Below are 110,429 nucleotides of genomic sequence, written 5' to 3' on the forward strand. Positions count from 1 at the left end.
TGCCGACGGTCGTCGCCGCCCGCGAGGGCATCCTCGACCGGGACGCGTACGACTCCGCCGGTCGCCGGGACGCCGGTCACCGGGAAGCCACCGATGCCCCCCCCCCCGGCCCCCCCCCCCCCCCCCCCCCCCCGCCCCCCCCCCCCCCCCCCCCCCGCCCCCCCCCCCCCACGCCGGAATCAGCCCTTGACGCTACCCGCGAGCAGGCCCCGCACGAAGTAACGCTGCAGGGACAGGAACACGATCAGCGGTACGACAATGGAGACGAACGCACCGGCGGTGAGCCGCTGCCACTCGTTGCCCCGGGTGCCGGCCATCTCGGCCAGCCGGACGGTGAGTGGTGCCGTCTCGTCGCCGCCGCCGGCGAAGATCAGCGCGACGAGCAGGTCGTTCCAGACCCAGAGGAACTGGAAGATGCCGAAGGCCGCCAGCGCCGGGGTGATCAGCGGCAGCACGACGGTGCGGAAGATCTTGGGGTGGGTGGCCCCGTCGACCCGCGCCGCCTCCATCAGGTCCTTCGGCAGTTGCGAGATGAAGTTGTGCAGCAGGAACACCGCCAGCGGCAACGCGAAGCAGGTGTGCGCGAACCAGACCTGCACGAACTTCTGCTCGTCGGCGAGGTCCCACGCCGGCATCAGGGTGATGCCGCCGAGGCTGACCCCGTTGGAGAAGAAGCTCAGCAGCGGCACCAGGGCCATCTGGAGCGGCACGATCTGCAACGCGAAGATGGCGATGTAGACCCAGTCCCGGCCCCGGAAGTTGATCCAGGCCAGGGCGTACGCGGCGAGCGCCGCGAAGGCCAGCGGGAAGAGCACCGACGGCAGTGTGATCACCAGCGAGTTGATGAAGTAGCTCGCCAACTGGCCGGAGGAGGACGACCGCCCGAAGAGGACCTGCTGGTAGTTCTCCAGGGTCACCTGCGGGTCGGTGAAGAACGTCCACCAGCCGGTGGTCTTGATCTCGTCCTCCGGACGGAAGGACGAGATGAACAGACCGAAGGTGGGGATGGTCCAGACCACGGCGATGACGATCGAGACCAGGGTTGCGGTCCGGCTGCTCAGCCGCTTGCGGACCCGGGCGGCGGCGGTCGTCGGCCGGGCACCGGCCTGCGTGCCGGCGGCGACCGGGGGAGTGGTGGTGGTCATCTCAGCCCTCCCGCTGCTGCCGCAGGTTGCGGATCTGGTAGATCACGATCGGGATGACCAGGATGAACAGGAAGACCGCCAGCGCGGCACCCTGCCCGTTCTGGCCGTACCGGAACGCCTGGTTGTACATCTCGTTGGCGACCACGCTGGTGTCGTAGTTGCCGTTGGTACTGGTCCGGACGATGTCGAAGACCTTCAGCGTGGCGATCGAGATGGTCACCACGACCACGATCAGAGCCGGTCGGATGCTCGGCAGGGTGACCTGCCAGAACATCTGCCACGGGTTGACCCCGTCCAGCCGGGCCGCCTCGACGATCTCGGCGGGGATGGCCTTGATCGCCGCGGAGAGCACCACCATGGCGAAACCCGCCTGGATCCACACCATGATCACGATGAGCAGGAGGGTGTTCAGCGGCGATTCGAGCAGCCACTGCTTCGGCTCCCCGCCGAGGCTCACCACGATCTGGTTGAGCAGACCGATCTGTTCCTGGTCCTCGCTGCGGTAGGCGTAGACGAATTTCCAGATGATGCTGGCGCCGACGAAGGAGATCGCCATCGGCATGAAGATCAGCGACTTGGCGACCGCCTCCAGCCGCGCCTTGTCGACCATGACCGCGTAGAGCAGGCCGATGGTGGTGGCGATCAGCGGTACCAGGAGCACCCAGACCATGGTGTTGATGATCACGCGCAGGATCTCGTCCTGCGCGAAGAGCCATCCGTAGTTGCGCAGCCCCACCCAGTTCTCACTGCCGCCGTCCATGAACGACAGGAGCGTGGTGCGGACCGCCGGCACGACCAGCCCGATGGTCAGCAACAGCACGGCGGGCAGCAGGAAGAAGAGCGCGAAGACGCCCTCCCGTGGCTTGGCGCGTCGACGGGACAGCGGCGCGCCGTTGGCCGCCGCGGCGACCAACTGGGCCTCCCGACGACGGGCGAACCAGGCCGGGACCGCGTCCAGCAGCAGGAGCAGACCGCCCACCACCACGACGAAGGCCACCAGGCCGTACAGCAACATGACGAGCTTCGGTGACTCGTCGGCGAACTCGAAGTTCATCCGCACTCCCAGGGAATCGCGGCCCGGCGCCGGGGGTCCGGCCCGCGTGGTGCGGACCGGACCCCGGGGCGACTTACTTGGGCCAGCTGCTCTCGATGGTGGAGAGCACCGTGGCGGTGTCCTTACCGTTGATCCACTCGATCATGCCCTTCCAGAAGGTGCCCGCGCCGACGGCGCCGGGCATCAGGTCGGAGCCGTCGAACCGGAAGACCGTCCCCTTGTCCTGGAGGATCTGGACGGAGAGCTTGTCGATCGGGTTGGCCACGTTCGCCGAGTCGAGCTTGTTGTTCGCCGAGACCCAGTTGCCGAGCTTGGCGCGGGCGTTGGCGTACTCACCGGAGGCGAGGTACGTCTGGACCGCCTGGACCTCCGGGCGGTCGGCGAAGGCGACGGTGAACTCGCCGCCACCGAGCACCGGCTTGCCCTTGGACTCGTCGATGGCCGGGAAGTAGAACGCGAAGACGTCGCCGTCCTCGGCCACCTTGGTGTTCTCGGGCCACTGGTTGGCGTAGAAGGACGCCTGCCGGTGCAGGGCGCACTTGTTCTGCAGGATCGGCGTGCCGGCCTCCTGGAAGGAGGTGGTGGTGATGCTCTTGACGCCGCCGAAGCCGCCGTTGACGTACTTCTCGTTCTTGAGGATGGTGCCGGCCCGGTCGAGCGCCTCGGCGACCTTCGGGTCGTTGAACGGGATGCCGTGCGTGGTCCACTGGTCGTAGACCTCGGGGGTCTGCGTGCGCAGCATCAGGTCTTCGATCCAGTCGGTGGCCGGCCAGCCGGTGCCCTCTCCGGACTCGATGCCGACGCACCACGGCTTGGTGCCGTCCGCCGCGATCTTGTCGCTCAGGGCGATGAGCTGGTCCCAGGTGGTCGGAACCTCCCAGCCCTTCTCCTTGAACGTCTTCGGGGAGTACCAGACGAACGACTTCACGTTCGAGCCGAGCGGGGCGCCGTAGAACTGACCACCGACGGTGCTGTACTTCAGCCAGTCGGCCGAGTAGTTCTGCTCGGCCATGGCCTTGGTGTCGGCCGAGGCCGGCTTGAGCTTGCCCGCCTCGGCGAACCGGGCCAGCAGACCGGGCTGCGGGATGAACGCGATGTCCGGGGCGTTGCCACCGTCGACGCGCACCTGGAGCTGCGCCTCGAACTCGCCGCTGCCCTCGTAGTCGATCTCGATGCCGGTGCAGTCCACGAACTGCTCCCAGGACTGCTCGAGCAGGTCAGCCTCGGCGTCCCGGATCGACGCGTAGATCGAGACCTTCTTGCCGTCGTTGCCCTTGTACTTCTCGTATGCCGAGCACTCCGCCGAGTTGGCGTTGTTGCCGCTGCTGTCGTCGTCGCTGCCGCAGGCGGTGGCGGCGAGCGCCAGTCCCAGCGCACCGATGATCGCGATGGCCTGGCGTGGTCTGGCAGAGACCGCCATGCCGTCCTCCTTCAGTAGGCGGCGCGGTCGTAGCGGTGACCTCGCCGATCCGATTGGGCGTCTCCATATGTAAGCGCTTGCATTCGCATCGGTCCACCCCCCTGCCGGACACGAGCAGGTAACAATCCGGAAACCCCGATGTTGCTCTGGATCGCGCCCCCTGCCAGCCGGGGAACCTTTGATCGATCCCTTTCGACGGCTGGAGTTTTCTGTCACTCTGTCATCCAGCAATGGAAAGCTTTCGACATAGGAGGCTCTGGATGCGTAAGCGCTTGCTCACCCTGGTGGCGGCGGCCGGGCTGCTGGCCGCGACGGTCGTGGTGCCGGCGGCCCCGGCGATGGCGGCCCCCACCTTCAAGGTGCCCTTCAAGTGCGGGCAGGCCTGGTCCGGCCAGACCCGCACCAACCACAGCCCGGCGTACTCGATCGACTTCAACCGCACGGACGACCTCGGCGACCCGGTGGTGGCCAGCGCCCCCGGCACAGTGGACCGCGTGACGGACCTCGGCGGCACCAGCTACGGCAAGTACGTCCGGATCAGCCACAGCGGCGGCTACCACACCTACTACGCGCACCTGAACGGCTTCGCCAGCGGGATCACCGTCGGCAAGTCCGTCGGGTACGGCACGGTGATCGGCTACGTCGGCACCACCGGCGGATCGACCGGCCCGCACCTGCACTACGAGCAGCGGCTCAACGGCAGCGACATCCAGATCCGGTTCAACGGCAGCCTCGCGCTGTACTGGGGCACCAAGACCTACACCAGCGACAACGGCTGCTCCGGCTCGGGCGCCACCGGCACGGTGAACACCAGCGGCACCCCGCTGACCGTGCGCTCCGGCCCGGGCACCGGCTACAGCGCCGTGGGCACGGTCGCCGACGGCACCCGGGTCACCATCCAGTGCCAGACCACCGGCACCACCGTCACCGGCACCTACGGCACCAGCAACATCTGGGACCGGATCGGCTCCGGTCGCTTCATCGCCGACGCCTACACCCACACCGGCTACGACGGCTTCATCCCCGGCGTGCCCCGCTGCTGACCGCGCCGCCGTCCTCCTCCTCGGCTGTCGGTGGAGCTGAGCCGACAGCCCGGGTGGGGGCGGCACGGCACCGTCGCGGCGCGGCCGTCACAGGGTGCGACGCGCGGTGGTGCGACGCGCGGTGGTGCGACGCGCGGTGCTTGCGGGGTGTGGTGGCGGTGGTTGCAGGGTGAGGTGTTTGCAGGGGACCCCTGCTACGCAAAAAGCGGTAACAAGGGACCCCTGCTACCACCGAACCACCACGTCGTCAGTTCAGTTGCCAGATGGCGAGGTTCAGGCACGCGGCGAAGGTGACCCAGGCCCAGTAGGGCAGCATCAGCAGGGTGGCCGGTCGGGACACGCGCCGGAAGAGGGCGACGGTGAGTCCGATCAGCAGCCAGAGCACGACGATGTCGAGGAGGGCCAGGCCGTACCGGCCGGCGCCGAAGAAGATCGGGGTCCAGATCGCGTTCAACACGAGCTGCGCCGTCCAGACGCCGAGCGCGGGACCGAAGCCGACCCTGCGCCACACCAGCCAACCGGACACGGCGATCATGGCGTAGAGCAGGGACCAGACCGGCCCGAACAGCCACGACGGGGGAGCCCAGGCGGGCTGGCGCAGGCTCGCGTACTCGCCGGAGGTGTCCGAGACCCCCAGCACCCCGATGCCGGCGGCGACGACCACCGCCGCGCCGAAGCCGAGCAGGGCCAGCCAGGGGCGCGCTCCCTGGGGCCGGGTGGCGCCGTGGGTCGTCGTCATGTCCGCAGAGGTCCCCGGGCGGGCCGCTCGGCAAACCCCGCCAACGGAACGGGCGGCCGACGCGAAGCGCCGGGGTCGTCGGCCCGGGTTCTCCTGTCGGGAGGACGGAGAACCCGGTACGACGACCCCGGCGGGTCCTTGGGGGGATACGGACTACGGACGTCAATTGAAGATGCTGACGCCACCTGGGCCGACCAGCAGGCCCACCACGATGAGGACGACGCCCCACAGGATCTGCCGGCGGAACAGCGCCATGATGCCGGCGACCACGAGTACGACTGCGAGAATCCAGAGAATCAGCTCCATGACCGCTGAGTACCCGACCGTCTGATTCGGGAAACCTGTGCTCAGTCGGCGTGGTTGCCCAGGTGGAAGATGCTGTAGGCCTGCTTGATCACGGGGTGCGCGACGTTGCGGACCCGGACCCCGCCGGGCGTGGTGCCGCGCTCGCTGCCGGCGTGCGCGTGTCCGTGCAGGGCCAGCGCGGTGGGTGCCGAGTCGATCGCCTGACCGAGCTGGTACGAGCCGAGGAACGGGTAGATCTCCAGGGGTTCCCCGGCGAGGGTGTCCGGCACCGGCGAGTAGTGCGTGAGCGCCACCAGCACGTCGCACTCCAGCCCGCGCAGCGCCTCGGCCAGCCGGTCGGCGCTGTCGGTGGTGGTCCGGACGAACGCCTTCATCTCCGGTTCGCCGAAGTCGCTGGCGCAGCGTCCGGCGAATCCGCCGCCGAAGCCCTTGACCCCGGCCACTCCGAGCCGCCGTCCGCCGCAGTCCAGCACGACGCCGTCGCCCTCCAGCACGGTGATGCCCGCGTCCTCCAGGACCTTCACCACCTGCGGCACCTGGTCGCACTGGTGGTCGTGGTTGCCGAGCACGGTGATCACCGGCACGCCGAGCCCGCCGAACTCCTCGGCCACGCAGCGCGCCTCGTTCTCCGTGCCGTGCCGGGTCAGGTCGCCGGCGAGCAGCAGCGCGTCGGCGTGTTCGGGCAGTTCCTCCAGGGCTGGCCGGAAGCGGCCCACCACGTCCTCGTCGAGGTGCACGTCGCCGACGGCGGCGATCCGGATCATGATGAAACCCCCCTCACGGCAGCTCCTCGACCTCGGTCGGGGCCTGGGCACGGGTCACCCCGATGTCGCTGGTGACCGGGACGTCCGGAAAGCGTGCGGCCACCCGGCGCAGGATTTCCTCCCGACGGTGCGGGCTCTCGACCTCGCCGTAGAGCACCAGGCCGTGCTCCCGGCGGACCACGGTGATGCCCTGTTCGGCGACGGCTGGGTCCTCGGTCAGCAGTCGCTGGATCTCGGCCTCGACGTACTCGTCGGGCGGTCCGGTGGCGGCGCTGAGGTGGTCGGTCACGGTCGCTCCCTTCCTTCCGGGCCGGCGTACGGCACCACGTCGAGGCGGTCCAGCAGCACCAGGAACGCCTCGGCGTACGGGGAGTGCTGGGTCTCCTTCCGTACCCGTTCCCAGTCGATCTGCTCCCGAAGGGAGCGGGCGAGGGGGAGACCGCGGGCGAAGTCGCAGTAGTGCTGGGAGAAGCTGAGCAGCTTGTGCACCATGAGTTGGCTGGCCGAGAGCACCGGCATGTGGATCGCGTCCACCGGCCGGACCACGGTGTCGGAGAAGGTCTCCTCGGTCACCGGGGTCTCGATCGGCCGGTGGATCAGGTCCACCATCCGCCCGTCGTCGTAGACCTTGACCAGCCAGTCCTCCGGCGGGCGCTCGGCGGTGAAGCCGTCCGCCACCAGCGCCTCGAGGGCCGACTCGACGTCCTGGTGGCGGATCAGGAAGTCCACGTCGTGCTCGCTGGAGTGTCCGCCGTGCGCGTAGACGGCGAAGCTGCCGCCCAGGGCGAAGGGGATGTCGGACTGCTTCAGCACAGCGGCGACCCGCTTGAGGGTGTGCAACAGACTGGCGTCCCCGTTTTGTGCCATCGAAGTCTCCCTGGTCGGTGGGCGGAACAGGTGGTCGCAGTGAAGTTGCGTACCCGGCATTCCGATCGGCCACACCTGTCACCGGAGCGGATCGTGGACAAAAAGCGAAGTAAGTCTGATTCATGTAGGCATGACCGTAGATTGCCTACGTGTGAAGCCCGCGTCGGATATCCTCGGGAGGGTGGCCAGATCACTGGGGGCGCGGCGCGGCAAGGCCCGACTGCGTGCCGTCGCCCTGATCGGCATCGACGGCTCGGGCAAGACGACCCAGGCGCACCGGCTCGCCGACGCCCTCACCCTGGCCGGGCTGCCGGCCACCTACCACCGCAACGCGGGCGGACGCGCCTGGCTCGGCCGGCTCGCCCAGCGGCTCGGTCGCCGTGACGCCCAGGGGCTGCTGGGCAACCGCGGCATGCTCACCGTCGAGTCGGTGCTGCGCTGGCTCGCCATCGCGCGGGCGCTGCTCGGCACCCTGCTCACCGGTCGGACGGCGGTGATGGACCGGTATGCCGTCTGCCAGTACGCCAGCATCCGCGCCCACGACGGCCGGCGGGGCGAGCGGCTGGCCCGGCTGGCCTACCGGCTCTTCCCGGCACCGCAGATCACCTTCCTGCTCGCGGTCGAGCCGGCGGAGGCGTACCGGCGGATCGAACGGCGCGGCACCGACCACGAGCCGATCGACTACCTCGAGGCGGCCGACGCGGCGTACCGTTCGCTGCCGGAGTTCCCGACCTTCGTGGTGATCGACGCCAACCGGACTCCGGACGAGGTGACCCGGCAGATCCGCGACCACCTGACCGCCTGGCTGCCGGCGACCGGCTCGCCGGTGCCCCGGCCACCCCTGCTCGCCCCACTGGCGGCCCCGGCCCACTCGTGACCGCCGCACGGGCGTCGGCCCGCGCGGCGATCCGGGTACGGGCGTCCGCCCGTCCGGACCATCCGTCGGGACGGTCAGGCGCGACCGTGCACCGGGACGGCCGCGCCGCTGGTCGGCGCGGACTCGTCGCTGGCCAGGAAGCGCACCACCGGGGCGATCTCCGCCGGGTCGACCCACCGGCTGTGGTCGGCGTCCGGCTGGGCGGCCCGGTTGGCCGGGGTGTCGATCACGCTCGGCAGGACGGTGTTGCAGCGCACCCCGCTCGCCCGGTACTCCACCGCGACCGCGTTGGCGAACGCCAGCACCGCCGCCTTGGCGGTCACGTAACCCGCCACGCCGGGGAAGGGTGCGAGCGCGGCCCGTGCCGACACGCAGACCACCGCGCCGCCCCCGGCCGCCGTCAGCCGGGGTAGCGCCGCCCGGGTGACCAGGTACGTCGGGCGCAGGTTCAGGGTGAGCATCCGGTCGAACTCGTCGACCGGTGTCTCGTGCACCAGCCCACCGCTGGCGTACCCACCGACCAGGTTGACCACCGCGCGCAGCGGGGCCGCCGGTTCGCCCGCGGCCACCTCCACCGCCCGGGCCGCCCCGGCCGGGTCGGTCAGGTCGGCGGTGACGGCGAGCGAGCCGTCGCCGTCGCCCGGACGCAGGTCGGCGACCACCACCCGCCAGCCCGCCGCCGTGAAGGCGGCGGTCACCGCGCCGCCCAGTCCGCCCGTGCCACCCGTGACCAGTACGCTCCGCTCCGCCATGCGGCACACGCTAGCGGTTCCGTGCGGCCGGTGCCGGAGGCCACCCGCGCCGTCGGCGGCGGTCGGAGTGCGCCGAGGTGCGCCGGGACGCCGAACGTGCGCGGCGGGGGAATCTCGCCGGGACACCCGGACGTGCGCGGCGGCGGATCCGCGCGGGACGCGGTTGCGCCCAGGGCGTAACCCGTCTGCCCAGGGCTAACCGACCTGGTGGTTCCGTCTGCCTGGCCGCAGCATCGTCGCCATGCGACTCCTCATCCTCGGTGGCACCCAGTTCCTCGGTCGGGCAATGGCGCGGCTCGCCGTCGCGCAGGGGCACGACGTCACCTGCGTCGCCCGGGGCGCCTCGGGCGCACCCGTGGCAGGCGTGCGCTTCGTCGCGGCGGACCGGTCCGACCCGGCCGGGCTCGCACCGCTCGACGGCGAGCGGTTCGACGCGGCGATCGACGTGACCCGCTGGCTGGACCAGACCCACCACACCATCGCCGCCCTCGCCGACCGGGTCGACCACTGGTCCTTCGTCTCCAGCATCTCCGTCTACGCCGGCTTCGCCGCCCCCGGCGGGGGCGTGGCGGACACCCCGCTGCTGCCACCCGCCCCGGACGGCGTGACCGGGCCCGGTCCCGACTTCACGTGGTACGGCGAGTGCAAGGTCAGCATCGAGCGGGCGTACGCCGAAGCGGTCGAGCGGCTCTTCGTCTGCCGGGCCGGGCTGATCATCGGGCCGGAGGACCCGAGCGACCGGTTCCCGTACTGGGTGCGGCGGCTCGCGGCCGGTGGTGAGGTGCTCGCCCCCGGCGCACCGGACGACCCGGTGCAGTACGTCGACGTCGACGACCTGGCCGCCTGGCTCCTGCACGCCGCCGTGACCGGTCTCACGGGCACGTACGACGGCATCGGCGCGGCGGTGCCCCGGGCGGAGGCGCTGCGCGGGATCGCGGCCGGTGTCGGCTCGCCCGAACCACGGTTGACCTGGGTGGATACCGACTTCCTCCAGGCCCGGGAGATTCGTCCCTGGTCAGGGGAACGCTCCCTGCCGCTGTGGGTGCCCGGCGCGGAGTGGGCGGGCTTCCTTGCCCGGGACGCCCGCCCCGCGCTCGCGGCCGGACTGGTCACCCGGCCGGTGGCGGAGACCGCCCGCAGGACCCTGGCCTGGATGGACGCCGATCCCGGGGCCGTCCGGCAGGGTGGACTCGACCCGGCGGACGAAGCGGCCGTCCTGCGGGAATGGCACGCTGAGGGTGGGCGGTGACCACTCGGAACGAGTTTTCCCGATAAGCCGGATCGTGGTTGACGCCTACGCCTGATGAAAGTAAGTTTCATCCGTGGCGAAGAGTCCGAAGATTTCCGCGAGGAACGAGCCGGGTGCCTCAGCGAGAAGCGGGCCGGGCGGTTCCGCGAGCCGGAGTCACGAGCCGGGGGGCCTGATCGTCCACATCAGCGGCCTGCTGCCCTCGCTGTCACCGGCCGAGCAGCGCGTCGCCCGGCTGGTCGTCGCCGACCCGGCCGATGCCGCGCGCCGGACCATCACCGACCTCGCCACCGCCGCCGAGACCTCGGAGGCGACGGTGATCCGGTTCTGCCGCTCGGTCGGCATGGACGGTTACCCGCAGCTGCGGATCCGGCTCGCCGCCGAGGCGGCGCGCCGGATCGAACCGCCGGACGCCCGCGTCGTCGGGGGTGACATCCCGCCCGGTGCCGATCTCGCCCAGATCATCGCCACCATCGCGTTCAACGACGCCCGCGCCGTCGAGGAGACGGCCGAGCAGCTCGACCCGGCCGTGTGCGAGCAGGTGGTGGAGGCGATCTCCCAGGCCGGCCGGATCGACATCTACGGCGCCGGGGCCAGCGGGTTCGTCGCCTCGGACTTCCAGCAGAAGCTGCACCGGATCGGCCGCACCGCCTTCTACTTCCCCGACGTGCACACCGCGCTCACCTCGGCCGCCCTGCTCGGTCGGGGTGACGTCGCGCTGGGCATCTCGCACACCGGGACGACCTCGGACGTGATCGAGGTGCTGCAGCAGGCGCGCGCCCAGGGGGCGACCACCGTCGCCCTGACCAACTACCCCCGGTCGCCGATCACCGACGGCGCGGACTTCGTCCTCACCACGGCGGCCCGCGAGACGACGTACCGTTCCGGGGCGATGGCCAGCCGCCTCGCCCAGCTCACCGTGGTCGACTGCCTCTTCGTCGGGGTCGCCGCCCGCAACCGTGCCCGGGCCCGGAAGGCCCTGGAGGTCACCGCCAACGCGGTCCAGTCCCACCGCGTCGGCTCCACCCGGAGGAAGGCATGACCACCGACCAGGTGCCGTCCGAGGTTCGCCCGGTGGTCCGGGTGGGTGCGCCGACCGAACGGCGTAACCCGCTCAGCGCCGATCTCGACCTGATGTCCACCCGGGACATGCTCGCGGTCATCAACGAGGCGGACCGACGGGCGCCAGCGGCGGTGGCCGAGGTGCTCGACGAGGTCGCCGCCGCCGTCGACCTCGCGGTGACCGCGCTGCGCGGCGGACACCGGGTGCACTACTTCGGCGCGGGCACCTCGGGCCGGCTCGGTGTGCTCGACGCGGTCGAGCTCATCCCCACCTTCAACATCCCCCGACACTGGTTCTGCGCCCACCTCGCCGGCGGGCAGGGGGCGATGTGGCAGGCGGTCGAGAACGCCGAGGACAACCACCCGACCGGAGCCGCCGAGGCGGCCGAGTGTGTCGCCCCCGGTGACGTCGTGGTCGGCCTGGCCGCCAGCGGACGCACACCGTACGTTCTCGGGGCGCTGGCCGCGTCCCGGGCCCGGCAGGCCGCGACGGTGCTGCTCTGCGCCAACCCGGAGGCCGAGGCCGCCCGGGACGTGGACGTCTTCATCGGGGTGGACACCGGCCCCGAGGTGGTGACCGGGTCGACCCGGATGAAGGCGGGCACCGCGCAGAAGCTGGTGCTGAACGCGTTCTCCACCGCCGTGATGGTCCGCCTGGGCCGGGTCTACTCGAACCTCATGATCGACGTGGTGGCGACCAACGCCAAGCTCCGGGGACGGATGATCACGATCCTGGTCGAGGCGACCGGGTGCAGCGAGGAACTCTGCCGGCAGGCCCTGCACGAGGCCGACGGTGACCTGAAGACCGCCCTGGTCTCGTTGGTCTCCGGAGCCGACGTGACGAAGGCCCGGGCCGCGCTGGCCCGCTCCGCCGACCAGGTACGCGGCGCGCTCGCCCTGCTCGCCACCTAGCCCGGACGGGCGCATTCGCCCTCTACTCGCCATCCGGCCCGGACGGGGGCGTGTCTGCCCCTCTACGCGCCACGTGGACCACCCGATCCGCCCGCGTCACGTGGAGGGCGGGATACTTCACCCGGGGCCGGGGTAATCATCCGGGTGTGGATGAACCGACCGCTCCGCCCGTGCGTCTGTCACAGTGACCGGAATCGCAGCTCGGCGGTGACGTGCGTCGCTGTGCGGGACGGGTACCCGATGGTGCCATGACAGGGGAGCGCCCGGCCGTCACGCCGCCCCGCACCGTGCCCGCCGACGACCATCCGGCGGGGTGTTGACAGCAAACGTCAACCGTGCTTTCAGCTAGCACTCAGGCATTCGTGACAGTTTCGACTCATGACATGGAATCCCCGACGCGTCCCATCTGTTGTGTAGGTGTCAGCACCGGTGGGCACAGCGGAGATTACGGGGGAGGGCTGATGGACGTGGGGATGGCAAGGAACCGGGCAACCGGCGCGAGCGAGGGGACCGTGGGCAACGTGGACAAGAACATCGGCATGCGAACCGACGAGGTCGCCGAGGAGCGTGACCTGGTCGGAGTCTACCTTCACGAGATCTCCCGGACGCCGCTGCTGGACGCCGCCCGGGAGGTCGACCTCTCCAAGGCGATCGAGGCGGGCCTCTACGCGGAGCACCTGATCGGCGAGGACCGGATCCCGGAGGGTGTCGACCGGGACGAGCTGGAGCGGGTGGTCGTCGAGGGGGAGCGGGCCAAGGACCTGTTCATCCGGGCGAACCTGCGGCTGGTCGTGTCGATCGCCCGCCGCTACGTCCGCTCCGGGATGCCCATGCTGGACCTGATCCAGGAGGGCAACACCGGTCTGGTCCGCGCGGTCGAGAAGTTCGACTACGAGCGGGGCTACAAGTTCTCCACCTACGCGACCTGGTGGATCCGTCAGGCGATCAGCCGGGCGATCGCCCAGCAGGAGCGCACCGTGCGGCTGCCGGTGCACCTGGTCGAGGACGTCAACCGGATGCGCAACGTGGCCCGTCAGCTCACCCGTGAGCTGGGCAGCGACCCGGAGCCGGAGCAGGTCGCGGCCGCGCTCGGCGTCACCGTCGAGCGGGTCAACGAGCTGATCCGCTGGTCGCAGGACACCGTCTCGCTGGACACCCCGGTGGGCGACGACGGCGACACCAACCTGGGTGATCTGGTGGCCGACAGCGACGCGCCCTCGCCGGAGGAGATCGTCCTCACCGGCCTGGAGCGGCAGCGCATCGAGGGCCTGCTCAACCACCTCGACGACCGGTCCGCGGGCATCATGCGGGCCCGGTACGGCCTGGAGGACGGGCGGGAGCACTCGCTGACCGAGGTCGCGTCGCGATTCTCGCTCTCCCGGGAGCGGATCCGGCAGCTGGAGATCCAGGCGCTCGGCCGGCTGCGTGAGCTGGCCCGGGCGGAAGGGCTTCGGGCGGCCTGACATCCGTCCGTCCGAGTGGCGGGCAACGACGGCGAACGGCCGGCGTCCGGAAGGCGGATGCCGGCCGTTCTGCGTACCGGGGTGCGGGCGCGCTCACCGCACCCGGCCGTTCGGCTGTACTTGGGCCGCTCAGCGCACCCGGCCGTAGCCGTACGGGGACATCAGGTCGACGTCCCGGATCTCGACGTTGCGTCCGAAGGTCGGAGCGTGGATCACCTTTCCGCCGCCGACGTAGAGCGCCACGTGCCCGAGACCACGGTAGAAGACCAGGTCGCCGGGGCGTAGATCGGCGCGGCTGACCCGGGCGGTGGCCTTCCACTGCCTCGCCGCGTTGTGCGGCAGCGACTTCCCGGCGGCCCGCCAGGCGGCCAGGGTCAGCCCCGAGCAGTCGTACCCGTTCGGGCCCTCGGCGCCCCACCGGTACGGCTTGCCGAGCGCCCCGTAGGCGTAGCGGACGGCGACGCCGGCCTTGCCGGAGACGGCTGGGCTCTTCGGCCGCGTCGCCGGGCGGGCGGGCTTCTCGGTGGCCGCCCCGTACGCCTGTCGGCGCAGCTCGTAGAGGCGGCTCAGGTCACGCTCGATCCGCTTCTTCCCGGCGGCCAGTTCCCGGGACTGGGCGGCCTGCCGGGCCAGCGTGGCCTCCAGCCGCACCTTGGCGTCGAGCAGCTTGCGGCGGTCCGCGCCGAGCCCGGCGACCTGCTGCTCCCGGCGCCGGGTGACCTGGTCGAGGGTGCCCATCCGCGCGAGCAGGGCGGACCGGTCGCCGGTGCGCAGCAGCACCTCGGTGGTGCCCAGCCCGCCGGTCTTGTACGCGGTCACCGCGTACCGGTCGACGTCGGCACGGCCCTGCGCCACCTGCTGCTCCAGCGGCCCGATCCGGGTGGTCAGCTTCGCCACCGCCGCCCGGTTGGCCTTGATGTCCTCGTTGAGTTTGTTCCAGGACTCGACGACCCGTTCCAGTTCGGTCGAGGCGCGGTCGATCCGCCGGGTCAGCTCGGCCGGTGTCGGCTCTGCCCGGACCACCGAGGCCGGGGCGAGCAGGACGGCGACCAGACCACCGATCACCAGAGAGCGCAGCAGGATCCGAAGCGACGACGACACGAGGGGCGAACTCCTAATCCGAGAACGAAAGTGCTGTGCTGGTAGCAGGGGTGGAGGTCAGCCGGCCACGGGCTGGGGGGTGCGGGTGTCCGTGGTCACCCAGCGGCTGACCCGACGTTCGGCGTAGAACGAGACGAACGGCACGGTGCCGGCGAGCATCACCAGCGCCATCCGCTTCAGCGACCAGTCGGCCCGACGGGCCAGGTCGAACGCGGCAGCCAGGTAGACCATGTAGAGGAAGCCGTGGGCCGGTCCGATCGTCTCGACCACGATCGGGTCGTCGAACCCGTACTTCAACGGCATACCGATCACCACGAGCAGGATCAGCACCACGCCCACGATCCAGGCGATCACGCGGTACCGGGTAAGGGCTGCGCCCACGGTCCTTCCGTCCTTCCGCCCCGGCTCAGCCGGGGAAGTCACCGGGTCGCGCGCCCGGGTTGGCGTTCAACCATGTCAGGTAGCGGTTGTACTCGGCCAGGTCGGCGTCCTCGCCGTCGCTGGCCGGGACGGTCGCCCGGACGACCCGCACCGGGCGGCGTACCACCGGGGTGGTGGGCGTCGTGGACGATGTCCCGGCGGTCGCCGTCAGGCCGGGGCCCGAGGCCGTCGCGAGCGTGGCTGCCGGCTGGTCGGACGGAGCCGTCGCGCCGGCCGGCTCGTCCGGGGTCGGCTCTCCGCGCAGCGTGTGGCGGATCTCCCGCCACCACACGAAGACCACGAAGGCGGCGAAGATCGGCCACTCCACCGCGTACGCCCAGCTCGAGCTGTTACCGGCGGCGGCCCGGCTGATCTGCCACCAGCCCAGCGCGCAGAACCCGACGACCAGCACGACCATGGCCACGTGGCGGAAGATCCACGCCGGTGTCCAGAGCCGCTTCATGGCAACGAGGGTACCGGGCCGACCCGGCGACTCCGACACGACGTCGTAGTCCCGCGTCGGCTGGGTGGTTTGGTGCCCTCCGGTGTGGGCATCCGTCTAGATGCCAGCCCAAACGAGATCAGGGGGGCGACGATGACCGGATCGGTACGACAGGACGGGTTCCCGCAGGGCACGGCGGGCGACGCCAGCCCGGAGCAGCGGCTTCCGGAATGGGACGGTGACCACCTGCACGACATGGCCGTCACCGACACCGGTGCCGACCCCGAGCTGCTCGGGATCGACCCCGCCGAACTTGGTGACGAGGACCTGATCCGCGAGATGCACAGCCTGCACCGCACCCGGCTGGACACCCTGCGGCACGCGGCGGACTCCGCGCTCGCCACCCACCTGCGACGCACCGCCGAACTGGAGACGGAGTACCTGGCGCGCCACCCCGGTCGTGAGGTCGACCCGAGCCGTCTGCGGGACGCCTGATGGCGGCACGTGAGCGGGGCATGTCCGCCCCGCCCGAGGTGGTCTTCAACACCGCCACCGATCCCGACCGGGCGACGGCCTGGCTGCCCGAGCCGCTGCGCACCGACGGTGCCGAGCGGCCACAGGTCGTGCCGGACGGGTTGCGCGCCCGGTGGAGCAGCAGCTCCGCGCCGGGATGGTCGGCCGAGATCCAGGTCGAGCCGGCGGACGCCGGTGGTGCCCGGGTCCGGCTCGACCTGACCGGTGGATCCGAGGAACAGGACACCGACGCGCTGGCGGAGGAGACCCTCACCAACCTCGCCCGCGAGGTCGCCGAGAACCTGACCGCCGGCTGACCCCCGTCCGGACGCGGGCCGTCGCCCGTTCGTGGCACAGCACGTTCGTAGCGAGGCAAGGAGAGACGTGGTGACGCAGAGCGGCCTGAGGGACAGGGTGGCGCGGCTACGCCGGGCGTACGCGCCGCACGAACACCGGCCGCTGGGCGGCTACCTGGTGGCGATGGGCACCTACGCCGGGGTCACCGGGGCGCTCGCCGCAGTGGTGAGGGCCACCGGTCGGCCGGTGCCGGATCGGCCCGCGCCGGCCGACGTGGTGCTGCTGAGCATCGCCACCCACAAGCTGAGCCGGCTGCTCTCCAAGGACGCGGTGACCAGCCCGCTGCGGGCCCCGTTCACCCGCTACGACCGGCCGAGCGGCAGCGGCGAGGTGATGGAGCAGGTCCGTGACTCCGGCAGTTCGACCCGGCACGCCATCGGCGAACTGTTGAGCTGCCCGTTCTGCCTGGCGGTCTGGGTGGCCACCGGACTCACCGGCGGGCTCGTCCTCGCGCCCCGGCTGACCCGGCTGGTCGCCACGGCGCTGACCGCGGTAGCCGCCTCCGACTTCCTCCAGATGGCGTACGCCGTCTCACAGCAGGCCGCCGAGGGCGGCAGGCGGGAGGACTGAAGCCGGGCGGACGGGGTCGGACGGCGGAAACGGGGGCCATCGGCCCCCGTTTCCGGTGGGTCGTCGGCATGCCGTTCCCGACGGTCGACGCTCCGGACGGAAGAGAGTCAGCGCTGCATGCCGGACCAGCCGCGTGGCGACTCCGGTTCCCGCTCCTCCTCGTCCTCACCGGTGACGATCTCCCGATCGACCGCCGTACGGTCGTGCTCGTTGGCGAAGTCGGGCTCGGGGGTGGTGTCCAGGCCCTCGGGGGGCTGGCCGAGAGCGGGCATCCGCTTCTGCTCGTCGTCCCGATCGGTCATCGTCGCTGTCCTCTCCGTGGTCGGTCTGCGGCCGCGCCTCAGACCGCCGAGCCGCCGAGCAGGTCGGACACCTCGTCCATCGCGTACTCGCCCTGTGGCAGGGCCGAGATGCGGGTCAGCAGGTCCGCGGGGAGTTCGGCCGCGACCGCCCGGCGTTGGATCTCGGCCTGGCTGATCCGTTCCTGCCCGTGGTAGATGTCGTCGAGCAGGTCGTCGATCATCTGGCTGGCTGGTTCGTCGGTCACGTGATCAGCTACCCGTGCCGGAATCGGTCAAACGTCACGACGCCCCGCCCGCCGCCGGCGGCCGCCGGCTTTCCCGTGGTCCGCGACGGGCGGCAGTCCGGGACGAGCTCTGCCGACGTCCAGCGACCGGCATGTGACCCAGGCCACACTCCCACCCGGAACACCGGGGCTACCCGGCCCGTTGACTCAGGTGTCGGTGTGACCAGTGTCCCCGGGCCTCACCTAACAGCCTTCGCGGAATACCGTCCGGCTGGAGCCGCGTCGCGCCACTCGCCGAGAGGCGACCTGCACACCGACACCAGCGCCGCCCCGGGCTCGCCCGGGGCGGCGCTGTGCTTCCCGCCCCGCCCCGGGTGGTGGGGGGTCAGGCGGGGGTGGGCAGACGGGGGTCGGTGGGAGCGGGCGGAGCCTGCGGGGTGCGGGCACGACGGGCGCGGACGGCACCGGCCAGGGTCTCCAGCACCTCGGCGGTGTCCTGCCAGCCGAGGCAGGCGTCGGTGATCGACTGACCGTAGGTCAGGTCCCGGGTCGGGTGGAGATCCTGCCGCCCCGCCTCCAGGAACGACTCCAGCATGATCCCGACGATGCCGCGCTGGCCGGCGGCGAGCTGCTCGGCCACGTCCGCCGCGACCACCGGCTGGCGACGGTGGTCCTTGCCGCTGTTGTCGTGGCTGGCGTCGATCACCACCCGCTCCGGCAGGTTGGCCGCCCGGAGCTGGGCCAGCGCGCCGGCCACCGAGTCGGCGTCGTAGTTGGGCACACCCCTGCCGCCACGCAGCACCAGGTGCCCGTCGGCGTTGCCCCGGGTGTGCAGGATGGCCGGCGTGCCGGAGACGTCGATGCCCGGGAAGACGTGCGGCACCCCGGCGGCGCGGATCGCGTCCACGGCGGTGCCGATGCTGCCGTCCGGCCGGTTCTTCATGCCGATCGGCATGGACAGGCCGGAGGAGAGCTGCCGGTGCACCTGGCTCTCCACCGTGCGGGCGCCGATCGCTCCCCAGGCCACCGTGTCGGCGATGTACTGCGGGGTGATCGGGTCGAGGAACTCGCAGCCCACCGGCAGGCCGAGTCGGAGCACGTCGAGCAGGAGCGCGCGGGCGAGCCGCAGGCCCTTGTTGACGTCCCCGGAACCGTCCAGGCCCGGGTCGTTGATCAGGCCCTTCCAGCCGACGGTGGAGCGCGGCTTCTCGAAGTAGACGCGCATGACCACCAGCAGGTCGTCGGCGTGCCGCGCGGCCGCCTCGCGGAGCCGGTGGGCGTAGTCGAGGGCGGCGACCGGGTCGTGCACCGAGCACGGGCCGACCACGACCAGCAGTCGGTCGTCGGTACGGTCCAGCACCCGGCTGACCGCCCGGCGGCCGGTGAGCACGGCCGAGGTGAGCGTGGCGTCCAGGGGTAGCTCGTGGTGGAGTAGCGCGGGGGTGGTCAACGGCACGATCCGTTCGATCCGTTGATCGATGACGCGATCGGTGTCCGGGGTCGTCACGGTGGTTTCCTTCCGCCGACCACTCCCGGGGCCGGCGCCCGAGACCGAGCCGGCTGCTCGTAGGCAAGAGGGCAGGAGGACCGCCTGATCCCCCGCCTGGCCGGCTCGGAGAGTGGTGACGTCAGCTCATGGTCGCGTCACCGGCTCCTGAGCCGGCTGGCTAAACCATCGATACGAGCGAGTCACGGCGACCAGCCTACCCGACGGATGCGCCGGGAGCCCGTCCGATCATGGACGGAGCCCTCCGTCGTTTTCGCAGATGTCGATGACGTCGACCGGTCTGCGTCGTCGCCCCGAGAGGGTTTCCGGGAGTGCTCTACCGGCCCGGACGGCCCTGTCCCCGCAGGCGGTCGGGGTGGTCGGGGCGGGCGGACGGAGCGCCCGGGGCGTCGGCGGGAGGTGTCGGGTGGTGGAGCCGGAGGGGCGGTGTGACCGGTCGAATCCGTGTCTCTCATGCTGGGATTCGGCGCTCCGGCTCCGTGTCGCGGTGGCGTCGGGAACATCATCCGGGCGTACCGGATGGTGGGATGCGCGGGCCTCGGCCGGCGGCTGCCGGCGCTCGGATGCGGCTTAGCGGGAGGGGCGGTGGGGTATCAGGGCCGCCATGAGTGACGAGCTGAACAACCAGGACCGGGTGGCGTCCCGCGCCGTGCACCTGCTGCCGGAGGAACGGGCGGTGGGCAGTGACGACCCGGAGGCACAGGCGCGCGCCATCCTCGCCGAGTCGGACCGGCGGGAGGCGGACCGGAACGCCGCCCCGGACACCGTGCTGGAGAGGCGCACCTCGGAGGAGACGGTGACCCCGATCGAGCCGCCGGACTGACCGGCGGCAGCGGCACCGGACCACGCTGGCACACGGGGGTGCCGGCGTACGGCGGCCCGGAGGTCGTGGTGTCCGGACCGAACCGCCGGGGCGCCCGGAGCCGGTCGACACTCTCCGGCAGGGGCGATCGGATAGCGTCGTGCCATGCCCGACAGCGGTTACCCCTGGCCGATCGAGACGACCCGACTGGACAACGGCCTGCGCGTGGTGGTGAGCGAGGACCGCACCGCCCCGGCGGTCGCGGTGAACCTCTGGTACGACGTCGGCTCCCGGCACGAGCCGGCGGGCCAGACCGGTTTCGCCCACCTCTTCGAGCACCTGATGTTCGAGGGGTCGGTGAACGTCGCCAAGACCGAGCACATGAAGCTGGTCCAGGGAGCCGGTGGTTCGCTCAACGCCACCACCAACCCGGACCGGACCAACTACTTCGAGACCGTCCCCGCCGAGCACCTGGAACTGGCGTTCTGGCTGGAGGCCGACCGGATGGGCGGCCTGGTGCCGGCGCTGACCCAGGAGACGCTGGACAACCAGCGCGACGTGGTGAAGAACGAGCGACGGCAGCGCTACGAGAACGTCCCCTACGGCGACGCGTGGCTGCGGCTGCTGCCGATGCTCTACCCACCGGGACACCCGTACCACCACGCCACGATCGGGTCGATGGCCGACCTGAACGCCGCCGACCTGGCCACCTTCCAGGACTTCCACCGCACCTACTACGCGCCGAACAACGCGGTGCTGACGGTGGTCGGCGACGCCCGCGCCGAGGAGGTCTTCGCGCTGGCCGAGCGGTACTTCGGGGCGGTCCCGCCGCGCGCCGACATCCCGCCCGCGCCGGACGGCCACACGGTCGTCGGGACCGGGGAGCCGGTCCGGGAGACGGTCACCGCCGACGTGCCCGCACCCCGGGTGCTCCTCGCCCACCGCACCCACCCCTTCGGCAGCCCCGGGTACGACGTGGTGACCGTCCTCGCCACCGTGCTCGGCAGCGGTCGGGGCAGCCGCCTCTACCAGCGGCTCGCCGACGGCGAGCGGATCGCCCAACCCGACCTGGTGGGCGCGTACGGGGTGGACCTGGCGCACGCGCCGGCCCCGCTGATCGCCACCGCCACCGCCCGCCCCGGGGTGGACGCCGAACGGCTGGAGGCCGGTCTGGCCGAGGTGGTCGACGAGCTGGTCAGCGTGCCGGTCACCGCCACCGAGCTGGACCGGGCCAAGGCACTGCTCACCACCTCCTGGTGGCGGCAGATGTCCACCGTGGACGGTCGTGCCGACGTGCTCAGCCGGTACGCCACCCAGTTCGGCGACCCGGCCCGTGCCGCCGAGCGGCTGCCGGCCTGGCTCGCGGTCACTGCGGAGCAGATCGCCGAGGTCGCCGCCGAGGTGCTCGCGCCCCGGGACCGCGCGGTCCTCAGCTACCTGCCCAAGGAGGGCGCGTGAGCCCCGCCGCCCACGGGCCCGCAGTCGTGAACGGAAGGAAGCCCCGATGAGCCTGATCGCCGAACGTCCCGGTCCGGGCGTCGCCCGCCCGTACCGGTTCCCGACGGTGACCCGCCGGACGGTGGCCGGCGGGGAGGTCGTCGCCGCGCACCTGCCCGGACAGAACCTGGCGGTGGCGCTGCTGCTGCTCGACGCCGGAGCCGGACGGGAACCGCTCGGCCGGGAAGGGCTCGGCGGGGTGCTCGCCAAGGCCGTCGAGGAGGGCACCGCGCAGCGGGACGCCACCGCGTACGCGCTGGCCATCGAGGCCCTCGGCACCGAGTTGGTGATCGGGCTGGACTGGGACTCCTTCCAGGTCAGCGTGCAGGTGCCGGTGGACCGGCTGAGCGCCGCCGTGGAGCTGCTGGCCGAGGCGGTCCGTACGCCGCGCCTCGACCCGGCCGACATCCTGCGGGTACGCGACGACGAGGCCACCGCGCTGCGGATGGACTGGGCGAACCCGGGCCCGCGTGCCGACGCGGTGCTCCGCGCCGACCTGTACGGCGCGGACGTCCGGCACGGCCGCCCGATGTACGGCGACCCGGACTCGGTGGCCGGCCTGGACGTCGACGACGTGCGGGTCTTCCACTCCGAGTGGTTCCTCCGGCCGGGCACCCTGGTCGTCGCCGGTGACCTGGAGCGGATCGACCTGGACGCGCTCGGCGCGGCGGCCTTCGCCGGTGCCGGCGGCGGCTTGGCGCCGCAGGAGGGACCGGTCCCGGTGACGCTGCGGGAGGGCCGGCGGATCCTGCTGGTCGACCGCCCCGGGTCGGTGCAGTCCACGCTGCGCCTCGGTCACCCCGCCCCGCACCGGGCACACCCGGACCACGTGCCGACCGCGCTCGCCGGGACGGTCCTCGGCGGGGCCTTCACCTCCCGGCTCAACCACCTGATCCGCGAGGTGCACGGCTACACGTACGGCATCCGGGGCGACTTCGCCACCTCCCGCCGGTTCGGCCGGTTCGCGGTCGCCTCCGGGGTGCAGACCGCGGTCACCGCCCCCGCGCTGGTCGAGGCGGTGGGGGAGATCTCCCGTACCCAGCTCACCGGGGTGACCGAGGAGGAGCTGGCGGTGGCCCGCTCCTGGCGGGCCGGGCAGCTCTCGGTCGAGTTGCAGTCCCCCCGGGCGATCGCCTCGGCGCTGACCACCCTGGTGGTGCACGGGCTACCCGACGACTACCACGCCCGGCTGCGGGAGTCGTTGCTCTCCGCCGACGTCGAGCAGGTCTCCGCGGCAGCCGCCGCGCACCTGCACCCGGAGGCGTTGACCCTGGTGGTCGAGGGCGACGCGGCGGTCATCCGGGACGAGCTGGTGGCCACCGGCCTCGGCGAGGTTGTCGACGCCACGCTCTGACGGTCAGGGGAGCGGCACGCCGGTCCCCTGACCGTCGCCCAGGCGGTGTGACGTGCGTCGTCCGGGGTCCGGGCCGTGGGAAAGCGTTCCCGGTCCGGGCCCCGGCCTGGGTAGCCTCGCGGACATGAGGATCGGCATTGTGGGGGCCACCGGCCAGGTCGGTGGCGTCATGCGACAGGTGTTGGCGCAACGGCACTTCCCGGTGGACGAGCTGCGGCTCTTCGCCTCGGCCCGGTCGGCGGGACGCACCCTGCCGTGGGGCGACGGCGAGATCACCGTGGAGGACGCGGCCACCGCCGACTACCGGGGGCTGGACGTCGCGCTCTTCTCGGCCGGCAAGGGCACGTCGAAGGAACTCGCCCCCCGGGTCGCCGAGGCCGGCGTCGTCGTGATCGACAACTCCTCCGCGTACCGGATGGACCCGGACGTGCCGCTGGTCGTGGCCGAGGTCAACCCGCACGCCGCCGCCGTCCGCCCGAAGGGCATCATCGCCAACCCCAACTGCACCACCATGGCCGCGATGCCGGTGCTGCGTCCGCTGCACGCCGAGGCCGAGCTGACCAGCCTGGTCGTCGCTACCTACCAGGCGGTCTCCGGCGCCGGCCTGGCCGGCGTGGCGGAGCTGGACGAGCAGGTCCGCAAGGTGGCCGGCGAGGCGACCGCGCTGACCTACGACGGCAGCGCCGTGGAGTTCCCCGCGCCGCGCTCCTTCGCCGAACCGATCGCCTTCAACGTGCTTCCGCTCGCCGGGTCGCTCGTCGACGACGGGTCCGGCGAGACCGACGAGGAACAGAAGCTGCGTAACGAGAGCCGCAAGATCCTCGAAATCCCGGGTCTGAAGGTCGCCGGCACCTGCGTCCGGGTGCCCGTCTTCACCGGCCACTCGTTGCAGATCCACGCGCGCTTCGCCCGGCCGATCACCCCGCAGCGCGCCCGTGAGCTGCTCGCCGACGCCTCGGGGGTGGCGCTCGCCGACGTACCGACCCCGCTGCGGGCCGCCGGTCAGGATCCGACGTACGTGGGTCGGATCCGGGCTGACGAGACCGTCGAGCACGGGCTGTCGTTCTTCTGCTCCAACGACAACCTGCGCAAGGGCGCCGCACTGAACACGGTCCAGATCGCCGAGCTGATCGCCGCCGAGAACAGCTGACCCGTCCCGGGCCGCACGTGCCCGGTCGACCGCTCACGTGGCCACCCGCCGTCCCGGTGGGTGGCCACGCGCGTACCCGGGTGGCCCGTCCGTCTTCGGCGGCATGCGAGGTCGATCGTGTTGGATGGGGTGTGACCGCAGGGGTGTAGACGGTAGACGGGCCGACCCGATTTTGGAGGAATCCGTGACGGACGCCGAGCGCGAGGACAAGCTGGTCGACACCATCGCCGCCCACTCGCTGGGAGTGCTGGCGACGATCCGGCGGGACGGTAGTCCCCAGCAGTCCACCGTGGTCTACAGCTTCGACCGGGCGGAGCGCCTGATCCGCGTCTCGGTGACCGGCACCCGGGCCAAGACGGCCAACCTGCGTCGCGATCCCCGGGCCAGCTTCCACGTCAGCAGCGGGGACGGCTGGACGTACACGGCGGCCCAGGTCCGGGGCGAGTTGACTCCGGTGGCCGCCGATCCGCACGACGAGGTGGTCGAGGAACTGGTCGGGCTCTACCGTGCGGTGCGCGGCGAACACCCGGACTGGGACGACTACCGGCGGGCGATGGTGCAGCAGGGCCGGATGGTGCTGCGGCTGCGCGTCGAGCGGGTGGTCGGCATCCCCGGAGACTGATCGCTGCGGACTGCGGCGTCCGGGGACTGTGATCACTGCGGGACTGCGGCTTCCGGGGACTGTGATGACTGCGTGACTCCGACGTCCGGGGACCTCGGCCGGTGTTACCCGGGGGACGGGACGGGTAGACGGCGGGCCGACACCGAGAGGGGAGCAGCATGACTACCGTCGGAGATTTCATGACGACCCGTCTGGTGACCATGGATGCCAACGACACGCTCACCGCGGCGGCCCAGGAGATGCGGGACAGCGCCATCGGGGACGTGGTGGTTACCGATGGTGACGACGTGGTCGGCATCGTCACGGACCGGGACATCACGGTGCGGGGGGTGGCCGCACAGCGGGACCCGGACCGCACCACCCTGCGCCAGATCACCAGCACCGACCTGGTCACGGTCAGCCAGTACGACGACGCGGTGGCCGCCGCCGACCTGATGCGTACGTATGCCGTACGCCGGCTGCCGGTGATGGACGGCGGGCGGCTGATCGGCCTGATCTCCATCGGTGATCTTGCGGTCGAGCGCGAGCCGCAGTCCGTGCTCGCCAACATCAGCGCGGACGACCCGAACAACTGACCGTCGACGGCGGTCGCGTGCACGGCGCGCCGGTTCCCGCACGGGGCCGGCGCGTTCGCGTGCAGTGGTCGTGCGGGCCCGGGGTGGCCGGCGGTGCCTGACGTCGACGTCCCGGCACGATCCCGGGGTGGCGGGCGGTGCCCGACGTCGACGCCCCGGCACGACGTTCACCCGATCCGGGTGAGATTGCCGTGCTTCCTGGCGGGGACCCTGCTCGGGCGGCGGAGCGTCGCCGCCCGAGACCGGACGGGAACGACGGGGAGGGACGCCGATGGCGGACGCGATCACTCGGTTCTTCGAGGACCTGAATCGGCGGGGATTCGAGCCGTTGCTGGAGAAGACGTCCGGGACGGTCCGCTTCGACCTGCACGAAGGAGCGCGGACGACGCACTGGCTGCTCGCCATCGAGCGGGGGCGGCTGCGGGTCGACCGGGAGGACCGGGAGGCGGACACGATCATCGGGATCAGCCCGGACCTCTTCGAGCAGATCGTCACCGGGCGGGAGGACGGGATCGCGTCGCTGTTGCGCGGCGACCTGACGGTCACCGGCAGCACCCGGCTGATGGTGCAGGTGGAGCGAATCTTCCCCAGCCCGCCGGGCACCCGGGGGCCGCAGCGGGTCGGCGCGAAGGGAGCGTCCTGATGGGACAGAGCAACATGGTCCGGATCCTCGACGGAAACACCTTCGTGGTCTGCGAGGACACCGGCGACATCGAGGCGACGCCGACCGAGCCGACCGGTCTCTTCTTCAGTGACACGCGTTACCTCTCCACCTGGGTCCTGACCCTCAACGGGGAACGGCTCAACGCGCTCTCCTACGACGACCTCCAGTACTACGAGGCCCGGTTCTTCCTGGTGCCGGGAACGGCCACCCACTACACCGACGCGAAGCTGTCGATCATCCGGGAGCGGGCGGTCGGGGGCAGCTTCCGCGAGGAGCTGACCGTCCTCAACCACGACGAGCAACCGGTGGAATTGGAGATCCGCATCGAGGCGGCCTCGGACTTCGCCGACCTGTTCCAGGTCAAGGACGAGATCCTGAACAAGAAGGGCGAGTTCTACACCGACGTGCAGCCCGACCGGCTCCGACTGGGCTACCGGCGCGGCAACTTCAACCGGGAGACGGCCATCACGTCGTCCGAGACCGCCCGGTTCGACGCGCGGGGTCTGACGTACTCGGTGCGGTTGGAACCCAACGAGCAGTGGCACACCCGGATCGAGGTGCACACGCTCATCCTGGGTCCGGGTGGCCGGGACATCCGGTTCGGCGCGCGGGCACACGGCGAGGACCGGCTCGCGCTCCAGCACGACCTCCAGGAGTGGATCGCCCGGGCGCCGAAGGTGAACTGCGAGTGGGAGACGCTCGCCCGGACGTACCAGCGGAGCCTCGTCGACCTGGCGGCGTTGCGGTTCGTGCCGACCTCCGTGCCCGGGGCGCTCCCGGCCGCCGGCCTGCCCTGGTTCATGACCATGTTCGGCCGGGACAGCATCCTGACCTGCCTCCAGACGCTGCCCTTCACGCCGGAGCTGTCCCGGACCACGCTGCGGGTCCTCGCCACGTTGCAGGGCAGCCGCTTCGACGACTTCCGGGACGAGGACCCCGGTCGGATCCTGCACGAGATGCGGTACGGCGAGACGGCCGCGTTCGAGGAACAACCGCACTCGCCCTACTACGGCTCGGTGGACGCCACCCCACTGTTCGTGGTGTTGCTCGACGAGTACGAGCAGTGGACCGGGGACGCCGACCTGGTCCGGGAGTTGGAGCGGGAGAGCCGGGCCGCGCTGCGTTGGATCGACGACTACGCCGACCTGGTCGGCAACGGCTACATCTGGTACGAACGCCGCAACACCGACACCGGCCTGGAGAACCAGTGCTGGAAGGACTCCTGGGACTCCATCTCCTACCGTGACGGCCGGCTGCCCGGCTTCCCCCGGGCGACCTGCGAGGTGCAGGGTTACGCGTACGACGCGAAGATGCGCGCCGCCCGGCTGGCGCGGGAGTTCTGGAACGACCCCGGGTACGCCGACCAGTTGGAGCGGGAGGCCGCCGACCTGAAGGAACGCTTCAACCGCGAGTGGTGGGTGGAGGACGGCGAGTACTACGCCATCGCATTGGACGTCGAGGGGCGGCAGGTCGACACGCTCAGCTCCAACATCGGGCACCTGCTGTGGAGCGGCATCGTGACCGAGGAACGCGCCGCGAAGGTCGCGGAGCACCTGGTCGGGCCCCGGCTCTTCTCCGGCTGGGGCGTGCGCACCCTCGCCGAGGGGGAGGCCCGGTACAACCCGATCGGCTACCACAACGGCACGATCTGGCCGTTCGACAACTCGTTCATCGCCTGGGGCCTGCGCCGGTACGGCTTCGCCGAGGAGGCGGCCCAGGTCGCCGACGGCATCATCGCCGCGTCCGGCTACTTCGACGGGCGACTGCCGGAGGCGTTCGGCGGCTACCACCGGGACCTGACGAAGTTCCCGGTGGAGTATCCGACGGCGTGTTCCCCGCAGGCCTGGTCGACGGGCACCCCGTTGCTGCTGATCCGGACGATGCTCGGCATCGAGCCGCACGAGGGGCACCTCGCGGTGGATCCCCGGCTGCCGGTCGGCATGGGCCGGATCGAGGTGCTGGACATCCCTGGTCGGTGGGGCCGGGTGGACGCCTTCGCCCGGGGCCGGCTGCGGGTGGAGCACCACCCCGAGTGAACCGGGCCGCCGCCGCGACCGGACCGTGAACGGCTCCGCGCGGCGGCGACCTGACCGTCGCGGACGCCGTCGGCCAGGCTTCCGAAACCGGCCGGCAGGGTAATGTCGCGACATGCCGGAACTCGTGTACCCGCCCGTGATCGCCGCCGCCAAGACGATGTTCCGGGTCCTCGACCTGCGCATCACCGTGGAGGGTGCGCACCACGTGCCGCGTACCGGCGGGGCGGTGCTGGCCGCCAACCACGTCAGCTACCTCGACTTCATCTTCTGCGGTCTCGGCGCGCAGGAGTCGAAGCGGCTGGTCCGCTTCATGGCCAAGCAGTCGGTCTTCACGCACAAGGTCTCCGGCCCGCTGATGCGGGGCATGCGGCACATCTCGGTGAACCGGGAGGCCGGCGCGGGCTCGTACAACCAGGCGGTCGACGCACTGCGGCGCGGCGAGGTGGTCGGCGTCTTCCCGGAGGCGACGGTCAGCCGCTCGTTCGTGATCAAGCAGTTGAAGAGCGGCACCGTCCGGATGGCCAAGGACGCCGGGGTGCCCGTCCTGCCGGTCGCGCTCTGGGGCGGGCAGCGGCTCTGGACCAAGGGCCGCCCGCGTACGCTCACCCGCCGGCACGTGCCGATCACCATCCTGATCGGTGAGCCGCTGGACCCGGCCGACTACGAGTACGCCGGGAAGATGAACGCCGACCTGAAGGCCCGGCTCGTCGCCCTGGTCGACCGGGCCCAGCGGGAGTACCCGGACCAGCCGTCCGGCCCGGACGACGCCTGGTGGCAGCCGGCGCACCTCGGCGGCACCGCGCCCACCCCGGAGGAGGCCGACATCCTGGACGGCAAGCCACCGCGCCCCGCCCGGACCCCCTGACCGCACCGGACCAACCGGTCAACAGGCGGGCCCGGGATGCCCCGCCGCCGGTCGCCCCGCCGGTCTGACCCGGCGGAGCCGGCCCGACGCGGGGTGGTAGTAGTCGTCCCGGCTGAGGAACTCCACCGGCAGCGACCCGGGCAGGGTGACTGTCGTGCCGCGTGCCACCGACCCGGTGCCCGCCCGGCGCAGCAGGACGTCCCGCTCGGCCGCCGACAGTTCCACCACCGTCGGGTTGGCCAGCCGGAACGCGGCCACCGCCCGCCGGACCAGCCGGGCCAGCGTGGCGATCTCCCGGGCCGGACCGCCGAGGGCGAGCGCGGGCTGCGCGATCGTCCGCAGCGCGTCGCAGACCACCAGCAGGTCGGCGGTCCCGTCCGGGGCGGTCGGACGCAGCTCCAGCCGGGACGGCCACTGCCAGCGGATCTGCCCGCTCGCCGGGCGGGCCGCCCGTAGCCGGTGCCGGGGGCCGGTGCCGACCGGGGCGAGGGCGAGGTCACCGCAGACGTGCACGATCCGCCGGTCGGTGACGGTCACGCTGGCGGCCTGGGTGAGCGACCACTGCCGCCGGTCGACGGCGGGGCCGAGCAGGTGGCCCGCGAGGGTCAGCCGGTGCCGCGCGAGCTCCCGCTCACCCGGCTCGGGGACCGGTTCGTGGTGCCGGTCCAGCACCGGCTGGTCGGCTGTCCCGTCGGCGTCGAACCGGTGCGGTGCGATGAAGAACGGGGATCCGTCGTCGGATGTCATCACGGCCTCCCGGCGGCCACGGCGTGCGGGCGGTCTGCCGTCGAGAATTCCCGGCCGGGCGGGCCGGTGTCATGACACCCGTTAGGGGGTCGGCCGGTCGGACGACGCGTACGACTGGTAGACGCCGATCTCCTCCGGACGGATCAGACCGTCCTCGATTGCCCGGGCGAGCAGCGCCGACTTGGTGGCGGCCGGACGTCCGGCCCGGGTGTACTTGATCCGGGCCCGGTCGACGTACTGCTTCACGGTGTGTTCGCTGATCCGCATCCGGCGGGCCACCGACGCCTTCGACATCGACTGGAACCAGAGCAGCAGCGCCTCCCGTTCCTTGTCGGACAGGGCCGGCCGGTCCGGACGGGGGTCACCGACCATCGCGCCGGCCAGCGCGGGCGGCACGTACGGCCGGTCGTCCGCCGCCGCCAGCAACGTGGCCACACAGTGCTCCCGTCCCTCGTGCTTGGCGAGGAACGCCACCGCCCCGGCGTCCAGCACGGCGAGGATCGTCCCCGGATCGGTGTGCTCGGAGTAGACCACCACCCGCCGTCCCGCCGCGCTCAGCCCGGCGACGCCGTCCACCGCCATCCGGCCGTGCAGCCGCAGGTCGAGCAGGACCACGTCGGCGTCCGGGGCGTCGCGCAGCACGACGTCGGGATCGTCCCCGGTGGCCACCACCGTCAGTCGTGGTTCGACGGCGAGCCACGACCGGATCCCCTCGACCACCACGGGATGGTCGTCGATGATCGCCACGCGTACCGGACCGCTCACCGGGCCGGCCACCGGGTCCGCGTCCATCCGACCTCCCCGTCGTGTTCGTGTTCGTACCCGACCGTGTCGTCCGTCCAGCCGGACGTGACCTCCTCCAGGATGCCCCGTCCCGGCACGATCAAGCCGATCTCCACGCTGTCCGGTCCGGCCACGACGGTGAGCCGGGCCCGCTCCCGCGCACCGGCCAGGCCGGCGGCGAGCGGCTCGACCAGTCGGCGGCGCACCTGGACCGGCAACGGCGGCGGGGACCCCACGACGACCAGGTCCACCACGACGCCCCGCCGCTCGGCCAGGTCCGCGCTGGCCCGCAACTCGTGCAGCAGCGGGTCGGGCACGTCGTCGGACTCGGCGATCAACCGGCGCAGCCGAGCTGCGGCGAGAGCGCAGCGACGCTGCACCGCCGGGTCACCCGGGTCGGCCCGGCCGGCGGCCAGGTCGGCGAGGACCTCCCCGGCCGTGGCGTCGACCAGGGACAACCGTTCCCGCCGCTCCCGCTGGGCATGTGCGGCGGCGAGCCGCTGGGCGGTCACGGCGGCACCGGCCGAGGCGGCGTGGGCACGTTCGGCGGCGAGCGTGGTCAGGGTCGCCGCGCCGACGGCGAGTGCCAGCGGCAGCACCGCCACGCCGTAGACGTACATCGCGTAACGGCTGAGGTCGGCGGCGTCCGCGCCCCCGGCGAGGACCGCGACCAGCGCGATCGTCGCACCTGCGGCGATGGTGGCGACCAGTTGTCGCAGGGGCCGTCCCCAGAGGAACAGCAGCGCGAACCAACCGACCGTGCCCCAGCCCCAGTTCGCCGAGGCGAACAGGAACGCCTCGCCGCTGGCCGGGAAGACCGCCGCGTCGACCACCAGCAGTCCCACCACCAGCGGCCACGCCGGCAGCGGCGCGTCGCGCAGCAGCCGCCACGCCGCGACGGCCCCGGCCAGCGCGACCAGCAGCCAGCCTCCGCCGACCACCCACGGCCACCGCAGGTCGGTCCAGTTCAACAGGATGGCGGGCAGGCTGATCAGGAGGTGCCAGCCGTACGCGATCACCACGGCCGCGATCCGGGCCCCCCGGTCGGAGGCACTGGCCACCGCGCCGGCCAGCCCGACGGCCGGTGGCGACGGAACCCGGGCGGGCAGGGCGACCGGGTCGACGGTCGACGGCACCGGGATGGTGGTCGGCGGTAGCGGAAAGGTGGTGGTCGGCGGTGGCGGAGGGGCGGTGGTCGGCGGTTCAGCCCGCATCCGGCCACTCCAGCCGGATCCGGGTGCCCCGGCCGGGAGCCGAGTCGACCACCGCCCGTCCGCCCACCGCCACCATCCGGCCCCGGATGGACTCGCGCAGCCCGTACCGGTGGGCCGGCACCCGGGCCGGGTCGAACCCCGGCCCGTCGTCGACCACCTCGACCACGATGGTCACCGCCGTCGGCGCGTCCCTGGTCCCGACGGTGCCGGCGAGCCGGGACAGGCGCAGTCGTACCGCCGCGCCCGGCGCGTGCCGCAGCACGTTCGCCAGGGCGGCGGCGGTGCTCTCCGCGACTGCGGCGGCCACCGCCGCCGGGACCGTGACGCCCGGCGTGAGGTCCAGGGCCACCGGCAGCTCCGGGAAACGACCCGTCACCTCGCGCAGCCACTCGTCCACCGTCGGGCGGGTCACGTCGCCCCGGGGCGGCGCGCTGACGTCGTGGTCCGCCGGGATCCCGGCGGCGGCGAGGGTACGCAGGTCCGCGGCGGCCCGCGCGCGCAGCAGCGGGGAGTCGGAGCGGACCGCACCCAGACCCACCATGGTCAGCGTGGAGAGCACCGTGTCGTGCAGGTCCCGGTTCTGCCGGCGTTCGGTCTCCCGGGCGGTCCGGGCGATCAGCGCCTCCCGCAGGACACGCTGCCGCTCGGCGAACGCCGCGTCCGCCCGGCGGCTGCTGCGGCGCAGCACCACGGCGAGCGCGGTGGCCGAGGCGGTCTGCACCACGAGGGTGGTGGCGTGCGCGACGGCCTCCACGTCGTCGCCGGCACGATGGGCCCCGAGGGCGTACGCGGCGGCGACCAGGAGGCCGGCGGGCACCGCCCAGCGGGGGCGCAGCGCGAGCTGGGCGACGATCACCGAGGTGCTGGCGAGGATCGCCACCCAGCTCACCTCACCGGGAAGCACCTCGGCGGCGACCAGGTGCGGGACGAGCAGGCAGACGACCACGGTCAACGCCACGTCCACCCCGATCAGCCCGGGGGTGAGCCCGGACCGGGTGCCCGACCGGGCGAACCAGACCGACCAGCCGGTGAGGACGACGACCGCGACGACCAGCGGCACCGGCTCGACCGGCGGGGTGCGGACCGCCAGGGCAGCGACCGCCCCGGCGAGGCCGCAGGTCAGGCGGAGCATGACCGGCAGGGTGGTGGAGACGCGGCTCAGCGCGTCGCCGGCCGGGCCCGCCGGGACCGGGACGTCGGCGGGCCGGTCCGGTGCACCCACCGGCGAGGACGGGGTGAGGACGGCCGGCATCGGGAAGGCGTCCTTCCAGCAGGATCCGTACGGGCGCTCGACAGCTGATGGACGCCGGACGATACCACGGGTGACCGGCCGGGCGCCGGTGGTGACGTCGGGTCAGTCGGCGCGCCCGGCGACCCGGGCCGCGTGCTGCGCGACTGTCGCGCCGAAGATCCCGTCCAGGTGGCCGCAGTCCCGGCAGCGAAGGTCACGCCCGAGGCGACCGTGGCACTGCCCGCAGCGTCCCGCGTCGTCCGGGTCGTGCCAGGCGTCCAGCGCCTCGGCCAGCGCCGCCACCTGGCGGTCGGTCAGCTCGAACCGTCCCCGTAGCCGGCCGCTGCGCAGCTCCACGATGGTCGGCGGGGAACCCGCCGGGTCGTCGTACGGGGCGGTCCGGGCGAGGAACCGTTCCATGGCCTCGATCGGGTCGGCGTGCCGGCTCATCCGCGCATGCTACCGGCGCGGGAGGGTGGGAGCCGAGCACCGCCCACGGTCCCGGTCGCGGTGCCGGATCAGCGCACCGGGTCGTGGGTGCCCCGGGGGACGCCCGGCCGGCAGCGGCGGAGGCGGTCGGCGGCCATCCGGCCGCCCACCGCGAGGCCGTACCGCTCGACGGCGGTCAGGCCGTACCCGCTGCACGTGGGGGTGAACCGGCACTGTCCGGGCCAGCGGTGCGACAGCCAGCGCCGGTAGCCGAGGATCGCCGCCCGGCCCGCCCGGTCCGCCACCGGCGCGCGCACCGCCGAGGCCGTGGTCGCCCCCAGCGTCAGCAGGAACGAGAAGAGGCCGAAGTTGCAGCAGTCCGGGCCGTCGCAGTTGTCGCAGCCGGAGCAGCCGTCGCAGCCGTCGAGGTGCCTGCTCTTCCGCTTGCGGTTGTGCCCGTGCCCGTGGCCCTTGATCTTGAACATGCGGATCATGATGGGGCATGCCCGCCACCGGCTGGACGGCTGTCCGGACGATCAGCTGAGCCGGGCGCGGTGGAGCAGCGGAATCTCCGCCATCGGGCCACCGTGGATCCGCGGTACGACCACGCCGCGCGGGAAACGGAGCTTTCCAGGACCGGTCAGCTCTGCCATGATCCATCGAAACATCCACAGATATAACGATGGAGGTCTCGGATGCGGATCCGTCTGGCGAGTGCCCTCAGTGCCGGCATGATGCTGGCTGCGACGTTCCTGGTCCCGGCGTCCCCGGCGTCGGCGGCCCCCTCGTTCCGGACGCCCTTCCCGTGCAACCAGACGTGGTCCGGGCAGACCCGGACCAACCACAGCCCGGCCTACGCGATCGACTTCAACCGGTCCGGCGATCACGGCATGCCGGTCAAGGCCAGCGCCCCGGGCACGGTCGACATCGTCACCAACCTCGGTGACACCAGCTACGGCCGGTACGTGCGGATCAACCACGGAGGTGGCTACACCACCTACTACGCCCACCTGAGCGGGTTCAACGTCTCCGTCGGCCAGAGCGTCGGCTACAGCACCACCATCGGGTACGTGGGCAACAGCGGCGGCTCCAGCGGCTCGCACCTGCACTACGAGCAGCGGCTGAACGGCAGCGACATCAAGGTGCGGTTCAGCGGCAACCTGGCGCTCTACTGGGGGACCCAGAACTACACCCGGACCGCCGGCTGCTGATCGAGCCCCGGTCCCGCCGCAGGCAGGAGCCCCGCTGTCGCCGACTGCGGGGCTCCTGGCGGTCGGGGACTCAGACTCCGGGAACGCGGTGGGCGGTGCACTCCGAGCTGTTCAGGTAGTTCGTGGCACTGCTGATCACCACACCCGTCCAGGTGCCGTCGGCGTTCTGCCACTTGGGGTCGCCTCCAGGACCGAAGCCACCCCGTCGCCGTCCCCGTCACCGAGGTAGACCGTGACATGGCCGTTCTTGGCGAGGAGGTCGCCGACCTGGATCTGCGACTTGGCGCCCTGCGGGATGCCCGACTTCATGGCGCTCGGACTGGTCCAGGGGAACGCGCGTGCAGATGCACGTCAATGTAGGACGCTTGCCGCGTCTGTCGGCAGCCGCCGGGGCCCGCGCGACCAGCACGAACCCGGTCCCTGGTCCCGCTATCCGCGCCGGGGGAGCCCGCGCAGGAACGCGGACCACGCTTCGGTGGGAAAGGCCAGCCCGGGGCCGCCCGGGTCCTTGCTGTCGCGTACGGCGACGACACCGGGCAGGTGGTGGGACACCTCGACGCAGTTGCCACCGCTTCCGCCGCTGCGGGTGCTCTTGCGCCAGACGGCACCGGCAAGATCAGTCATGATGCTCCTCGATGATCGACTTGATCAATCTCTCTGATTCTGCCTCAGTGGAGGCGCGTGTTTCGAGGTCGCGCCAGACGTGTTCGTAGGCCGCGACTTCGGCCGGCCTGTCGAGGTAGAGCGCGCCGGTGATGTTCTCGACGTAGACCGTGGTCGGCTCGGACGAGGCGCGGCCGAACGCCCGGGGGAAGTCGAGCAGGACGAAGGTGCCCGTCTCGCTGGCCAGGGGCGGGCCGGCGGCGAGTGGGAGCACCCGGAGGTGGACGTTCGGCAGCGCGGCCACGTCGAGCAGGTGCCGTAGCTGGTCGGCCATCGCCGCCCGGTCGGAGATGGGGCGCCGCAGCACCGCCTCGCTGAGGACGACCGTGAGGACCGGTGCGCTGGGCAGCCGGCGGACGAGGATGCGCTGCCGCTGCAACCGCACCGCGACCAGCTTCTCCCGTTCCTCGGTGCTCAGGTGCGGATTCTTCCGGCGGAACAGCTCGTCGGCGTACTCGCGGGTCTGGAGCAGCCCCGGAATCAATTCAGATTCGTAATGGCGGAGCACGGACGCGGACGACTCCAGGCCGACGTAGAGGGAGAACCACGACGGGACGACGTCGCCGTAGGAATGCCACCAGCCTTTCGCGCGGGTCTCCTTGGCGAGGCCGACGACGATCGCCGTGACGTCCGCCGGGACCCGGTAGCACTCGCACATGACCCGCGCGTCCACGACCCGGACCGGAACGAGCCCCCGCTCGACGCGCCAGACCTTCTGCCGGGAGCAGTCCAGCGCCTCGGCCACCGCGTCCAGGCTCACCCCGGCCTCCTCCCGCAGCTCGGTGAGGAGACGACCGAGCTGGCGGCGGGGGACGGTGGAACCGCTTGTTTCATCCGTCATGCAACATCACCACATTCCTCCTGTAACAGTGGACGTTTCTTCCCGCGTGCATTTCTCTCCCATTCATCGCGCGTTTGGAGGAATCGAGGCTAGGGGTGGCGCGGGGCGTTGCGCAAGGTGGTGCCGGGATCGCATTCTGTGGGCGTCGCGCAGATGTCGGTGACGCGAGATCGGAGTCACCGTCGGCCCGCCGGGCGCACTCGCCGCCAACGGCAATCGGGCGTTGCGACGCCAATTCCCGGAGAGGACGCCCGATGCGTGTGTCGTACGACCAGTACCTGGCCGCCACCGCGCTGACGCTGGCACGGCGACACCGGCCGGTGTGGAACCACATCCTCCGGCGGCTGACCTGTCGATGCGGTGCGGACCTGCCCTGCCGGATCCGGCACCGGATCCCGATCCGCCGGATGCACTGGCCCGGGGAGGCGCGATGACCCCGCCCGGGACCGGTGCGAGCCGCCCGCCGCCCAGGTCGCGTCCCACCCCGGCCAGACTGGTTCCGGGGACGGCGGGGGTGGCACTTCGTGCCGGTGACCTGGTGGAGGTCACCCGGGAGACGAGCGTGCAGTTCGTCCGGCCGTTCCTGTTCCGGGTGATCCGGGTACTCGACCGGGTCACGTACGACGGCTGGTTGTGGCTCGACGGCTACCAACTGAACGCGAAGGGCGACGCGGTCGCCCGGCGCGCGATCTTCGTGCAACCGGCCGCGCTGCGGGTGCGGCGGTCGGTCCCGGCCCCTGCTCCCCGCCGGTCGACCGCATCGGGGCGGACGGCAGGCCGTCGGCTGTGACAGCGGTGCTACCTTCACGGCCAATGCCCCCTGAGCAGTCGGAGCCCGCCGTGGAGAAGAGGCACGCCGGTACGTTGGCCGTCATCGCGGTGATGGCCTGCCTCGCCGTCGTCGGTGCGGTCGGGGGGACGTATTTCGCCAACCGCAACGCGTCCCGCTCGCCCGATCCCACCCCGACCGCCATCGGCCCGGGGCCGTCGGCGTCGTCCGGGTCGCCGGAGCCGTCGGCGTCCTCCGGTTCGTCGGAGCCGTCGGAGCCTTCCGAGTCGCCGGAGCCTTCCGAGTCGCCCGAGGCGGAACCCGGGACGTACCAGATCAACAAGGTGGTCTACGACGCGTTGTCGTTGAGCGTCACGCTGGTGAGCGCCGAGGTCACCGACAACAAGATCAAGCTGAACTTCAGGTATCGCAACGACGCGCTGATCGCCTGGCCGTTGGCCTGCCCGGTCGCCGAGATCGACCGGATCTCCTCGAAGATCGTCCTGGCCGACGACCAGACCGTGTACGCCGAGAGCAGTTGGTGCGCCACGACGCGGGCCGGTGAGACCTTCAGCCTCGCGCCGGGCACGCAGGCGACGAGTTGGGCGCTCTACCCGGCGGTGCCGGGGGCCGGGGCGCCCTTCGACGTGACCTGGTACGACTTCCCCGTCCTCGAGGACATCCGGCTGCGGTGACCGCCCCGGACCGTACGTCCGGCAGCCGGCTCCCGCCGGTGGGCGACCCCGGCCGTACGCCCGGCAGCCGGCTCCCGCCGGTGGACGACATGGGCGTCGCCACCGGCGGGACCGGGCGTACCGCCGGCACCACCGACGCGGCCGGGTTCGGACGGCCGGTCAGCTGTCGTAGCGGCAGACCCCACCGGTGTTCGCCGAGCAGTCGTTGAGCTGGAGGCTGTCCACGTTCAGCGCATGGTTGCCGGTGGTGCTCTGGTTCGGCACGGCCACGGTGACCCGCACGCTGGCGGCGTTCGCCGGGGCGGTGCCGGTCACCCGGTACTCCACCCAGCTGCCGGTGACGGTGGAGGTGCTGCCGGAACTGGTGGAGAGCAGCGTGCCGCCCGCGTTGTACCAGGCGAGCTGGAGCTGCGCGTCGACGGCGGTGGCGCTGCGCAGCCGGGCGAACGCCTTGTACGTCCGGCCGGGGGTGACCGCCGGGCGGCTCGACAACGCGATCGACGACGCGTTGTACGGGCCGCTGTAGGTGTTGAACTGCACCGACCGGCGGCCGTCGGAGTAGAAGCATGAGTTCGCGGCGACGCCGCAGGCCGGGGTGGCCTGGTGCCAGCCGCCGGACGAGGTGAACGTCGACGTGCTGCTGCCCGGGGTGGCCGCCTCCACGGTCCGCTGCTCTGCGGTGAGCAGGTCGTTGCTGGCGCCGGTGTCGCAGCAGACCGGAGCGGTCAGCATCGGGTGGTTGGCGATGTTGCCCAACGTCGAGGACGGATGGTTGTCGATGTAGAACTGGGCGGACAACTCACTCGGGTCGTAGTAGGTGCGGAAGCCCGGATCGACGTTCCAGTTGTCCCACCAGCCGTACATGATGTCCTGGTAGTAGGGCTGCCCTGTCTCGGAGAACCAGGCGTGCGGCGCGCCGAGGACGTGGAACAGTTCGTGCCCGCCGACCCCCACCGTCCAGGATTCGGTCACCGCCGAGCAGTGCGTCCCGCTGGAGGTCCCGCCGGTGGGGCAGAGGTACGCGTCGGAGTTCGACGCGAAGTCGGTGAAGATCAGGTAGATCCGGTTGCTGTCCTGGTACCCGGCGGAGATCAGGTCGCTGCGCACCGTGCTGGCCGGGGTGTTCGGGTTGGTCCCGGCGTCGATCTTCTCGGGGACCACCAGGGACCGGGCGTAGCCGGCGTACGTGCTGGTGTCGTACCCGGTCCGGCAGCTCAGATTGAGATGCTGGTCGTAGTTGGACGACTGGTCGAGAGCCCAGTCGATCCGGTCCACCACCTTGGCGATGTACTCCACGTTGGCCTCGTAGTTGTTGCCGTTGCCGTCGTGCCAGGCGTAGATCACCTGGAGAGCGTTTGTCGCCCCGGTGGGGGCGGCCGGGTCGGCGACGGTCGACTGGCAGCCGCGCTCGGGCACGTCGGGCAGGGCCGGCAGCGCGTACGGCTGCGTGGGCTCGGCACCGGGCCCCCAGGCCAGAGCGGGGGCGGAATGGACCACCGCGAGGGCGGCGGCCAGGAGGGCCGTGGCGGCGACGGTGAGACCGCGTGGCCGGCGCGTCCGGAGCAGGGATCGGGGCAAGGGGATCTCCTGGAATCGTGGTGGAAGCGTTCCCACCGGGACGATGCCCGCTCATCCAAGTCGATACGAGTGACGTTTATCAATGGCTTGGAATCGTGAAGAAGATCATTCCCGAGTCCTGGGTGGACACTTGCCGGCTCGGGGCGGCCCTGACTGCCGGTCGGCGCTGACTACCGGTCGGCGCTGACTGCCGGTCGGGGGTGGCGGACGGGAGAAGATGCGCGGTGGGGGCGTAGTCGATCTTCCAGTCGGTGTAGACGCCGAGGGCACCGTCGGCGAGGCAGCGCAGGCCGACGCTGACCCAGCGAACCTCACCATCGCCGGCCAGGGCGTACCCGACGGCGACGGCGAAGGACTCAGCTCCGCAGGGACAGGCGCACTCCGCCAGCTCGGCGTCGTCGAGATAATCGTCGCTGTCGGCTACGGCCGCCTCGGTTCCGCACCCCAAGCAGAGGAGGAGCGCACAGCCTTCCTCGTCGTCCACCGCGACCCGGAACGCCCTGCCGTCGCAGTGGCGGCAACCGAGGTGCACGACGTGGTGAACCGGGTAGCCACCCGCGCGGTGCTCCCGGATGTAGACGGTCAGGGCCTCGGAGTCGTCACGGTCCGACCGGTCGGCGGCTCTCGCGGACATGACCGGCTCCTGACACGTGGGGGAGGAAGGTTGCCGCGAGCACGGTAGCGGCTGGGTGGATCGCCGGATCGACGCTCGGCGGGGGAAGATGCCGTTTCAGTGCGCAGGGCGCGGGGCAGGGGCCGCTTGGCGCAATGCCGGCGTACGGCCGACTTCCTCCGGTGAGGCAAGGCTCGCGTCGACGGACAACAGCGACAGCAGCTGCACGGGGCGCTCGGCGGTGGCGGCGGACTGCATCTTGTGGTGGCCGTCGAGGAGAAAATGGGTCAGCGCCCAGTGCGCGTGATGATCCGTGCCCTGCTCGACCGCTGGTGCGCAGATGTCGAGCGTCGAGACCGCAACCGCGGTCAGCTTCGCCGAACGGGCCAGCTCGGCGGCGTACCGGGCTACCCGTTCCTCCCCGTTCCACGACGGCGGAACCATGGGCACGACGAACTCGTAGAGATGCGCATCCTCATCGACCGAGGTCTCGTACGTCCGGTAGTAGGGAGTGCGGGGATGCTCGGGCAGCCCCCAGAAGCTGTTCACACCCCAGGTCGCCACCTGCTCCTCCGCGAAGTAGTCGCCGGCCTGAGCCGGACGCACCAGGCGCGGCTGGATGCGCAGCAACAACGGCAGGTACCGCGCACGGGGCAACAGTGAGCCGAACAGGGCTAGCACCTGCTCGTCGATGCCACTCAGGCCCTCGACCAGGCGACGCTCGACGTCCTCGACGGAACATGTGGACGTGGCGCCCTCAAGACGCTCGAAAAGGCATGGGCACGTGCCGCACCAGTAGCTCAGCTCGAAGGCCGGCTGCTCGTCCAGCCAGAGCAGCCGCCGGCCGGCCCACCCCGGCTTGTCCTTCGGACCCTCCCCGAAGCGCAGGCGGGAGTGTGAGGCTGCGCCCAGAGAGCGCACCGGGCCAGCCGCCAACAGCATGCCGCCCAGGCTAATTGATCTCGTCTGCGTACGCGCCTGCCAGTTGGACGTGCATGACGGTGGACTGCGCCGTCGGCCAGCAACCGGGCCAGGGCCACGTGGGGATAAGCCACACCTGTTGCTGAACGACGGTCAGGTCCCTGGACGGCCGCACGGCGGGGCGCATCCACCACGGCGCGAGCCACTGCCCGAACCCGAACCCGAACAGCCGATCAGAACGGTGGAGGGACCAGGTCCGGGTCCGTACGGGACGAACCGACATTACCCTGAGAAGGGTGCCAACCATTCTGAGTCGCCAGTAGGCGCGCGTCCTCCCTTGCCTGAAACAACGCATGAAGCAGCGAATCCACCTGCTCATCCGTGAGTAAAGCCCGATAGGAGAAAGCCAGGCCGTCACGACCCACGGTGACCCCAAGGTCGAACCGGACAACCGGATGGACCAATAGGCCGTCGTGACGAGCCGAACCACCCTCAAACGTCAACCGCGTCCCGCCCAACGGATCAATGTTCACCCGATGAGGCAGGCGCCATCCTGGCTCCTCCCGCTCGCTTTCCACGTCTGTCTCTTCCTCCGCAGGGAGGGTAAGTCGATAGTCCATCAAGTCCCCGTTGCTGCGCATCGCCAACAGGCCGGCCTTCACCAACTCAAGCATCAACTCCGTCAGCGGCAACGCCACGAGCTCATCCCATGTCATCGGCCAATCCCACACATCAGTCTCCTCGGGCGCCGCATCCAACAGCGGGCCCTCATAGAATTTGGCGTGCTGGAATTTCAGGATCAGCCCGTCGTTGTCGGCGGCCAGAGTCAGCCCCTCCAACAGCGGTTCGAGGTGCGATTGCTCATCGGAGATGTACTCCAGTGACTCTTCCGCCCACTCCTCTGGGTCAACGAAGCGGGCACCGATCAGGGAGCCCCAACCATCGGTGCCGGTGATGATCTGGTCTGAGGTCATGAGTGGAAAGCGTAAGACCAGCCCGCCGCGAATCTACACTGCGGCGCAGTGCAGATTCCGAGCCGTGGCCACCGTCGCGGGGCCTGTCACCTCCGGTACCGCTGCGCTACTGCTGTGAAGGCGGCCTTGGGTTCCCACTCCATGTCGGGGTAGGTCTGTCCCCGGCACCCTTCGAGGAGTTTGACGATGCCCAGGCTGGCCCGGTCCAGGTCGTGCCTGGGGTCGCCGCGCGGGCGGTGCGGGTAGCCAGGCAAGGCGAACAGGAACACGAACGCGCTGTCCACGCCCTCGGTTTCGAAGATCTCCAGCAGTTCGCTCAGGTATGCGGCCTGGCCGGCCTCGTCACGCTCGTATATGCCGTTCAGCCGTACAGGAGCCTTGGTCTCTGGGTCGTACTCGACCACTTCCAGCACCCGTCCACCGCGGTCTCCCGCGCCGCGGTAGGCCGCGGTGCCAAACCCGGTGATGGCGAGCGGCTTCGGACCTTGGGCCAGGGCGCGCACCGCGTCCCGGAACCGGTCGGCGACCTCGGCGGAGCGGATCAGCTCGAACGTCACCATGTCGAAGGGAGTCCAGTCGACCTGCTCGAACTGGATGGATGCGTAGGTGAGTCTGCCCTGGAAGCGCTCGCGGACCGTGGTCGCGGCCTTGCGGAGGAATGCGTTGATGCGCACGCCGAGCTCGCGCATCGCTTCAGCCTGCCGCTCGGGTTGGCTCATCAGCTGCTCGACCCGCTCCTCGGGGCTCTCTCCGGACAGGAACCCGCGGTTCATCACGCTCAGCTCGACCCCGGCGACGAACACGACGGTGGCCCCCTGCTGCCGGAGCCGTTCCGCTCGCTCGGCGCAGTCGCGGAAGAGCATGAGGATCTGCTCCGGATCCAGCTCCAGCGGATAGGGCGAGAACCAGATCTCCAAGCCGAGCTCGGCGGCGGCACCGGCGGCCAGCTCCAATCGATCCGGGTCGCCGCCGATGATCTGGACCGCGTTGCAGTGCAGGTCGTCGCGGATGATGCCGAGCTCGCGCCGGACCACCTCGGGGTCGAGGTGCTCGCGGGATATCTGGTCGTGCACGACGAATCCAGTGTCGTAGGTCATGCCTCTTGCCCGCATGGGTGAGGTCCTCTCTGTCGGTCTCGGTCGAGCCGAGACTGCCAGAAAAGGTGCGCGTACGCAAATTTGCGTACGCGCAACTTGGGCGTGTGTAGCCCTGCGTGGGACGCTGGCACCGTGACGACACCACCACGAGGGCTGCGGGAGCGGAAGAAGCAGGCCACGCGCGAGGCGCTACGCGAGGCGGCCCTGCGCCTGGCCGAGGAGCGCGGACCGGACCAGGTGCGGGTCGAGGACATCGCCGAAGCGGCCGGGGTCTCGCCGCGCACCTACAACAACTACTTCGCCAGCCGCGAGCAGGCGATCGTCTCTGCCGTCACCGCAGACCGGGAGGCGCGCATCGCGGCGGCGGTCGCGGCCCGGCCCGCAGGAGTGCGCCTGGCTGACGCCGTCACCCAAGCAGTGATCGAGCAGTACACGAACACCGGCGAGCGCGAACACAAGGCGCTGCTGCTGATCACCACCCAGACCGCGCTGCGCGACGCGTTCCTCGAGACCACCGCAGGCATCGAGCCCCCTCTCACGGCGGTGATCGCCGAACGCCTAGACGACGCCGAAGCGCACACGGCCCGCGTCCTCGCGGCAAGCGTGGCCGCGGCAGTTCGCATCGCGCTCGAAGGCTGGCTCCGGCCGGCCGGGAACACGGAGGCCGCCGAGAGTCTCGCCGCCGGAGGATTGGTCGTGCCCTTCGGCTCACTGGCCGACCAGCTCCGCACGGCGCTGGCCCCGCTCGCGCCCGCGTTCGACGCCGCCGAGCAACACACCCAGCCGTGAAGCCGACCCGACTGGCGCAGGCGACCCGTCGTTGCTGGTGGGTCTTGGTGTCCCTTCTCTCCTGCCACTCGCCGTTCGCGTCGAGGTAGACGCTGCGCCGGAGGGTCAGCGTGCCGACGGCCAGGTCGAGGTGGTGCCAGCGTAGGGCGGCGAGTTCGCCGCGCCGGGCTGGCTCTACGAATAGCCCCACGCGGGCCGTTCGGCTGGGAGAAAGTCCAGCGCGCCTGGCAGGATTCGAACCTGCGGCCTTGGGATTAGAAGTCCCCTGCTCTATCCGCTGAGCTACAGGCGCATGGCGTGGTGGTCCGGCGGGCCGGACCGTACCGGGTGTGCGCCAAGAGGGTACCGCTGACCGGGGGTGTCGCGGTGGTACGGGGCGGAGCGGATCCGTAAGCCCGGTGCCGCCCCCGGTCAGCGGCCGGCGCTGACGAGGGCCGCGTCGACCCACCGGTCGATCTCGGCGAAGACCTTCTCGCGTACGGCGGGGCCGGAGAGCGTCAGGTCGTGCATGCCGCCGTCGATGCGGGCCACGGTCACCCGTGACCCGAGCCGGGGTGCCCAGCGGACCATGTGCGCCACGTCCAGGACGGCGTCGGCGAGCATCGCCGACCCGTGCCACCGCTTACGTCGGAAGGTGCGGGTGGAACAGGCCACCAGCACCGGCACCGGGATGTCCAGCCCGGCGCGGAGCTGCCGTTGCGCCCGACGGATCGCGGCCAGCCAGCCGATCCGGACCGGGAACCCGGCGAGCGGCTTCCAGCTCAGGTCGTAGTTCCACTCGCCCCGGCGGTCGGCGTGCAGGCACTCGCCGTACACGGTGCCCAGGCCGAAGGGGAGGACGCGGTGCGGCGCGCCACGGCCGAGCCGGGTCACGGCCGCCGCGAGGGGGCGGCGGACCAACCAGGGCGCGTTGATGTCGAAGAAGGGGCTGTTGAGCAGCAGCCCGTCGACGAGGCCGGCGTCGCGCCGCGCGTGTGCCCAGACGGCGGCGAGCAGGCCGCCGGTGGAGTGCCCCATCACCAGCAGCGTGTCGTGGTCGTCGGAGGTGCGGACGAAGGTGGCGGCGGCGTCCAGTTCGGGGAAGTAGTCGCCCAGGTCGCGGCAGAAGTTCGGGGTCTGGTGCGGCAGCAGGCTGCGACCGTACTTGCGCAGGTCGAGGGCGTAGAAGTCCCAGCCCCGGTCGGTCCAGTGTTCGGCCAGGTGGGTCTGGAAGAAGTAGTCGACGAAACCGTGCACGTAGAGCACGGCCCGCCGACTGGGGCGCGCGGCCCGGCACCGGACCAGGGTGGCGACGACCGGCCCCTCGTCGTCGGGGTCCAGCTCGATCGTGTACCGCTCGAAGGGCGGTCCGAGTACGTCCGGTTCCACGCCGGTCACGCTACGCCCACAGGTTACCCGGCGGTAGACCCGTGCCGGTCTCGCATACCCACGACGTCGCCGCCCACCGGAAACCCGGCGGGCGGCGACGGGCGGTGCGGTCTAGGCGACGCCGGTCTGAGCCGGCGCCTCCGCGTCGTCGTCGGCCGGCGGGGCGTCGGTGCCGGGCTGGCCCTCCTCCCGCAGGTGCTTGTTGTGCCGGGGCTCCTGCTTGGTCTTGGCGTCGTTGAGCCGGCGGCGCAGGTCGTCGCGGACGTCGTTGAGCGCGGCGTGCAGGTCATCCTCCGAGGAGGTGGTGACGATCTTCTGCCGGCCCGCGATCCAGCACTCCAGGGTGACCTTCTGTCCCCGGGCCTCCCGGTCCTTCACCGACACCTCCAGCTCGGTGGCGTCGGCGTGGAACGAGGCCAGTCGGGCGTCCAGCGTGGCGAACTGCTCGGCGATCCAGTTCCGGTCACCCTGCGAGAATCCGGCACCGACGCGCAGGCACTCGGCGACGGTTGCGGGATTCGCGACGGCGCTCATCGGGTCACCCCACGCCGGGTGGCGACGGTCGTACCGGACGAGGCTGTTCTGCACATGGTCGCTGACCTTTCCGTTGGACGACGCGGCGCGGTGGCCTCCGGGCGGTGCCGGCCCGTGCCACGTCGGCTTCTCCTGCGGTACGCGTGGACGGTCCCCGCTTGATCGAGTCCATACCCAGCCCTCCACCCTGCGGAAACCGCCCCGGCGACTCCGGGCGATCCGATCGTCGCCCGCCGTGCGGCAGGCCGCCCAGGGCCGGTGGACCTAGCACACCGGGACCTTGATCAGGTCGTTGTCCACAGCCGGCCGGGTTGTCCACAGGTCGGCGGACGTGGGTGGACCGCCGGACGACGGTCGGACACGCTCGGCACCGAGTCGACTCGTCACCGCAGGTCCCGATCCCCTGGAGGGGTGGATGTTCGACACCTATGTAACAATAGTCGGAAATGTTCTGACGGCACCGGAGTGGCGGCGAACCACGCAGAGCGGCACGCTGGTCGCCAACTTCAAGGTCGCCTCCACCGCCCGCCGGCTCGACCGGGAGAGTGGCCGCTGGGTCGACGGCAACAGCCTGCGGGTCCGCGTCAACTGCTGGCGCAAGCTCGCCGAGGGGGTCGCCGCCTCGGTGATGGTGGGCGACCCGGTGGTGGTCGCCGGGCGGCTCTACACCCGGGACTGGATCGACGACGCCGGTAACCAGCGCACCCTCTACGAGCTGGAGGCGGTCACCGTCGGGCACGACCTCGCCCGGGGGCGGGGCCGGTTCCTGCGTAACCGCCCGAGCATGGCGACCAGCAGCGTGGAGGACGCCGAGGCGGAGCGGCGCGTCCACGGCGTGCCGACCGAGCCGGTGCCGGGCGACGAGGTGCCCGTCTCCCTCGACGACCGTCCGCTGGACGACGACCTCGACCGGCCGGTGCCCGGCGACCCGCGTCGGCTGCCCGGGTTCGCCGCCGGAATGATCGGCACGCCCGACGTCGGCCCCGACCCGTTCGACACCCCGGACGGTGGGTCCGGGCCGGTGGCGACCGCCGAAGTCGGCACGGGCCTCGAGCTGTCGGTCGCACCGATCGACGAACTGGCCGAGCTGCCCGAGGAGGCGGACGACCTGACCGTCGGAGCGACGGGGGCCGGCCCGGGTGTGCCGTTCGGGGAACTCGACCCGCTGCCCGAGGGCACGGAGCCGCCCGAGGAGATCCCATCGACCGTCGGGGAGCAGGCCACGTCGTCGGTGCGCCGGGCCCGGCGCGGCGGCCGGGTCAGCAGCGGGGCTCGCGTCGACGGCGGCCGGACGCGGGAAACCGTGCCGGCCTGAGTACCGGGCCCATGGTGAGGAACCGGGGCGGGGCGACGGCAACGGAGCCGTCACCCCGTCCCGGTGCGGGGAATGACTCCGTGCTTCCGGTCGGCGGACACCCTCCGCCACCGGCGCGTCCCGTTCCCGTCACCTGGTCGCCGGGCACCGGGACGCCCGGGTGACGAAGGCTAGGCTTACCGGCCGGAGGTGGTGCGGGTGCGGCAGGCAGTCACCGTCGCCGACGCGGCCGGGCTGGTGGCGGGGTACGCGCTGGACGCGTTCCTCGGCGACCCTCGCCGGTGGCACCCGGTCGCCGGGTTCGGTCGGGCCGCCGGTGCCCTGGAGCGACGTCTCTACCGCCCGGACCGGGCGGCCGGCACGGCGTTCACCGCGCTCGCGGTCGGCGTACCGGTGCTGCTCGGCGCGGCGGGTGCGCTGGCCACCCGGCGGCGACCGGTGGCCCGTGCGGTCCTGGTGGCGGCCGGCACCTGGACGGTGCTCGGCGGTCGCACCCTGCGCCACGAGGCCGAGATGATGGGCCGGGCGCTGCGCGACGACGACCTGCCGGCCGCCCGGCGTCGGCTCAGCCATCTCTGCGGACGCGACCCGTCCGTCCTGGACGAGTCCGAACTCGCCCGTGCCACCGTCGAGTCGGTCGCCGAGAACACCTCCGACGCCGTGGTGGCACCGCTGTTCTGGGGTGCGGTCGCCGGGCTGCCCGGCCTGCTCGGCTACCGGGCGGCGAACACGCTGGACGCGATGGTCGGTCACCGCTCGACCCGGTACGCCCGTTTCGGCACCCCCGCCGCCCGCCTGGACGACCTGCTCAACCTGGCCCCGGCCCGACTGACCGGGCTGCTGACCGTGGCCGTGGCCCCGGTGGCGCGAGGTGACCGGGAGCGGGCCTGGCACGTGTGGCGACGGGACCGGAACGACCATCCGAGCCCCAACGCCGGGCAGTGCGAGTCGGCCATGGCCGGGGCGCTCGGGGTGCGGCTGGGCGGGCGGAACATCTACTTCGGGCGCTCCGAGGTGCGACCGTTCCTCGGCGATGGTCCCCGGCCGGAGGCCCGGCACCTGCGCCGGGCGGCCCGGATCTCCGGTGCGGTCGGCCGGTCCGCGCTCGCGCTGGCCGTCGCCGTCGCGCTGGGCCGGGCGGCACTGGGTCGGGCGGTGCCGCGCCCGACGACGGTGGACCGGTCGGTGCCGGGCCGGGCAGTACCGCGCCCGGCGGGCACGGAAGGGCGAGTGCGGGCGGCGCTGGCCACGGTGGCGTCGGCCCGTGGCACCCGGTCGGGGACGTCCCGGGTCGGGGCAGGGAGAGGGAGAGCAGCATGAGCGGCGGGTTGCTGGTCGCCGGGACCACCTCGGACGCCGGCAAGAGCGTGCTGACCGCCGGCATCTGCCGCTGGCTGCACCGCCGGGGCGTCAAGGTGGCCCCGTTCAAGGCGCAGAACATGTCCAACAACTCGGCCGTGGTGGTCGGGGCGGACGGCCGGGGCGGTGAGATCGGCCGGGCGCAGGCCATGCAGGCTGCGGCCTGCGGGCTCGCCCCGGACCTGCGCTTCAACCCGGTGCTGCTCAAGCCCGGCAGCGATCTGGCCAGTCAGGTGGTGCTCCTCGGCGAGGCGGTCGACACGGTCACCGCCGGCAACTTCCGGGTGCTGCGTCCCCGGCTCGCCGAGACGGCATGGGCCGCCCTCGCCGAGTTGCGCGCCGAGTACGACGTGGTGATCTGCGAGGGGGCGGGCAGCCCGGCCGAGATCAACCTCCGGGACGGCGACTACGTCAACATGGGGCTGGCCCGGCACGCCGGGCTCCCGGTGATCGTCGTCGGCGACATCGACCGGGGTGGGGTGTTCGCCTCGATGTTCGGCACGGTGGCCCTGCTGGACCCGGCCGACCAGGCGCTGGTCGCCGGGTTCGTGGTCAACAAGTTCCGGGGCGACCTCGGCCTGCTCCAGCCCGGCCTGGACATGCTGCGCCAGGTGTCCGGCCGCCCCACGTACGGGGTGCTGCCCTGGCACCTCGACCTCTGGCTGGACGCCGAGGACTCGCTCGCCTACGGCCGGGTGCTCGGCCGGCCGGCCGCCCCGCACGGCGACGAGTGGCTGGACGTGGCCGTCGTCCGGCTGCCCCGGGTCAGCAACGCCACCGACGTCGAGGCGCTCGCCACCGAGCCGGGCGTACGGGTCCGGCTGACCGTCGAGCCGGCCGAACTCGCCGCCGCCGACCTGGTCGTCCTGCCCGGCTCGAAGTCCACCGTGGCCGACCTCGCCTGGCTGCGGAAGACCGGGCTCGCCGACGCGGTCCTCGCCCACGCGGCGGCGGGAAAGCCCCTGCTCGGCATCTGCGGCGGTTTCCAGATGCTCGGGCGGGCGATCCACGACCCGGTGGAGAGCCGGCAGGGCAGCGTGCCGGGGCTCGGGCTGCTGCCCGTCGAGATCACCTTCGACCCGCGTAAGACAGTCCGCCAGTCGGCCGGGGCCGCCTTCGACGACGTCGAGGTCCACGGCTACGAGATCCACCACGGGTACGTCTCCACCGCCGATCCCGACCTGCCCCCGCTGCTCACCTACGCCGACGGCCGGAGCGAGGGAGCCCTGCTCGGCTCGGTGTACGGCACACACTGGCACGGGGCCTTCGAGTCCGACGACTTCCGCCGCCGCTTCCTCACCGAGGTGGCGAGACAGGCCGGGCGGCGTGGCTTCCGGCCGGCCCCGGCCACCTCGTTCGCCGCCGCCCGGGAACGCAGCCTCGACCTCCTCGGCGACCTGGTCGAGGAGCACCTGGACACCGACGCCCTCTGGCGGCTCGTCGAGTCCGGTCCCCCGACCGGCCTGCCCTTCATCCCTCCGGGCGCCCCCACCGGCTGATCGCACGAAGTCCCTTCCGGGCGGGCCGGGTCCATCTGCTCTCCGCCAGGCGGCTCGCCCGGATGCGGGCCGACATCCGTCCTGGTAGGGCCGGGCGTCCGTCCTGAAAGGACTGTGTGAGACTCTGCCGATGCTCACGCTGACGGCCCGGTGGCCGCTTGCCGGGATGGTGCTGCCCCTCGTTCTCGCCGGTTGCGCGGCCGGATCCCGATCTTCGGGGTCGGAGGTCGCCAGTCCCACGCCGACCCGCGAGTACCGCCTGGTCGACGACCTCTGCGACCAGCTCGACCCGACCCCGCTGACCACGCTGAGCGGCATCCCGACCACACAGACGAAGGACACACCGGTCCGCCCCGAGGCCCGGCACCGGAGCCTGAGCTGTGGGCTGTCGGCCGTCGACAGGGAGAACGCGTGGGTCTACAGCCTCCAGGTCACCGTCATCCTCGACGGCGCGGCGACCCCGGCCGCCAAGAAGCTGACCTCGCGGGGGGCGGAGCGGACCGTACCGGACCTGGGCGACCGGGCGTTGATCCACATCGCCGACACCCTAACGCTGGACAATCCCGTGCGCGAGGGCCAGAAGGTCCAGTCGCAGACGGGCATGCTCAGGGTCGTCGAGGGGCGGCTGCACTTGCAGTTGAGCTATAGCGGTCACTCCGGCACCGCGCCGGCCGTCGTCGACGCCGAGGCCCTCCTGACCGGGTACGCGCGGCAGACCCTCGAACTGCTCGGCGGTTGACCGCCAGGAACCGTCGCCGGACCCGACCGGCGGTGGCGGTGGCGGCTCAGTGACGGACGTCGGCGGGACGGTCGGACATCGGCAGGCCCGCCGCCCGCCACGCCTCGACCCCGCCGACCATGTCCGTAGCCCGGTGCAGCCCGAGCGCCCGCAGGCTCGCCGCCGCCAGGCTGGAGCTGTAGCCCTGCCGGCACACCACCACGACCTCCATGTCGTACCCGGTCGCCTCGGGGATCCGCCAGGTGCTGGCCGGGTCCAGCCGCCACTCCAGCACGGTCCGGTCGATCACCAGCACGCCGGGCAGTTCGCCCTGCTCGCGTCGTTGCAGATCGGTGCGGGTGTCGACCACGAGTGCGCCCCGGCCGGCGGCCTGGATCGTCTCGTGCGGGGTGAACCGACGTATGCCGGCCCGCGCCTGTTCGAGCAGGGCGTCGACACCGGGACTCATCACGGAATGGGACACGAACCGATCATGCCGACCCGGCCGGCGACCCGCGCGCCGAACCCCCTCCCGCCACCCGATCGGTAGCGTCGGCGGACGTGGTGGCGGTGGTGGAGGCGTACGCGGAACTGGCCCGGCGGGTGCTGGCCCGGCCGGCACGGTTGGGGCGTACCCGACTGGTGGCGGTCGACGGGCCGAGCGGCGCGGGCAAGAGCGTCTTCGCCGACCGGCTCGCGGACGCCCTGGCCGTGCTGTGCGGCGGCGACCGGCCGCCGGTGGTGCACACCGACGACCTGCTCGACGGCTGGGCCGACCAGTTCACCTTCTGGCCCCGCCTGGAGGAGGGGGTGCTCTCCCCGCTGCGCGCCGGCCGGCCCGGCGGTTACCGCCGCTACAGCTGGGTGCGCCGCGAGTTCCTGCCCCGGGTGGTCCCGGTGCCGGTCACGCCGGTGCTGATCGTGGAGGGGGTCAGCGCGGCCCGCCGGGCGGTCCGCCCCGAGACGACCCTGGCGGTCCTGGTCACCGCACCGGCCGGGCTGCGGTTGACGCGAGCGGTGGCCCGCGACGGCGCGGGGATCCTGCCCGAGCTGCGCCGCTGGCACGCGGGGGAGCAGGCCCACTTCACCGGGGACGGCACGGCGAGCGGCGTCGACCTCGTGGTGGACGGCGCGCCGACCCTGCCGCACGACGGCCGGCACTACTTCGTGCGCCGGACCGGGCCCGGTAAGGCCGGCATACGATGCCGGTCATGACCACTCCGATCATGACCGAGTCCGAGCTGCGGGCCGCCGTCGAGCGGGAACTGCCCGGCGTCCGCGCGGATCTGGAACGCCTCGTCCGCATCCCCGGCATCGCGTTCGACGGCTTCGACCACGCGCAGGTGGAGCGTTCCGCCGAGGCGGTGGCCGAGCTGCTGCGCGGCTGCGGCCTGGAGGCACGGATCGTGCGCTCCGGCGGCCAGCCCGCGGTGATCGGGACGAGGCCCGCCCCGCCCGGCGCGCCCACCGTGCTGCTCTACGCCCACCACGACGTCCAGCCGGTCGGCGACCGGTCCCTGTGGGAGTCCGACCCGTTCGAGCCGGTCGAGCGGGACGGCCGCCTCTACGGCCGGGGCGCCGCCGACGACAAGGCCGGCATCATGGCGCACGTCGCCGCGCTGCGTGCCTTCGGCGACGCGCTGCCGGTCGGGGTGGTGCTGTTCATCGAGGGCGAGGAGGAGTACGGCTCCGACTCCCTGGAGCGTCTCCTCGCCGAGTACCGGGACGAACTCGCCGCGGACGTCATCGTCATCGCCGACTCCACCAACTGGGACATCGGCGTGCCGGCGCTGACCACCTCGTTGCGCGGCATCGTCAACTGCTTCGTCGAGGTGCGTACCCTCGAACACGCCGTGCACAGCGGCATGTTCGGTGGACCTGTCCCGGACGCGCTCACCGCGCTGTCCCGCCTCCTGGCCAGCCTGCACGACGAGGCGGGCGACGTGGCGGTCGAGGGGCTGGCCCGCGCGGCGGACGCGACGGTCGACTACCCGGAGGACCGGTTCCGTGCGGAGGCCGGCCTGGTCGACGGGGTGTCGCTGATCGGCACCGGCGGGATCACCGACCGGATCTGGGCCCGTCCGTCGGTCGCGGTGCTCGGCATCGACGCACCGGCCACCGCCGAGGCCCCGAACGCCCTGGTCCCGGCGGCCAAGGCCAAGCTGAGCGTACGACTGGCGGCGGGTGACGACCCGAAGCGGGCGTACCAGGCCATCCGGACCCACCTGGAGCGGCACGCCCCCTGGGGAGCACGGGTGGAGGTCACCCTGGAGCACGACGGCGCGCCCTGCGTCATCGACTGCTCCGGCCCGTTGTTCGACGCGGCCCGCGCGGCCTTCCGGGCCGCCTGGGACGGCACCGAGCCGGTGGAGACCGGGATCGGCGGCTCGATCCCGTTCATCGCGACCTTCCAGGAGATGTTCCCGCAGGCGGCGATCATGGTGACCGGGGTGGAGGACCCGCACTCCCGGGCGCACGGGCCGAACGAGAGCCTGCACCTCGGCGAGTTCGCCCGGGTCTGCCTGGCCGAGACGCTGTTGCTGGCCAAGGTCGCCGAGGCGGGCACCAAGCGGAACTGACCGGACACGCGGTCCGATTTCCGGGATTCCGGCACGTCAGGGACGCCGGTACGCTAGCCTCTCGAACATGAGTACGAACGAGGTGATGGTGCGGCTGGAGGCCGCGGTCAGCGCTCTGGGGGACGTCGACGTCTCCGCCTGGCCCGACGAGATGCTCCGTGAGCGGCTCGGCGAGCTGTCCACCGCGCTGGTCGCGCTCGACGCTCTCCTGGCGCGGGTCGCCGGCCAGGTCCGGGACCGTGGCCTGCGGATCGAGGAGCCGGTCTCGGCCTGAGCCGTTCCCGACCGGGTCTTCCGGCGGATGGCCGGTGTCGTCGGAGGTGGCTGGCAGGATGGGAGCCGTGCGGTTCCTCGACCTGGCGGCCACCTCCGCCGCGGTCAGCGCCACCAGCGGCCGGCGGGCCAAGGTGGAACTGCTCGCGGAGGCGTTGCGCGCGCTCGACCCGGCGGAGGTGCCGGCCGGCGCCGGCTGGCTCGCCGGCGAACTGCGCCAGCGCCAGACCGGTGTGGGCTGGGCGAGCCTCAGCGACCTGCCGCCACCGGCCGGCGTGCCGACCCTGACCGTGGCCTCGGTCGACGCGGCGGTCGACGAGATCGCCGCCGTGCACGGGCCCGGCTCCCAGGCCCGCCGTCGGGCCCTGCTGCACGCCCTCTTCGCCGCGGCCACCGCCGCCGAGCAGCGCATGCTGGTCGGCCTGCTCAGCGGCGAGCTACGCCAGGGCGCGCAGGCCGGGCTGCTCGCCGACGCCGTCGCCCGCGCCGCCGACGTGCCGCTCGGCGCGGTCCGCCGGGCCCTGCTCGTCGCCGGTGACCTCCGCGCGGTGGCGGTCGCCGCCCTCGACGGGGGTGCCGCCGCGCTGGCCGGGTTCGGGCTGCGGGTCGGGCGTCCCCTCGCCCCGATGCTGGCCCAGAGCGCGCCCACGGTGGCCGACGCGCTCACCGCCACCGGGGCTCCCGCCGTCGTCGACGTCAAGCTCGACGGCATCCGGATCCAGGTGCACCGCTCCGGCTCCGACATCGCCGTCTTCACCCGCAGCCTCGACGAGATCACCTCGCGGGTCCCCGAGGTGGTGGCGGCCGTCCGCGCGCTGCCCGCCCGGGAACTGGTGCTCGACGGGGAGGCGATCGGGCTCGACGCCACCGGGCGGCCGTTGCCGTTCCAGGAGACGTCCAGCCGGGCCGCCCGTCGCACCACCGCCAGCACCGCCGGCCGGACCCCGGTCGCCCCGGCCGTGCTCGCCGCCGCCGCCACGACCGGCGGCACCGTCCTGACGCCGTACTTCTTCGACCTGCTGCACCTCGACGGCGAAGATCTGATCGACCTGCCGGGCCGGGAACGCTGGGCCGCGCTGGCCGGGGCGGTCGACGCCGAACTGCTGGTCGGGCGGACGGAGGTCGACGGCCCGGAAGCGGCGGCGGCGGCCTTCACCGCCGCGCTGGCCGCCGGCCAGGAGGGGGTGGTGGTCAAGTCCCCCGACGCGCGGTACGACGCCGGCCGGCGTGGGGCGGCCTGGGTGAAGGTGAAGCCCCGGCACACCCTCGACCTGGTCGTCCTCGCCGTGGAGTGGGGCAGCGGCCGGCGGCGGGGCTGGCTGTCCAACCTCCACCTGGGCGCGCGGGACCCGGCCACCGGTGGCTTCGTGATGCTCGGCAAGACCTTCAAGGGGCTCACCGACGAGCTGCTGCGCTGGCAGACCGAGCGGTTCCTCTCGCTCGCCGTGGAGCGGGGCGAGCACGTGGTGCGGGTCCGCCCCGAGCAGGTGGTCGAGATCGCCTTCGACGGGGTGCAGACCAGCCCCCGGTACCCGGGCGGGGTGGCGCTGCGTTTCGCCCGGGTGGTGCGCTACCGCGACGACAAGAGCGCCGCCGAGGCGGACACCATCGACGCCGTCCGCGCCCTGCGTCCGGCACCGTCCACCGGCTGACCGACCGGGCCGGATCGGCAGGTCAGACCGGGCCGGTCCGGGTGGGCTCCTCGAGCCGGTCGCCCGGGGGCTGCTCGACCCGGTCGTCCGGGGCCTCCTCGAGCCGGTCACCCGAGGGGCGGCGGACGCCGGCCAGCCGGTGCGCCTCCCGACGGGCCACCCAGCCGTACGCGACCAGCGTCATCGCGGCGAAGAGCCACCACTGCACCACGTAGCCGAGGTTCTGCCAGTTGTTCTCGTGCCGCACCGGCACCGCCTGGAAGACCGGGTCGGCGGCCGGGGTCTGCTCGTCGAGCAGCAGGTACGCCCCGTGCAGCGGGTAGGGCAGTTCGCGAGCGAGCTGGTTGACGCCGATCCGGCGGGTCTCCAACCGACCGTCGCGCCGCTCGACGGCGCCCGCTCCGCTCTCGCTGAGCCGGACCCGGCCGACCACGGTCACCTCACCACCCGGCGTGGCCGGCAGCTCGGGCCGCGCGGTCGCGTCCCCGCCGGGGGTGGGCGGCACCCAGCCCCGGTCCACCAGGACGGCCGAGCCGTCGGCCAGCAACAGTGGGGTGACCAGCTCGAAGCCGACCTGGCGGTCGACGCTGCGCCCCCGGATCCAGACCGAGTTCGCCGCGTCGTACCGGCCGGTGACGGTGACCCGGGTCCAGACGTCCTCCGCGTCCGGCACGGCCCCGGTCGTGCCGGACGATCCGGCCGGTGCGGCGAGCACGTCGCCCAGCGGCACCGGCGTCATCCGCGCGGTCGCGTCGATGCGCTCGTTGATCGCCGAGCGTCCCTGGTAGCGGTCGAGCTGCCAGTTGCCGAGCTGCACCATCACCGCGGCGGCGACCAGTGCCAGCACGAGGTAGCCCAGCCAGCGTGGCGTCAGGAGGAACCGGTACACGCCCCGAGGCTACTCGTATGACGAGAGCCACTGCCCCGGACCGGTGGACGGCCGAGGGCGGGCACCCCCCCGTCGAACCCCGGGGTGCCGCCGACGGATGATCCCATCGGTGCGTGGCGGGTCGGTTACCGCGATTCGGCGGAGTGGTTGGGTATCGTCACGCGGGCGAACCGTCGGGCGGCGTCCGGGTCACCGTGGCACGACCGCCCGCGCGCCGCCACCGACCGTGCGCGTTCGCCGCGTACCGCCGCCACGGAGGATCGATCATGAGCGTCGTGCCACGTCTCGTGGTCGCCGCGCCCTCGTCGGGGCACGGCAAGAACGCCGTCTCGATCGGCCTGGTCGCCGCCTTCCGGAAACGGGGTCTGGACGTCGCCGGGTTCAAGGTGGGGCCGGACCACGCCGACGCCGCCTACCTCGGGTTGGCCGCCGACGGCCGGCCCGGCCGTAACCTCGACCCGCGACTGGTCGGGCCGGAACGGGTCGCCCCGCTCTTCGCGTACGGGGCGGCCGGGGCGAAGCTGGCGCTGGTGCAGGGCACCATGGGCCTCTACGACAGCGTCGCCGGCCCGTCCGAGGTCGGGTCCACCGCCGCGGTCGCCACGACACTGCGCAGTCCGGTGGTGCTGGTGGTCGACGTGTCGGCGATGGGGCAGTCGGTGGCCGCGCTGGTGCACGGCTTCCGCTCCTACGACGAGCTGCTCTGGCTGGGCGGGGTGATCCTCAACCGGGTCGCCTCGCCACGGCACGAGGGGCTGCTGCGGGAGTCCCTCGACGACATCGGCGTACCGGTCTTCGGGTCGCTGCGTCCGGGGGACCTGCCCCCGATGTTCCCGGCCCGGTCGTACGGGATGGTGCCGGCGCTGACCGGCGACCCGGAGGTGACCCGGGCGGTCCGGCGGCTGGGGGAGGGGATCGCCGACCGGGTCGACCTGGACGGGCTGCTCGGGTTGGCCCGCTCCGCGCCGTCGCTGGCCGTCGAGCCGTGGTCACCCGGCGGGCCGACCGCGGTCGCCCCGCCCGACCGCCCGGTGGTCGCGCTCGCCGGGACCAGGCGCGGGAGCTACGGGTACGCCGAGACCGGGGAACTGCTCGCCGCCGCCGGGGCCGAGGTGGTCCCGGTGGACCCGTTCCGCGACGAGGCCCTGCCGGTGGGCACCGGGGCGCTGGTCGTGGGTTCAGGGCTTCCCGAGGCGTACGCGGAGCAGCTCTCCGCCAACGGCCGGCTCCGCGCGGCGGTGGCGGAGCTGGCCCGCGCCGGCCGCCCGGTGCTGGCCGAGGGGGCGGGCCTGCTCTGGCTGGCCCGGGAACTGGACGGCCGGCCGATGTGCGGGGTGCTCGACGCGACCGGGACGACCCACGAGGGCATGGTGCTCGGCTACCGGGAGGCGACCGTCGCGACGGAGAGCCTAATGGCGCCCCGGGGGACGGTACACAACGGCTACAAGCAGCACCGGGCGGTGCTCACGCCGCGGGCCGGGGAGCGCCCGGCCTGGAAGTGGCCGGGCGGCCCGCCCGAGGGGCACGTCTGGTCCGGTGGGTACGCCTCACAGCTCGCCCTGCACTGGGCCGGCGCGCCGGACGTCGCCGCCCGGCTGGTCGCCGCCGCCGTGGCAGCCACCCGGCGTGCCCCGGTGCCGACCAGCCCCGGACCTGCCGGACCGGCCGGCGTCGCCCCGGCCCGGGTCGGCCGCACCCCGGGGGTCCCGGCGTGATCGGGCAGGTGGCGGTACGCCGATTCCCGGACCTGACCGTCTCCACCCCGCGCACCGAGGTACGCCGGCACACCGCGCGGGACGCCGACCCGGTCTCGGGGATCTTCGCGGACCGGTTGACCCAGCGCTGGTTGCCGCTGGCCGACGAGTCGGGGCAGATCGACGGGCTGGCCTGGTGCACGGACCTGGCCCGGCAACGGCGGGACAGCGGCGACGGCGACCACTTCGCGGTGGTCCGCCGGGAGGACGCCCGGGTGGTCGGCTGCCTCTGGACCAGACGGACCGACTGGGGTGCCCGGCTCACCGAGGTCTCGTACGCGATGGCGCCGGAGGCGCGGGGCTACGGCCTGGCGGCGGAGGCCGTCCTCGCGCTGGCCATCGCGCTGATCCTGGAGCACGGGTTCCAGCGGGTCGAGTTGCGGGTGGCACCGGGCAACGTGGCGTCCCGGCGGGTGGCCGAGAAGGCCGGGTTCAGCTACGAGGGCCTGCTGCGCAACGCCGGCTACGTCCGCGGCAACCGCGTCGACCTGGAACTCTGGTCCTTCGTCACCGCCGACCTGCGCTGACGGCGTTCCCCGGATCCGGCCCCGTCGTACCGGGGCGGGACGGGTGGGTCAGCCGACCATGCGGTCGGGTGGCGGGGTGAAGTTGCGGCTTGGCTGGTCCTTGAGGGCGTCCCGGAGGGTCCTGGCGACCGCGTCGATCGGTTTCTGTGACTGGCCGTCGCCGACCGCGTTGAACGGGTTGTCCGGGTCGGCGATGAAGCTCGCCGCCGCCAGTTCCGGGGTGTAGCCGACGAACCAGGCGGACCGGGTGCTGTCGGTGGTACCGGTCTTGCCGGCGACCGGGCGGCCGACCGTACCCCGGACGCTGTCGGCGGTGGACCAGCCCCCGCAGCTTCCCCGGGCCGGCGTGTCGCCGGTCGGGCACCGGGCCGCGTCGGTGGCGGCCTGGGCGGCGCCGGCGTCCACCACCTGCCGGCAGCGCGGCTTGGCCACCTCCCGTTCCAGCCCGGCCGGGGTCCGGTAGGTCGCCGGGGCACCGTCCCGGTTGGTGATCGACAGCACCGGGATCGCCTCGCAGTAGCGGCCGTCGGCGGCGATCGCCGCGTACGCGTTGGCCAGCTCCAGCGGCGTCGCGTCGGAGACGCCGAGGGTGAACGCGCCCCACGTCTTCGCCTTCTCCGGCGACGCGTGGTGCCGGTCGACGTCGGTGCGCCAGCGCAGCCCGAGCTGTTCGGCGAGGCGGACCGCCCGGTCCGCGCCGACCTTCTCCTCCAGCCAGACGAAGTACGTGTTCACCGACTTGCCGAAGCCGGACCACATGGTCTGGGTGCCGCTCATCGCCCCGCTCGCGTTCGACGGCGCCCAGCCGTCGTAGACCTCGGAGCGGTACCGGTGCGGCGCGTTGAACGAGGTGGAGAGCGGCATGCCGGCGTCCAGGGCGGCGAGCATCGGGAACATCTTGAACGTCGACCCGGCCTGGTAGCCGGGGAGGGTGCCGCCGCCGAGCAGCGGGGCGACCGTGTTCGGGAAGTTGGCCTTGACCTTCGGGTCGGCCTCCGGGTTCGAGGTCGGCGGGTTCTCGCTGGTGTCCAGGGAGTACGTCCGGTTCACCGCCATCGCCTTGATCCGGCCGGTGCCCGGCTCGGCGACGACCAGCCCGTGCGCGTACGGGCTGCCGGTGCTGCCCTCGGCGTCGATGTTCTTCTCCGCGGCCTCCTGGATCTTCGGGTCGATGCTGAGCACGATCCGGTAGCCGCCCCGGCGTAGTTCGTCGATGCGTTCCAGCCGGTTCTCGCCGAAGGCGGGTTGGGCGCTCCACCAGTTCTTCAGGTAGTCGCAGGCGAAGCCGAGGCTGTTGTGCCGCTGCGGGATCGAGGCGCAGTCGTTGCGCGGGTCGCTCTGGTCGATCCGCAGCGGCTCGGTGTGGGCCCGCGCGGCGGCCTCCGGCGAGAGGTAGCCGAGCTGACCCATCCGGTCCAGCACGTAGTTGCGCCGGCCGATCGCCTCCTGCTGGTCGGAGGTGACCGGGTCGTACTCGGACGGGGACTTGACCAGGCCGGCCAGGGTGGCGGATTCGACCGGGGTCAGATCCTTCGGCTTCTTGGAGAAGAAGATCTGCGCGGCGGCGTAGATGCCGTACGCCCGGTGCCCGAAGTAGGCCGAGTTCAGGTAGCGCTCGAGGATGTCCTCCTTCGACATCTGCTTCTCCACGTCCAGGGCGAGCCGCATCTCCCTGATCTTGCGGATGCTGGTCTGGGCGGTCGCCTCCTGCACCTCCTGCGGCGTGGTGGCGCTGTCCCGCAGGGCCATCCGGACGTACTGCATGGTGATCGTCGACGCGCCCTGGGAGACGCCGCCGGACTGCGAGTTGGCGACGAACGCCCGGACCACGCCCTTCGGGTCCACGCCTCGGTGCTGGTAGAAGCGGGAGTCCTCGGCGGCCACCATGGCCTGCTGCATGCTCGGCGCGATGTCCTTGAGCTTCGTGTACTGCCGGTACTCCTCGTAGAACATGGTCAGCACGGTCTTGCCGTCGGCGGCGTAGACGTACGAGGTCTCGGCGGGCAGCGTGGCGCGGAGCAGGTCGGCCTTGTGTTCGGAGAACTCCGCGCCGACCCTGGCGCCGATGCCGGCGGCGGCCACGATCGGGTACGCCACGGCGGCCAGGATGATCCCGGCGATCAGTCCGGCACGGAGGAGAGGGACACAACGACCAAGGGAGGAAAGGGGTCGGTAGCTCACGCCGTCAAGCTATGACATATCCCGTTAAGAGATGAGTCATATTCATAATTCGTTCGAGGGATGGGACTTGGCCGGCGGGCCGGTCCGACGGTGGTGACGTGCCCCACGCCCCGATCCGCTGTCCCGCGCGCCGGCTTCCCGGCAGGATCGCGGGCATGCGTGGTCAGCCGATCGGAGCGCCCCCGGGCGTCGTGCCGGAACCCGACCTCGGCCACCACGGTGACGTCGAGGTCGGCGCGGGTCTGGTGGACCTCGCGGTCAACGTCCGCCGGGCCCCGATGCCGCCCTGGCTGACCGGGCCGTTGACCGCCGCCCTGACGGACCTCGCCCGCTACCCCGACCCGGCCCCGGCCCGCGCGGCGGTCGCCGCCCGGCACCGCCGCCCCCCGGCGGAGGTGCTGCTCACCGCCGGGGCCGCCGAGGGCTTCGTGCTGATCGCGCAGGCCCTGCGCGGGATACGCCGACCGGTGGTGGTGCACCCGCAGTTCACCGAGCCGGAGGCCGCGCTCGCCGCCGCCGGGCACCGGGTGGAGCGGGTGCTGCTCGACGCGGCTGACGGGTTCCGGCTCGATCCGGCCCGGGTGCCCGCCGACGCCGACCTGGTCATGATCGGTAACCCCACCAACCCGACCTCCGTGCTGCATCCGGCCGCGACGATCGCCGCGCTGGCCCGCCCCGGCCGGGTCCTGGTGGTGGACGAGGCGTTCGCCGACACCACCGCCACGCCCGGGGTGCCGGGCGAGCCGGAGTCGCTCGCCGGTCGGCGCGACCTGCCCGGACTGCTCGTGCTGCGCAGCCTCACCAAGACCTGGGGGCTGGCCGGGCTGCGGATCGGCTACCTGCTCGGCGAGGCCGCCCTGGTCGACCGGCTGGCCCGCGTCCAGCCGCTCTGGGCGGTCTCCACCCCGGCACTGGCCGCCGCGACCGCCTGCGCCGCGCCGGAGGCGGTCGCCGCCGAACGCGCCATCGCCGCGCGTCTCGCCGCCGACCGCGACCACCTGCTGGCCCGCCTCGCCACCCTGCCCGGGATACGCGTCGCGGGCCGCCCGGCCAGCGCGTTCGTGCTGCTGGAGATCCCCGGCGCGGACCGGATCCGGCTGGCCCTGCGCGACCGGGGCTGGGCGGTACGCCGGGGCGACACGTTTCCCGGGCTGGGCCCGGACTGGCTGCGCGTGGCGGTCCGCGACCCGGCGACCACCGACGCGTTCACCGAGGTACTGGCGCAAATCCTGGAGGCGTGATGTTGGAGACCACGATCGCGGCGATCGGCCCGCTCGACCAGACGGCCATGGCCGCCGCCCGGGACCTCCAGGCCCGGCTGACCAAGCCGGCCGGTTCCCTCGGCGCCCTGGAGGAGCTCTCGGTACGCCTCGCCGGCCTGGCCGGCACCTGCCCACCGCCGCTGCCCGAACCGGCCGCAGTGGCGATCTTCGCCGGGGACCACGGCGTCCACGCCCAGGGGGTCACCCCCTGGCCGCAGGAGGTCACCGCGCAGATGATCGGCAACTTCCTGGCCGGCGGGGCGGTGGTGAACGCCTTCGCCCGCCAGGCCGGCGCCTCGGTCACCGTGGTCGACGTCGGCGTGGCCACCCCGCTGCCGCCCGCCGTCGACGACGCGGCCGACGCCCCCCGGCTGGTGGCGGCGAACGTCCGCCCCGGCACCCGCGACCTGGCCGTCACCGCCGCGCTGACCCGGGACGAGGCACGGGCGGCGGTGGAGACCGGCATCCGGGTCGCCGAAGACCTGATCGCGGCGGGGGCCGGCATCCTGCTCACCGGGGACATGGGCATCGCCAACACCACCCCGTCGGCCGCCCTGGTCGCCGCCTTCACCGGGGCCGACCCGGCCGAGGTGACCGGCCGGGGCACCGGGGTGGACGACGAGACGTACCGGCGGAAGGTGGACGTGGTGCGGCGGGCGCTGCACCGGCACCGCCCCGACCCGGCCGACCCGCTCGGTGTGCTCGCCACCGTCGGTGGCCTGGAGCACGCGGCGCTGACCGGGCTGATCCTGGCCGCCGCCGCCCGCCGGATCCCGGTGCTGCTGGACGGCGTGATCGCGGTCTCCGCCGCGCTCGCCGCCGCCGCCCTCGCGCCGGACGCGGTGGGCGCGATGGTCGCCGGGCACCGCTCCGCCGAGCCGGGCGCCACCGTCGCCCTGCGCCACCTCGGCCTCGATCCCCTGGTCGACCTGGGACTGCGCCTCGGTGAGGGCACCGGCGCGCTGCTCGCCCTGCCGGTGGTGACCGGGGCGGCCCGGGTGCTGCACGAGGTGGCCACCTTCGACGCGGCGGGAGTGGCCGAGAAGTGAGCGAGCGAACCATCGGGCTCGGTGGCGGGGCGTCTCGCGCCGCCGGGGAGCGGAGCGAGGCGGCGGCGTGAGCGTGAACCCGTACCCGCTGGGGTTGCGGCTGGCCGGCCGGCGGGTGGTCGTGGTGGGCGGCGGTACGGTCGCCACCCGCCGGGTGCCGGCGTTGCTGGACGCCGGTGCGGACGTCCTGCTGGTCTCCCCGGAGCTCACCCCGGCGCTGCGTGCGCACGTCGACGCCGGACGGCTGCACTGGGAGCCGCGTCGCTTCGTCCCGGCCGACCTGAACGGGGCGTGGCTGGTCCACGTGGCCGTGGACGACCGGGCCGCCGCCGCGGCGGTCAGCGCCGTCGCCGCCGAACGGCGGATCTTCTGCGTACGCGCCGACGACCGGTTCGCCGCCAGTGCCTGGACCCCTGCGGTGACCCGGCACGGTCCGGTCACCGTCGCCGTGCTCGGTGGCGGCGACCCGCACCGGTCCCGGGCGACCCGTGACGCCGTCCGGGCGCTGCTGGACGGCCCGGACAGCCCTCTGCGGCCGACCGCCACGGCGGCGGGGACGCGGCGGCGGGTCGGGCAGGTGGCGTTGGTCGGGGCGGGGCCGGGCGACCCGGAGCTGATCACCCTGCGGGGCTGGCGGCTGCTCGCCGAGGCCGACGTGGTGGTCGCCGACCGGCTGGTGCCCGGACTTCTCCTCGACGAGCTGCACCCTGACGTCGAACTGGTCGACGCCTCGAAGATCCCGTACGGGCCGTCCCGGGCCCAGGAGGAGATCAACCGGATCCTGGTGGACCGGGCGTCGGCCGGCGCGTTCGTGGTCCGGCTCAAGGGCGGCGACCCGTACGTCTTCGGCCGGGGCGGCGAGGAGTTGCTCGCCTGCACGGCGGCCGGCGTGCCGGTGACCGTGGTACCGGGGGTGACCAGCTCGATCGCGGTTCCGGCGCTGGCCGGCATCCCGGTCACCCATCGGGGGGTGGCCCACGAGTTCACCGTGGTCTCCGGGCACCTCGCGCCGGATCATCCGGAGTCCCGGGTGAACTGGCCGGCCTTGGCCGCGCTGCGCGGCACGCTGGTGATCCTGATGGGCCTGAAGAATCTGCCGGCGATCACCGCCACCCTGCTCGCGCACGGCCGCGACCCGGCCACCCCGGCGGCCGTGGTGCAGGAGGGCACGACCTCCGCCCAGCGCGCGATCCACTCCACGCTGGCCGGGGTGGCGGCGGACGCGGAGGCCGCCGGCCTGCGTCCACCCGCCGTGGTGGTGCTCGGCGACGTCGTCGCCGCCCTGCCGCGCCCGTGACCCCGGCCCGGCCCCGCCGGCTCGGCTTCGGGCCGCGGTCTCGCCGATCCGCGGCTCGGCTTCGGGCCGCGGTCTCGCCGATCCGGGGGTGTCCCAGCCGTGCGGCACCCCCGGATCGGCGAAACAGGTGGGGGTGTCGCATATTTGGGGGTGTCGGCGTGGTCGCGGTGGCGCGGAGTCGACCACGGGGGCGTAGACGAACGGCGGCGGGGGACCGGAGTCCCCCGCCGCCGTTGTCGTGCCGGGTCAGACCTTGAGCATGTTGTCCAGCAGCAGGGCACAGCGGATCAGCCCGAGGTGGCTGTACGCCTGCGGGTGGTTGCCCAGCCCGCGCTCGGCGAGCGGATCGTACTGCTCGGGGAGCAGGCCGGTCGGCCCCGCCGTGTCGATCATCTGGTGGAACAGCTCCTCCGCGTCGGTGCGTCGACCGGTGCGCAGGTACGCCTCGATCAGCCACGCCGTGCAGATGTGGAAGCCGCCCTCCCGGCCGGGCAGGCCGTCGTCCCAGTGGTACCGGTAGACGACCGGGCCGCTGCGCAGGTCCGCCTCGATCTTGAGGACGGTGGAGAGGAAGCGCGGGTCGTCGCCGGGGAGCAGCCCGGACAGGCCGATCCAGAGCGACGAGGCGTCCATGTCCTCGTCCCCGTACGCCACGCTGTACGCCTCGACGCCGGAGTGCCAGCCGTGCTCCAGCACGTTCGCGCCGATCCGCTCGCGCAGCTCCACCCACTCCGGCCGGTCGCCGTCGCCGTGCCGCCGGACCACGTGCAGCGCCCGGTCGACGGTCATCCAGCACATCACCTTGGAGAAGATGTGGTGGCGCGGCGGAAGGCGCGCCTCCCAGATGCCGTGGTCGGGCTCGTGCCAGCGGCGGCGGACCGCCTCGACCATGTTCTCCAGCACCCGCCACTCGGTCTCGCGCACCGAGCCCCGGGCGTCGGCCACCCCGGAGATGAGGTCGGCGATCGGGCCGAACACGTCCAGCTGGAGCTGGTGGTTGGCGAGGTTGCCGACCCGCACCGGCCGGGAGCCGGCGTAGCCGGGAAGGGTGTCGATGACCGCCTCGGCGCCCAGCTCGTACCCGTCGACGGTGTAGAGCGGGTGCAGCCGCTCCGGGTGCCCGCCGGTGCGCTCGACGCAGCCGTCCACCCAGCGCAGCAGCGCCTCGGCCTCCTCCAGCGAGCCGAGGTCGACCAGCACCCGTGCGGTCATCGCCGCGTCCCGGAGCCAGCAGTACCGGTAGTCCCAGTTCCGGACGCCGCCCAGCTCCTCGGGGAGCGAGGTGGTCGCCGCCGCGAGGATCGAGCCGGTCGCCTCGTGGCAGAGCCCCCGCAGCGTCAGCGCGCTGCGGGCGACCAGGTCACGGGCGGTCTGCGGCAGGCGCAGCGAGGACACCCAATCCTTCCACGGCTGCTCGGCGGTGACCTGCCGCTCGTGCACCGGGAGCCGGTGGTGCTCCAGGCTGTGCGTGCCGAAGCGCAGCTCGCACGTGACCTGCCCACCGGCGGCGGAGAGGTCGACCACCGCCTTGGCGGTCTCGTACCCGCCGTCGTTGGACACCTGCCACCGCACGCCCGGGGAGTAGAGCGACACCGGCTCGTTGGAACCGAGCACCAGCAGCCCGTCACCGAGCGGCTGGAGCTGCACCGCCACCTGACCGAACTCCGGCCGGGGGGCGAATTCCAGCTTCACCCGGCCCGATCCGGTGAGCACCCGGATCAGGGTCGAGTCGCCGGAGACCATGGTCGACTCGCTCGGCACGTGGTCGCTGGACGGCCGGTCGAGCCAGTCGGTCACGGTCAGTCCGGACCAGCGGGTCTCCACCGTCATGGTGCCGTTGCGGTAGCGCTGCCCCAGCGGGATGCCGCCCCGCTCGGGGGCGACGCTGAAGTGCCCGGCCGGGCTGCCGCCGACCAGATCGGCGAAGATGGCCGCCGAGTCCGGCTTGGGGTGGCAGAGCCAGGTGATCTTGGCTTCCGGGGTGAGCAGGGCGACGGTCCGCCCGTTGGCGAGCATCGAGTGCCGCTCGATCGGCACCGCCCGCTCGCCGAACAGCCAGTGCCGCCGGGTCTCCAGCAGCAGCGCCAGCGCCCGGGCGGCCTCGATCGGCTCGGCGACCCGGAAGTGCGCCTTCGTGTCACCTGGGCCGATTTTGATGCCGACGTCGGGGCCGTGCAGGTTGCCGAAGGCGTTCTCGTCGGTGACGTCGTCACCGATGAAGAGCACCGCGCTCGCGGAGAGCTGGGTGCGGAGCTGGTCCATCGCGGTGCCCTTGTGGGTGGCGACCACCGACAGCTCGATGACCTCCTTGCCCTGGGTGACCGTGACTCCGTCCCAGGTGGCCGGACCGCTGCGGACCGCCTCGATGGCGCCGGCCGCGATCTGCGGCGGCACCCCCCTGGTGTGCACCGCGACGCTGGCCGGCTTGCGCTCCAGCCGGACGCCCGGGTGGGCGGCGGCGATCTCGCGCAGCTCGTTGCGGAGCCGGGTGCGCACGGCGATCAGCTCGGGGCTGAGCCGCTCGACGAAGCCGATGTCGAACTCCGAGCCGTGACTGCCGACGAGGTGGACCTCGCTGGGCAGCCGGGACAGGGCGGCCAGGTCGCGCAGCGCGCGCCCGGAGACCACCGCGACGCTGGTCTGCGGCAGTGCGGCGAGCGCCCGGACGGCGGCCACCGACTCGTGCAGCGGCACGGCCTTGCTCGGATCCTCGACGATCGGAGCGAGCGTGCCGTCGTAGTCGCAGGCGACCAGAAGCTGTGGGACCCGGGCGATCCGGCCGATCGCCGCCCGCAGTTCGGGGTCGATGACCCCGTGGGTCTGTGCGGGCTCGGTGACGCTTGTGTTCACGCAGCCTCCACGCCGGGTGTGCCGAGTTCGCTGAGGAACGACTTGGCCCAGTGGCCCACGTCGTGGGTCCTGAGGTGTCGTTGCATGATTCGCATGCGGCGGCGGGCCTCCGTCCGCTCCACGTGCACAGCCTTCAGCAGGGCTTCCTTGACCGCTTCCGGGTCGTGCGGGTTACACAGAAACGCCTGGCGCAGCTCCGTCGCAGCACCGGCGAACTCACTGAGCACGAGCGCGCCGCCCTGGTCGGCGCGCGATGCCACGTACTCCTTGGCCACCAAATTCATTCCGTCTCGCAGCGGGGTCACCATCATCACGTCCGCCGCAACATACATCGCGGCGAGCTCACTGCGAGAGTACGACTGGTGGAGATAGTGGACCGCCGGCACGCCGACCCGTCCGTACTCCCCGTTGATCCGGCCGACTTCGCGCTCAACCTTCACTCTCAGTGCTTGGTAGTGCTCGACGCGTTCACGGCTCGGGGTGGCCACCTGCACCATGACGGCGTCCGGAACTGTCAGCTTTCCGTCAGAAAGCAGTTCCCGGAAGGCCTTGAGGCGCAGCTCGATGCCCTTGGTGTAGTCCAGCCGGTCCACACCCAGGATGATCGTCTTCGGATTGCCCAGTTCCTCCCGGATCTGCTTGGCGCGCGCCTGGATGGCCGGGTCCGCGGCGAGCCGCTCCATCTCCCTGACATCGATGGAGATCGGGAACGCGCCGGCCTTCACCTGGCGTCCGTCGACCTGGATCATCTGGCCCTCGTAGCGCAGCCCGAGCAGGTGCCGGGCCAGCCGGACGAAGTTCTGCGCGGCCAGCCGCTGCTGGAAGCCGACCAGGTCCGCCCCGAGCAGGCCGCGCAGCACCTCGGCGCGCAGCGGCATCTGCATGAACAGCTCGATCGGCGGGAACGGGATGTGCAGGAAGAAGCCGATCTTCAGGTCGGGACGGAGTTCGCGGAGCATCGCCGGGACCAGCTGGAGCTGGTAGTCCTGCACCCAGACCGTCGCGCCCTCGGCCGCCACGTCCGCCGCGGCCTCCGCGAACCGGGCGTTGACCAGCCGGTACGCGTCCCGCCAGCGCCGTTTGTACGCCGGGGTCTCCACGGCGTCGTGGTAGAGCGGCCAGATCGTGGCGTTGGACTGCCCCTCGTAGTAGCGCTCCAGCTCCTCCGCGCTCAACGGCACCGGGTGCAGTCGGATGCCCTCCAGGTCGAACGGCTCGGGGGCGGCGCCGGTGCCACCCGCCCAGCCGACCCAGGTGCCCTGGTGCTCGGCGAGGACCGGGTGCAGCGCGGTGACGAGACCGCCCGGGCTACGGCGCCACTGCCGTCCCTCCGGAGTGCTCACCTCGTCGACCGGTAGACGGTTCGCCACAACGACAAAGGAGCTACGGACGGTCACGATCGGCCACCTCCGGTAAACGACGGGTCCACCGCATGAGCGTACTGAGCGTATCTGCGGTGTCTGGGGCCCCGTGCGGCAGTTACTTCCCCGGTCAGCGGCCACCGAACCTGGACGTGATCTGCCTGACGTTCCTTGACGGCGCGGCGGCGACCTGGGTGGGCGGCGCGCGCCGGTAGGGGCGGGGTGATGTGGGCGGAGCACGGCGAACCTGTCAGGATTGAGGATGGCGTGCGTGCGCCCGGTCGACGGCCGGCGGCACGCGGGCGGTCCGGTCCGCCCTTCGCTCGCCGGCTCCCAATCGCAACGTACGGAGGTAGCCCGCACCGTGGCCCAGTACATCTACGTCCTGGAAAAGGCGCGCAAGGCGCACGGCGACAAGGTCGTGCTCGACAACGTGACGCTGAGCTTCCTGCCGGGCGCCAAGATCGGTGTGGTCGGCCCGAACGGCGCGGGTAAGTCCAGCCTCCTCAAGATCATGGCTGGGCTGGACCGGCCGAGCAACGGGGAGGCCCGGCTGATGCCCGGCTTCACCGTCGGCCTGCTCGCCCAGGAGCCCCCGCTCAACGACGCCAAGACCGTGCTCGGCAACGTCGAGGAGGCGGTCGCCGAGACCAAGGCGAAGCTGGAGCGGTTCAACAAGATCGCCGAGCAGATGGCGACCGACTACTCCGACGAGCTGATGGAGGAGATGGGCAAGCTCCAGGAGGAGCTGGACCACGCCGACGCGTGGGACATCGACTCCAAGCTCGAACTGGCGATGGACGCGCTGCGCTGCCCGCCGCCGGACGCCGACGTCACCCAGCTCTCCGGTGGTGAGCGCCGCCGGGTGGCGCTGTGCAAGCTGCTGCTGGAGGCCCCCGACCTGCTCCTGCTCGACGAGCCCACCAACCACCTGGACGCGGAGAGCGTGCAGTGGCTGGAGCAGCACCTCGCCAAGTACGCCGGCACCGTCCTGGCGATCACCCACGACCGGTACTTCCTCGACAACGTGGCCGGCTGGATCCTCGAGCTGGACCGGGGCCGGGCCGTCGGTTACGAGGGCAACTACTCCACCTACCTGGAGAAGAAGGCCGCCCGGCTCTCCGTCGAGGGCCGCCGGGACGCCAAGATGAAGAAGCGGCTCTCCGACGAGCTGGAGTGGGTCCGCTCCAACGCCAAGGCCCGGCAGACCAAGTCCAAGGCCCGGCTCGACCGGTACGACGAGATGGCCGCCGAGGCGGAGAAGACTCGCAAGCTGGACTTCGAGGAGATCCAGATCCCGCCGGGCCCGCGTCTGGGCAACACGGTCATCGAGGCGAACAAGCTGACCAAGGGCTTCGGCGACCGGGTGCTGATCGACAACCTCTCGTTCTCGCTGCCGCGCAACGGCATCGTCGGCATCATCGGCCCGAACGGCGTCGGCAAGACCACGCTGTTCAAGACGATCGTCGGGCTGGAGGAGCCGACCGACGGCGGGGTCCGGGTCGGCGAGACCGTCTCCCTGTCGTACGTCGACCAGAACCGGCAGGGCCTCGCCGGCGACAAGACCGTCTGGGAGGTCGTCTCCGACGGGCTGGACCACCTCATGGTGGGCAAGGTCGAGATGCCGTCCCGGGCGTACATCGCCGCGTTCGGCTTCAAGGGGCCGGACCAGCAGAAGCCGACCAAGGTGCTCTCCGGCGGCGAGCGCAACCGGCTCAACCTGGCGCTGACCCTCAAGATCGGCGGCAACGTGATCCTGCTCGACGAGCCGACCAACGACCTGGACGTGGAGACCCTCTCCAGCCTGGAGAACGCGCTGCTGGAGTTCCCCGGCTGCGCCGTGGTCATCTCCCACGACCGGATGTTCCTGGACCGGGTCGCCACGCACATCCTGGCCTGGGAGGGCGACGAGGAGAACCCGGCGAAGTGGTTCTGGTTCGAGGGCAACTTCGAGGCGTACGAGAAGAACAAGATCGACCGGCTCGGCGCCGAGGCGGCCCGCCCGCACCGGATCACCTACCGCAAGCTGACCCGCGACTGACCATGAGCGACCGGTTCGTCTACCACTGCACGCTGCGCTGGTCCGACCTGGACGCGTACGGCCACGTCAACAACGCCCGCTTCCTCACCCTCTACGAGGAGGCACGGGTGGCGTTGATGTTCGCCGGCGGCCGGGCGTGGGGGGTCGGCTCGTTCGCCGACGGCGTGGTCATCGCCCGGCACGAGATCGACTACGTCCGCCCGGTCGACTACGCGCTCGGTCGGGCCACCGCGGAGGCGGCCCCCACCGTCCGGATCGAGCTCTGGGTGGAGGAGATCCGCCGGGCCGCCTTCACCATCGCGTACGAGCTGTACGACGGTGACGTGCTGGCCAGCCGGGCCCGGTCGGTGCTGGTCCCGTACGACCTGGCGGAGAAGCGGCTGCGGCGGCTCACCGACGCCGAGCGGACCTTTCTGGAGAACTACGCGCCGCCGCCGGTACGGGAGCCGGTGTGACCGGCACACCGGCGGCCGGCCGGCCGGGGTCCACCGCGTCGGTCGGGCACGGGCTGGCCGGTGTCGCCGACGCGGGCGCGTTCCTGGCCCGGCTGGTCCGGTTCGACCCGGCGGCGGTGGTCCGGCTCCGGCCGGTCGGCCGATCCGGTCCGACGGCGCTCTGGGCCCGGCTGCCCTGGGGGGTGCTGGTCTGCCGGACGGTCGCCGGGCCGGGACCGGGCGACGCGACGGTCGCCGCCGCCGATCTCCTGGCCGAGCTGGGCCGGGACGGGACGGCCCTGCCGGTGCGGCGGGACGCGCAGTGGCGCTGGCCGCTGCCGCCGGCCACCGGTCGGGTGGTGGAGACGATCCCCGCCGGGGAACTGCGCCGGCTGGCCGACGCGGCGGCCGGCACTCTGCGCACCGCCGCGACGCACGGCGTGGCGGGGCGGGCGGTCGGGCAGCGCGCGGTCCGCGACGCCCTGCTGGACCACGTCGCGGTGGTGGTCACCGGTGCGGCGGGGGAGCGGGTAGAGGTGAGCCAGCGGTTGGTCCAGGGGGTGGTCCGGATGGGCTTCCTCGGGCCGGCCGGTGCCGCCGTCGCCGAGGGGGTACAGGTGCGGCTGGCCAACCGTTGGACCGGCCTGGTGGCGCCGTACGGAGTGGCGTGGTCGCAGAAAGTGGCAGACCTTGCCATAAAGCCACAGGGTGATCACCCGAACGGATGACCCCTATTCCTTCTTCCGTCCCGGGGCTGGCGTTGGGGGGATGCTTCATGCCGGCTGTCCGGGTACCGTCCATCCTCGGATCCAACGCACGGTAGGCGTCCGGATCCGCTGGGGAGTGAGGTGCGCGAGTGATGCCGTGGTGGTCATGGCGCCCCGGCCACGCCAGTGGTGGCGAGCCGGACAGTCGGAGTGGGATCACAGTGGAGGGCAGTGTCCGGGTCGGACCGCCGGCGCCACGCGAGCCGGGGGACGACTGTCTCCCCGCCGCTGACCGGCCGGTACGCAAGGAGATGTCGGCCGCCGTCGCCCCGGTGACCCTCGGTCGGGTCTGCGACGCGCTCGACCTGTTGGATGTCCGCTACCTGGCGGACGGCGACGGCAACCTGCTGGCCATGTGGGAACGGCACGCGGTGCTGGTCACCCTGGAGGGGCCGGAGGACGAGATCCTGGTCATGCGGGCCCGTCCACACGCGACCGTTCCGCCGGACTGGGCCGACCGGGCCTACCGGGTGGTCAACGAATGGAACCACACGCGACGGTTCTGCAAGGCGTACATCGGCGACCCGACCGAGCGTGGGCAGTTGCCGATCTACGCCGAGCTGCAGGTGCCGCTCGGCGCGGGGACGCACGACGCGCTCCTGGTCGAGCTGCTCGACTGCGGTGCGGCGGTCGCGACGAACTTCGTCGACTGGCTGCACGACGAGGGTGCCCTGCTCTGAGGCGATGACGTCGTCGGCGACGCCGGCCGGGATCCCCGGCCGGCCGCTGACGGTTTCGCTCACCCGGGTCTGCGCCCGGGCGGGCTGTCCTGCCCGGAGCCGGGAGCGGCCCCGGGGTCAGCGTGCGGCCGGGTCCTCCATCACGTTGACCATGAAGTACGCCGCCCGCTCCAGGTAGTCCCAGAGCACCGTGGCCACGTCCGGCGGCAGGTCGAGGGAGTCGACTGCCCGACGCATGTGCCGCAGCCAGGCGTCCCGCTCGGCGGGCCCGATCCGGAACGGGGCGTGCCGCATCCGCAGTCGCGGGTGCCCGCGCTGGGCGGAGTAGGTGTTCGGCCCGCCCCAGTACTGCATCAGGAAGAGCGTCATCCGGTCCGCGGCGGGGGCGAGGTCCTCCTCCGGGTACATCGGGCGCAGCAGCGGATCGTCGGCGATCCCGGCGTAGAACTCGTCGACCAGCCGGCGGAAGGTCGGCTCACCCCCGACCGCCTCGAAGAGGGTCATCTGGTCCCGGTCGGCGTCACCTGCGGCACTCACCGTTCCATCCTGCCAGGTGCCGCCGGACCCGGCGGGTACGGCCGCCCGCGCCGTGGTGCGGGCTCCGTCACAGGGTGCGGGTACGCCTTCTTCGGCACTCCGTGCCCGACGCCTTCACCCGGGACGTGATCGAGTCCCGGCTCCGGGCGGCGGCACGCCGTCAGGTCACAGCGTGGCCGTGCCGCCGGCAGCCGCCCGCCGACCCGTCACCGGGCTCTCGTCACGGGCCCCCTCGCCGGCCACCGCGGCACCGCGCCCCGTCGCCTCGGCGGGGGCGTCGGCGGTCCCCGACGGCGACGACTCGACGCGGGGCCGCGCGCTGGGTGCCTTCGCTGCGGCGATGGCGGCGTCGAAGGTGGCGGCGCTCGGCCAGCGGGCCACCACCACGAGCATCAGGAGCACGCCGGCCGCGCTCCACAGGCCGACCACCCCGGGAATCGAGAACCGCTCGGCGAGCAACCCGGTGACGATCACCGCGAAGCCCTGGATCACCTGCATGCCGGTCGCCATCACGCCGAACGCCCGGGCGCGGTAGCCGTCGGGCAGGGCTCGGACGAAGAGCCCGTTGGCGACCGGCAGCAGCCCGGCCACCGAGAAGCCGCAGACCGCGACGAGCACCGCCACCACGGCCGGCGGTGGGTCGAGCAGGGCCGGCACCAGCACCAGGGGGGCCAGCACGGCGAACGGACGGATCAGGGCGACCCGGCGGGCGGGCCGGACGGCCCGTCCGATGATCAGGCCGCCGAGGATGAACCCGACCGGAGCGGCGGCCATGATCACGGCCTGGGTGGCGGCGGCGTCCACGCCCTCGCCCGAGCGCTCACCGGCCCAGGCCCCGGCCAACCCCTCGGGGACGATGGAGAAGAGCATCGAACTGAACACCAGCACGGCGATCGACCGCAGCACCGGGGTGCCGAAGACCATCCGGAAGCCCGCCCCGGTCTCCCGGAGCAGGGACGCCCGCGGCTCACCGGTGTGCACCCGGGGGTGGTCGCTGATCCCGAACCGCACGATCAACGCGGACGCGCCGAAACTGGCCGCGTTGACCAGCAGCGCGGACGTGGGGCTGGCTGTGGCGATGGCGGCGCCGACCAGGTAGCCGGTCACCTGGGCGGCCTGCCCGACGCTGCTGTTCAGGGAGAGACCGACCACCAGCCGGTCGCCGCTGAGGATCACCGGCATGAGCGCGGAGCGCGCGGCCTGGCTCGGTGGGTTGGCCAGCGTGGTGGCGAAGAGGAGGCCGAGGATCGCCCACACCGGCAGGTTCGGCACGGCGACCAGCGCGACCAGCACCATCCGGAACAGATCGGAATTGACCATCACCGCCCGGTACCGACACCGGTCGGCCACGGTGGACAGCAGCGGGCCACCGATCAGCCACGGCAGGTAGCTCACCGCGAACGCCGCCGCCGACAGGGCCACCGACTCGGTCTCCCGGTAGACCAGGACGGTCACCGCGGCCTTCGCGATGTAGTCGCCGATCCAGGAGAGGGTGGTGGCCGTCAGGACCGCCCGGTACTCGCGCTGGGCGAACACTTCACCGAAGGTGGCCGGACCTTCGTGGAGGGGTCGCTCGTCGGACACCGTGGCCTCCATCGTCCCCGACGGTGCCACTCGTGGTGGTCAGGCCGGGAATCGTCGTCAGATCAACGGAGCAGCGAGGACGTGATCACGCTCCGGAGGAGCTCGTTCCCGGATTCTGCCCGATCGTCTGAAGGCTGGCTAGGGTGAACGGATTGATCGTCGCATCTCCGACTGAACGAACGGACGATACCCGAGGGGCCTTGCGGATCGCGACCCCTCCGTCGTCGGCCCCTCGACTCTGGCCGGTCGACCGGAACGAGCCGCAGGTCAGTCGAAGGTGGTCGGCCCGGCCGCAGGTCAGACGGTGGCCGGCCCGGCCGCAGGTCAGACGGTGGCCGGCCCGGGCGTGGGGATGCCGGGGTAGAAGCGGGCCGCAGCGATCTTGGCGGTGATGCCCGAGTTCTCCAGGCCCTCGGCCAACCGCCGGCGCAACTCCCGACCGACCGCGAACTGTCCCTCCGCGCTCGTCTTCACCACCGTACGGATCACCGCACCGTCGATGGTCACCTGCTCCACGCCGAGCACCTCCGGCGGCTCCACGATCTGCGGGGCCAGGTCCGGGTCGAGCGCCACCGACGCCGCCGCGGTCCGCAGCACCGCCGTCGCCTCCTCGGTGCTGGCGAAACCGATCGGCAGGTCGACGACGACCAAGGCCCACCCCTGGCTCTTGTTGCCGACCCGGATGATCTCGCCGTTGCGGATGTACCAGAGCACCCCCCGGGCGTCACGGACCGTGGTGACCCGCAGGCCCACCGACTCGACCACTCCGGTCGCCTCGCCCACGTCCACCGTGTCGCCCACGCCGTACTGGTCCTCCAGCAGCATGAACAGCCCGGCGATCAGGTCCTTGACCAGGCTCTGCGCGCCGAAGCCCAGCGCCACGCCGACGATGCCGGCGCTGGCCAGCAGGGGGGCCAGGTCGAAGCTGAACTCCCGGAGGATCATCAACAGGGCGATGCCGAAGACGAACGCGGTGACCAGGCTGCTCAGCACCGACCCGATCGCCTCGGCCCGCTGCCGGCGCCGCTCGGGCACGAACTCCCCGGGCGCGGTGGCCGCGGTGGGGATCCGCTCCCGCAACGGCTTCAGCAGGGTCGGCACCGCCGCGTCCGTGGTGCTCCGGACCAGCCGCTTGATCGCCCGTTGCAGCAGGAAGCGGGCGGCGACGGCGAGCAGGAGGATCAGCACGATCCGCAACGGCTTGAGCAGGATCCAGTAGCTGCCCTCGGCGAACCAGGTGGAGCCGGTCAGGTCGTAGACGTTCTTGCAGAGCGCGTCGGAGAGGCAGTCGGGGCTCAGCTCCGGCTGCGGGGTCTCCGCGGGCGGCGGTGTCGGCGGGGCAGCAGTCACGCCTGTCTTCGTACCGCACGCTGCGCCGGGTGCGCAGGCCACCCCGCCCCTCGGCCGGCCCGTCCGGGTTTCCCGGACGACGCCGATGATCAACCGCCGCGAACCGGTCATCGTTGCACAGTCGAAAAAAGCTTCACGAGGGACCCCGGATTAGTACGTGCAATCCGGGGTCCGATCAGGGACGATTGGCGCACGGAACGTCGGTGATCCTTCCGGCGTCGACCGCGGCTGGGCTCGTTTTGCCCGCGGTCGGCCGCGAGGACGCGACGCGGCTAGACCCGGAGGGTGAGCACGATGCCTGACATACGACCCGCAATAGGCTCCGGCGCGTTGGTCCTCAACGCCACCTACGAGCCGTTGTGTGTCGTGTCGGTGCGGCGGGCGGCGATCCTGGTGCTCACGGCCAAGGCCGTCTGCGTGGCCGACGGTGACGGTGTCCTGCACAGCGCCTTCGACGCGCTGCCGGTCCCCTCGGTGGTCCGCCTCACCCGATTCGTCCGGGTGCCGTACCGCACCCACGTCGGGCTCTCCCGACGCGCGATCTTCGCCCGGGACGGGTGGCGGTGCGCGTACTGCCGGGGGCCCGCCGAGACCATCGACCACGTCTTCCCCCGCAGTCGGGGTGGCCGGCACGCCTGGGAGAACGTGGTCGCCGCCTGTGCCCGCTGCAACCACACGAAGGGCGACAAGACCCCGGCGGAGATGGGGTGGCGACTGCACACCATGCCGGTGGCCCCCAAGGGCACGGCGTGGCGGGTGCTCGGCCACCGTGCGCCCGACCCGCGCTGGGCGGACTGGCTCGACCTGCGGGAGTCCGAGCCGATCGCCGAGGCGGCCTGACACTGGTCGACGTCGTTGGGGGTTCCGGGCAGCCCGACCCGCTCCGGGCGGTCAGGCTTGATCCCTGCGCGGGCCGGGCGGCCCGGAACCCCGACGTGGTCCGGGCGGTCAGGCTTGATCCCTGCGCGGGCCGGGCTGCCCGGAACCCCGACGTGGTCCGGGCGGTGGGCACCGTGTGCGGGTGGTTGACGGGTGGTCAGGTCTCGCCGAGGTCAGGGTCGGCGGGCCTGGACCAGCGAGGCGAAGACGACCACGTTGTCGGCATAGCCGGTCGCGCCGCCCACCCAGCGGCCGCCGCAGGTGATCAGTCGCAGGTTCGGGCGGCTGAAGTCGCCGAAGACCTCGTCCACCGGCAGTCGCTCCTTGTCGAACCGCTCCACCGCGTGCACCTCGAAGACCGCCACCGACCGGTCGGACCGGTCGACCTCGATCCGGTCGCCGGACCGCAGCCGCTTCAGGTCGTGGAAGACCGCCGGCCCGGTCGAGGTGTCCACGTGGCCGACGATCACCGCCGGACCGTACTGCCCCGGGGTCGGGCCTTGGTCGTACCAGGCGGCCTCGTGGGCACGCTTCTCGTCCGGTACGCCGATCGTCCCGTCGGCGGCGAGCCCGACGTGATGGACGGGCGCGCGCAGGTCCAGCGCCTGGATCTCGATCTCCACCGGCGGGCTCTCCGGCAGCACCGGGAAGCTCCGGGGCGGGGGACGCAGGCCGGCACCGAGCCGGTCCGGTAGCAGGCTGGTCCCGGTGACCTGCTCGACCCCGAGCATCGCCATGATCAGCACCATCAGCGTGGCGACCACCAGCACCGGGGCTCCCGGACCTGAGCGCCCCGCTCGCCGGCCCGCCCAGCGGCGGGTGGGCATCGTCCGTCGCGGGTCGACCGGCTGCCGCCGGGCGGTCGGATCGACGACCAGCAGCCCCGCCCGGCTCGCCTCGGCCGCCACCCCCCGGAACCGGCGCAGCCCGCGTCCCAGGCCGCGACCGAGCCCGACGCCGGCCTGGCCGAGGGCTACGCCGCCGTGCCGCAGCAGGACGCCGTCGTGTCGCAGTCCGCGCCCGAGAAGGACGAGCGACCACCACAGGGCGCGGACCAGTCCGACCGCGCCGTGCCCGAGCAGGGCGAACAGTCTCCCCGGGGCGATCCGTCGCGGTGAGTCGGATTCGCGGTGCCCGACGGCGGGTTCGCGGTGCCCGACAGCGCGTTCGTGGTGTCCGAGGGTGCGTTCGCGGTGCCCGACGGCGCGAGCGGAAGCCCACCGCCGGGTCGTCCGGCGGTCCCGGCGCGGGTCGCGCTGGCGTGAGCCGGCCATGGCGTACCCCGGTCAGGGGCTCCCGGGCCGACGGCGGCTGCCGAACAGGCCCAGCCCGGCCACGACGGCGGCGGTCACCAGACCGCCGACGAGCAGCAACGATCCCGCTCCCCGGCCGCTGGAGGTCCCCCCGCTGCCGGTCGCCGGTCCCTTGCTCGGCTGGGTCATGTTCAGCACGGTCAGCACGGTGCTCGCCCGGTTGCCGTTCGGGCAGCGCAACTCCACCGGGTAGTCACCCGGATCGGTGCCGGGCGGAATGGTCACCGCGCCGGTGAGGAAGCCGCTGTCGGCCCGGTTGCCGTTGGGGTCGGATCCGTTGCCGTTCGGGTCGCCGCCGCCCCATCGCTCGTCGTGCGGGCGGAGCACCACCCGGCCGAAGGCGTCGGACGTCGCCTCCGCCTGCCGGTCGTTGTTCCGGTCGCAACTGGCCCGGAGGTCCACCCGGCTGCCGGCCTGGACGGTGCTCGGCCGGACCTCGACGAAGACGTTCTCCCCCGCGTGGGCGGGGGCCCGCGCGGCCAGGACGAAGACCCCGACCAGTGCGATCATGACCAACGCCGTCGACACGGCGCGGCCGGGTCCGTGACCCCGCATGATCCTCCCCTTCCCGGCACCGGTGGTGCGCTGGGCGACCCGCCCTGCATTCCCGCTGCCGGAGAGGCAAACCCGACCCCGCCGCTACCCGACCCCGCCGCTACCCGACCCCGCAGCCTCCCCGGGGCGGCCCGCGCCGGCTGGATCAGCGGCGACGGCCGGGCGGGCTGGATCAGCGGCGTCGGCCGGGTGGCTCCGGACGGTCGGTCGGCTCCGACGTGAGGGGGGTGACCGGCTGCCAGCCCAGCGGGGTGGAGAGGACCATGGTGCTGGACGGCTGGCCGTACGGGGCGAGGCGGTCGATCACCGACTCGAACTCGTCGATCGAGCCGGCCGCGACCTTGAGCATGCTGCACGCGTCCCCGGTGATCCGGTGGATCTCCAGGATCTCCGGCCAGTCGGTGACCGTCGGGTCGTGCAGGATGCACCGGGGGCCGTAGCAGGACATCCTGATCAGGGCCAAGACGCTCCGGCCGGCCCGGGCGAGGTCCACGTGGGCGTGGTATCCGGTGATCACCCCGGACTCCTCCAGCCGGCGTACCCGCTCCGCCACCGCCGGTGGGGAGAGGTGGACGCGGCGGGAGAGTTCGCTGAACGACAGGCGCGCGTCGGCCTGCAACTCCCGCAGCAGTGCCCAGTCCATGTCGTCCACGCTGAACCTTCCTTTCCTGAAGTTCTCCGAGGTTTCCACCTTCGCCCCGACAGGCAGCCAAGGGCAAGGACCGTCGTTCCGGCATTCCATCAGACGTTCCACCCGCGAGATCATGAGTTGACCGGCTCACGGAGGGAGACACAGGTGGAGAAGACGGACCTGCGGGCACCCACCCTGACCGCGACGGTGCGCCCGCTGACCCCGCGACAGCGTGCGGCTCGGGCGGTCCGCAACGGGGGCAGCCCGACGCTGGAGTTCACCGACCAAGTGCCGTACGACGCGTACGTGCACGCCAGCACGCTGCACACCCTGCAACAGCCGCTCAGCGACGACCCGGGCGAGATGTCCTTCCTGATGGTCAGCCAGATCATGGAGTTGTACTTCGGGTTGACCTGCCACGAACTGCGGGAGACCCAGCGGCTGCTCCGCGCCGACCGGATCGCCGACGCGCTGGCCCCGCTGCGTCGTACCGCCCTGCACCTGGAGGGCCTCAACGCCGCCTGGAAGAGCCTGCGCTGGATGACGCCGGCCGACTTCAACCGGTTCCGCGACCTGCTCGGCGAGGGCTCCGGGTTCCAGTCGGCGAAATACCGGGAGTTGGAGTTCCTGCTCGGGCTCCGCAACGCGGCGCTGATCCGCCCGTTCCGGCGGCAGACCGAGGTGTACGCGCAACTGCGCGCCGGGCTCGACGCGCCGAGCGTGTGGGACGACGTGATCGCCCTGCTCGCCCGGCACGGGTTCGACCTGCCGGCCGACCTGCTCGACCGGGACGTGACCGTCGAGCACGAGTCGCACCCGCTGGTCGAGTCGGCCTGGGTGCACGTCTACGCCGACGCCGGGCCCGACAACCATCTCTGGCTGCTCGGCGAGGCGCTCACCACGGTTGCCGAGGAGTTCGGCGACTGGCGGTACCAGCACCTCAAGGCAGTGCAGCGCGCCATGGGCGCCAAGGTGGGCAGCGGCGGCTCGGCCGGGCTGTCCTGGCTGCGTCGCAGCATGGAACGGGTGGTCTTCCCGGAACTCTGGTCGGCCCGCACCGCCATGTGACCGGCTCCCGCCGGGGTGGTAGCAGGGGTCCCCTGCAACCGCCCCTGCAACCACCCCGACCACTGCGACCACTCCCAGCGGGGCAGGATGGGGTCATGGCCGAGCCGCACGACCTGAACGCGTTGGAGCAGGCCGCCGCCGTCGCCCGGGGCGAGCTTTCCAGCGTCGAGCTGGTCGAGCACCACCTTGCCCGAGTGGCGGCGCTGGGCGACACCGTCGGGGCGTTCGTCACCGTCACCCAGGAGGAGGCGCGCCGGGCGGCCCGTGCCGCCGACGCGGTGCCGGCCGCCGAGCGCGGGGCGCTGCACGGCGTGCCGACGGCGGTGAAGGACCTGACCCTCACCGCCGGGGTACGGACCACGTTCGGCTCGGCCGCCTTCGCCGACTTCGTGCCCACCGTCGACGCCGACGTGGTGCGGCACCTGCGGGCCGCGGGGCTGGTCAGCCTCGGCAAGACCACCACCTCGGAACTGGGCTGCTCGCTCTACTCGGAGGGCCTGGTCGCGCCGCCGGCCCGGAACCCGTGGGATCTGGCGTACACGGCGGGTGGGTCCTCCGGTGGCGCGGCGGCGGCGGTCGCCGCCGGGCTGGTGCCGGTCGCCCAGGGCTCCGACGGGGGCGGTTCGGTGCGGATCCCGGCCGCCCTGTGCGGCCTGGTCGGCCACAAACCGAGCCGGGGCCTGGTCTCCGGCGGTCCGCTCGGATCCGGCGCGTTCGGGCTGCCCACCAACGGCCCGATCGGCCGGACCGTCGCCGACGTCGCCGCCCTGCTGGACGTCATGGCCGTACCGGTGCCGGGCGAGCCCTACCTGCCACCCGCGCCGCCGCCCGGCGGTCACCTGGGCGCGGCACGTCGGGCCGAGCCCGGCCGGCTGCGGGTGGGCCGGTTCACCCGGCCCATGCTCGTCGACGGCCCGGTCCACCCGGACTGCGTGGCCGCCGTCGACCGGGCCGCCGCGCTGCTCGCCGGGGCCGGGCACGAGGTGGTCGAGGTGGAACCGCCGCTCGGCCCGGAGTGCTGGCCGCTCTTCGAGACCCTCTGGTACGTACTGTCGCTCGCCCCGGTCCCCCCGGAGCGGGAGGGCGACCTGCTGCCGCTGACCCGGCTGATGCGCGAGCGGGGCAGCCGGATCTCCGCCGCCGCCCTGACCGGCACCCTCGCCGAACTCCAGGCGCTGGTCCGCCTCGGCGCCCAGCGGACCGCCGGGGTCGACCTGCTGCTCTGCCCGACCGTGGCCACGGCGCAGGCGCCGGTCGGCTGGTTCCACTCCGGCGTCGACCCGGCGGAGGACTTCGACCGGCAGCGACGGTTCTCGCCGTACTGCGCCGTTTTCAACCTGACCGGCCAACCGTCCGTCTCGCTTCCGGTCGGTCGTACCGCCGAGGGTCTCCCGGTGGGCGTCCTACTCACCGGTCGGTACGGCGACGACGCGCGGCTGTTGGCCGCTGCCGCCGAGGTCGAACGGGCCGACGGCGGGTGGGATCATCGCCACCCCGCGATATGGCGGGCCGTCGGCTCCGCTAACGTGAACAGCAGCGGGGTCGGAGGGGCGACACCATGACGCCCGATCCGGCCCGGTGGATCTGGTCTCTCTTACCGCCTGGGGGCGTTGGGATTGTCTGTTACCGAGACGTTGCTGGTCTTCGTCGGCATCCCGGCGGTGGCGACGCTGGTGATCGCCGGGTTGGCCCTCGCCAGTGGTGGTCGCGGCGGCCGTGGTGGTGCCAAGCGCTACCGGCCGGGCCGGCCCTTCGACTTCACGCCGGTCTGGTTCCTCGGCCGGCCCGAGCAGCTGGCCGACTCGGCCGGCACGGCGTTGGCCGCGGGCGCGCAGGCCCCCGCGTTGAGCAGCCGCAAGCAGGAGCAGGCCGGCATCGAGGCGCCGGTCGGGGTAACCGGAGGCGCAAGTGACCGTTGGTGAGAAGCAGGTCGAGGCGGGCAACCCGCCCGAGGTGCTGGACGGCCCCTTCACCACCCGTCAGCTGCTCCGCATCGACGAGGCGCTGCGTCTGGCCGACCAGGGCACCGGGCTGGTCTTCTCGGTCTTCGTCGGTGGGCTCGACGAGCCGATCCGCGAGCACGCCGAGCGGCTGCACCGGCAGCTCGCCGAGCCGGAGCGTTCGGTCCTGATCGCCGTGTCGCCCAACCAGCGTCGGCTGGAGGTCGTCACCGGCAAGCAGGCCCGCAAGCGCATCCCCGACACGTACGCCAAGCTCGCCGCGCTCTCCATGGTCGCGGCCTTCGGCGGCGGTGACCTGGCCGGCGGGATCATCAACGGTCTCGACCAGCTCGCCACGCACGCCGGCAAGGGCTGAGCCACCTCCTACACGACGACACCCGGTCCGCCGCTCGGCGGGCCGGGTGTCGGTGTCTGCGGGTTCGCCGACCCAGCGGGGCCAGGCGGGCGGGGTCAGGGTCATCCGGCCCCGGTTCGTCGGTGTTCGTCAGGCGCTCCGGGCGTCCCTCGCGCGGGCCTTCAGCGCCCGGACCACGCCGTCGCGCCCCTCGGCGACCAGCCGGCGCAGCGGGGCCGGGTGTCCCTCGCCGGCCAGCCACGCGTCGGTCGCGGCCACGGTGTCCTCCGAGACCAGGTACGCCGGGTACGCCAGCTGGGTGAACTCCTGCGCCGGCTCGCTGTCCCGGTTGGCCCAGACCTGCGCCACGGTGGCGAAGTACCGCTCCCGGTAGGGCGCGACCAGTTCCACCTGCGTCGGGTGCGCGAAGCCCTGCAACAGCGCCCGGTTACGCCAGTTCGGCAGCGCCTCCGCGCCGGTGAGCTGAGCCCAGACCGCGGCCTTGTTCTCCGGCGTCGGCACCAGTGCGTGCGCGTACGCGGCCTCCCGCTCGCCGCTGGCGGTCTTGTCGCGGGCCAGCTCGGCCTCGATCTCGGTGGTGCCGGCGCGGCCGTTGGCGACCAGCGACTGGAGCAGCGACCAGCGCAGCTCGGTGTCGATGGTGAGGCCGGTCGGCACGTTCGACCCGTCCAGCCAGCCACGCAGGGTGGCCAGGTCCTCCGCGGAGCGGGCCGCCGAAACGTACGTCCGCGCCCAGGCGAGCTGGAAGCCGCTGCCCGGCTCGGCGGCCTGCATCGCCGTCTTCGCGGTGCGGGCCAGCTCCGCCCAGCCGGTCGGGGCCCAGGCCGGGTCGGCGTAGAAGACCAGCGTGCTGACCGCCTGGCGCAGCGTCGCGGTGACCAGGTTGATGTCGGTCTCGGCGGGCAGCCCGGCGAGTGCCAGCGCCACGTAGTCGCGGGCGGTGAGTTCCGCGTCCCGGACCATGTCCCACGCGGCGGTCCAGCACAGCGCTCGGGCCAGCGACGACTCGAACCCGGCGATGTGCTGGACCACGGTGGACATGGACCGCTCGTCGAGGCGGAGCTTGGCGTAGGTGAGGTCGTCGTCGTTGAGCAGCAGCACGTCGGCGGCCGGCTTGCCGTGCAGCGCGGTGAGTTCGGTCCGCTCGCCGGTCACGTCGACCTCGATCCGGTCCCGGCGCACCAGCCGGCCGTCGGTCAGGTCGTAGAGGCCGACCCCGATCCGGTGGGTACGCAGCGTCGGGTATTCGGCCGGGGCCTCTTGGCGCACGACCACCCGCTCGTAGCTGCCGTCGGCGCCGATGGCGACCTCGGGACGCAGAGTGTTGACCTGGGCGGTCTCCAGCCACTGCGCGGCGAACTTGCGCAGTTCGCGGCCGGAGGCCGACTCCAACTCGGAGAGCAGGTCGTCGAAGGTGGCGTTGCCCCAGGCGTGCTTGCCGAAGTAGCTGCGCAGACCGGCCAGGAACGGCTCCATCCCGACGTACGCGACGAGCTGCTTGAGCACGCTCGCGCCCTTGGCGTACGTGATGCCGTCGAAGTTGACCTCGACCGCCTCCAGGTCCGGCATCTCACAGTAGACCGGGTGGGTGGAGGAGAGCTGATCCTGCCGGTAGCCCCAGTTCTTGCGGACGGAGAGGAAGGTCGTCCAGGCGTCGGTGAACCGGGTGGCGTGGGTGTTGCACCAGTGGCTCGCCCACTCGGCGAACGACTCGTTCAGCCACAGGTCGTTCCACCAGCGCATGGTGACCAGGTCGCCGAACCACATGTGCGCCATCTCGTGCAGGATCGTGTTGGCGCGCTGCTCGTACTCGAAGTCGGTGACCTGCGAGCGGAAGATGTAGTGCGACTCGGCGTGCGTGACGCAACCGAAGTTCTCCATCGCCCCGGCGTTGAAGTCGGGCACCCAGAGCTGGTCGTACTTCGGCAGCGGGTACCGCACGCCGAACTGCTCGTGGAAGAAGTCGAAGCCCTGCTTGGTGACGAGGAACAGGTCGTCGGCGTCGAGGTACTGCGCCATCGACGCCCGGACGAAGAGGCCCAGGTCGATGCCGTCGTGGCTGTCCCGCACCTCGTGGTACGGGCCGGCGCAGAGCGCGGTGATGTAGGTGCTCATCCGCGCCGACTCGACGAAGTGGACGGTCTTGCACCCCTCGGCGGCCGGCTCCTCCCGCTCGACCGGCATGTTGGAGACCACCCGCCAGTGCTCCGGGACGGTGGCGTGCCAGGTGTAGACGCTCTTCAGGTCGGGCTGGTCGAAGCAGGCGAAGACGCGCTGCGCGTCGGCCGTCTCGAACTGGCTGTAGAGGTACGTCTCACCGTCCACCGGGTCGGCCGTGCGGTGCAGGCCCTGCCCGCTCGTCGAGTACGCGAAGTCGGCGTTCACCACGAGGGTGTTCTCGGCGGCCAGATCGGGCAGCGTCAGCCCCTTCTCGGCCGACCAGCCGTCGGTGTCCAGCGGCGTGCCGTTGAGCGTCGCCGACCGCACCGCGTCGGCGGCCACCTCGATGAAGGTGCTCGCACCCGGCTCGCTGCACCGGAACCGGACCTCGGTCACCGAGTTGAACGTGTGCCCGTCGGCTGGCTGGACCGCCGACGACAGGTCGAGCTTGATGTCGTACCCGGTCACGTCGAGTAGGCGGGCCCGCTCGGTCGCCTCGACCTGCGTCAGGTTGCGCACTCCCGGCACTGTTTGTCTCCATCCCACTGTCAACGGCGTCCCTGCCAGCTTGCCGGCCCGGTGCCCGGACCGACAGCGGATTCGAGTCTTCCATGCAGACGCCCTGCCTCGCGTGGCGAGGTTGTCCCGCCCGGTGGCCGAGGTCACCGTGGAATGCGGTGCCGGGCGGCGGTGCGGGAGACGAAGATCGGGGGAGGTGCCGCGCTGCCGGCGCGGCCGGGTTCGCGAAGGGAATCACCGTGGCCGAACGCGTCACCGTCGACATGTGGTTCGACCCGACCTGCCCGTGGGCGTGGGTCACCTCCCGCTGGCTGCTGGAGGTCGAGCGGGTTCGTCCCGTGGACGTCCGCTTCCACGTGATGAGCCTGTCGGTGCTCAACGAGGGGCGGGAGATGCCCGAGCGGTACCAGGAGCTGATGCGGTCCGCCTGGGGGCCGGTCCGGGTCTGCGTCGCCGCCGAACAGCGGTACGGCACCGACGTGCTCCGGAAGCTCTACACCGCGCTCGGCACCCGGATCCACCTCGGTGGGGAGCGGGGTCCGGACACCATCGCCGCGGCGCTGGCCGACGCGGGGCTGGACCCGGCGCTGGCCGAGGCGGCCACCAGCACCGACCACGACGACGCGCTGCGGGCCAGCCACCACGCCGGCATGGACCCGGTCGGCTACGACGTCGGCACGCCGGTGATCCACGCTCCCGGCCCGGACGGCAAGCCGGTCGCCTTCTTCGGTCCGGTCGTCACCCCGGCTCCGAAGGGCGAGGCGGCCGGACGGCTCTGGGACGGTGTCCTCCTGGTCGCCGGCACCCCCGGCTTCTTCGAACTCAAGCGTTCCCGGGACGTCGAGCCCAGCTTCGAGTGACCCGGTCGGGGCCCGGCCGTCGCCTGTCGAGGGGGACGACCGGGCCCTTTGCCGGCCGCACCCGGTGTCCGTTCGCCGGCCAGGTCTCGTCACCGGGCACCGGCGTGGTCGTTGCATCCGGTGTCGTTCCCGCCGGCCCGTAGCGGGCCGTGTCCGACCCGGAGGCATCCCGAATGGCGAACCCCCGCCGCGCGTCCACCCGTGAGCCCGTTCGCCGGTCGGTCGCCGGGCCGCCGGGCGAGTCGTACTGGTCGGTGGACGCCGACGCCTGGTCGTCCTGGCGACCGGGGCTGCCCGGGCACCTGGTCGACCTGCTGGCCCCGCCGATCGTGGTGGGTGTCGCGCGGGCGGGCGACCGGCCGGCACGCGGCGTCGACGAGGCACCACCGCGCCACGGGCGGCGGTGACAGGGGCCCCTCCTTTCACCAGGTGGACCCGGTAGCGTCAACGCACATGACGGTCGTGCATCCGATCGCCCGGGCCTGGATCACCACTGGCGGCACCGGCGCGCAGAACTACGACGAGTTCGCCGACGACGCGGAGATCACCGCGATCATCGAGGCGAATCCGCACAGTGCCCTGGGCATCGAGATGCCCCACCGGGCGCCGGAGAGCCTGGGCAGATCGTTCCTCGACGCCCTGCCCGACGCGGCGGCCCGGCTCGCCGAGGCCAAGGCCGACGGCAGCTACACCCCCGCCGAGCAGGTGGTGGTCCTGTACCGGATCAGTGCGGCGGGGGAGGAGCCCGCGTACGGCATCTTCGCCATGGTCGACACCGACCAGATCTCCACGAGTCGGGACGAGCCGGGCCTGGTGATCCGGAACGAGGACGTCTTCATCGCCAAGGTGCGGGAGCGGGTCGCGCTGGCCGAGACGCTCGGACATCTGCTGTCCCCGGTGCTGCTGTTGCAGACCGGTACCGGCGAGGAGCTGCACGCCCGGCTCGCCGCCGCCACCGAGGCGGCCGGCGTGCCCGCCGCCACCGACACCGACCAGGCCGGGCGCACCCACGCGATCTGGCTGGTCGGGCCGGGCCCGGAGCAGGACGAGCTGACCGCTCTCGCGGGCGGCGGCGAACTGGTGGTCGCGGACGGCAACCATCGCAGCCTGGCCGCCCAGACCGGTGGCCTGTCGCGTTTCCTGGCCGTGGTCACCACGCCCCGCTCGGTGGCGATCCAGCCCTACAACCGGCTGGTCAGCGAGCTGACCAGCCGCCCGGAGGAGCTGCTCGACCGACTCCGCGCGGCGGGCGCGGAGATCAGCCCCATCGACGGCCCGGTGGAGGTCCCGGCGGCCGGCGGCACCGTGCACCTCCGCCTCCCCGGCCAGGGGTACGCGGTCACCCTGCCCCACGACGAGCAGGGACGGCTGGAGAACCTCGACCACGCGCTGGTCGAGCGGCTGCTGCTGCGGGACGCCCTCGGGCTCGACCCGGGCGACAAGCGGATCACCTACGTCGGCGGCGACTACCCGGCGAGCTGGCTGACCGGGGAGGTGGACGCGGGCCGCGCCGAACTCGCCGTCCTGATCGCGCCGGTGACCGTGGACGACTTCGTGGCGGTCAACCTGGCCCGGGAGAAGATGCCCCGCAAGAGCACCTGGTTCACCCCGAAGGCCCGGGGCGGCCTGGTGGTGGCGGAGCTGTCCCGCTGACCGGTACCCGCACCCGGTGATGTGACGAACCGGCTCCGCGGTGCCGCCCTCGGCGACACCGCGGAAACCGGCCTGACAGACTGCGCGGTATGCGCGTCTACCTGGGATCCGACCACGCCGGTTTCGAGTTGAAGGTGCACCTCGCCAGTCACCTGGCCACGCAGGGCTACGAGCTGGTCGACGTCGGCCCGCACGCCTTCGACCCCGACGACGACTACCCCGCGTTCTGCCTGCACACCGGAGACCGGGTGGTGCGGGACCCGGGCAGCCTCGGGGTGGTCATCGGCGGCTCGGGCAACGGCGAGCAGATCGCCGCGAACAAGATCGCCGGGGTACGGGCGGCGCTCGCCTGGAACATCGACACCGCGCAGTTGGCGCGGCAGCACAACGACGCCAACGTGGTCGCGGTCGGTGCCCGGCAGCACACGCTGGACGAGGCCACGGCGATCGTGGAGGCGTTCCTCGGTACGCCCTTCTCCGGCAACGAGCGGCACGCCCGCCGGATCGCCCAGGTCTCCGCGTACGAGACCTCCGGCAAGCTGCCCGACTTGCCCTGAGGCGTGTGGCCCGGTGGGCCGGATGGGCGGACCACTTCGGGGTGGGCGGACCGGCCCGCCGGTGACGGGTCAGCGACCGGAGCGGGGCAGCTCGTCGCGGGGCACCCAGTTGCGTCGCACCAGCACCAGTCGGGCCTCCGCCTCGGCCACGTCCTGCTCGGTGGGTCGGCTGGCGTCCCGCGCCCGCAGCGCCGCCGCGATGCCGACCTGCGAGGTGCCCGAGCCGACCAGGCCACGCAGGCCCCGGTCGCCGTCGCGCTCCTCCGGGCCGCCACGGCGGCCCGGGGCGGGTGTCGCGTCGTGCGTCCCGGCGGTCGTCGCCGAACCGTCCGCCTGCTCCCGGTCGTGTCCCGTCGGGTGACGCAGGCGCCGTCGCCGACGCTCGGTGTCCGCCATCCGCCGACGGTACCGCACCGGGGGATGCGCGCGCGGTGCCTGCGGTACGCGCTGGCTACCCTCGGAAGGGACAGACCGATCCGCAGGGCCGGCGTCAGGGAGGAAATGAGATGTCAGACCAGACACAGCCGTGGGCGGAGCGGACCGTCGAGGTGCCGAAGGACTCCGGCCCGGTGGTTCCTCCCCAACGGGACGGGTTCCAGCGGGGAGTGGCGTCGGTCGGCCGACCGAAGGCTCCGCGTACCGAAGCGTTCCCGGTGGTCGAGCCGGAGGAGCCGACGGGCTGGTTCTCGCCCGGCCCCAGCCGTCCGCTGAGCTGGTATCTGGCGCAGTGGCGCAACGGGGCCGAGTGGACCGCCGCCGGGGGACTGTTCGCCTTCGTCTGCTGGGGCATCTGGGCGATCTCCTCCCGGGGTGACCTGACGTCCCCGGTGGTGACCTTCCTGCTGACCCTCCTGGTCGCCGCCGGTCTCTTCGGGCTCGCCCGACTGCTCGGCCGGCTGGTCTGGGAGCGGCAGCTCGGCCGGGTGCGGCGCAGCGCGCGGGGAGCCCACGCGGTGACCGCGATCTTCCTGGTCGGTGTCGGTATCGCCTATCTCCAGCAGACCGACTGGGTGGTCTCCGCCTGGAACTGGGTCACCGGCGGCTGAGGCGTACCGCAGGGCAGCGTGACGCCCGGGTGGGTCGGCATCGTGCCGCCCGCCCGGGCGTCGTCGTCGCGGCCCACCGCGACAGCGGTCCTCCTCCACCAGGTCGACCGGGCTTACCCGGCCGACCGCGGTTCATCCCACCGGGCCTGTCGGGCGACCGTCGGGTGTGCCCGTCCGGCCCGGCGGGGTCACCGTCGGTCGCCTCCCTCGGAGTCCGCCCGGGGTGAGGCGACCCGCGCGGCGGGATCCTCGACGCCGGGCTCGCCCCCGCCGGGGGCCACCATGCCGTCGTAGTTGTAGACCGTGGTGTTCCCGTCGTGCTGCTTCGTGGTCCTGACGTACCGGTGGATCAAGCCGTCGATCTCCAGCTCGAGCAGGGCGGAGCCACCCGCGTCGTGGGTGCTGCCGTCCCGGGGTCCACCGACCAGCCATGCGTCCGTCTTCGTGTCCATGACCGTTTTCGTACCCGGCGACGCCGCCGGACTAACCGCCACCGCCACCGAGGCGGACGCCGGGCCACCGGGGTTGGCTCGTGTGGTGGTGGCAGGGGTCCCCTGTTACCGCTTTTTGCCGAGCAGGGGACCCCGGCAAACACCGTCGGGCTCAGCCGGTGGGAGCGGTGCAGGGCACTCCCGCACAGGTGTCCACCAGCGTGCCGGTGTCGAGGAAGCCTGCGATCATCGCCCGGATCTCCGGCGAGTTCCTGGGGTGCCCGTGCGGGTCGAGACCCTCGCGGGGCGGGGTGTTCCCGGCCGGGGGCGCGGGCGAGCCGCTGTCGACCATGACCAGCGCGCTACCGGCGTAGGGCAGCGCCGGGACCGCCGGGATGCCCCAGAACGGTACGACGTCGGGGCTGCGACCGGCCGCCAGCGCCGGGGCACGCAGGCGCGCTCCGATGGTGCGCGCCTGCACCTCGGTCGCGATGTTGGCCACCTGGTGGTCGCCGAACGCCTCGATCATGATCACCTGCTTGGCCGGGGTGCCGGGCAGCGGGTCATTGGTGAGGTGGTGCAGGTAGCCGTTCCCCTCCCCGCGGTCCCAGAGCATCTGGGCCAGGGCCAGGCAGAGCTGCTGGTCGACCGGGTCGGGGTAGGCGTTGTGGAAGACCGGGTGGAACTGGTCGAAGTCGACACTGCGGTCCAGCAGCGTCGAGTAGTTCGCCGCCGGTACGCCGAGCGCGCAGCGGGTGAAGTCGGTGGCGACGGCGCAGAGCGCCCCGCCGAGGATCCCGCCCTGGCTGTTGCCGAGGTAGACGAGCTGGCCGGCACCGGTGCGGGTGAGCGGGCCGGTGCCGTCCCGGAAAGCGTCCTTCGCGGCGGCGCCCCGGGCGTGGATCAGGGCGCGGCCGAGGTAGAGGAAGTTCAGGAAGGACTGCTGGGTGCGGTCCGGGATCGAGCCGAACCGCGAGAAGTCGCCGAGTGAGCGGATGACGTTCGGGACGTCTGTGGTCGCCATGCCGATCCACGGGGTGGCGCAGAGCATCGAGTTCGACTCGTGGGAGTACTGCTTGAGCTTGCGGGAGTCGATCTCGGTGGGGGAGCCGAGCAGGCCGTGGCCGTACAGGGTCGGCCGGGCCGGGGTGGCGGCGCTCGCCGAGCGGGGGATGTTGCAGTAGAACTTCGCCGTGATGGTCAGGTTGCGTTGCTCGGGCAGCCCGTCCGGGCCGTAGTTCAGCCGCGAGCCGGGTGGGCCGAGCGGGGTGTCCAGGTAGTTCGGCACCCGTACGCTCCCCTCGACCTGCCGTCGGATGTCCGGGTCCTGCTCGGCGCTGTAGTCGGTGACCTTGTCCACGGTCACCACCGGGGAGGCCGTGCCGAGTTGGCCGAACGCCTCGTCCCGCATGTGCCGGACGCGTTCGGTCAGGCTGGGCTCGCTGGCCACGGTGAAGTCCCACGCGAGGTGCAGGGCGGCCGGGTCGACCCCGGCGGTGGACAGCGCGCCGATCGCCCGTTGCGCGTACTCCCAGCGGCGGTGCAGCGCCGGGTCGGCCGGTGCGGTGGGCGCCCGCAACGTGGCGAACAGCTCCGACGCCGGAATCGTCGCCCCGGCCGAGTCGCGCAGGTGGCGCAGGCCGACCGCGTACCGGGTGTTCTCGTCGAGGTTGCGGGCCGGCCGGATGATCAGCACCTGGCGGTCCGGGTCGTCGGCGGCGTTGGCGTCGAGTTCGGCCCAGTACGGGTGCCGTTCCCCGGTCCTGGTGTTGACCAGCACGATCGGGGCGTCCGGCGCGAGGGACCGGCCGATGTCGGTGGACGGGGCGATCCCGGAGGCCACCGGGTCGAGTCCCGGTATCCGGGTGAGCAGCATCGAACCGGGGGAGAAGCCGTCGTTGCGGTTCCAGTCCGTCGGGTCGATGTTGGTGCCGAAGATGTTCTCCGGCATCGCCGAGCGTTGCAGGTCGACCCGGATCCCGGTGTCGGTGGCCGGGTCGGCGACGGTGTACAGGTCGCTGGGGAACGGCAGCAGGCAGGCGGCCGGGTCGACCGGGTCGCAGCCGTCGGCCAGGCTCGCGCTGACTCCGTCCCCGGCACGTGTCGGCGGGGGCGCGGCGGACGCCGGCACGGCGGCGACGGGGACGGCGAGCAGCAGCGCCAGGACGGCGGAGCGGAGTGCGTACGCGCTTCGTGGACGCATGGGAGCCTCCGGGAGCGGGTGGCCGGCAGGTTACGGCCCATCACACCCTGTGCACAGATCGACGTCAATACGTAACACGGGGTCGATCATTGTGCGGGTTGGGCGGTCGGGTGGTCCGGGTCGCGGTATGACGAATGCGGAATAGTCGCCATCCATTGCCAATCTTCGATGTAAAACCGTAGGCTTCCGCCATCGTGAACTCGGCACGCCGACGGCGTGCCACCCCCAGGTTCGGGAGGCTCCCCCATGGCACCCTGGCGCAGATTCCTCCGCCGCACGGCCGTCGCGTTGGCGGCGGTGACCGTCGGCTCCTTCGTCGTGGCGGCTCCGGCCGTCGCCCAGCCCGAGGCCGACGTGACCCCGCAGGTCGTCGGCGGCACGCGGGCCGCCCAAGGCGAGTTCCCGTGGATGGTCCGGCTCTCGATGGGCTGCGGCGGCTCGCTCTACAGCCCGAACCTGGTGCTGACCGCGGCGCACTGTGTGGGCCGGACCGGGTCGAACACCAGCATCACCGCCACCCTCGGGGTGGTCGACCTCCAGTCGTCCAGCCGGATCACGGTCCGCTCGAACTACGTCTACCGGGCGCCCGGCTACAACGGGTCCGGCGACGACTGGGCCCTGGTCCGGCTCGCCACTCCGGTCACCACGCTGCCGACCCTGAAGATCGCGAACACCACCGCGTACGACAACGGGATGTTCACCGTGGCCGGCTGGGGTGCGGCCCGTGAGGGCGGGGCGCAGCAGCGGTACCTGCTGAAGGCGAACGTGCCCTTCGTCGACGACGCCACCTGCAACGCCAACTACGGTGGGGACGTCATCCCGGCCGAGGAGATCTGCGCGGGCTACGCCAGCGGTGGGACCGACACCTGCCAGGGCGACTCCGGTGGCCCGATGTTCCGCCGGGACGCCGCCAACGCCTGGATCCAGGTCGGCATCGTGAGCTGGGGTCAGGGCTGCGCCCGCCCCAACTACCCCGGTGTCTACACCCAGGTGAGCTACTTCGCCTCGGCGATCGCCTCGGCGGCGGCCAGCCTCGGCGGCTGACCGCCGTCGACCCGCGCGACCGGCCGACCGGTCGCGTCGGGGAGACCGCCACGCTCACCGGAGCGGGCTGATTCCCACGGTGGCCCGGTCGACGGACATCCCGTCGACCGGGCCACCGGTGTGCCCCGGTCCGCCCCGACTCGCACCATGAGCAGGACGTCCGGCCCGCCGGGAATCCCTTCACTGAAAGTTACATATTCCCATGGCTCGATGTTTGCTCTAGTGTCCCTGCCCAGCAGCGAGTGACGTCGGTCACCTGATACCGGTGTCGGTGCTGCGTCGGGCCCGGCACAGGACGTTGGGGGCGGCATGAGATCCGGTGACACCGGCTCCGCAGTACCGGTCCACGCCGGAGACGGCCTCACCTACCGGTACACCGTGGCCCGACCGGCGGTCCGGGCCGCCCACGACCGCGCCGCGGCCGCGCTGCTGGCCGCCGTCGAGCTGGTCGACCGGCTGGGGCGGGTGCTACCCGTCCGGGTGCGGACCGGCGTCGAGACACTGGACCTGTCGGAGTGGCCGGTGAGCCTGCACCGGCTCCCCGGCGGACCGGCCCGCGCCACCGTCCGGTCGCTGGCCGCCGCCGGGCCACCCGTCGAGGGCGATCCCCGAGCGTTGGTCGTGCTCCTCGACGGCGACCCGGGAGCCGACCCGGCCGCCGTGCCCGTGCTGCTCAGTGCCACGGTCACCGCCGACGGGGTCACCGTCGTGGTCCACTGCGCCCCCGCCGACCCGTGGTCGGTGAGCGTGCCGGCGGTGGCCGAGATCTTCGCCGAGGTGTTCGCCGCGCTGCTGGCCGACCCGCGGCTGCCGTCCGGTCGGGCCCCGGCGGTCGGCCCGGCCACCCGGGCGCTGGCGTTCGGTCGCCTGGCCGGACGAGCCGTGGACGACGCGCCCTTCCAGGCGATCCCCGCCATGGTCGAGGACCGGGTCGACCGGCATCCGGACCGGCCCGCCGTCTCCTTCCGGGGACGCCGGCTCAGCTACCGGCAGCTCGACGAGCTGGCGAACGGCTTCGCCGCCGGACTCGCCAGCCGGGGCGTGACCCGCGGCGACGTGGTGCCCGTACTCCTCGCCGACGGACTGGAACTGCCGGTCGCGTACCTGGCGCTGATGAAGCTCGGGGCGGCGTTCGTCCCCTTCGACCCGGGGTGGCCCGCCGACCGGCTGCACGCCGCCCTGACGGTGGTCCGCCCCCGACTCATGGTCACCGGTCCCACCCCGGACGGCTCCGCGTCTTCGCGCACGGCGGTGACACCCCGGCACGGGTGGAGGCCGCGGTCGTCGGCCGGTCCGGGCGGGGTGCCGACGGTGCCGGTACGGCTCGACGCGATCACGCCCACCGCCAACCGCCCCGGCGTCCCGATCGGACCCGACGACCTGATCTACGGGATCTTCACCTCCGGCACCACCGGCACCCCGAAGTGCGCGATGAACCGGCACGACGGGCTCGCCAACCGGTTCCGCTTCATGACCCGCTGGTTCCACGCCACCGGCGACGAGGTGGTGCTCCAGAACAGCCGGCACACCTTCGACTCCTCGGTGTGGCAGTTGTTCTGGCCGCTCACCACCGGCGGCCGGGTCGTCGTACCGGTGCAGGGCGGCTTCCTCGACGTCGAGGCCACCGTCCGCACCATCGCCGACGAGCGGGTCACCATGACCGACTTCGTGCCGAGCATCCTCGGTCTCCTGGTGTCCATGGTGGACCGGGACCCGGACGCCCGCCGGGCGATCGGCACCCTGCGCCACCTCATCGTGGGCGGCGAGGAGATCGACCCGGCGGCCGTGCACCGGCTCGGCGAACTGCTGCCGGCCATCGCGGTCACCAACGGGTACGGCCCGACCGAGGCGTCCATCGGCATGGTCTTCCACCCGGTGACCCCCGCCGACGGTGACACCATCCCGATCGGTCGGCCGATCGACAACTGTCACGCGGCGGTGGTCGACGCCCATCTGCGGCCCCTGCCGCCCGGCGCGGTCGGCGAGATCGTCATCGGCGGCGTCTGCCTCGGCGCGGGCTATCTCGGCGCGCCGGCCCGTACCGCCGAGGTGTTCGTGCCCAACCCGCTGCCGGAGATCCCCGGCCGCCGGCTGTACCGCACCGGGGACCTCGGCCGTCTCGACGCGGACGGACGGCTGCACTTCGTCGGCCGCCGGGACTTCCAGCTCAAGGTCAACGGCGTCCGGATCGAGGCCGGCGAGATCGAGACCGCGGCGACCCGGTTCCCCGGAATCCACCAGGCCAAGGTCATCGTGGCCCGGGAGGGCGGCAGCAGGTCCCTGGCCCTCTTCGTCGCCGCCGACCGCGAGGTGCCCGAACCACGGCTGCGGGAACACCTGCGCCGCCTGCTGCCCCGGACCAGCGTGCCCCGGCACGTGGTCGTCCTCGACGCCCTGCCACTGACCCGCAACGGCAAGGTGGACCGGCGGGCGTTGCAGACCCACCTCGACGCCCTGCTCGCCGAGCGGGCCACCCGGCTGGCCGGCGGCGACGACGGCGAGCTACCCGACCCGGTGCTGACGGTGTTCCGGGCCGTCCTCGGCCAGCCCGACCTCGACGCCGACACCGACTTCCTCGCCGCCGGGGGCGACTCGTTCCAGGCCGTCGCGGTGGCCACCGCGCTCGCCGGGGAGCACGGGGTCCCGCTCGGCGTCCAGGACCTCTTCGAGCATCCCACCCCCGCGCGGCTGGCCGGCCTGCTCGCCCGGCGTCGGCGCGTCCCGGTCGAGCCCGAGGCGAACCTCGTCGCGGCCGACGCCCGTCTCCCCGTCGACCTGCTGGTCCGCACCGCTGACCCGCGCCGTGAGACCCGCAGCGTGCTGGTCAGCGGGGCGACCGGGTTCGTCGGCAGCCGCCTGGTGCACGAGCTGCTCACCACCACCGACGTACGGGTGCACTGCCTGACCCGGGGCGCGGACGACGCCGAGGCCACCGCCCGGGTGGTCCGGGCCCTGGCCGACCGGGGCCTGTGGGCGCCGCACCTGGCCGACCGGCTCGCCGGCTACGCGGCCGACCTGTCCCGCCCCGCCGTCGGCCTGGACGGGCGCACCTGGGACCACCTGGCCCGCGACTGCGACCTGGTGCTGCACGTCGGCGCGTTGGTCAACTTCCTCTTCGACTACCGCGCCCACCGGCCGGCCAACGTGCACGGCACCGCCGAACTGCTCCGGCTGGCGCTCCAGGACCGGCCGAAGCCGCTGCACCACGTCTCCACCCTGGGCGTGCTCGACACCGAGGCGGCCCGGCACCGGCTGCCGCTGCCCGAGACCTTCGACCCGTCCGCCGCCGCCCCGCCGGCCAGCGGATACAGCCGGTCCAAGTGGGTGGCCGAGCGGTACCTGACAGCGGCCCGCCGCCGGGGCGCGATGGTCACCCTGCTTCGTCTGGGCGAGGTCATGCCGGCCGCCGACAACGGGATGCCGAACCGCCGCGCTCTCACCCACCTGCTCCTCGCCGCCTGCCATCGGCTCGGCATGCGCCCCGACGCGACGATCCGCTCCGACTGGACCCCGGTCGACTACGCGGCCCGCCGGATCGTCGCCGCCGTCGCCGACCGGACCGTCTGGGGGCGGGCCCTGCACGTGCTGCACCCCCGCAGCGTCGACTTCACCGAACTGCCGGGCGACGCCGTACCCCGGGTCAGCTGTGCCCAGTTCCTCGCCGCGCTGCGCGACGCGGTGACCGACGGCGACCGGGACGCGGCGGCGCTGCTGGCGCTCTTCCCGACCCGGCTGGGCACGGACGAGGAGCAGCTCCGCGCGGTGTTCGGCGCGCTGCTCACGGACAACCCCCGGCTCTTCCGCCGGGACGGGTGCGACCGGCTGGAACGCCGGCACGGCTGCACCGACGCGGACCTCGGCCCGTCGGTCGACGCGTACCGGAAATGGCTGACCGGGCAGGGACGGATCGGCGGGGACCGGACCGCGACCCCGGCAGCGTGACGAAAGGGACATGCGCATGCGCTATCGCAGATTGGGCCGCCTCGGCTGGGAGATCAGCGAGGTGGGGTACGGGATGTGGGGCATCGGCGGCGGCCCCGGCGGCTTCACCGGCTGGGACTACGACGTCGCCCCCCGCTGCCTGGACGAGGCGGTGGAGCGGGGGTGCAACTTCTTCGACACCGCCTGGGTGTACGGCCGGGGGGTCAGCGAACGCCTCCTCGGCGACCTGGTCCGCCGGCACCGCGACCGGCGACTGTACGTAGCCACCAAGATCCCGCCGAAGAACCGGGAGTGGCCGCCCGGCCCGCAGGACACCCTCGACGACGTCTTCCCGGCCGACCACATCCGCGAGTACACCCGGTACAGCCTGGAGAACCTGGGCGTGGAGCGGATCGACCTGATGCAGTTCCACGTCTGGGAGGACCGCTGGGCCGACGACGGGCGCTGGCAGGAGACGATCGCCGACCTCAAGCGGGAGGGGCTGATCGACGGAGTGGGCATCAGCGTCAACCGCTGGGAGCCCACCAACTGCCTGGCCGCCCTGGACACCGGGCTGGTCGACGTCGTCCAGGTCATCTACAACATCTTCGACCAGGCCCCCGAGGACGAGCTGTTCCACCGGGCCCGGCGGGACGACATCGGCATCATCGCCCGCGTCCCGTTCGACGAGGGCACGCTGACCGGCACCCTGACCGCGGAGAGCACCTGGCCGCCGGAGGACTGGCGCAGCACCTACTTCGGACCGGACAACCTGCTGCCCAGCGTGGCCCGCGCGGAGAAGCTCGCCGCCGACCTGCCGCCCGGGACGACCATGCCGGAGCTGGCGCTGCGCTTCATCCTGCACCACCCGGCGGTGAGCACGGTGATCCCCGGCATGCGCCGTCCCGAGCACGTCCGCGCCAACCTGGCGGCCAGCGACGGCCAGCCGCTCGACCCGGAACTGCTCGCCCGGCTCCGCGCCCACCGCTGGGACCGCCAGCCGACCTGGTGGTCGCAGTGAACCCGGCGGCACCGTGGCGGACGGGGAGCTGCGCGCCGCCGCCCGGCGTGGTCGTCCGGACCGGACCGCGCCGCCCGGCCGCGCCCACGCCCCCCACCCGCCCCGCCCGCCCCGCCCGACCCGCCCCGGCCGAGGCGGCGGGCCACCCCGACCCGACGGAGGCGGCACGGCGCTGCGCACCGACGGGCTGGGCACCGACGGAGCCGGCATGGCGCTGATCGCCATGTGGGCGCATCCCCGGGCGATCTCCACCGCCTTCCTGCGGATGATGATCGCCCGGGGGGACGTCACGGTGGTCCACGAGCCCCTGGTGACCCTGGTGGACACCGGCCGGGTCGAGCTGCCCGCGGCCGACGGGGGCAGCATTACCGTCACCAGCCCCGCCGAGGTCACCGCGCACCTGCTCGACCTGGGCCGGGACCGCCCGGTCTTCGTCAAGGACACGCTGGAGTACCGGTACGGGCACCTCTTCGACGCCCCGGAGCGGATCGCCGACGTCACGCACACCTTCCTGGTCCGCCACCCGGCCCGCACGATCAGCTCACACCACGCGATCAAGCCCACCGTGGCCTGCCACGAGATCGGCTACGAGCACCAGTGGGAGCTGTTCGAGCTGGTCCGGACGACCGCGCGCCGCCCCCCGGTGGTGCTCTCCGCCGAGGCGCTGCTGCGCGATCCGGCCCGGGTGGTGGCGGCCTGGTGCGCGGCGGTCGGCCTGCCGTACCGCCCGGAGGCGTTGACCTGGGACCCGGGGGACCGGACGGAGTGGGCCCGCACCCGCATCTGGCACCTGGACGTCGAGCGGACCTCCGGCTTCCGCCCGGTGGCGAAGGACTTCACGGTGACCGTGGAGAACAACGCCACCCTGCGCGCGTACTACGACCACCACCACCCCTTCTACCAGCGCCTCATCCAGCACGCCATCCCGGTCGAGGAGTCGTCATGACCAGCGTCAGCGCGCCGCCCGTCACCCGATCGCCCGGCGAGGAGTTCGCCACGGCGTACGCCGCCGACCCGGCGACAGCCGAGGTCCGGTTCGACTTCACCATCACCGACGCCTTCCAGCCCACGAAGGAACGGCCCCGGGTCACCGTCCGCAACCTGTTCCGGAAGCGGTCGGTGGGCATGGACCCGGTCCGGTTCTGGTGCGAGGGCCGACCGGAGGTCGCCGAGGCGGCGGCGGTGCACGAGTCGGACCTGCGCCGGGAGGCCGCCTTCCGGTTCGGCATGGCCGAGGCCGGGGTGCACCCGATCCGGGCCTGGGTGCAGATTCCCGAGGAGCTGGCGAAGGATCCGGAGGGGCTGGCCGTCTTCGTCGACTACCGGCTGCTGGTCCGGCTCGCCACCGCCGAGAACCAGGCGCTCACCATCGGCGAGCACGGGCTGCTGCGCCACCCGGGGATCGCGAAGCTGCCGTACCGGCACGACTGGCTCACCGGACTGCTGGCCGCCTGCGACGAGATCGAGCAGACCGGGGCCACCCCGCACGCGATGATCGTCAACCCCCGGGACTACTACACCCACCTGCTCGGCCGGAACGGGCTGCTGGACGACCTGGCCCGCAACGGCGTGCAGATCTCCCGTACCCGGATGGTGGCGCCCGGGGAGGCGGTGGTGGGGGACTTCGCGATGGCCGCGCGGCTGCTCGACGCCGGACGCTCGGCGATCCGGATCGCCGTACCGCCGCCCGGTACCTTCGCCACCGACGGCCCGGCGGTCTGCGCGGAGATCCACGAAGGACTCGCCATCCACCTGCCGACCCACTTCTTCCACGTCGTCCCGGCCTAGGAGAGACCCGCTGATGACCGCGACCGCGCCCGGCGGCACCCTCACGTTCTACCGCCCGTACCTGCCGCTCTTCGGGGCCATCTTCTGCTGCCTGCTCGGGGTGGGGGCGTCCCTGGCGGTGCTGCCCTTCCTCGTCCTGGAGGAGTTGGACGGCAACCGTGTCGAGGTGGGCGTGGTGATCGCGGCGATCGCGGTCGCTGCGGTCGTCGCCCGGCCGATCGCCGGCCGGATCGGTGACCGGCACGGCTACCGCACGGTGATGCTCGCCGGGGCCGCCCTCTGCGGCCTGGCCAGCCTCGGCTACCTGGTCGCCGGGAGCGTCCCGCTGCTGGTCGCGGTCCGGATCGTGCACGGCGCCGGTGAGGGGGCGGTCTACACCGCTGGCGCGGCCTGGCTGGTGGCGCTCGCGCCGACCGAGCGGCGCGGCCGGATCGTCGGCCTCTACGGCATCCACATGTGGGCCGGCATCACCCTCGGCGCGCTGCTCGGCACGGTCCTGTTGCGCGCCGCCGGGGGGTACCCGGCGGTCTGGGTGTTCGCTGCCCTGACGTCGGCGGTCGGGCTGGCGCTGGTCGCCGGCCGGCCCCGGCCGACCCAGGCGCCGGCCGCCGGACCGGCCGGGTTCCTGCCCCGCAGCGCGGTCGCGCCGGGTGTCGCGCTCTCCCTCTCCGGTCTGGGGTACGCCGGCCTCGCCGCCTTCGCCGCGCTGCACCTGGCCGACCGGGGTGTGGAGAACGGCATCGCCGCGTTCAACGCCTTCGGCGTCACCTACGTCGGGGTGCGCCTCTTCGCCGGTGGGCTGCCGGACCGGCTGGGGGCCCGGCGGGTGGCGCTCTGGTCCGCCCTGGTGGAGGCGGTCGGCCTGCTGCTGGTGGCGGTCGCTGCGAACCTGTGGGTGGCGATCCTCGGCGGCCTGGTCATCGGGGCCGGGCTCTCGCTGCTCTTCCCGGCGCTGGCCCTGCTGGTGATCAACCGGACCGATCCGGCGCACCAGGGCGCGGCGCTGGGGGCGTTCACCTCGTTCTGGGACATCGGCCTGGTGGCCGGCGGACCCCTTGCCGGCCTGGTCGCCAGCGCTGCCGGCTACCCCGCCGTCTTCTGGGTCACCCTCGGGGCCGCCCTCCTCTCCGCTCTCCTCTCCGCCTCCCCCCTCTCCCGCGTTCCCCCACCCACCCCCACCCTCAACCCACCGCGTTGATCAAGAGGTTCGGGTCACCGTCGGCCCCGAAGGTGACGCGAACTTCTTGATCAACCGGCCGTGGGGCGGGTGGGGGAGTAGGGGGAGGGGTCGAGGGGCGGGGTCTGGGCGGTGGCGAGGGCGGCGAGCAGGGCACCGGCGGCCGGGGCGGTCTGCACGCCGTAGCCGCTGAGCCCGGCGAGCCAGAGGAAGCCGGGCGCGTCCGGCGCCGGCCCGATCACCGGTACGTCGTCCGGCGCGGCGGTACGCAGCCCCGCCCAGGCGTGCCGGATCCGCCGGACGGTCAACGTGGTCGCCTCCTCCACCCGGGCCGCCCCGAGCGCGACGTCCAGGTCGTCCGGGCGGACGTCACCCGGCGGGACCGGCGTGGCGTCCACCGGGGAGACCAGCAGGTGGCCCGACTCCGGCTTCAGGTAGAAGGTCCCCGCCACGTCGGCGACCATCGGCCAGCCGGCGACGTCCAGGTCGGGCGGCGCGTCCACCAGGAACGCGGTACGCCGCAGCGGGGTCAGCCCCACCGGGCGTACGCCGGCCGCCTCGGCGATCTCGTCGGCCCACGCCCCGGCGGCGTTCACCACCGTACGGGCGGTGACGTCCCCGGCATCCGTGGTGACCCGCCAGCGTCCCCGTTCCCGGCGCAGGGACCGGACCCGGGTGAGCCGGCTGACCGTGCCCCCGGCCGCACGGATGCCCCGCAGGTAGCCCTGGTGCAGCGCGTCCACGTCGATGTCCCGGGCGGCGGGCTTCAGCATCGCCCGGCGGAACCGTTCCCGCCGCACGATCGGGCAGATCCCGGGGACCTCGGCGAGATCGATCTCCCGGGCCGGCGGGTCGATCTCGGCCCCGTCGCGCAGGTGAGCGTCGAACAGGTCCTCGTCGCCGGGCGGGCAGAGGGTCAGCACGCCCCGCGGGGTGAGCAGCGGGTGCGCGGCGAACCCGGGGGGTGGGGCGGTCAGCAGGTCGCGGCTGGCCCGGGTCAGGGCGCGGACCGCCGGACCGCCGTAGTACTCGGAGAACAGGGCGGCGGAGCGGCCGGTGGAGTGGTGGCCGGGCACCTGCTCCATCTCGACCAGCAGCACGCGGCCGTATCGGGCGAGGTGGTAGCCGGCGGTGGCGCCCGCGATGCCACCGCCGATGACCATATAGTCAATCGTCACTTGATTGGACGGTAGTCGGGCCCCCGGCCACGGGCAATGCCCCCGCCGTGGGAGGGACTATCGTGGCCACCCGGGAACACCGGGCGGCCACGGGTGCGGGCAACGGGCGAGCTGGTCAGGGCCCGCAGTAGAGCAGCCGGTTCGGGGTGCCGCTGGGCACGCCGCTGACGATATTGGCGGTCGCCCGGGTGGTCAGGTAGTTGGACACCTGGGCCGGGGACCAGGTCGGGTTCGCCGACAGGGCGAGCGCGGCGCACCCGGCGACGTGCGCGGAGGCCGCCGATCCGCCGCTGATCGTGGCGACGGCGGTGTTGCTGGTGTACCAGGTGGACGTGATGTTCTGGCCCGGCGCGTACAGGTCGATGCAGCTGCCGTAGTTGCCGCTCGACAGCCGGGCGTCGGTCGCCGAGGTGCCCACCACGGTCAGCGCGCCCGGCACCCGGCCGGGCGAGAAGTTGCAGGCGCTCCCGTTCGAGCTGCCGCCGGTCGTGACGTAGGTGATCCCCCGGTTGATCGAGTTGGTCACCGCCGCGTCCAGCGTGGCGTTGGCGGACCCGCCGATGGCCAGTTCCACCACCGCCGGCCGGACGGCGTTCGCGGTGATCCAGTCGATGCCGGCGATCACCGTGGCGAAGGTGCCGCTGCCCTGGCAGTTCAGCACCCGGACCGGGTGGATCATGACCTCCTTGGCGACTCCGTGGCTGGTCCCGCCGATGGTGCCGGCGAGATGGGTGCCGTGACCGTTGCAGTCGTCGGCCGGCAGCGCGCCGTCGACGAGGTCGATCCCGCCGGTGACCCGGGAGCCGAAGTCCAGGTGGGTGGCCCGGACACCGGTGTCGGCGACGTACACGTGCACGTTGTGCGCGGTGTTCGGGTAGCTGTACCGGTTGTCCAGCGGCAGGTTCCGCTGGTCGATCCGGTCCAGGCCCCAGGACGGCGGGCCGAACTGCGTGCCGGGGCCGATCAGCGGGGTCATGCGGTTCTGCTCCACGTACGCCACCGCCGGGTCGGCGGCGAGGCGGCGGGCGGCCCGCTCCGACAGGCGTACCTCGAAACCGGCCAGGGCACTGCCGTAGACGTGCCCGACGGTCCCGCCGTAGCGGGCGCGCAGCCGGTCCGCGACCTCGGTGACCTCGGCGGTGACGTTGGTGTCGGCGCGACGCGCCACGTCGTCGCGGAGCACGACGATGTAGCTGTCCCGGACGGCGTCGGCGGCCCCGGCGTGGCGGATCGTTCCCTCGGCGGAGCCGGCGGCCGACGCGGTGCCGACCGGAGCGAGAACGGCGGTCAGGGCGGTTGTCAGGGCGAGAGCGAGCAACCGCCCCCGGAGGTGTGATCTGGTCATCGTCTCTCCTCGGAGATGGGGCCGGCCCCGGGGCGAGAGGTCGCCTCGGGGCCGGTGGAGCAGGTGTGGATCAGAAGGTGGGGGCCAGGTAGAGCAGCCGGTTCGGGGAGCCGGTGCCCGGGTTGGTGATCACGTTCGTGGTGGCCTGGCTGACGATGTACGAGTGCACCTGGGCCGGGGTCCAGGTGGGGTTCACCTGGAGCACCCGGGCAGCCGCACCCGCGACGTGCGGGGAGGCCATCGAGGTGCCGCTGATGGTGTTGGTGGCGGTGTTGCTGGTGTGCCACGCCGACAGGACGCTCACGCCCGGGGCGAACAGGTCGGTGCAGGTGCCCCAGTTGGAGAACGAGGCCCGCGCGTCGTTGCTCTGCGAAGCGTTGACGCTCAGCGCGGTCGGCACCGAGGCCGGCGAGAAGTTGCAGGCGTTCTGGTTCGAGTTGCCGGAGGCCACCGCGTAGGTGACGCCGTCGGCGATCGAGTTGGCCACGGCGGTGTTCAGCGAGGTGTTCAGGCCGCCACCGAGGCTCATGTTCGCCACCGCCGGCTGGCCCGGCTGGTGGTCCGAGGTCACCCAGTTGATGCCGGCGATGACCTGCGCCCAGGTGCCGCTGCCCTGGCAGTTCAGCACCCGGACGGCGACCAGCGTGACGTCCTTGGCGACGCCGTAGCTGGTGCCGCCGACGGTGCCGGCGACGTGGGTGCCGTGGCCGTTGCAGTCGGCGGCCGGCAACGCGTTGTCGATCGCGTCGTAGCCGTCGATCGCCTGGCCGCCGAAGTCGTTGTGGGTGGTCCGGATGCCGGTGTCGACGATGTACGCCTTCACCCGGGCGCCGGTGCTGACGTAGCTGTAGCTGGCGCTCAGCGGGAGGTTCCGCTGGTCGATGCGGTCCAGGCCCCACGGCGGGTTGGTCTGGGTCGCGTCCATGGTGACGGTGTGGTTCTGCTCCACGTAGTCCACCGAGGGGTGGGCGGCGAGACGCTTGGCGGCCCGCTCCGACAGCTTCACCTCGAAGCCGTTGAGCGCGTCACCGTAGACGTGGCCCAGGCTGCCGCCGAAGCGCTCGGCGAGCGAGCTGGCGGTGCTCTTCACGGCGGCCTGGCGGGTGCCGGCGCGGCCACCGACGCTGCTGTCCTTGAGTACCACGATGTAGCTGTCGGCCACGGCCGTCGCGCCACCGGCGCTCCGGATCTCGCCGACGGACGGGGCTGCCGTTGCGGGAGCGCTGGCCATGGCGGTGACCATGGCGGCGCTGGCGAGCACGCCGACCGCGGCGAAGGTACGCCGGTGAGTGCGGGGGAGTGTCATCTCCCGGTCCTCCTACTGTGGTGACCTCTCGTGGGACTCGGGGCCCACTCGAGAGGTGCTGGACGATGGGAGAATCCTAGCGTCGATATTTACAAACCTGGATCTCTGCAATGTTCACGATCTGAGGATGATATTGATTAACTTCTAAGCGTGAAACGTTGCCTCACGGGTCACGGACGCGATAGACACGACGGTTGGCCTGCTGTGCGGGTGGGCGCGGGGCCGAGCCTCCGTCGCCGGCGGGACGCCCCCGGACCGGTCGGATCTGGCCTGCTGAGCCCACGACCGACATGATCGGGCCCATGTTCCCGCGACTCTGGCGCCGCCACGATCACCGCCCCGTCCACACCGCAGCGCAGACGGATCCGGCGCCGCCGGAGGTCGCCGTGGCGATCTCCCGGGCCGCCGGTGGCGGCTGGGACGACCTCGAACACCTCGTCGAGGTGCTGGCGGCCCTCGACGCCACCGGTGCCCCGGAGCCCGCGCGGGCCGCGCTCGGTCTGCTGGCCCGCGCGCCGAGGACGGTGGCCCGGCTCGACGAACACGTCCGGGAGGACCCGTGGTCCTCACCGCACCGCTCACCTGTCCGCGAGAACCTGGCCGCCCGGCTGGACCGGCCGTCGCCCGGCGCGGTCGCCGTCGCCCTGGCCGGTGCACACGGCAACGGGCGGATCCGGGAACGTGCCGTCCGGGCCATGCTCGCCGCCCCCGTCCCGGAGATGGCGCCGTTCCTGGTCCTGCGGACCGGGGACTGGGTCGGGCAGGTGCGCGATCCGGCCCGTGCGGGCCTCGCGACGCTGCTGGCCGATGATCCGGCCGCCTACCTGCCGGCCGTGCTGCCGACGGCGCTGCTGGTCGGGGCCCGCTCCCGGGGCGGCTTCGCGGTCACCCAGGTCTTGGCCGCGCTGCTCGCCGCACCCGCGCCGGTACGCCGGGCACTCGGCGGGTCCGGCCCCGCCGAGCAACGCCGGCTCGTCTTCACCACCGGCCTGGCCCACGGCTGGCTGCACCGGGACGACCTGGTCGAGGCGGCGGAGTCCGACGCCGACGTGCTTATCCGGGTCCGGGCCGCCGAGGCCGCCTGCCGGGACGCCGTGTGGACCGGCCGGATCGCGACCCTGCGGCGCCTCGCCGGCAGCCGCCGTCCGCCGGTACGGGCGATCGCGCTCACCGGACTGCTGCGACTCGGCCACCTCGCCGACGTGTCGGCCCGCCTCGACGACCCGGCCAACCTGGTCCGGGCGATCGCCCGGGAAGCCGCCCGACGCGACGGCACCGACGCCACGGCGCACTACCGGCGGGTCGTCGCCGGCGACGCGCCGACACCCGGGGCGGTCGCCGGATTCACCGAGACCGCCCCGTCGTCCGACGCGGCGCTGCTGCACCCACTGGTCACCCACCCGACCGCGGCGATCCGCGCCGCCGCCGTACGCGGACTGCGGCTCCTCGACGCCGTCGACACCCACCTGGTGGTCCCGCGGCTGCGCGACCCCGCACCGGCCGTCGTCCGCGAGGCCGCCACCGCGCTACGTCCCCTCGCCGGGGCCCTGCCGCCCGCGCTGCCCTGGGACCTGCTCGCCGACCCACGGGTGGAACTGCGCCGCGCCGGCTACCGGCTGCTCGGCACGCGGGACGTGCACCGGAGGCTGCGCGCCGGCCTGCTGCTGGCCGTCGACCCCGATCCGGGGCTGGCCCGACGCGGTCGTGCGGACGTCGTCCGGCTGGCCCGCGACGCCGTCCGTCCGACGTGGCGGCACACGTCGCCGCCCGTGCTCCCCGCCACCGCCGCCGAGGCCGACGACCTCCACCGGCTCGCCCGGGACGCCGCCCCCGCCCTCGGCGACGAGTGTGTCGACCTGCTCACCACATGGCTCCGCGACCGCTGACCGTCTCCCGCCCGTCAGGCGGCGGGCCCGGAGCATCGCCACCAGCGGCCGGCGAGCTGCCCGTTGTCAACGAGCCGCCCGTTGTCAACGAGCCGCCCGTCGCCGACGAGCCGACGGTCGAGCACCGGCGCATCCGGCGTGGCACCGTCAGAAGTTGACGTCGACCCCCGCCTTCTTGCAGGCGGTGGTGAGGTCCGTGCCGACCTTCTCGAAGGTGGGGTTGGCGGCGGCAGCCGCCGGGTCAGCGGCCTTCGCCGCCTTGGCGGCCTCCACACCGAACTGCCTGATGGCGACGGTCACCGGGGTGTCGCCTCCGGTGGCAGCCAGCGCCGTCATCTTCACGTCCAGCTCGGTCAGGATCTTCCGGAACGCGGCCGGTGCCGCGGCCTGGTCGGCCTGCAGGGCGGTCACGAGCGAGGTCTTCATGTCGTTCCCGAACTTCTTGGCGGACTCGCAGAGTTCCTTGTCGCTCGCACCGCCCGCTGCGGCCGACGGTGAGGGTGCCGAGGAGTCGGAGGCGGCCGGGGAGGAAGGAGCTGAGGAGACGGAGGGGGCGGACTCGGCCGTGGAGTCCTCCCCGCCACCGCAACCGGCGAGGGTCAGGGAGGCACAGATCAACACGGCGGAGACAACGCGGAATGGCTTCACGGGCGCGGACGCTAGCCGAAGGCCGCCCTCCGAGCAATGTGGATTGCCGCGCGCGGAGATGCGGGCCGTAGACTCCCGGATCCGTGAGAACCCGAATGTACGGTGGCCCGATCGTGTCAGTCGTCGCCCTGGTCGTCTCGGCACTCGCCCTGACCGGCTGTGGGCAGAACGACGCGGCAGCCCCGGAGGCCACGCCGGGTACGGCGGCGCAGCCCACGACGCCACCCGTGGCGCCGGAGGCGGCCCGGATCGGTGCTCCGGGCAGCGCCTGCGACATGCCCGTCACCTTCGCGCTCGCGGAGTCGTGGAAGCCCAAAGCGGTCACCGTCGCGCCGGACAACCCGCTGGCGGAACTCACACGCCGGGGTCCCCTGACGATGGTGTGCGAGATCGACGCCAAGCCCGCCGGCAACCTCGGCTTCCTCCGGGTGTGGACCGGAGACGGGAACAAGCTGCGGCCGAGCCTGGAAGCCTTCATCGGTACGGACGCACACGAGCCGACCTACACCGAGGTGCGCATCGGCGATCGCCCTGCGCTGGAGGTCGTCTACCAGGAGAAGAGCCAGCTCGACGACACGATGGACCAGGAACGGGTGTTCGCCGTGGAGACTCCGCAGGGCATCGTCGCCGTCTCCCTCGACAGCCTCGACAGCGAGGAGCACGAGTCCATGCTGCCCGCCTACGAGCTCGCGAAGAGCAGCCTGACCACGACCCGGTGAGCCGTGGCCCGTCTGATCGCTGACTAGCGTCACCGCCATGAACCCCGAAGGCTGGCTGGCGGACACCCGGGCCTCCTACGACACCGTCGCTGCCAGTTACGCGGACCAGGTACGCGATCTCCTGGCGGATACCCCCTACGAGCGAGCGACCCTGGCCCTGTTCGCCGACCTCGTTCGTGCCGCCGGTGGTGGACCGGTCGCGGACGTCGGCTGCGGACCGGGGCGGATCACCGCCCACCTGCACAGCCTCGGCGTCGACGCCTTCGGGATCGACCTCTCACCCGGGATGGTCGACGTGGCTCGGCGTGAGCACCCCGGCCTGAGGTTCGCGGTGGGCTCCATGACCAGCCTCGACCTGGCTGAGGGCTCGGTCGCCGGCCTGGTCGCCTGGTACTCACTGATCCACATCCCCGACGTTGAGGTCGGCTCGGTCCTCGCGCACTTCCGGCGGGTGTTACGTCCCGGTGGTCCACTACTGCTCAGCTTCCACGTGGGCGACGAGACCCAGCTCAAGACGCAGGGCTACGGCGGCCACCGGATGAAGGTGCACGTCCACCGCCGCCAGCCCGCCCAGGTGGCGGCCTGGCTGGTCGAAGCCGGATTCATGGTCGAAGCGCAGATGACCCTCGCCTCGGCCGAAAGCCGGCATGGGGGAATCATCTTCGGGCGCCGCCAGCTCGAAGCGGGAAAGAGGCCGATCGCCCCGACCTCGACGGCGGCCAACCCGTCTCGCGATCGTTCCACGTCCGGATCGGGTCTTGGCCCCGACACCCGTGACGCCGGCTCTCCGATACCGTCCGCGAGGTGAACCCTCTGTCGCGGCGCGCGTCCAGCATTCGCACCCTCGGAAACGTGGCCCTGGTCGCTGGGTTCCTCGTTTCGGCCATCACTCTGTCGACGGACATCGGGACGAGGGAGCCGCACATCTTGGCGGGCTTCCTCGTCGCGACGGGTATAGGGCTGCGCATCGAAGCCGCGATCAGCGAACCTCGCGCGTGACGACCTGAGCCAGGACGTTGCCCGCAGTGGCGGGCCGCGATGACGGATCCACGGTTCCAGGTCATGGCGACCATGATCGGCGGCACCTCGGGTCGCGCAATCACGACTGTGACTCAGTCAAGCCAGGGGCAGGGACGCGACAGTTGCATCTCTCGGTCGCAGTGCACCTCAACGAGGTCGACGTCAGGGATTCGGACTCGATCCGGGTAGCGAACAATCGACAACTGCGGAAATCCTCACCAGCCGGCGGGCGGCATCCGCTTCGAGCGCTGCTGTCTGCGGCGGCGTTTGTGCCCCTCAACGAGGCTGGCGCAGGTCAGGAGGTCCGGTCGTGATCTGTCAGGGGGTGTTCGTCAGGTCTGGGCGGCCGCACGTGGGCGAGGTCTTTCGGGTCGCTGGCCCCGCACCGGGCGAAGTTGCGACGGGCGTCGAGCAGGCTCAGGTTCCGGTTCGGTCCACCCCGCACGTGTGCGGCGTCGTGATCGTCCTGTCCGTCGTCTTCCCAGAAGCACACGTCGCAGATCTCGTAGCCACCGCGTTCGCTCAACGTCAGATAGCCACAACAGGGACACGCGTACGGGCCGTCCTCTGGTCCTGGTTGGACGTTGACGAACGGTCCAGCGTCGGTCGGCGTCACGTCGGGCAGCCTGCCACACGGCTCGCCGCGTCGGACCATGACCGTCGGCCGGTAGCCGGTTGTGGCAGTCGTTTACCGTCGGCCTGTGGCGAGGAGTGACGAGGACCTGGCCGCAATCCGTCGACGACCAACGTACCGATCAGCCATGTGGCTGGGTCGGCTGGCCGTCGTGCCGCAGTTGGTGCCGTTCGCCGTTGTTGCGCTTGATGATGACATCAGCTTGGCAGACGCCATGTTCTCCCACGCTTGGCTTTCCCTGGTCATGCTGGCCGGCGGGTTCCTGCTCCTCTGGCGTGCTGGAGTTCCCTTCGAACGACGGGGTTGGTGGGTGGGAGCAGCCGCAGACTCCGAGCTCAGCGACGCAATGACTTCAGACTTCTTCTTCCGGCGAAGGTGATACTTCGCCCTGCGGACAGTCGACAGACCGTCCCGCCTCCCTGGCGAAGTTGGTTGCCAGTCTGTCCCCACCTCCCGGACAAGTGCCAGGACGGCGTCCCCGGGGATGGGGGTCACGCCCTGTGGCGCTCCGGGCGGCCGGTATGCCAGCGGGTTCCACTCTCTGGGACGAGGACGGCCCAGGCGCGGCGATTGTGCCGCTGACCTGGGCCGGAGTTGGTGGAGCGGGCGACGAGAATCGAACTCGCACCGTCAGTTTGGAAGACTGAAGCTCTGCCATTGAGCTACGCCCGCGTGCCCTGGTTTCCCGGGACGCGCCGACAGCCTACCGCGTACCCCGGTCCACCGCGCAGCCGCATTCCGTCCGCCGGCAGACTTCCTCCCGGGCTGGCCACGAGGGAGGTCCGACCGGGCGGTGACGAGGTCCCGTGCCGTCACCGCCCGGACGGAGTCGCGGCCCCGCGGTCACCGTCCCTGAGGGGGGTCCGGGCAACCGGGGTGGCGCGTCGGCCCGTCGACCTTGCCGACAGGCCGACGTCCGCTGGTGGCGCGCGGTTCCGTAGGCCGGTCGGGGGCGAATTTGTCGGAATCTGTCGCCGAGTGGGCCGCCCGGACGCCCTCGCCCCACGCCGACGGCATACACTTCTGGTCGCCACGGGGTGTGGCGCAGCTTGGTAGCGCACTCGCTTTGGGAGCGAGGGGCCGTGGGTTCAAATCCCGCCACCCCGACTGTCGTCGCGGCCGGGTCGCCGGAGGGTGGTCGTCGCGGTACCTGGGCGGCTGCCGGAGCGTCCGGCCGGCTCGCCTACACTCGATGGGCTGAATCACGCCCAGACTCAAAACCGAGATCCGTTCAAGGAGTACGCCTGTGAAGAGCACCGTCGAGACTCTGAGCCCGACGCGCGTGCGGCTCGCCATCGAGGTGCCGTTCGTCGAGCTCGAGCCGAGCCTCAAGAAGGCGTACCGGGAGATCGGCCAGCAGGTCCAGGTTCCCGGCTTCCGCAAGGGCAAGGTTCCGGCCGCGGTCATCGACCAGCGGGTCGGCCGGGGCGCCGTCCTCAACGAGGCGGTGCAGGAGGCGATCCCGCAGAACATCCTCGCCGC

113 protein-coding genes, 3 tRNA genes and 1 pseudogene (1 of these 117 running past the window's edge) are annotated in these 110,429 nt (G+C 72.5%); 63 read left to right on the plus strand and 54 right to left on the minus strand.

Annotated features, from left to right (window positions below):
• Window positions 1–179 precede the first annotated feature (179 nt).
• The 3 genes from ACIBJE_RS25490 to ACIBJE_RS25500 all read right to left on the minus strand — a co-directional run bounded on the left by ACIBJE_RS25490 (window position 180) and on the right by ACIBJE_RS25500 (window position 3,619).
• A complete protein-coding gene (locus ACIBJE_RS25490; RefSeq protein ID WP_396752497.1) occupies window positions 180–1,145 on the minus strand; it encodes a carbohydrate ABC transporter permease in 966 nt (321 codons plus the stop codon).
• A 1-nt stretch (window position 1,146) separates the two neighbouring features.
• The gene (locus ACIBJE_RS25495) at window positions 1,147–2,199 is read right to left on the minus strand and encodes a carbohydrate ABC transporter permease (protein ID WP_396752499.1); all 1,053 of its coding nucleotides are present in this window, start codon (window positions 2,197–2,199) and stop codon (window positions 1,147–1,149) included.
• Window positions 2,200–2,272: 73 nt separating this feature from the next.
• Window positions 2,273–3,619, minus strand: a complete 1,347-nt coding sequence (locus ACIBJE_RS25500) for an ABC transporter substrate-binding protein (RefSeq protein WP_396752501.1) — start codon at window positions 3,617–3,619, stop codon at window positions 2,273–2,275.
• Window positions 3,620–3,879: 260 nt separating this feature from the next.
• On the opposite strand from ACIBJE_RS25500, the gene ACIBJE_RS25505 reads away from it, so the two are divergent.
• Window positions 3,880–4,662 (plus strand): peptidoglycan DD-metalloendopeptidase family protein, encoded by a 783-nt coding sequence (locus ACIBJE_RS25505; RefSeq protein ID WP_396752503.1) that lies wholly within the window; start codon window positions 3,880–3,882, stop codon window positions 4,660–4,662.
• 247 nt (window positions 4,663–4,909) lie between these two features.
• Here ACIBJE_RS25505 and ACIBJE_RS25510 read toward each other — a convergent pair whose 3' ends face one another.
• The 5 genes from ACIBJE_RS25510 to ACIBJE_RS25530 all read right to left on the minus strand — a co-directional run bounded on the left by ACIBJE_RS25510 (window position 4,910) and on the right by ACIBJE_RS25530 (window position 7,338).
• Entirely contained in the window at window positions 4,910–5,401 is a 492-nt protein-coding gene (locus ACIBJE_RS25510; RefSeq protein WP_396752505.1) for a TspO/MBR family protein, read from the minus strand.
• A 162-nt stretch (window positions 5,402–5,563) separates the two neighbouring features.
• The gene (locus ACIBJE_RS25515) at window positions 5,564–5,707 is read right to left on the minus strand and encodes a GPGG-motif small membrane protein (protein ID WP_186542998.1); all 144 of its coding nucleotides are present in this window, start codon (window positions 5,705–5,707) and stop codon (window positions 5,564–5,566) included.
• A gap of 41 nt (window positions 5,708–5,748) precedes the next feature.
• The gene (locus ACIBJE_RS25520; RefSeq protein ID WP_396752696.1) at window positions 5,749–6,474 is read right to left on the minus strand and encodes a metallophosphoesterase; all 726 of its coding nucleotides are present in this window, start codon (window positions 6,472–6,474) and stop codon (window positions 5,749–5,751) included.
• A gap of 10 nt (window positions 6,475–6,484) precedes the next feature.
• Entirely contained in the window at window positions 6,485–6,760 is a 276-nt protein-coding gene (locus ACIBJE_RS25525; protein ID WP_396752507.1) for a hypothetical protein, read from the minus strand.
• Window positions 6,757–7,338, minus strand: a complete 582-nt coding sequence (locus ACIBJE_RS25530; RefSeq protein ID WP_396752509.1) for a nucleotidyltransferase — start codon at window positions 7,336–7,338, stop codon at window positions 6,757–6,759. The genes ACIBJE_RS25525 and ACIBJE_RS25530 overlap by 4 nt, the downstream gene beginning before the upstream one ends.
• Before the next feature lie 181 nt (window positions 7,339–7,519).
• Here ACIBJE_RS25530 and ACIBJE_RS25535 point away from each other — a divergent pair, with 181 nt between their 5' ends.
• A complete protein-coding gene (locus ACIBJE_RS25535) occupies window positions 7,520–8,215 on the plus strand; it encodes a dTMP kinase (protein WP_396752511.1) in 696 nt (231 codons plus the stop codon).
• Between the two features lie 74 nt (window positions 8,216–8,289).
• Here ACIBJE_RS25535 and ACIBJE_RS25540 read toward each other — a convergent pair whose 3' ends face one another.
• On the minus strand, window positions 8,290–8,967 hold the full coding sequence (locus ACIBJE_RS25540; protein WP_396752513.1) for an SDR family NAD(P)-dependent oxidoreductase: 678 nt from the start codon (window positions 8,965–8,967) through the stop codon (window positions 8,290–8,292).
• 241 nt (window positions 8,968–9,208) lie between these two features.
• Between ACIBJE_RS25540 and ACIBJE_RS25545 the strand changes: the two genes are divergently transcribed.
• The 4 genes from ACIBJE_RS25545 to ACIBJE_RS25560 all read left to right on the plus strand — a co-directional run bounded on the left by ACIBJE_RS25545 (window position 9,209) and on the right by ACIBJE_RS25560 (window position 13,653).
• The gene (locus tag ACIBJE_RS25545) at window positions 9,209–10,216 is read left to right on the plus strand and encodes an NAD-dependent epimerase/dehydratase family protein (RefSeq protein WP_396752515.1); all 1,008 of its coding nucleotides are present in this window, start codon (window positions 9,209–9,211) and stop codon (window positions 10,214–10,216) included.
• Window positions 10,217–10,388: 172 nt separating this feature from the next.
• Window positions 10,389–11,258, plus strand: a complete 870-nt coding sequence (locus ACIBJE_RS25550) for a MurR/RpiR family transcriptional regulator (protein ID WP_396752698.1) — start codon at window positions 10,389–10,391, stop codon at window positions 11,256–11,258.
• On the plus strand, window positions 11,255–12,190 hold the full coding sequence (gene murQ, locus ACIBJE_RS25555) for an N-acetylmuramic acid 6-phosphate etherase (RefSeq protein WP_396752517.1): 936 nt from the start codon (window positions 11,255–11,257) through the stop codon (window positions 12,188–12,190). The genes ACIBJE_RS25550 and murQ overlap by 4 nt, the downstream gene beginning before the upstream one ends.
• A 473-nt stretch (window positions 12,191–12,663) precedes the next feature.
• Window positions 12,664–13,653 carry an RNA polymerase sigma factor RpoD/SigA gene (locus tag ACIBJE_RS25560; RefSeq protein WP_396752700.1) on the plus strand — a complete coding sequence of 330 codons (990 nt, stop codon included), beginning with the start codon at window positions 12,664–12,666 and terminating at the stop codon, window positions 13,651–13,653.
• Window positions 13,654–13,782: 129 nt separating this feature from the next.
• Here ACIBJE_RS25560 and ACIBJE_RS25565 read toward each other — a convergent pair whose 3' ends face one another.
• Genes ACIBJE_RS25565 through ACIBJE_RS25575 form a run of 3 tightly spaced genes read right to left on the minus strand, consistent with a single transcriptional unit; the run spans window position 13,783 to window position 15,637 of the window.
• Window positions 13,783–14,754 (minus strand): NlpC/P60 family protein, encoded by a 972-nt coding sequence (locus ACIBJE_RS25565; RefSeq protein ID WP_396752519.1) that lies wholly within the window; start codon window positions 14,752–14,754, stop codon window positions 13,783–13,785.
• A gap of 57 nt (window positions 14,755–14,811) precedes the next feature.
• Window positions 14,812–15,135, minus strand: a complete 324-nt coding sequence (locus tag ACIBJE_RS25570) for a DUF3817 domain-containing protein (protein ID WP_396752521.1) — start codon at window positions 15,133–15,135, stop codon at window positions 14,812–14,814.
• Between the two features lie 25 nt (window positions 15,136–15,160).
• Entirely contained in the window at window positions 15,161–15,637 is a 477-nt protein-coding gene (locus tag ACIBJE_RS25575) for a hypothetical protein (protein WP_396752523.1), read from the minus strand.
• A gap of 132 nt (window positions 15,638–15,769) precedes the next feature.
• Between ACIBJE_RS25575 and ACIBJE_RS25580 the strand changes: the two genes are divergently transcribed.
• The 3 genes from ACIBJE_RS25580 to ACIBJE_RS25590 all read left to right on the plus strand — a co-directional run bounded on the left by ACIBJE_RS25580 (window position 15,770) and on the right by ACIBJE_RS25590 (window position 17,056).
• Window positions 15,770–16,111, plus strand: a complete 342-nt coding sequence (locus tag ACIBJE_RS25580) for a DUF6158 family protein (protein ID WP_396752525.1) — start codon at window positions 15,770–15,772, stop codon at window positions 16,109–16,111.
• A complete protein-coding gene (locus ACIBJE_RS25585) occupies window positions 16,111–16,446 on the plus strand; it encodes a hypothetical protein (protein ID WP_396752527.1) in 336 nt (111 codons plus the stop codon). The genes ACIBJE_RS25580 and ACIBJE_RS25585 overlap by 1 nt, the downstream gene beginning before the upstream one ends.
• Window positions 16,447–16,516: 70 nt before the next feature.
• Window positions 16,517–17,056, plus strand: a complete 540-nt coding sequence (locus tag ACIBJE_RS25590) for a DUF1360 domain-containing protein (RefSeq protein WP_396752529.1) — start codon at window positions 16,517–16,519, stop codon at window positions 17,054–17,056.
• A gap of 107 nt (window positions 17,057–17,163) precedes the next feature.
• Here the strand turns inward: ACIBJE_RS25590 and ACIBJE_RS25595 are convergent, their stop codons facing one another.
• From ACIBJE_RS25595 to ACIBJE_RS25605, 3 genes are all read right to left on the minus strand, one after another.
• Window positions 17,164–17,358 (minus strand): hypothetical protein, encoded by a 195-nt coding sequence (locus tag ACIBJE_RS25595; RefSeq protein WP_396752531.1) that lies wholly within the window; start codon window positions 17,356–17,358, stop codon window positions 17,164–17,166.
• A 38-nt stretch (window positions 17,359–17,396) separates the two neighbouring features.
• The gene (locus tag ACIBJE_RS25600) at window positions 17,397–17,579 is read right to left on the minus strand and encodes a hypothetical protein (RefSeq protein ID WP_396752701.1); all 183 of its coding nucleotides are present in this window, start codon (window positions 17,577–17,579) and stop codon (window positions 17,397–17,399) included.
• Between the two features lie 388 nt (window positions 17,580–17,967).
• Window positions 17,968–19,089: a 3-deoxy-7-phosphoheptulonate synthase gene (locus tag ACIBJE_RS25605; protein WP_396752533.1), complete on the minus strand. Its 1,122-nt coding sequence runs from the start codon at window positions 19,087–19,089 to the stop codon at window positions 17,968–17,970.
• A 604-nt stretch (window positions 19,090–19,693) separates the two neighbouring features.
• Between ACIBJE_RS25605 and ACIBJE_RS25610 the strand changes: the two genes are divergently transcribed.
• From ACIBJE_RS25610 to ACIBJE_RS25650, 9 genes are all read left to right on the plus strand, one after another.
• A complete protein-coding gene (locus tag ACIBJE_RS25610; RefSeq protein ID WP_396752535.1) occupies window positions 19,694–19,912 on the plus strand; it encodes a hypothetical protein in 219 nt (72 codons plus the stop codon).
• 144 nt (window positions 19,913–20,056) lie between these two features.
• The gene (locus ACIBJE_RS25615) at window positions 20,057–21,349 is read left to right on the plus strand and encodes a M16 family metallopeptidase (RefSeq protein ID WP_396752536.1); all 1,293 of its coding nucleotides are present in this window, start codon (window positions 20,057–20,059) and stop codon (window positions 21,347–21,349) included.
• A gap of 46 nt (window positions 21,350–21,395) precedes the next feature.
• A complete protein-coding gene (locus ACIBJE_RS25620) occupies window positions 21,396–22,742 on the plus strand; it encodes a M16 family metallopeptidase (RefSeq protein WP_396752538.1) in 1,347 nt (448 codons plus the stop codon).
• Window positions 22,743–22,866: 124 nt separating this feature from the next.
• Window positions 22,867–23,892, plus strand: coding sequence for an aspartate-semialdehyde dehydrogenase (locus tag ACIBJE_RS25625; protein ID WP_396752539.1), 1,026 nt, complete (start codon window positions 22,867–22,869; stop codon window positions 23,890–23,892).
• 124 nt (window positions 23,893–24,016) lie between these two features.
• Window positions 24,017–24,514, plus strand: coding sequence for a PPOX class F420-dependent oxidoreductase (locus ACIBJE_RS25630; RefSeq protein ID WP_396752540.1), 498 nt, complete (start codon window positions 24,017–24,019; stop codon window positions 24,512–24,514).
• A 158-nt stretch (window positions 24,515–24,672) separates the two neighbouring features.
• Window positions 24,673–25,089: a CBS domain-containing protein gene (locus ACIBJE_RS25635; protein WP_396752541.1), complete on the plus strand. Its 417-nt coding sequence runs from the start codon at window positions 24,673–24,675 to the stop codon at window positions 25,087–25,089.
• Between the two features lie 271 nt (window positions 25,090–25,360).
• Entirely contained in the window at window positions 25,361–25,732 is a 372-nt protein-coding gene (locus ACIBJE_RS25640) for an SCP2 sterol-binding domain-containing protein (RefSeq protein ID WP_396752542.1), read from the plus strand.
• Window positions 25,732–27,789 carry a glycogen debranching N-terminal domain-containing protein gene (locus ACIBJE_RS25645; protein WP_396752543.1) on the plus strand — a complete coding sequence of 686 codons (2,058 nt, stop codon included), beginning with the start codon at window positions 25,732–25,734 and terminating at the stop codon, window positions 27,787–27,789. Before ACIBJE_RS25640 ends, ACIBJE_RS25645 begins: the two co-directional genes overlap by 1 nt.
• Window positions 27,790–27,901: 112 nt before the next feature.
• The gene (locus tag ACIBJE_RS25650) at window positions 27,902–28,654 is read left to right on the plus strand and encodes a lysophospholipid acyltransferase family protein (RefSeq protein ID WP_396752544.1); all 753 of its coding nucleotides are present in this window, start codon (window positions 27,902–27,904) and stop codon (window positions 28,652–28,654) included.
• A gap of 18 nt (window positions 28,655–28,672) precedes the next feature.
• Here the strand turns inward: ACIBJE_RS25650 and ACIBJE_RS25655 are convergent, their stop codons facing one another.
• The 7 genes from ACIBJE_RS25655 to ACIBJE_RS25685 all read right to left on the minus strand — a co-directional run bounded on the left by ACIBJE_RS25655 (window position 28,673) and on the right by ACIBJE_RS25685 (window position 33,726).
• Window positions 28,673–29,401 (minus strand): hypothetical protein, encoded by a 729-nt coding sequence (locus ACIBJE_RS25655; RefSeq protein ID WP_396752545.1) that lies wholly within the window; start codon window positions 29,399–29,401, stop codon window positions 28,673–28,675.
• Between the two features lie 81 nt (window positions 29,402–29,482).
• Window positions 29,483–30,193: a response regulator gene (locus ACIBJE_RS25660; protein ID WP_396752546.1), complete on the minus strand. Its 711-nt coding sequence runs from the start codon at window positions 30,191–30,193 to the stop codon at window positions 29,483–29,485.
• Window positions 30,163–31,398 (minus strand): hypothetical protein, encoded by a 1,236-nt coding sequence (locus tag ACIBJE_RS25665; RefSeq protein WP_396752547.1) that lies wholly within the window; start codon window positions 31,396–31,398, stop codon window positions 30,163–30,165. The genes ACIBJE_RS25660 and ACIBJE_RS25665 overlap by 31 nt, the downstream gene beginning before the upstream one ends.
• Entirely contained in the window at window positions 31,388–32,650 is a 1,263-nt protein-coding gene (locus ACIBJE_RS25670; RefSeq protein WP_396752549.1) for a sensor histidine kinase, read from the minus strand. Before ACIBJE_RS25670 ends, ACIBJE_RS25665 begins: the two co-directional genes overlap by 11 nt.
• Window positions 32,651–32,752: 102 nt before the next feature.
• The gene (locus ACIBJE_RS25675) at window positions 32,753–33,079 is read right to left on the minus strand and encodes a hypothetical protein (protein ID WP_396752551.1); all 327 of its coding nucleotides are present in this window, start codon (window positions 33,077–33,079) and stop codon (window positions 32,753–32,755) included.
• 68 nt (window positions 33,080–33,147) lie between these two features.
• Complete coding sequence (gene yidD, locus ACIBJE_RS25680) at window positions 33,148–33,543, minus strand: membrane protein insertion efficiency factor YidD (protein ID WP_396752553.1); 396 nt, start codon at window positions 33,541–33,543, stop codon at window positions 33,148–33,150.
• 51 nt (window positions 33,544–33,594) lie between these two features.
• Entirely contained in the window at window positions 33,595–33,726 is a 132-nt protein-coding gene (locus ACIBJE_RS25685; RefSeq protein WP_396752555.1) for a hypothetical protein, read from the minus strand.
• A gap of 27 nt (window positions 33,727–33,753) precedes the next feature.
• Between ACIBJE_RS25685 and ACIBJE_RS25690 the strand changes: the two genes are divergently transcribed.
• Window positions 33,754–34,269: a M23 family metallopeptidase gene (locus tag ACIBJE_RS25690; protein ID WP_396752557.1), complete on the plus strand. Its 516-nt coding sequence runs from the start codon at window positions 33,754–33,756 to the stop codon at window positions 34,267–34,269.
• A 135-nt stretch (window positions 34,270–34,404) separates the two neighbouring features.
• Here ACIBJE_RS25690 and ACIBJE_RS25695 read toward each other — a convergent pair whose 3' ends face one another.
• From ACIBJE_RS25695 to ACIBJE_RS25705, 3 genes are all read right to left on the minus strand, one after another.
• A complete protein-coding gene (locus tag ACIBJE_RS25695; RefSeq protein ID WP_396752559.1) occupies window positions 34,405–34,578 on the minus strand; it encodes a hypothetical protein in 174 nt (57 codons plus the stop codon).
• Between the two features lie 120 nt (window positions 34,579–34,698).
• Complete coding sequence (locus tag ACIBJE_RS25700; RefSeq protein ID WP_396752561.1) at window positions 34,699–34,893, minus strand: DUF397 domain-containing protein; 195 nt, start codon at window positions 34,891–34,893, stop codon at window positions 34,699–34,701.
• Window positions 34,886–35,773, minus strand: a complete 888-nt coding sequence (locus ACIBJE_RS25705; protein ID WP_396752563.1) for a helix-turn-helix domain-containing protein — start codon at window positions 35,771–35,773, stop codon at window positions 34,886–34,888. The genes ACIBJE_RS25700 and ACIBJE_RS25705 overlap by 8 nt, the downstream gene beginning before the upstream one ends.
• A 254-nt stretch (window positions 35,774–36,027) precedes the next feature.
• Between ACIBJE_RS25705 and ACIBJE_RS25710 the strand changes: the two genes are divergently transcribed.
• The 3 genes from ACIBJE_RS25710 to ACIBJE_RS25720 all read left to right on the plus strand — a co-directional run bounded on the left by ACIBJE_RS25710 (window position 36,028) and on the right by ACIBJE_RS25720 (window position 37,237).
• Window positions 36,028–36,207 (plus strand): hypothetical protein, encoded by a 180-nt coding sequence (locus ACIBJE_RS25710; RefSeq protein ID WP_396752565.1) that lies wholly within the window; start codon window positions 36,028–36,030, stop codon window positions 36,205–36,207.
• A gap of 80 nt (window positions 36,208–36,287) precedes the next feature.
• Window positions 36,288–36,563, plus strand: coding sequence for a hypothetical protein (locus ACIBJE_RS25715; RefSeq protein ID WP_396752567.1), 276 nt, complete (start codon window positions 36,288–36,290; stop codon window positions 36,561–36,563).
• Window positions 36,564–36,613: 50 nt separating this feature from the next.
• On the plus strand, window positions 36,614–37,237 hold the full coding sequence (locus ACIBJE_RS25720) for a hypothetical protein (RefSeq protein WP_396752569.1): 624 nt from the start codon (window positions 36,614–36,616) through the stop codon (window positions 37,235–37,237).
• Window positions 37,238–37,396: 159 nt separating this feature from the next.
• Here ACIBJE_RS25720 and ACIBJE_RS25725 read toward each other — a convergent pair whose 3' ends face one another.
• The 5 genes from ACIBJE_RS25725 to ACIBJE_RS25745 all read right to left on the minus strand — a co-directional run bounded on the left by ACIBJE_RS25725 (window position 37,397) and on the right by ACIBJE_RS25745 (window position 42,420).
• Window positions 37,397–38,815 carry a hypothetical protein gene (locus tag ACIBJE_RS25725; RefSeq protein ID WP_396752571.1) on the minus strand — a complete coding sequence of 473 codons (1,419 nt, stop codon included), beginning with the start codon at window positions 38,813–38,815 and terminating at the stop codon, window positions 37,397–37,399.
• Window positions 38,816–38,894: 79 nt separating this feature from the next.
• Window positions 38,895–39,449 (minus strand): hypothetical protein, encoded by a 555-nt coding sequence (locus ACIBJE_RS25730; protein WP_396752573.1) that lies wholly within the window; start codon window positions 39,447–39,449, stop codon window positions 38,895–38,897.
• A gap of 96 nt (window positions 39,450–39,545) precedes the next feature.
• Window positions 39,546–40,370: a hypothetical protein gene (locus ACIBJE_RS25735; protein ID WP_396752575.1), complete on the minus strand. Its 825-nt coding sequence runs from the start codon at window positions 40,368–40,370 to the stop codon at window positions 39,546–39,548.
• 212 nt (window positions 40,371–40,582) lie between these two features.
• Window positions 40,583–41,323 carry a hypothetical protein gene (locus tag ACIBJE_RS25740; protein WP_396752577.1) on the minus strand — a complete coding sequence of 247 codons (741 nt, stop codon included), beginning with the start codon at window positions 41,321–41,323 and terminating at the stop codon, window positions 40,583–40,585.
• Window positions 41,324–41,409: 86 nt separating this feature from the next.
• A complete protein-coding gene (locus ACIBJE_RS25745; protein ID WP_396752579.1) occupies window positions 41,410–42,420 on the minus strand; it encodes a hypothetical protein in 1,011 nt (336 codons plus the stop codon).
• Window positions 42,421–42,552: 132 nt separating this feature from the next.
• Between ACIBJE_RS25745 and ACIBJE_RS25750 the strand changes: the two genes are divergently transcribed.
• On the plus strand, window positions 42,553–43,209 hold the full coding sequence (locus ACIBJE_RS25750) for a TetR/AcrR family transcriptional regulator (protein WP_396752581.1): 657 nt from the start codon (window positions 42,553–42,555) through the stop codon (window positions 43,207–43,209).
• Window positions 43,210–43,428: 219 nt separating this feature from the next.
• Here the strand turns inward: ACIBJE_RS25750 and ACIBJE_RS25755 are convergent.
• The 3 genes from ACIBJE_RS25755 to ACIBJE_RS25765 all read right to left on the minus strand — a co-directional run bounded on the left by ACIBJE_RS25755 (window position 43,429) and on the right by ACIBJE_RS25765 (window position 45,111).
• Window positions 43,429–43,501: transfer RNA gene (locus ACIBJE_RS25755), tRNA-Arg, on the minus strand.
• 119 nt (window positions 43,502–43,620) lie between these two features.
• Entirely contained in the window at window positions 43,621–44,577 is a 957-nt protein-coding gene (locus ACIBJE_RS25760; RefSeq protein WP_396752583.1) for an alpha/beta hydrolase, read from the minus strand.
• Between the two features lie 111 nt (window positions 44,578–44,688).
• Window positions 44,689–45,111, minus strand: coding sequence for an HPF/RaiA family ribosome-associated protein (locus ACIBJE_RS25765; protein ID WP_396752585.1), 423 nt, complete (start codon window positions 45,109–45,111; stop codon window positions 44,689–44,691).
• Window positions 45,112–45,526: 415 nt separating this feature from the next.
• Here ACIBJE_RS25765 and ssb point away from each other — a divergent pair, with 415 nt between their 5' ends.
• From ssb to ACIBJE_RS25785, 4 genes are all read left to right on the plus strand, one after another.
• Entirely contained in the window at window positions 45,527–46,426 is a 900-nt protein-coding gene (gene ssb / locus ACIBJE_RS25770) for a single-stranded DNA-binding protein (RefSeq protein ID WP_396752587.1), read from the plus strand.
• Between the two features lie 198 nt (window positions 46,427–46,624).
• Window positions 46,625–47,746: a cobalamin biosynthesis protein gene (locus ACIBJE_RS25775; protein ID WP_396752589.1), complete on the plus strand. Its 1,122-nt coding sequence runs from the start codon at window positions 46,625–46,627 to the stop codon at window positions 47,744–47,746.
• Entirely contained in the window at window positions 47,743–49,284 is a 1,542-nt protein-coding gene (locus ACIBJE_RS25780; protein ID WP_396752591.1) for a cobyric acid synthase, read from the plus strand. Before ACIBJE_RS25775 ends, ACIBJE_RS25780 begins: the two co-directional genes overlap by 4 nt.
• A gap of 130 nt (window positions 49,285–49,414) precedes the next feature.
• Window positions 49,415–50,023, plus strand: a complete 609-nt coding sequence (locus ACIBJE_RS25785; protein WP_396752592.1) for a hypothetical protein — start codon at window positions 49,415–49,417, stop codon at window positions 50,021–50,023.
• Window positions 50,024–50,069: 46 nt separating this feature from the next.
• Here the strand turns inward: ACIBJE_RS25785 and ACIBJE_RS25790 are convergent, their stop codons facing one another.
• Complete coding sequence (locus tag ACIBJE_RS25790; RefSeq protein ID WP_396752703.1) at window positions 50,070–50,471, minus strand: rhodanese-like domain-containing protein; 402 nt, start codon at window positions 50,469–50,471, stop codon at window positions 50,070–50,072.
• A gap of 92 nt (window positions 50,472–50,563) precedes the next feature.
• On the opposite strand from ACIBJE_RS25790, the gene ACIBJE_RS25795 reads away from it, so the two are divergent.
• The 4 genes from ACIBJE_RS25795 to ACIBJE_RS25810 all read left to right on the plus strand — a co-directional run bounded on the left by ACIBJE_RS25795 (window position 50,564) and on the right by ACIBJE_RS25810 (window position 54,506).
• Window positions 50,564–51,217, plus strand: a complete 654-nt coding sequence (locus ACIBJE_RS25795) for a uridine kinase (RefSeq protein WP_396752594.1) — start codon at window positions 50,564–50,566, stop codon at window positions 51,215–51,217.
• On the plus strand, window positions 51,214–52,581 hold the full coding sequence (locus tag ACIBJE_RS25800) for a dipeptidase (protein ID WP_396752596.1): 1,368 nt from the start codon (window positions 51,214–51,216) through the stop codon (window positions 52,579–52,581). The genes ACIBJE_RS25795 and ACIBJE_RS25800 overlap by 4 nt, the downstream gene beginning before the upstream one ends.
• 67 nt (window positions 52,582–52,648) lie before the next feature.
• A complete protein-coding gene (locus tag ACIBJE_RS25805; RefSeq protein ID WP_396752598.1) occupies window positions 52,649–52,855 on the plus strand; it encodes a hypothetical protein in 207 nt (68 codons plus the stop codon).
• 58 nt (window positions 52,856–52,913) lie between these two features.
• On the plus strand, window positions 52,914–54,506 hold the full coding sequence (locus ACIBJE_RS25810; RefSeq protein WP_396752600.1) for an ATP-dependent DNA ligase: 1,593 nt from the start codon (window positions 52,914–52,916) through the stop codon (window positions 54,504–54,506).
• Window positions 54,507–54,528: 22 nt separating this feature from the next.
• Here the strand turns inward: ACIBJE_RS25810 and ACIBJE_RS25815 are convergent, their stop codons facing one another.
• Entirely contained in the window at window positions 54,529–55,395 is an 867-nt protein-coding gene (locus tag ACIBJE_RS25815) for an SURF1 family protein (protein WP_396752602.1), read from the minus strand.
• Between the two features lie 266 nt (window positions 55,396–55,661).
• On the opposite strand from ACIBJE_RS25815, the gene ACIBJE_RS25820 reads away from it, so the two are divergent.
• Both ACIBJE_RS25820 and ACIBJE_RS25825 read left to right on the plus strand, forming a co-directional pair.
• Window positions 55,662–57,110, plus strand: coding sequence for a cobyrinate a,c-diamide synthase (locus tag ACIBJE_RS25820; RefSeq protein ID WP_396752604.1), 1,449 nt, complete (start codon window positions 55,662–55,664; stop codon window positions 57,108–57,110).
• Entirely contained in the window at window positions 57,107–57,676 is a 570-nt protein-coding gene (locus tag ACIBJE_RS25825; RefSeq protein ID WP_396752606.1) for a GNAT family N-acetyltransferase, read from the plus strand. The genes ACIBJE_RS25820 and ACIBJE_RS25825 overlap by 4 nt, the downstream gene beginning before the upstream one ends.
• 48 nt (window positions 57,677–57,724) lie before the next feature.
• Here ACIBJE_RS25825 and ACIBJE_RS25830 read toward each other — a convergent pair whose 3' ends face one another.
• Window positions 57,725–59,857, minus strand: coding sequence for a transglycosylase domain-containing protein (locus tag ACIBJE_RS25830; RefSeq protein ID WP_396752608.1), 2,133 nt, complete (start codon window positions 59,855–59,857; stop codon window positions 57,725–57,727).
• Between the two features lie 155 nt (window positions 59,858–60,012).
• Between ACIBJE_RS25830 and cobC the strand changes: the two genes are divergently transcribed.
• From cobC to cobA, 3 genes are all read left to right on the plus strand, one after another.
• Window positions 60,013–61,098, plus strand: coding sequence for an Rv2231c family pyridoxal phosphate-dependent protein CobC (gene cobC, locus ACIBJE_RS25835; RefSeq protein ID WP_396752610.1), 1,086 nt, complete (start codon window positions 60,013–60,015; stop codon window positions 61,096–61,098).
• Window positions 61,098–62,168 (plus strand): nicotinate-nucleotide--dimethylbenzimidazole phosphoribosyltransferase, encoded by a 1,071-nt coding sequence (gene cobT / locus ACIBJE_RS25840; RefSeq protein WP_396752705.1) that lies wholly within the window; start codon window positions 61,098–61,100, stop codon window positions 62,166–62,168. Before cobC ends, cobT begins: the two co-directional genes overlap by 1 nt.
• 67 nt (window positions 62,169–62,235) lie before the next feature.
• Window positions 62,236–63,465 carry a uroporphyrinogen-III C-methyltransferase gene (gene cobA / locus ACIBJE_RS25845; protein WP_396752612.1) on the plus strand — a complete coding sequence of 410 codons (1,230 nt, stop codon included), beginning with the start codon at window positions 62,236–62,238 and terminating at the stop codon, window positions 63,463–63,465.
• A gap of 246 nt (window positions 63,466–63,711) precedes the next feature.
• Here cobA and otsB read toward each other — a convergent pair whose 3' ends face one another.
• Window positions 63,712–66,315, minus strand: a complete 2,604-nt coding sequence (otsB, locus tag ACIBJE_RS25850) for a trehalose-phosphatase (protein WP_396752614.1) — start codon at window positions 66,313–66,315, stop codon at window positions 63,712–63,714.
• Window positions 66,312–67,712: a trehalose-6-phosphate synthase gene (locus ACIBJE_RS25855; RefSeq protein ID WP_285790599.1), complete on the minus strand. Its 1,401-nt coding sequence runs from the start codon at window positions 67,710–67,712 to the stop codon at window positions 66,312–66,314. Before ACIBJE_RS25855 ends, otsB begins: the two co-directional genes overlap by 4 nt.
• A 328-nt stretch (window positions 67,713–68,040) precedes the next feature.
• On the opposite strand from ACIBJE_RS25855, the gene ettA reads away from it, so the two are divergent.
• From ettA to ACIBJE_RS25875, 4 genes are all read left to right on the plus strand, one after another.
• Entirely contained in the window at window positions 68,041–69,717 is a 1,677-nt protein-coding gene (gene ettA / locus ACIBJE_RS25860; RefSeq protein ID WP_396752617.1) for an energy-dependent translational throttle protein EttA, read from the plus strand.
• A gap of 2 nt (window positions 69,718–69,719) precedes the next feature.
• Window positions 69,720–70,172: an acyl-CoA thioesterase gene (locus ACIBJE_RS25865; protein WP_396752619.1), complete on the plus strand. Its 453-nt coding sequence runs from the start codon at window positions 69,720–69,722 to the stop codon at window positions 70,170–70,172.
• Window positions 70,169–70,879, plus strand: a complete 711-nt coding sequence (locus ACIBJE_RS25870; RefSeq protein WP_396752621.1) for a hypothetical protein — start codon at window positions 70,169–70,171, stop codon at window positions 70,877–70,879. Before ACIBJE_RS25865 ends, ACIBJE_RS25870 begins: the two co-directional genes overlap by 4 nt.
• Before the next feature lie 131 nt (window positions 70,880–71,010).
• A complete protein-coding gene (locus tag ACIBJE_RS25875) occupies window positions 71,011–71,598 on the plus strand; it encodes a YbjN domain-containing protein (RefSeq protein WP_396752623.1) in 588 nt (195 codons plus the stop codon).
• Window positions 71,599–71,715: 117 nt separating this feature from the next.
• Here ACIBJE_RS25875 and ACIBJE_RS25880 read toward each other — a convergent pair whose 3' ends face one another.
• The 3 genes from ACIBJE_RS25880 to ACIBJE_RS25890 all read right to left on the minus strand — a co-directional run bounded on the left by ACIBJE_RS25880 (window position 71,716) and on the right by ACIBJE_RS25890 (window position 75,069).
• Window positions 71,716–72,102 (minus strand): globin, encoded by a 387-nt coding sequence (locus ACIBJE_RS25880; RefSeq protein WP_285790714.1) that lies wholly within the window; start codon window positions 72,100–72,102, stop codon window positions 71,716–71,718.
• Window positions 72,103–72,300: 198 nt separating this feature from the next.
• The gene (locus ACIBJE_RS25885; RefSeq protein ID WP_396752625.1) at window positions 72,301–73,731 is read right to left on the minus strand and encodes an MFS transporter; all 1,431 of its coding nucleotides are present in this window, start codon (window positions 73,729–73,731) and stop codon (window positions 72,301–72,303) included.
• Window positions 73,732–74,043: 312 nt separating this feature from the next.
• The gene (locus ACIBJE_RS25890) at window positions 74,044–75,069 is read right to left on the minus strand and encodes a mechanosensitive ion channel family protein (protein WP_396752627.1); all 1,026 of its coding nucleotides are present in this window, start codon (window positions 75,067–75,069) and stop codon (window positions 74,044–74,046) included.
• 294 nt (window positions 75,070–75,363) lie between these two features.
• Between ACIBJE_RS25890 and ACIBJE_RS25895 the strand changes: the two genes are divergently transcribed.
• Window positions 75,364–75,909: an HNH endonuclease gene (locus ACIBJE_RS25895; RefSeq protein ID WP_396752629.1), complete on the plus strand. Its 546-nt coding sequence runs from the start codon at window positions 75,364–75,366 to the stop codon at window positions 75,907–75,909.
• Between the two features lie 212 nt (window positions 75,910–76,121).
• Here the strand turns inward: ACIBJE_RS25895 and ACIBJE_RS25900 are convergent, their stop codons facing one another.
• The 3 genes from ACIBJE_RS25900 to ACIBJE_RS25910 all read right to left on the minus strand — a co-directional run bounded on the left by ACIBJE_RS25900 (window position 76,122) and on the right by ACIBJE_RS25910 (window position 78,468).
• The gene (locus tag ACIBJE_RS25900) at window positions 76,122–76,886 is read right to left on the minus strand and encodes a class F sortase (RefSeq protein ID WP_396752707.1); all 765 of its coding nucleotides are present in this window, start codon (window positions 76,884–76,886) and stop codon (window positions 76,122–76,124) included.
• 348 nt (window positions 76,887–77,234) lie between these two features.
• Window positions 77,235–77,771, minus strand: a complete 537-nt coding sequence (locus tag ACIBJE_RS25905; protein ID WP_396752709.1) for a hypothetical protein — start codon at window positions 77,769–77,771, stop codon at window positions 77,235–77,237.
• Between the two features lie 217 nt (window positions 77,772–77,988).
• The gene (locus ACIBJE_RS25910; protein WP_396752631.1) at window positions 77,989–78,468 is read right to left on the minus strand and encodes an Lrp/AsnC family transcriptional regulator; all 480 of its coding nucleotides are present in this window, start codon (window positions 78,466–78,468) and stop codon (window positions 77,989–77,991) included.
• A 144-nt stretch (window positions 78,469–78,612) separates the two neighbouring features.
• Here ACIBJE_RS25910 and ACIBJE_RS25915 point away from each other — a divergent pair, with 144 nt between their 5' ends.
• The 4 genes from ACIBJE_RS25915 to ACIBJE_RS25930 all read left to right on the plus strand — a co-directional run bounded on the left by ACIBJE_RS25915 (window position 78,613) and on the right by ACIBJE_RS25930 (window position 81,831).
• Window positions 78,613–79,515: a tryptophan 2,3-dioxygenase gene (locus ACIBJE_RS25915; protein ID WP_396752633.1), complete on the plus strand. Its 903-nt coding sequence runs from the start codon at window positions 78,613–78,615 to the stop codon at window positions 79,513–79,515.
• Between the two features lie 95 nt (window positions 79,516–79,610).
• A complete protein-coding gene (locus tag ACIBJE_RS25920) occupies window positions 79,611–81,077 on the plus strand; it encodes an amidase (RefSeq protein ID WP_396752635.1) in 1,467 nt (488 codons plus the stop codon).
• 72 nt (window positions 81,078–81,149) lie between these two features.
• On the plus strand, window positions 81,150–81,437 hold the full coding sequence (locus ACIBJE_RS25925) for a hypothetical protein (protein ID WP_396752711.1): 288 nt from the start codon (window positions 81,150–81,152) through the stop codon (window positions 81,435–81,437).
• Window positions 81,424–81,831: a DUF5130 family protein gene (locus ACIBJE_RS25930; RefSeq protein ID WP_396752637.1), complete on the plus strand. Its 408-nt coding sequence runs from the start codon at window positions 81,424–81,426 to the stop codon at window positions 81,829–81,831. Before ACIBJE_RS25925 ends, ACIBJE_RS25930 begins: the two co-directional genes overlap by 14 nt.
• Window positions 81,832–81,960: 129 nt before the next feature.
• On the opposite strand, the gene pepN is transcribed toward ACIBJE_RS25930, so the two are convergent.
• Window positions 81,961–84,510, minus strand: a complete 2,550-nt coding sequence (gene pepN, locus ACIBJE_RS25935) for an aminopeptidase N (protein WP_396752639.1) — start codon at window positions 84,508–84,510, stop codon at window positions 81,961–81,963.
• Between the two features lie 239 nt (window positions 84,511–84,749).
• On the opposite strand from pepN, the gene ACIBJE_RS25940 reads away from it, so the two are divergent.
• From ACIBJE_RS25940 to ACIBJE_RS25955, 4 genes are all read left to right on the plus strand, one after another.
• Window positions 84,750–85,370, plus strand: a complete 621-nt coding sequence (locus tag ACIBJE_RS25940) for a DsbA family protein (protein WP_396752641.1) — start codon at window positions 84,750–84,752, stop codon at window positions 85,368–85,370.
• Between the two features lie 173 nt (window positions 85,371–85,543).
• On the plus strand, window positions 85,544–85,777 hold the full coding sequence (locus tag ACIBJE_RS25945; RefSeq protein WP_396752643.1) for a hypothetical protein: 234 nt from the start codon (window positions 85,544–85,546) through the stop codon (window positions 85,775–85,777).
• Between the two features lie 46 nt (window positions 85,778–85,823).
• Window positions 85,824–87,023, plus strand: coding sequence for a DUF1015 family protein (locus ACIBJE_RS25950; RefSeq protein WP_396752645.1), 1,200 nt, complete (start codon window positions 85,824–85,826; stop codon window positions 87,021–87,023).
• An 89-nt stretch (window positions 87,024–87,112) separates the two neighbouring features.
• Window positions 87,113–87,580 carry a ribose-5-phosphate isomerase gene (locus tag ACIBJE_RS25955; RefSeq protein ID WP_396752647.1) on the plus strand — a complete coding sequence of 156 codons (468 nt, stop codon included), beginning with the start codon at window positions 87,113–87,115 and terminating at the stop codon, window positions 87,578–87,580.
• Between the two features lie 69 nt (window positions 87,581–87,649).
• Here the strand turns inward: ACIBJE_RS25955 and ACIBJE_RS25960 are convergent, their stop codons facing one another.
• Entirely contained in the window at window positions 87,650–87,976 is a 327-nt protein-coding gene (locus ACIBJE_RS25960) for a hypothetical protein (protein ID WP_396752649.1), read from the minus strand.
• A 110-nt stretch (window positions 87,977–88,086) separates the two neighbouring features.
• Between ACIBJE_RS25960 and ACIBJE_RS25965 the strand changes: the two genes are divergently transcribed.
• The gene (locus ACIBJE_RS25965) at window positions 88,087–88,626 is read left to right on the plus strand and encodes a hypothetical protein (RefSeq protein ID WP_396752651.1); all 540 of its coding nucleotides are present in this window, start codon (window positions 88,087–88,089) and stop codon (window positions 88,624–88,626) included.
• Window positions 88,627–88,814: 188 nt separating this feature from the next.
• On the opposite strand, the gene ACIBJE_RS25970 is transcribed toward ACIBJE_RS25965, so the two are convergent.
• Together ACIBJE_RS25970 and ACIBJE_RS25975 are read right to left on the minus strand one after the other, a co-directional pair.
• Window positions 88,815–89,078 (minus strand): hypothetical protein, encoded by a 264-nt coding sequence (locus tag ACIBJE_RS25970; RefSeq protein ID WP_396752653.1) that lies wholly within the window; start codon window positions 89,076–89,078, stop codon window positions 88,815–88,817.
• A 151-nt stretch (window positions 89,079–89,229) separates the two neighbouring features.
• Window positions 89,230–91,260, minus strand: a complete 2,031-nt coding sequence (locus ACIBJE_RS25975) for a hypothetical protein (protein ID WP_396752655.1) — start codon at window positions 91,258–91,260, stop codon at window positions 89,230–89,232.
• A 246-nt stretch (window positions 91,261–91,506) separates the two neighbouring features.
• Here ACIBJE_RS25975 and ACIBJE_RS25980 point away from each other — a divergent pair, with 246 nt between their 5' ends.
• The 6 genes from ACIBJE_RS25980 to ACIBJE_RS26005 all read left to right on the plus strand — a co-directional run bounded on the left by ACIBJE_RS25980 (window position 91,507) and on the right by ACIBJE_RS26005 (window position 100,232).
• Window positions 91,507–92,304 (plus strand): S1 family peptidase, encoded by a 798-nt coding sequence (locus ACIBJE_RS25980; RefSeq protein ID WP_396752657.1) that lies wholly within the window; start codon window positions 91,507–91,509, stop codon window positions 92,302–92,304.
• 309 nt (window positions 92,305–92,613) lie between these two features.
• Window positions 92,614–96,246, plus strand: a complete 3,633-nt coding sequence (locus ACIBJE_RS25985) for an amino acid adenylation domain-containing protein (protein ID WP_396752659.1) — start codon at window positions 92,614–92,616, stop codon at window positions 96,244–96,246.
• A 16-nt stretch (window positions 96,247–96,262) separates the two neighbouring features.
• On the plus strand, window positions 96,263–97,246 hold the full coding sequence (locus tag ACIBJE_RS25990; RefSeq protein WP_396752661.1) for an aldo/keto reductase: 984 nt from the start codon (window positions 96,263–96,265) through the stop codon (window positions 97,244–97,246).
• A gap of 13 nt (window positions 97,247–97,259) precedes the next feature.
• Complete coding sequence (locus tag ACIBJE_RS25995; protein WP_396752663.1) at window positions 97,260–98,192, plus strand: hypothetical protein; 933 nt, start codon at window positions 97,260–97,262, stop codon at window positions 98,190–98,192.
• Window positions 98,189–99,034, plus strand: coding sequence for a family 3 encapsulin nanocompartment shell protein (locus tag ACIBJE_RS26000; RefSeq protein ID WP_396752665.1), 846 nt, complete (start codon window positions 98,189–98,191; stop codon window positions 99,032–99,034). Before ACIBJE_RS25995 ends, ACIBJE_RS26000 begins: the two co-directional genes overlap by 4 nt.
• Before the next feature lie 13 nt (window positions 99,035–99,047).
• A complete protein-coding gene (locus ACIBJE_RS26005; RefSeq protein WP_396752667.1) occupies window positions 99,048–100,232 on the plus strand; it encodes an MFS transporter in 1,185 nt (394 codons plus the stop codon).
• A gap of 50 nt (window positions 100,233–100,282) precedes the next feature.
• Here the strand turns inward: ACIBJE_RS26005 and ACIBJE_RS26010 are convergent, their stop codons facing one another.
• The 3 genes from ACIBJE_RS26010 to ACIBJE_RS26020 form a co-directional block, all read right to left on the minus strand.
• The gene (locus ACIBJE_RS26010; protein WP_396752669.1) at window positions 100,283–101,389 is read right to left on the minus strand and encodes an NAD(P)/FAD-dependent oxidoreductase; all 1,107 of its coding nucleotides are present in this window, start codon (window positions 101,387–101,389) and stop codon (window positions 100,283–100,285) included.
• A 115-nt stretch (window positions 101,390–101,504) separates the two neighbouring features.
• Window positions 101,505–102,734, minus strand: coding sequence for a S8 family peptidase (locus tag ACIBJE_RS26015; RefSeq protein WP_396752671.1), 1,230 nt, complete (start codon window positions 102,732–102,734; stop codon window positions 101,505–101,507).
• A gap of 70 nt (window positions 102,735–102,804) precedes the next feature.
• Window positions 102,805–104,040 carry a S8 family peptidase gene (locus tag ACIBJE_RS26020; protein WP_396752673.1) on the minus strand — a complete coding sequence of 412 codons (1,236 nt, stop codon included), beginning with the start codon at window positions 104,038–104,040 and terminating at the stop codon, window positions 102,805–102,807.
• A 302-nt stretch (window positions 104,041–104,342) separates the two neighbouring features.
• On the opposite strand from ACIBJE_RS26020, the gene ACIBJE_RS26025 reads away from it, so the two are divergent.
• Window positions 104,343–105,926 carry a hypothetical protein gene (locus ACIBJE_RS26025; RefSeq protein WP_396752675.1) on the plus strand — a complete coding sequence of 528 codons (1,584 nt, stop codon included), beginning with the start codon at window positions 104,343–104,345 and terminating at the stop codon, window positions 105,924–105,926.
• Window positions 105,927–106,073: 147 nt separating this feature from the next.
• Here the strand turns inward: ACIBJE_RS26025 and ACIBJE_RS26030 are convergent, their stop codons facing one another.
• Complete coding sequence (locus ACIBJE_RS26030; RefSeq protein ID WP_396752676.1) at window positions 106,074–106,574, minus strand: hypothetical protein; 501 nt, start codon at window positions 106,572–106,574, stop codon at window positions 106,074–106,076.
• Between the two features lie 113 nt (window positions 106,575–106,687).
• On the opposite strand from ACIBJE_RS26030, the gene ACIBJE_RS26035 reads away from it, so the two are divergent.
• From ACIBJE_RS26035 to ACIBJE_RS26045, 3 genes and pseudogenes are all read left to right on the plus strand, one after another.
• The gene (locus ACIBJE_RS26035; protein WP_396752678.1) at window positions 106,688–107,293 is read left to right on the plus strand and encodes a lipoprotein; all 606 of its coding nucleotides are present in this window, start codon (window positions 106,688–106,690) and stop codon (window positions 107,291–107,293) included.
• A gap of 37 nt (window positions 107,294–107,330) precedes the next feature.
• Window positions 107,331–107,969 (plus strand): annotated as a pseudogene (locus tag ACIBJE_RS26040) (class I SAM-dependent DNA methyltransferase); the annotation flags it as partial.
• Window positions 107,970–108,097: 128 nt separating this feature from the next.
• Window positions 108,098–108,292, plus strand: coding sequence for a hypothetical protein (locus ACIBJE_RS26045; protein WP_396752680.1), 195 nt, complete (start codon window positions 108,098–108,100; stop codon window positions 108,290–108,292).
• Between the two features lie 316 nt (window positions 108,293–108,608).
• Here ACIBJE_RS26045 and ACIBJE_RS26050 read toward each other — a convergent pair whose 3' ends face one another.
• Window positions 108,609–108,929, minus strand: a complete 321-nt coding sequence (locus tag ACIBJE_RS26050) for a CPCC family cysteine-rich protein (RefSeq protein ID WP_396752682.1) — start codon at window positions 108,927–108,929, stop codon at window positions 108,609–108,611.
• A gap of 85 nt (window positions 108,930–109,014) precedes the next feature.
• Here ACIBJE_RS26050 and ACIBJE_RS26055 point away from each other — a divergent pair, with 85 nt between their 5' ends.
• On the plus strand, window positions 109,015–109,326 hold the full coding sequence (locus ACIBJE_RS26055) for a hypothetical protein (protein WP_396752684.1): 312 nt from the start codon (window positions 109,015–109,017) through the stop codon (window positions 109,324–109,326).
• A 219-nt stretch (window positions 109,327–109,545) separates the two neighbouring features.
• On the opposite strand, the gene ACIBJE_RS26060 is transcribed toward ACIBJE_RS26055, so the two are convergent.
• Window positions 109,546–109,619, minus strand: a tRNA-Gly gene (locus ACIBJE_RS26060).
• A gap of 361 nt (window positions 109,620–109,980) precedes the next feature.
• Between ACIBJE_RS26060 and ACIBJE_RS26065 the strand changes: the two genes are divergently transcribed.
• Window positions 109,981–110,054: transfer RNA gene (locus ACIBJE_RS26065), tRNA-Pro, on the plus strand.
• Window positions 110,055–110,193: 139 nt separating this feature from the next.
• Window positions 110,194–110,429, plus strand: partial view of a trigger factor gene (gene tig, locus ACIBJE_RS26070; RefSeq protein WP_396752686.1) — the start only. Its footprint extends 1,117 nt past the window's final position; only the first 236 of its 1,353 coding nucleotides appear in the window; it begins with the start codon at window positions 110,194–110,196; the stop codon falls past the right edge of the window.

It is taken from the genome of Micromonospora sp. NPDC050187, from assembly GCF_044459745.1.
GTDB lineage: Bacteria > Actinomycetota > Actinomycetes > Mycobacteriales > Micromonosporaceae > Micromonospora.

Bases quoted from the DNA above. Each gene is read 5' to 3' on its own strand.
- ACIBJE_RS25615 (WP_396752536.1), top strand. From the start codon at position 20,057: ATGCCCGACAGCGGTTACCCCTGGCCGATCGAGACGACCCGACTGGAC.
- ACIBJE_RS25530 (WP_396752509.1), bottom strand. From the start codon at position 7,338: ATGGCACAAAACGGGGACGCCAGTCTGTTGCACACCCTCAAGCGGGTC.
- ACIBJE_RS25500 (WP_396752501.1), bottom strand. From the start codon at position 3,619: ATGGCGGTCTCTGCCAGACCACGCCAGGCCATCGCGATCATCGGTGCG.
- yidD (WP_396752553.1), bottom strand. From the start codon at position 33,543: ATGTTCAAGATCAAGGGCCACGGGCACGGGCACAACCGCAAGCGGAAG.
- ACIBJE_RS25955 (WP_396752647.1), top strand. From the start codon at position 87,113: ATGCGCGTCTACCTGGGATCCGACCACGCCGGTTTCGAGTTGAAGGTG.
- ACIBJE_RS25690 (WP_396752557.1), top strand. From the start codon at position 33,754: ATGCGGATCCGTCTGGCGAGTGCCCTCAGTGCCGGCATGATGCTGGCT.
- ACIBJE_RS25675 (WP_396752551.1), bottom strand. From the start codon at position 33,079: ATGAGCCGGCACGCCGACCCGATCGAGGCCATGGAACGGTTCCTCGCC.
- ACIBJE_RS25920 (WP_396752635.1), top strand. From the start codon at position 79,611: ATGGCCGAGCCGCACGACCTGAACGCGTTGGAGCAGGCCGCCGCCGTC.
- ACIBJE_RS26025 (WP_396752675.1), top strand. From the start codon at position 104,343: ATGTTCCCGCGACTCTGGCGCCGCCACGATCACCGCCCCGTCCACACC.
- cobC (WP_396752610.1), top strand. From the start codon at position 60,013: ATGCGTGGTCAGCCGATCGGAGCGCCCCCGGGCGTCGTGCCGGAACCC.
- ACIBJE_RS26005 (WP_396752667.1), top strand. From the start codon at position 99,048: ATGACCGCGACCGCGCCCGGCGGCACCCTCACGTTCTACCGCCCGTAC.
- ACIBJE_RS25585 (WP_396752527.1), top strand. From the start codon at position 16,111: ATGGCGGCACGTGAGCGGGGCATGTCCGCCCCGCCCGAGGTGGTCTTC.
- ACIBJE_RS25810 (WP_396752600.1), top strand. From the start codon at position 52,914: ATGGGAGCCGTGCGGTTCCTCGACCTGGCGGCCACCTCCGCCGCGGTC.
- ACIBJE_RS25975 (WP_396752655.1), bottom strand. From the start codon at position 91,260: ATGCGTCCACGAAGCGCGTACGCACTCCGCTCCGCCGTCCTGGCGCTG.
- ACIBJE_RS25970 (WP_396752653.1), bottom strand. From the start codon at position 89,078: ATGGACACGAAGACGGACGCATGGCTGGTCGGTGGACCCCGGGACGGC.
- murQ (WP_396752517.1), top strand. From the start codon at position 11,255: ATGACCACCGACCAGGTGCCGTCCGAGGTTCGCCCGGTGGTCCGGGTG.
- ACIBJE_RS25635 (WP_396752541.1), top strand. From the start codon at position 24,673: ATGACTACCGTCGGAGATTTCATGACGACCCGTCTGGTGACCATGGAT.
- ACIBJE_RS25490 (WP_396752497.1), bottom strand. From the start codon at position 1,145: ATGACCACCACCACTCCCCCGGTCGCCGCCGGCACGCAGGCCGGTGCC.
- ACIBJE_RS25580 (WP_396752525.1), top strand. From the start codon at position 15,770: ATGACCGGATCGGTACGACAGGACGGGTTCCCGCAGGGCACGGCGGGC.
- ACIBJE_RS25950 (WP_396752645.1), top strand. From the start codon at position 85,824: ATGACGGTCGTGCATCCGATCGCCCGGGCCTGGATCACCACTGGCGGC.
- ACIBJE_RS25695 (WP_396752559.1), bottom strand. From the start codon at position 34,578: ATGAAGTCGGGCATCCCGCAGGGCGCCAAGTCGCAGATCCAGGTCGGC.
- ACIBJE_RS25625 (WP_396752539.1), top strand. From the start codon at position 22,867: ATGAGGATCGGCATTGTGGGGGCCACCGGCCAGGTCGGTGGCGTCATG.
- ACIBJE_RS25545 (WP_396752515.1), top strand. From the start codon at position 9,209: ATGCGACTCCTCATCCTCGGTGGCACCCAGTTCCTCGGTCGGGCAATG.
- ACIBJE_RS25905 (WP_396752709.1), bottom strand. From the start codon at position 77,771: ATGATCGCACTGGTCGGGGTCTTCGTCCTGGCCGCGCGGGCCCCCGCC.
- ssb (WP_396752587.1), top strand. From the start codon at position 45,527: ATGTTCGACACCTATGTAACAATAGTCGGAAATGTTCTGACGGCACCG.
- ACIBJE_RS25740 (WP_396752577.1), bottom strand. From the start codon at position 41,323: ATGACCTCAGACCAGATCATCACCGGCACCGATGGTTGGGGCTCCCTG.
- cobT (WP_396752705.1), top strand. From the start codon at position 61,098: ATGTTGGAGACCACGATCGCGGCGATCGGCCCGCTCGACCAGACGGCC.
- ACIBJE_RS25650 (WP_396752544.1), top strand. From the start codon at position 27,902: ATGCCGGAACTCGTGTACCCGCCCGTGATCGCCGCCGCCAAGACGATG.
- ACIBJE_RS25990 (WP_396752661.1), top strand. From the start codon at position 96,263: ATGCGCTATCGCAGATTGGGCCGCCTCGGCTGGGAGATCAGCGAGGTG.
- ACIBJE_RS25745 (WP_396752579.1), bottom strand. From the start codon at position 42,420: ATGACCTACGACACTGGATTCGTCGTGCACGACCAGATATCCCGCGAG.
- ACIBJE_RS25875 (WP_396752623.1), top strand. From the start codon at position 71,011: ATGCCGTGGTGGTCATGGCGCCCCGGCCACGCCAGTGGTGGCGAGCCG.
- ACIBJE_RS25805 (WP_396752598.1), top strand. From the start codon at position 52,649: ATGAGTACGAACGAGGTGATGGTGCGGCTGGAGGCCGCGGTCAGCGCT.
- ACIBJE_RS25800 (WP_396752596.1), top strand. From the start codon at position 51,214: ATGACCACTCCGATCATGACCGAGTCCGAGCTGCGGGCCGCCGTCGAG.
- ACIBJE_RS25820 (WP_396752604.1), top strand. From the start codon at position 55,662: ATGAGCGTCGTGCCACGTCTCGTGGTCGCCGCGCCCTCGTCGGGGCAC.
- ACIBJE_RS25785 (WP_396752592.1), top strand. From the start codon at position 49,415: ATGCTCACGCTGACGGCCCGGTGGCCGCTTGCCGGGATGGTGCTGCCC.
- ACIBJE_RS25640 (WP_396752542.1), top strand. From the start codon at position 25,361: ATGGCGGACGCGATCACTCGGTTCTTCGAGGACCTGAATCGGCGGGGA.
- ACIBJE_RS26020 (WP_396752673.1), bottom strand. From the start codon at position 104,040: ATGACACTCCCCCGCACTCACCGGCGTACCTTCGCCGCGGTCGGCGTG.
- ACIBJE_RS25600 (WP_396752701.1), bottom strand. From the start codon at position 17,579: ATGATCGACGACCTGCTCGACGACATCTACCACGGGCAGGAACGGATC.
- ACIBJE_RS25510 (WP_396752505.1), bottom strand. From the start codon at position 5,401: ATGACGACGACCCACGGCGCCACCCGGCCCCAGGGAGCGCGCCCCTGG.
- ACIBJE_RS25980 (WP_396752657.1), top strand. From the start codon at position 91,507: ATGGCACCCTGGCGCAGATTCCTCCGCCGCACGGCCGTCGCGTTGGCG.
- ACIBJE_RS26000 (WP_396752665.1), top strand. From the start codon at position 98,189: ATGACCAGCGTCAGCGCGCCGCCCGTCACCCGATCGCCCGGCGAGGAG.
- ACIBJE_RS25945 (WP_396752643.1), top strand. From the start codon at position 85,544: ATGGCGAACCCCCGCCGCGCGTCCACCCGTGAGCCCGTTCGCCGGTCG.
- ACIBJE_RS25780 (WP_396752591.1), top strand. From the start codon at position 47,743: ATGAGCGGCGGGTTGCTGGTCGCCGGGACCACCTCGGACGCCGGCAAG.
- ACIBJE_RS25965 (WP_396752651.1), top strand. From the start codon at position 88,087: ATGTCAGACCAGACACAGCCGTGGGCGGAGCGGACCGTCGAGGTGCCG.
- ACIBJE_RS25895 (WP_396752629.1), top strand. From the start codon at position 75,364: ATGCCTGACATACGACCCGCAATAGGCTCCGGCGCGTTGGTCCTCAAC.
- ACIBJE_RS25700 (WP_396752561.1), bottom strand. From the start codon at position 34,893: ATGACTGATCTTGCCGGTGCCGTCTGGCGCAAGAGCACCCGCAGCGGC.
- ACIBJE_RS25705 (WP_396752563.1), bottom strand. From the start codon at position 35,773: ATGACGGATGAAACAAGCGGTTCCACCGTCCCCCGCCGCCAGCTCGGT.
- ACIBJE_RS25685 (WP_396752555.1), bottom strand. From the start codon at position 33,726: ATGTTTCGATGGATCATGGCAGAGCTGACCGGTCCTGGAAAGCTCCGT.
- ACIBJE_RS25865 (WP_396752619.1), top strand. From the start codon at position 69,720: ATGAGCGACCGGTTCGTCTACCACTGCACGCTGCGCTGGTCCGACCTG.
- ACIBJE_RS26015 (WP_396752671.1), bottom strand. From the start codon at position 102,734: ATGACCAGATCACACCTCCGGGGGCGGTTGCTCGCTCTCGCCCTGACA.
- ACIBJE_RS25655 (WP_396752545.1), bottom strand. From the start codon at position 29,401: ATGACATCCGACGACGGATCCCCGTTCTTCATCGCACCGCACCGGTTC.
- ACIBJE_RS25665 (WP_396752547.1), bottom strand. From the start codon at position 31,398: ATGCGGGCTGAACCGCCGACCACCGCCCCTCCGCCACCGCCGACCACC.
- ACIBJE_RS25730 (WP_396752573.1), bottom strand. From the start codon at position 39,449: ATGTCCGCGAGAGCCGCCGACCGGTCGGACCGTGACGACTCCGAGGCC.
- ACIBJE_RS25610 (WP_396752535.1), top strand. From the start codon at position 19,694: ATGAGTGACGAGCTGAACAACCAGGACCGGGTGGCGTCCCGCGCCGTG.
- ACIBJE_RS25560 (WP_396752700.1), top strand. From the start codon at position 12,664: ATGGCAAGGAACCGGGCAACCGGCGCGAGCGAGGGGACCGTGGGCAAC.
- ACIBJE_RS25575 (WP_396752523.1), bottom strand. From the start codon at position 15,637: ATGAAGCGGCTCTGGACACCGGCGTGGATCTTCCGCCACGTGGCCATG.
- ACIBJE_RS25515 (WP_186542998.1), bottom strand. From the start codon at position 5,707: ATGGAGCTGATTCTCTGGATTCTCGCAGTCGTACTCGTGGTCGCCGGC.
- ACIBJE_RS25540 (WP_396752513.1), bottom strand. From the start codon at position 8,967: ATGGCGGAGCGGAGCGTACTGGTCACGGGTGGCACGGGCGGACTGGGC.
- ACIBJE_RS25670 (WP_396752549.1), bottom strand. From the start codon at position 32,650: ATGCCGGCCGTCCTCACCCCGTCCTCGCCGGTGGGTGCACCGGACCGG.
- ACIBJE_RS25960 (WP_396752649.1), bottom strand. From the start codon at position 87,976: ATGGCGGACACCGAGCGTCGGCGACGGCGCCTGCGTCACCCGACGGGA.
- ACIBJE_RS25880 (WP_285790714.1), bottom strand. From the start codon at position 72,102: ATGACCCTCTTCGAGGCGGTCGGGGGTGAGCCGACCTTCCGCCGGCTG.
- ACIBJE_RS25630 (WP_396752540.1), top strand. From the start codon at position 24,017: ATGGGGTGTGACCGCAGGGGTGTAGACGGTAGACGGGCCGACCCGATT.
- ACIBJE_RS25885 (WP_396752625.1), bottom strand. From the start codon at position 73,731: ATGGAGGCCACGGTGTCCGACGAGCGACCCCTCCACGAAGGTCCGGCC.
- ACIBJE_RS25710 (WP_396752565.1), top strand. From the start codon at position 36,028: ATGCGTGTGTCGTACGACCAGTACCTGGCCGCCACCGCGCTGACGCTG.
- ACIBJE_RS25765 (WP_396752585.1), bottom strand. From the start codon at position 45,111: ATGAGCGCCGTCGCGAATCCCGCAACCGTCGCCGAGTGCCTGCGCGTC.
- ACIBJE_RS25735 (WP_396752575.1), bottom strand. From the start codon at position 40,370: ATGCTGTTGGCGGCTGGCCCGGTGCGCTCTCTGGGCGCAGCCTCACAC.
- ACIBJE_RS25495 (WP_396752499.1), bottom strand. From the start codon at position 2,199: ATGAACTTCGAGTTCGCCGACGAGTCACCGAAGCTCGTCATGTTGCTG.
- ACIBJE_RS25505 (WP_396752503.1), top strand. From the start codon at position 3,880: ATGCGTAAGCGCTTGCTCACCCTGGTGGCGGCGGCCGGGCTGCTGGCC.
- ACIBJE_RS25645 (WP_396752543.1), top strand. From the start codon at position 25,732: ATGGGACAGAGCAACATGGTCCGGATCCTCGACGGAAACACCTTCGTG.
- ACIBJE_RS25985 (WP_396752659.1), top strand. From the start codon at position 92,614: ATGAGATCCGGTGACACCGGCTCCGCAGTACCGGTCCACGCCGGAGAC.
- ACIBJE_RS25660 (WP_396752546.1), bottom strand. From the start codon at position 30,193: ATGGACGCGGACCCGGTGGCCGGCCCGGTGAGCGGTCCGGTACGCGTG.
- ACIBJE_RS25790 (WP_396752703.1), bottom strand. From the start codon at position 50,471: ATGAGTCCCGGTGTCGACGCCCTGCTCGAACAGGCGCGGGCCGGCATA.
- ACIBJE_RS25620 (WP_396752538.1), top strand. From the start codon at position 21,396: ATGAGCCTGATCGCCGAACGTCCCGGTCCGGGCGTCGCCCGCCCGTAC.
- ACIBJE_RS25595 (WP_396752531.1), bottom strand. From the start codon at position 17,358: ATGACCGATCGGGACGACGAGCAGAAGCGGATGCCCGCTCTCGGCCAG.